Here is an 83,112-nt window from a genome sequence, read left to right as displayed (position 1 = left end):
TGTCGCATACAGAACCCAGCTTGCACAGAGCGCCTGAAAAGGCTTTTATGAGTGTCCAAGATTTGGGGGCCAGTTCATTTTTCAGACGGCCTTTATTTTTAACAATCGATTTTAAAACCGATTATGCGCCGCGTTTTTCCAAAGCAGCAACGGCAGGCAACTCTTTGCCTTCCAAGAACTCAAGGAACGCACCGCCGCCGGTAGAAATGTAGCTGATTTGATCGGTTACGCCGAATTTGGCAATCGCCGCCAAAGTGTCGCCGCCGCCGGCAATCGAGAACGCATCGCTTTGGGCAATCGCTTCGGCCAATACTTTAGTACCGCCGGCAAATTGGTCAAATTCAAACACGCCGACCGGGCCGTTCCACACCACCGTGCCTGCGGCTTTGAGCAAATCGGCCAAAGCAGCGGCGGATTTAGGGCCGATGTCCAAAATCATGTCGTCTTCGGCAACGTCGGCAATGTCTTTCACCACAGCTTCTGCATCGGCGGCGAAGGCTTTAGCGACAACCACATCGGTCGGCAGCGGAACAGAGCCACCTTTGGCCGCCATTTTCGCCATGATTTTTTTGGATTCTTCCACCAAATCGTGTTCGGCCAAAGATTTGCCGATGGCTTTGCCTTCTGCCAACAGGAAGGTATTGGCAATGCCGCCGCCGACGATGAGTTGGTCGACTTTGTCGGCCAAAGATTCGAGGATGGTCAGTTTGGTAGACACTTTGCTGCCGGCAACAATGGCGACCATCGGATGAGCCGGTTGTTTCAGGGCTTTGCCCAAAGCGTCGAGTTCGCCCGCCATCAACACGCCGACACAGGCAACCGGTGCGGCTTGGGCAACGGCTTCAGTCGAAGCTTGGGCGCGGTGGGCGGTACCGAATGCGTCGTTGACGAACACGTCGCACAAAGAAGCGTAGGCTTTGCCCAGCTCCAAGTCGTTTTTCTTCTCTCCTTTGTTGATGCGCACGTTTTGTAACATCACCACATCACCAGCGTTCAAGGTTGGTTTGTTTTCACGCCAGTCGTTCAATACTTTCACGTCTTTGCCCAACAGTTTGCCCAAATGCGCGGCAACAGGCGCTACATCGTCTTCAGGATGGAATTCGCCTTCGGTCGGACGGCCAAGGTGGGTCATCACGATCACAGACGCGCCGTTGTCCAAGCAGTATTTGATGGATGCGAGCGAAGCGCGGATACGGGTGTCGTCGCTGATGTTGCCGTCTTTGAACGGTACGTTCATATCGGCGCGGATCAGAACGGTTTTGCCTTGAACATCTTGTTCGGTCAGTTTCAAAAATGCCATGATGATTCCTTTGTGATGGTTGGAAACGGGAATGTTTGGGATTATCCGCGAATGAGGCGCGACGGTAAAGATTGGCAACGGCCGCGCTTGATGTGAATCAGCAGATAAAGCCCGGGCCGTCTGAAACATTCGGCCAATCTTCCAGATTTTCCGCTATACTTTGGCGATTGATTTTCATTTTACGGATTAAACCATGTTACGCCGAATTGCTTTAATGCTTGCCTTCGCGCTGCCTGCCGCCTCATGGGCGCAGACGCTTTCTGAAACCCTGCCCAACGGTCTGAAAATCATCGTTAAAGAAGACCATCGCGCGCCTGTGGCCGTTTCGCAGATTTGGTACAAAATCGGCAGCGTGGATGAAAAACCGGGCAAAAGCGGCCTAAGCCACGCTTTGGAACACATGATGTTTAAGGGCACGAAAGACGTTCCCTCCGGCGAGTTCAACCGCCGCGTGTCCGAGCTGGGTGGACAAAACAATGCCTACACCAGCCGCAATGAAACGGTGTATTACGAAAACGTCGCCGCCGCCAACCTACCCGAGATTCTGAAGCTCGAAGCCGACCGCATGCACAACCTCAACTTTAGCGACAAAGAGTTCCTCAACGAGATGAACGTCATCCGTGAAGAACGCCGCCAGCGCACGGAAGACACAGCCGACGGCAAAATGTGGGAACAAGCCTATCTTGCCGCCTTTACCCAACCGTCCATGCGCGCCTCCGTCATCGGCTACATGAAAGATTTGCACACCCTAAAAGCCGACGACCTGCGCGCGTGGTACAAACAATATTACGCACCCAACAATGCCGTATTGGTCATTGTCGGCGATGTCGATGCCAAACAAACGCTTCAGACGGCCGCCAAACTCTTTGGCGATATTCCGGCCAAAGCACAGCCGCCGCGCAACAAACTCCATACCGAACCCTATTTGCGCAAGCCCGTTACAGTCAAAGCCACTTCTCCGGTCACACACCAGCCGCTGATTGCCATCAACTTCCGTGTGCCGAAACTCCAAAAATTCGACGACACGATGCCTTTTGCCCTCGACGTCCTCTCCGATATTTTGGCAGGCAACGCGTCCAGCCGTTTTGACAAAAACCTCGTACGCGGCAAGCAAACCGCATTGAACGCAGGAACGCATTACGACATCATCAGCCGAGAAATGCCGCTGTTCAGCGTAATGGCCATGCCTACCGAAGGCGTAAAAACCGATACTCTGATTGCCCAGCTGCGCCAAGAAATCAAAGACATTGCCGACAACGGCGTTTCCGAAGAAGAATTGCAGCGCGTCAAAACCCAGGCAGCGGTCAGCGAAATCTACGCCAAAGACTCCATGTCTTCCCAAGCCTCCATGATGGGCCGCCTCGAAGCGCGCGGTTTCCAATATACCGACGAACAAGAAATCCACCGCCGCTTACAGGCAGTCAGCGCGCAAGAAGTACAGGCCGCCGCCCGGATGTTAACCGACGAGCGCATGAGCACCGTCATCATCGAGCCGCAAAAACCTGCCGCCGCGCCAAGCAAAAAAGCTGCCAAACGCCGATAAACATCAGGCCGTCTGAAAGTCCATACCCTTTCAGACGGCCTTAACAGAAAGCCACAACATGAAACCCACCCTGCTCACCCTTGCCCTGCTCCTGCCCTTAAGCGTCCAAGCCGCCACCGACATCCAACGCTGGCGCAACCGCGACGGCACCCAAATCCTCCTTGTCGAACGCCACGAAAACCCCATCATCGACCTTGAAGTCAGCTTCAAGGGCGCAGGCAGCGTCGCCAATCCGGACGGCAAAAGCCAAGTTGCCGAATTTACCGCCGCCCTCCTGACCGACGGTACCCAAGAGCTGGACGAAGAAGCCTTCAATGCCGAAGCCGACAACATCGGTGCGCACATCAGCAGCGACAGCAATGCCGAAAGCGCATCCGCAGGCTTCCGCAGCCTCAGCAAAGCCGACATCCGCGACAAAGCCGCCAACTTGCTCAACCACTCGCTGACCCGTCCGCGCTTTGACGAAGCCGTTTTCCGCCGCCGTCAAATCCAATCCATTACCGGCTTGCAACAACAGGAAACCACCCCCGACTACACCGCCACGCGCGAACTGACCAAACTCATCTACCCGAACCACCCCTACGGCAGCGGCGCAAACATAACCGTTGACAGCCTCAAACGCGTTAGTCTGGACGACATCCGCGCCTTCCACCGCACCCACTACGGCAAAGACAACGCCATCGTCGCCATCGTCGGCGACCTCAACCGCAAACAGGCAGAGCAACTGGTCGAACGCGTCCTCAAAGACCTGCCGGCCAAAGCCACCGCAACCCACGCCATCCCTCCCGTTCCCAAACAAGCCGCCCAACGCCGCGACATCCCCTTTGCCGGCACACAGGCACAAGTCCTGCTCGGCACCTCGCTCTTCAAACGCCATGATCCCGACTATTACGCCCTCATTGCCGGCAACTACATCCTCGGCGGCGGCGGTTTCGACAGTCGTCTCATGAAAGTTTTGCGCGACCAACACGGCTACACCTACGGCGTATACAGCAGCCTCGCCCCGGCGACAGAAGAAGGCACGTTTACCGTTTCCTACTCCACCCAAAAGAAAAACACCAAAGCCTCACTGGCTGACACCCAAGCCGTCATTGAACAGTTTATCGCCGAAGGCCCAACCGAAGCCGAGCTGAAACAGGCCAAAGCCAACATCGTCGGCGGCTTCCCCCTGCGCTACGACTCCAACGACAAACTGCTCAACTACCTGAGCCTGATCGGCCTCTACGACCTGCCCAACGACTACTTGGAAGCCTACCCCAAAGCCATCAACAGCCTGACCGTCGAACAAGTCCGCGACGCATGGCAACGCCGCGTCAAATTCAAAGACCTCAACATCGTCGTTGTCGGCGCAGAATAAAACGCTTTAAAACAACAGGCCGTCTGAAAGATTTTTCAGACGGCCTTTAACTTTGTTTAAAATCAATCAAACCATTTGTAGATAATTGGTAGAATTTAAGTCCTATTTTTACATTTTCTTTTGATTCTGCTTAAGAAAGCCTAGCTCCATGTGATTGGGATTGCACGATTTGTTTTTGTAGCTCCTCATATTCAATTTGTTGTGCTGTTTGCTGAATTTGGCTCAGGCTTTCCTCTACCGGCGTCTTAGCCGCTTCCCACATATCTACAGAAGCCATTATTAATCCGGGGGCTCTGTGTCCGACCGAGACTTTCCCATTATCGTTAATATTGATTAAAGACACACCACTCATCTTGTTTTTATAAGCCACTGAAGCTAACGACATCGCAATATTGTCCAAACTATTTGCATCGTAAGCGATGTTTTTCTGGGCACAAAAATCAGCAAAAATCTGTTTCCCTTGATGATAGATTTTTTGGGCGTTTTGCGGCATATCCTCAATAGTTAAAGCCATTGGTTTATCAATATCCGCCGCGTATTGATCGCGTTCATCCCTTTCATCCAAAGACATCATATTCGGATCTTTTTCGATAAGGTCACGGGTTTTTTGGTACTTTTCGTTGGCATTCTGCTCAATGTCTCGCCAACGCCCCAGCAGGCTTTTATCATATAAGGCTGGTGATTTTTTCAGCTTATTAAATAACCCTCCTCCTTGACGAAACAGAAGAATACCTGTTTCTTCCATCAGAATATCTGGTTTTTCTTGGTTCGATTTCTCCGATTGGAGTCTTTTGAAGTCCTTATCCGTAATATTGACAAATGGCAGCTTGTCGGTATCGGTATAGACGAGCGGGACCGATCTGCCTATACCTTTCGGATCCAATACGGAATTGAACACTGCATTTGCTTTGCCTACCGCCCATTTCTGAAGTTTTCCCGAAGCGTCTTGGGAAGATGAACCTCCGATGAAGTCAAAGTTGTCGTTTTTAGGCGTGATTCTGAGGTTGCGGATTTCGCGACTGCCGTCGGGTCGGACGAAGAATTGAAGTTTTCTAAGATCATCAGGTGTAACAACTACTTGTGTTGAACCAAAGATAAAAGCACGTTCGACATAGTCTGAAGATGAAGTGTCGATTCCATATTGAGAAATAGCGACAGTAAAACCTTTTCCTGGAGTCGTACTGTAGAAATCATTTTTCCAACTGTTAAATCGTTCTATCCCATAGATTTTATTGCCAATCTCATCGAAAGAATAAGGTGTATTTCTTACAGGTAAATTCGAGGCTTTAAAAAAATTTTCAAACATCTTGAAATCTGCTGCCGTGGCATATCTGCCTGCACCATTTTTCATATAGTCGGTTGCGTCAATTTTTACTGGTGTACGATTAGCTAATGTTATCGATATTCCCATATCTTCTCTTTTGGGTGGTATCGGGCTATTCCACAAATATTGGGATAAAATTCTATCTACTGTAACATCGGATACAGCTAAAGATTTTTGGTTATCTGACATGATAATGTTGCTCCTCGTTAAGAAGATAAGTTATTTGACATAAAAAGGCTGCCACAAAACATCTCCGCAATTGTTCATGAATAATATTTCTGTAGCATATTGTTGATACGTTCTCTCTTTATTTACGTCCCATCTATGCAGGCCAGGATCTACACCAGTAAATTTAAAATAAAAATTACCTACTCCGTAATTTTGAATATTGATATTTTGGGGTATGTCATTTTCTGGAAAAATTGCTGCTCCTTCCAAATAGGTAATTAAAGCATCTTTTTTAATTATTGGTTCAGCCTCTTTTTTACTTAAAACTGTACAGCAATCAGAACCATACACATTGGCACCGTTCTTACTGGAACCTCTAAGAATCAAAGTAAAACCTTTATTGTCATATTGTTCCAAATAGTTTCTCAAATCATTTTCCTGTCTGATTTCCTTTTTAGGATATTTTGCCAGCAATGCCCCATCCATCGGGTCTTTCTCCGCCAAAAACATCCTGTCCCATTGCTCATTGGTGTAATCTTGCGGGACAAACCAGACGCTACAAGCTTTTTCGTGACGTACGCAGTCTGCTCCCGTAGAATAATCCCGTCCGCCCTGATTGGTGGTCATGTTGGCCTTATAGGCTTCAGCCTCCCCCAACAACCTACCTGCAAAACTGACCATTGCTTTCCTGTGTAATTCTGCGGACGTGTAAAACTTCCTGTCCCGCCAGCAATAGCCTGCCCTGAGTTTTTCCCTGTATTCCTGTTCCGAAACTCCGTCAGGCTTGGGGTCTTTGGCAATCAGTTCTTTCCAGTATTGGTATTTGTCGGGCGCGGTATATTGATATATACCGAAGCCTGCTGCCGTCAATGCAGCGATTGCCAGTAGGTATTTGTAGGTTTTATTCATTTGCTTGCCTTTAATTAATAACCAAGGTTGTCTAAAACTTTTCAGACGACCTCTTTGCTTGTAAGAGGTTCCAATATAGCATATTGGTTTGCACCATTTTTCATATAATCCACAGCATTACTTCCGATAGGAAAACGCTTCTCATGAGTTACCGATAATTCCATATCTTCTCGTTTAGGTGGTGTATGACTATTCCATAAATATCGTGATAAAACGTTATCAATAGTTACCTCGGAAACCGATAGAGATTTTTGAATGCTTAAATTTGGCATTTCCTACATCCTTTTATAATCAATACAAAGATAAATGATAATATGGTTTCCACAGAACATCACCACAATTGTTCATTAAGAAAAGTTCTGAATAATCTGCCTGATGAGAAACTTTTCCCTCCTTATTCGAATAGGACAAACTTGGAATTACTTCCCTAGAATTGAAATAAAAATTTCCTATTCCATAATTTTCGATCTCAATACTGCTTGGGATATATTTCTCAGGAAAAACTTCTGCAAAAGTAATTAAATGTCTGTTTTTAATTATAGGTTCTACGTCCTTTCTACTTAAAACCTTACAACAGTCCGAACCATAAACTGATTCTCCCCCTTCTGCACCTGTGGCCACCAAGGTAAATCCCTTATTACCGTATTGTATAAAATACTTCTCTAAATCAATAGATTGTTTAATTTGTTTTTTAGGGTATTCCTCTAATAAAACATAATCTGTGGATTTTTTTGCCGATAAAAATAAGTTATCCCACTGTCTGTTAGTATAATTTTTCGGAATAAGCCAAACACTGCAAGAGTTTACGTTTTTTTGGCAATCAACATAAGAATTTTCTGCTAAAGTAGTAATAGAACTATTCTGTAGAATAATTGCTACTCCTAGCATTCTTTCTGTGAAGCTGACCATTGCTTTCCTGTGTAATTCCTCAGGAGTGTAAAACTTCCTGTCCCGCCAGCAATGCCCGCCCTGAGTTTTTCCCTGTATTCCTGTTCCGAAACTCCGTCAGGCTTGGGGTCTTTGGTAATCAATTCTTTCCAGTATTGATATTTGTCGGGCGTGGTATATTGATATATACCGAAGCCTGCTGCCGCCAATGCAGCGATTACCAGTAGGTATTTGTAGATTCTATTCATTTGATTGCCTTCAATTAATAATTAAGGTCGTCTGAAACTTTTCAGACGACCTTTTATCGTTCAAGCTAGGCTTTACTCAACCGTTACCGATTTAGCCAGGTTGCGCGGTTTGTCCACATCCGTACCGCGTGCGAGGGCGGCGTGGTAGGACAGGAGCTGCACGGGGATGGTATGCACGATCGGCGAGAGTACGCCGACGTGTCGCGGGGCGCGGATGACGTGCACGCCGTCGGTGGCGTTGAAATTGCTGTCCAAATCGGCAAAGACGAAGAGTTCGCCGCCGCGTGCGCCGACTTCCTGCATATTGGCTTTGACTTTGTCCAGCAAGCCGTCGTTCGGTGCGATGACGACGACGGGCATGTTTTCGTCCACCAATGCCAGCGGGCCATGTTTCAATTCGCCTGCGGGATAGGCTTCGGCGTGGATGTAGGTGATTTCTTTCAGCTTCAACGCGCCTTCGAGAGCGATCGGGAAGTGGATGCCTCGACCTAAAAACAGTGCGCTGTTTTTCTTGGCGAATTTTTGCGCCCACGCGGCGATTTGCGGCTCAAGGTTGAGGGCGTGTTGGATGCTGCCGGGCAGTTGGCGCAGTTCTTCGACGTATTCATGCGCTTTTTCGGCGGAAACAAAGCCGCGTTGTTTGCCCAGCGTTACCGCCAAGCCGAACAATACAACCAGTTGCGTGGTGAACGCTTTGGTAGAGGCAACGCCGATTTCTGCGCCGGCACGGGTGTACAGCACCAATTCGCTTTCGCGCGGCAGGGCGGATTCCATGACGTTGCAGATGGATAGGCTGTGTTTGTGTCCTAAAGACTGCGCGTATTTCAGGGCTTCCATCGTGTCCAAGGTTTCGCCGGATTGGGAAATGGTGATGACCAATTGTTTTGGATCAGCAATCACGTCGCGGTAGCGGTATTCGCTGGCGATTTCGACATCGGTCGGGATTTTGGCGATGGATTCGAGCCAGTATTTAGAGGTCAGCGCGGCGTAGTAGGACGTGCCGCAGGCAAGGATTTTGATGCTGCGGATGTCGTCGAACACTTCGCGTGCGTTCGCGCCGAAGTTTTCAGGTTCGAAGCCACCGTCAAGGAAAACTTCGGCGGTATCGGCGATGGCACGCGGCTGTTCGTGGATTTCTTTTTGCATGAAGTGGCTGTACGGGCCCAACTCCAGCGAAGCGAGCGACAATTCGGATACTTTGACTTTGCGTTGGGTGTCGGCACCGGTTTTGTCGATGAGTTTTTCGATGCCGTTCGCGCTCAATACGGCGATGTCGCCGTCTTCCAAATAGGCAATGCGGCGGGTAAAGGCGATGACGGCGGAAACGTCGGAGGCGATGAAGGTTTCTTGGTCGCCCAATGCCACCAAGAGCGGGCAGCCCATGCGTGCGACCACCATTTCTTCGGGTTTGTCCTGCGCCATCACGGCGATGGCGTATGCGCCGTGGAAACGGGCGATAGCTGCGCGGACGGCTTCAAACAGTTTGCCGCCGTTTTGGGTGTATTCGTGATTGACGCTGTGGGCGATGACTTCGGTATCGGTTTGCGATTCGAAGGTGTAGCCCAAGGATTGGAGGCGTTCGCGTTCGGCTTCGAAGTTTTCGATGATGCCGTTGTGGACGACGGCAATCATGCCGCCGGAGATGTGGGGGTGGGCGTTGGGTTCGGTTACGCCGCCGTGGGTCGCCCAGCGGGTATGACCGATGCCGATGTGTCCGAACACGCCTTTTTCGCACGCGGCGTCTTCCATCAGCTGCACGCGGCCGACACGGCGCACGCGTTTGATTTTGCCGTCTGCGTTGACGGCGATACCCGACGAGTCGTAGCCCCGATATTCAAGGCGTTTGAGACCGTCGGTCAGAAAATCGACTACATTGTGATTGGCGCGAATAGCACCTACGATACCGCACATATAAGTTCCTTAGTATCAATATGGGGCAGTAGCCCCGTTGGTAAAATCCGCAACGCTGACTTTCAGACGGTACGAGGTATTGTTTCAAGCTTTTCGGTGCCATTACTAACTAAAAGAACGGCTACCAAAACTTTTCTCAACTACTTCCCGTTGTGCTTCTTGGGCAATAGTTTGTTGTTCTTCTTGCTTTATTTTCTCCTGAACTTTGGCATCAAAAGCATCAACGATATCTTTATTGTCTGCTAACAACTGTTTGGTAAACGAACCGTCTTTATCGTTAATCAGGTTGTTAACTAAAGTACTAAAGTCATCATATGAAAATTGCGTACCTACTTTCTTATCTTCTCTCTGTTTAATTTTATTTATGGATTTTTCAGGATCAATAAATAGGTTTCTAATTTCATTATGATTATCTTTTTTATTCCCTTCTAATTTAGCAGGATTGTCAAGAGGAGTTGTTTTAACACTATTCCATTTATCAAAAAGACTATTATCTTTTTCTATGATATTTAATTGAGAGATTAAAGTTGCGCCTAATACTGCCTCTTTTCGACCAGTTTCTATATAGTCCTTTTTGCCGCTGGCTTTAATAAAGCTATCAATTCTACTATCTACTTCATTGACTGAATGAAATTTCCCATCTTTAACTTCTTGCAAAACTTTTCTCCCCCACCTTTCACTTTGATTATAAAGTTTTGAAGTAACTGCTACTAAATGTGTTTTATCATCAAAAGATAACTCTTGATATAGTTTTGTTTCTTGTAGAGGAATAAAAATATTTTGCTCAATCTTATTGATCTGATTTACATCTCGAGTATGAACCCAAGTAATTCCATCTTTACTACTTAAGAATTGATTTAGCCTAGATTTAAACTCAGATGGCAATGGTCGCCTATCTTCTCTTATTATCTCTTTCCCCGTTCTTCCCAAATCATGAATTATCGCTTTTTCTTGAGTTTCAGAGAGCCTCCAATCAGGTTTTTTCTCTAATGTCCATTTTTGATATGCTCCAACTAAATCTTTGGCAACTTCAGGGTGTTGTCCTAAATCTGTTTGTATTGTTCCAATAGAATATCCACTATTTCCGATGGGATATAATTTTCCATCTCTAGTATTTGCTGCGATAACTAATCTATAAGCGTTTGATTTTGATTCAGAAGAAACACCTACTGCAAAGTAAGCTATAGTTTGGAAATCTTCTTTACTTAATGTTTTATGTTGGTTGGTTGAATCTACCATTTCATACCCCTTATTTAGTTAAAATAAACTCATTACCTTTTTTATATAATTTATTATATGTTATATTATATTCAATAATTTTATTATTTTTTTTAATAAAATAACTTCCATCATTTTCATATTCAGGACAAGATTTATACCAATTGTTTCCTTCATCAGAACAATAATTTAAAAATAGTTTGTTTCCCTTCACATATCCTTTTAGTTTTCCACTTCCCCCGCTACCTGTCGAAATTCCTTCATTCCATATCCCTGTAACTAAATTACCCGTTTGTTTAAGGACCAATTCTTTCCCTCCAACGGTATCTCCAACCTGATCCGTATATAACCAAGTCCCTGAAAAAGATAATGGGCGAGCATTGGAAAATGCTGCCAAAGGAATTAATAAAAATATTGCGATAAGTTTTTTCATTATTTATCCTCCAAATATTACTAGTATCGTTTCTGAATTACTCTGTAACCATTTTCTCCAGCCTTACTTGTCCTAGCGCATAATTCGTTTTCGCAACGGACAATATCCGCCCGATTAATCCGTGTAATCATATCTACATCGAGCTTCTTACTCCGGAGAGCATTTGAATAAAACCAAAACAATGCAATTTTATCATTGATCAGATTGCTAACTAATGCACTAAAATCATTGTATTGTGCGTTTGATGAATGTTGCTGCCCTTTTTGAATTTTATCTAAATATTCAGGAGTTAATTTTTGATAATACTCATCATACTTATTTTGTCTATCTGCCAAACCATTTAAACCACCATTAATATATTTTGTAGCTTGTCGTACATTCTCTTTGTGAGAATCCGGAACTCTTTTTTCCCAATATAAAATAGCTATTTTGGCCGCAACTTCTGAAGTTGCGGCTAATTTTGGTTTATTAATTAGATCGATCTGCAATTCTTTCGTAGCCATTTCATAATTACTGCGCCCAGTTAATTGAATATAGCCTCTACCTCGATAACGGTAACCATCTCCTGAATTAGAATTACCATTTCCCATTCTATTGGAGTACACATCATTAGCAATTTTTTCAGGGTTGTTAGCAATATTCAAAGCTTTTTCATTTGAATTATGATTTCCATCTGCATATCTTTTGGGCCATAATTAAGCTAATCTTTTAGCAGAATAATTTAAATTTTCTTCCATAGTACTAAAATTACCAGATTCATGAGCAACCTGAGCAAGAAGATTGGCCAGTTCTTTTCTCGAAGAAATTCCATTCGACATAGCTTCCTGAAGGATTTTTTCCTCATGCATCAATTTCGTATTATTATTCATATAGACTCGCTCTACTTAATTATAAAAAAATTCATCATAATTGAAATCTTGAAGTTTTACTGGTTTTGAACTATTTATACTTTTCCTTTTTATCTCATTCTTGCCAGTTACCGTATCATACACGTTCAATCTCGCTTTTCTCAAAATCCATGTACTTAATTTAGGTGAATATTGAAATCTATATACAGAAGTCCATCTTTCACGACTTCCTCCTTCTTGTGTAATTTCAAACACATTTCTTTTTGCTTCAACCGAAACCAAAGGATCTCCTGTACTCACTCCTCCACAATATTTGCATAAAACCATATTACGGTTTTCAATAACTGTATTCCACTGTTTTTTAGAATCTTTAACAAGGATTTTTAAATTTCTTTTACCTCCCGAGTTTTCCTCAATAACTAATTTATCCTTTATTCTATCTTGATTTAAATCTATTTCTTTTTCATAAATTATCTTGGCAAGACTTTCAGGCCGACTTCCAGCATAAGCATTTATTAAAAATAAAAAACTTGAAAATCCATATAAGAAATACTTTACCACGTTTAAAATCCTCACTATTTATTTAGCTCAAATAAGTTATCATCGTTTTTTAATAACTCTATACCCATTTTCTCCAGCTTTACTTGTCCTCGCGCATAAATCATTTCCGCAACGGACAATATCTGCTTGATTAATCCGTGTAACCATATCTGCATCAATTTTCTTACTCTGAATAACTCCCGAATAAAACCAAATCAATGCAATTCCCCCAATAACCAACGTTGCCAATGTTAGCGATGTAACCCATACTGAACGGGAAGAAATTTTATTATTTTCCTCCTGTACTTTCCGAAGGTAGCCATTAAATTCTCTAACTTGATCTGCCATCTGATTACGGGCTTTTTCCATATCTTTTACATAAGCATAAACAGCTTGAGAGACTTCTTTTGTTACTTCCTCCCTAATCATCTGAACAAGCATACGACGTTGTTCAATTAAAGATTTGTCTAACTCATTTCGAACATCATTCACAAGTTTTTCACTATTGTCTCGATATGCAACCATTAATCTAGATGTCTCGATAACCAAACTTCGAGCTTGTTCTATATCAGTGTTTTCTTCCATTAATACGTCCTAATTAAGAATTAAGTCTTTCTTATTTTCAGGCAGCCTTACTTCTTATCGCCTTTTTCCGGACGCACCCAGCCTTCGATGACGGTTTGGCGCGAACGGGCGAGAACGAGTTTGTTGTCTTCGACATTGCGGGTAATCGTGCTGCCTGCGCCTGTCGTCACTTTGTTGCCGAGGGTGACGGGGGCGACTAGGACGCAGTTGGAGCCGATGCGGACTTCGTCGCCAATGATGGTTTTGTATTTGTTCACGCCGTCGTAGTTGGCAATGATCGTGCCTGCGCCGAAGTTGGTTTTGCTGCCGACTTCGGCGTCGCCGATGTAGGTGAGGTGGTTGGCTTTGGTGCCTTTGCCGATGGCGGCGTTTTTGATTTCGACGAAGTTGCCGACGTGTACGTCATCGGCCAGTTTGGCTTGCGGACGCAAACGGGCGTATGGGCCGATTTGGTTGTTTTCGCCGACTTCGCAACCTTCAAAATGGGAGAAGGGGGCGATTTTGCTGTTTGCGCCGATTTTGGCGTTTTTGATGACGCAGTTTGCGCCGATTTCGACGTTGTCGCCGATTTCGATGTCACCTTCGAGGACGACGTTAACGTCAATCACGACGTCTTGTCCGTGTTTCAGACGGCCTCTTAAGTCGAAGCGGGCGGGGTCGCGCAGGGTGACGCCTGCTTTGAGCAATTCTTGCGCCTGCTCGGTTTGGAAAATACGCTCGAGTTCGGCCAGTTGGAGTTTGTTGTTCACGCCGGCGGCCAGATGGGAAGCGCGGACTTGGACGGGATGAACTTTGATACCATCGGCAACGGCTTTGGCGATGAGGTCGGTCAGATAGTATTCGCCTTGGGCATTGTTGCTAGAAAGGCTGTTCAACCAAGCTTCGAGTTTGGCGTTAGGCAGAACCAAAATGCCGGTATTGATTTCTTTCACGGCCTTTTGGGCGGCATCGGCGTCTTTTTCTTCGACAATGGCGGTTACGCTGCCGTTGCTGTCGCGGATGATGCGGCCCAAACCTGTCGGGTCGGCGGGCACGTCGGTCAACAGGCCGACTTCGCTGCCGGCGGCTTCGAGCAGGGTTTCGAGGGTGGCGGTGTCAATCAGGGGGACGTCGCCGTACAGCACCAGCGTGCGGCCTTCGGCGGCAAGGTGGGGTAGGGCGGTTTTGACGGCGTGGCCGGTGCCGAGCTGTTCGGTTTGTTCGACCCAGACGACATCGCGTTTGACGGTGTCCAAGACTTGGTCTTTGCCGTGTCCGATGACGACGCAAATGTTTTGGGGATTCAGGGAGGCGGCGGCGTCGATAACGCGCTCAACCATGGGAAGGCCGCCGATGCGGTGCAGCACTTTGGGCATTTTGGAGTACATGCGCGTGCCTTTACCGGCGGCGAGGATGACGATATTTAAAGCTGTCTGAGCCATGATACGGTTTCCGTTGTCATTGTTTGAGGCCGTCTGAAAAGTGTGGCAACAAGTGTTGATTGTTTTTCACTCCGTTTCAGACGGCCTTGGGGATATTGTTATTTGGTTGCTGGCTGTTGGTTGGCAAATTGCGGTTTTTGCCAGTGCTGGCCGCGTTCGCCGTGTTCAGCATGATCCGCTTGATTGGGTTGGACGGCGCGGCGCTCAGGGCGGAACTGGTTGTAATTCATGTTTTTAGAGTAAGTACCGTCCTGATAAACGATAGGTGTGCCGGTAGCATATTTTTGGCGTACGGCGGTACGGCCGGATTCGTTGGTGTAGGTTTCCCAAGAGCAACTGGCCAAAACGGCGGCGGCGGTCAGAATTAAAGCGAGTTTACGCATGATGTTGTCCTTGTTTTTAAATGTCGGCAATACCGTGTATTGTACTTGTTTTTGCAAAACTTCACGGCAGTTTTGTGCAAAATTCAAGCAAACCCTGCATATCTTTCGCTATGCCGTCGGCAAATGGCAACGGATGGGCTTTTTCGCCGTACCAAACGGTCTTCATGCCCAAGGCTTTGGCTTGGTGCAGATTGTCGGCGCTGTCGTCCACCATAATGCACTGTTCGGGTTGGACGCCCAACAGGCGGCAGACGTTGAGATAGGCTTGCGGATTGGGTTTGTAGAGCAGGCCGAAGTCGTCCGTGCCGAACAAGCCGTCAAAATGTACTTCCAAGCCCAACGCCTCAACCAATGCGCGGACATAAAACGAAGGCCCGTTGGAAAATACGGCTTTTCGCCCTTTCAGACGGCCTAAAACGTCATCAGTTCCATCCATACCCTCCACCTTTGCCAAAATTTGCTTAAGTGGGTGACTTTCACGCAAAAATTCATCGATATCGACTTCGGGGTGATGGATTTGCAAACCGGCAAGCGTCGCGCCGTATCGGTGCCAATAATCTTGGCGCAGGTGGGAGGCGGCTTCTTCGGAAAGTTTCAGACGGCCTGCCATGTATTCGGTCATGGCGCGGTTGATGATGTAGAAAATGCCGGCTTCGGCATTGTGCAAAGTATTGTCGAGGTCAAACAGCCAAACGGGAGAATGATTCATATCGTGCCTTGATATGCAAATTTTGTTATGATATTTCGTATTTTACCCGCACAAAGGAAAGAGAATGAAACTGAAATTGTCCGCCTTGGCCCTGTTGCTGGCTTCGGCAAACCTGTACGCCCAAACCGAAGTGCGTTTGGCCGTGCACAAATCCTTCAGCCTGCCCCAAACCGTCATCGCGCAATTTGAAAAAGCCAACGATGCCAAAGTGTCCGTCATCAAGGCAGGCAGCGGCAACGAAATGCTCAACAAGCTGATTTTGAGCAAGGCCAACCCGATTGCCGATGCGGTTTACGGTTTGGACAACGCCAACATCGGCAAAGCCAAAGCCGCCGGTATCCTTGCCGCCAACCAACCCAAATCCGCACCCGTAACCGCCGCCCTGCCCGATGCGCTGGCCGTCGATTACGCCTATGTCGCCATCAACTACGACAAAAAATGGTTTGAACAGAAAAAACTGCCCTTGCCGCAAACCCTGCAAGACTTGACCAAACCCGAGTATAAAAACCTTCTGGTGACCCCGTCTCCCGCCACATCTTCGCCCGGCCTCTCCTTCCTCTTGGCCAACATCGGCGGCATGGGTGAAGAAGGCGCGTTCAAATGGTGGGCGCAAATGCGCCAAAACGGCGTGAAAGTCGCCAAAGGCTGGAGCGAAGCCTACTACACCGACTTTACCCAAAACGGTGGCGCCTATCCCCTCGTAGTCAGCTATGCCACCAGCCCGGCGGCCGAAGTCCACTACTCCAAAGGCAAATACAGCACCCCGCCCACCGGCAACCTCTTCCTCAAAGGCGGCACATTCCGCCAAGTTGAAGGCGCGGCCGTTTTGAAAGGCGCGAAACAACCCGAGCTGGCGGCCAAACTGGTGAGCTGGCTGCAAAGCGGCGAAGTGCAACAAGCCCTGCCTGCCGAAATGTGGGTCTATCCGGCTGCCAAAAACACGCCGCTGCCCAAAGTATTCGAGTTTGCCCAAACCCCGAAACACAGCGATTCCCCCAACCGCGCCGACATCAACACCAAACAAAAACAATGGGTGAGCCGTTGGAGCAAAACCGTTTTACGTTAAGCTGAAAAAGATTTAAGAAAGATTAAAGGCCGTCTGAAAAAACAAATCATTAGTTTTTCAGACGGCCTTGTTTTACAATGACCTTTTAAACAACTTCACACGCACACACAATTATGAATTTCGATCTTCAATCCCTCTCCCCCTTCTCCGGTTGGGAACAACTCGCCCAAACCGGCATGTCTTTCGGCATGAACCTGCTGGCCGCCTTAGCCATCTTCTTTATCGGCCGCTGGGTCGCCACGCGCGTGGTGACACTGATGAAAACCGCACTGACGCGCGCCAAAGTCGATAAAACGCTGGTCAGCTTCCTCGGCAACGTCGCCAACATCGGCCTGCTGATCCTCATCATCATCGCCGCACTGGGTAAACTCGGTATTCCGACCACTTCCGTGACCGCCTTGATCGGTGGCGCAGGCTTGGCCGTGGCTTTGTCTTTGAAAGACCAACTGTCCAACTTCGCCGCCGGCGTGCTGATTATCCTGTTCCGCCCGTTTAAAGTCGGCGACTTTATCCGCGTCAACGGTTTTGAAGGCATCGTCCGCGAAATCAAAATGGTGCAGACCTCTTTGAGTACGCCGGACAACGAAGAAGTCGTCCTGCCCAACAGCGTGGTCATGACCAATAGCATCACCAACCGCTCCTCCCTACCCCTGTGCCGCGCCCAAGTCGTTGTCGGTGTCGACTACGCCTGCGACTTGAAAGCCGCCAAAGCCGCCGTCTTGAGAGCGGCAACCGAGCATCCATTATGTGTTCAAACCAAAGAACGACCTGCCGTCGTATACATTACCAACCTCGCCGCCAGCGCCATCGAAATCACGCTTTGGGCATGGACGAACGAAGCGGATTTGGCCTTATTCCGATTCGGTTTGAACGAGCAGGTCGTCGAAAACCTGCGCGAAGCCAACATCAACATCCCATTCCCACAATGTGATGTCCACCTCATTCAGCCGAAAGACTGATTTCAACTTTCAGGCCGTCTGAAACCCGGCGGATCGAACACCCGCCCCATTCCACCCTTTCCATAAGGAGCCGCCATGTCCCATCTGCAAACCATCGCCGAACACCTGACCAGCCGCCGTCAAACCGTTACCTGCGCCGAGTCCTGCACCGGCGGTCTGCTTGCAGGTGCGCTGACCTCCCTCTCCGGCAGCTCGCAATGGTTTCATCAAAGCTTCGTCACATACAGCAACCAAGCCAAACAGGAGCGTCTCGGCGTCATGCCCGACACCTTGCTGAAACACGGCGCGGTCAGCCGCGAGACCGTCTATGAAATGGCACGCGGCGCAAAGGCCGTCGCGCAGGCAGATTACGCCTTGAGTATTTCCGGCATTGCCGGCCCTAGCGGCGGCAGCGCGGCCAAACCGGTCGGCACAGTCTGGTTCGGCCTGGCCACGCCCGAAGGTTCGTTTGAGCAAACCGCGCTATTCACGGGCGACCGCGAAGCAGTAAGGGCGCAAGCCGTCGAATATGCATTGGCTTTCTTGGCGGAACATTTGGTTTGATAGAAAAACTCAGGCCGTCTGAAATCTGGTTTCAGACGGCCTTTCACAAATTAAGATATTTAAAACTTTAATGGTATATACTTAATCATATTTTTACTATCAACCGAAAATATAAAGGAAAAATAATGAACAAAACAAAAAAATATACACTAGCTCTTTTAGGTTTTTTTGCAACTTTTTTAAGTGCCTGTTCCCAATATGGCGATCCATATAAAGACGTACCGAAAGAAATTAACGGACATCCTGTATACGAGGTGCCGTTCGAACAGCCTTTGATTATCAACCCGAAGAAAGAGCAGGTGTTTTATTTTAAATTGAATAAGAAATTTGAAATAGGCAATGCTTTCAATATTCGGACTGTTGTCTTGAGACCAGATTCAAATATAGTCACAAAGCATATTGTCGATGGAGTAGAACAGTATAAAACTCAGGAAATTCCAAAGTATACAAAATATAGAAATTTGGATCGTGAATTGGTTGAAAAAGGACTATTGCAGTTTGAAATGTCCCTGCAACATTTTGACAAACAAGGAAAAGAAGTCAAAGTAGGGCTTAAAGAGGGAAGTATCAGCTATTATTTGGATGTATTGCAAAAAAGTGCTAACAAAAAACATCCTATCCGTTTTGAGAGTAAGGAAAAATATTTTACTGCGAAATATCCTGATTCTCTCGACAATCGTAAAATAGGCAATGAAGATTATCTTTCAACCAATATTATCGTAGCAGGTTTTTTAATACAGGATATAGGGGGATATTACAAACTTACGGTCAGACCGTTGCAGCAATATCCCGATTATCCCAAGTTGAAATTAGGCATTTATGTCAATATAGAACGTACCCCAAAATGATTTTATAGAAAGGAAATTATTATGAGTGGAAAAAGATATGCCCTGACGGTTTTAGGATTTCTAACAGCCCTTTTAAGTGCCTGTTCCCAATACAGCGACCCGTACAAAGACGTGCCGAAAGAGGTTGACGGGCATCCGGTGTACGAAGTGCCGTTCGAGCAGCCGTTGGTTATCGACCCGAAGAAGGAGCAGGTGTTTTATTTCAAATTGAAAAAAAAGCCAAAAGCCCTCGAAACGAACTATGCGATCTATATTATGGCAATGTATCCGCTTGAAGATGAAAAGTATTACGACGTTGGAAAGAGAGTGGATATGAATGATTATTTGATTGAAAACAAGTTGTTGAAATTTGAAACTTCTCTAGTGCATTTTGACAAAGGGAAGAAAGAAACTCAAATAAGTTTGAGTAATAATTTTATTCATTATGCCGAATTGCCAAAAATTAATAATAATTATGAGAATGCTATTAGATTCAAGAATAACCAAACTCAATTTGTTGCCGATGAATCTATTGCTCACTCGTCTCACACATTTAATGGAGAAGAATTTAGTATCCGAGAGAATGCGATGGCTTGGTTTCTGATACAGGAAAAAGGGGGCTATTACAGGCTGAAAATTAGACCGCTTCAAGATTTCCCCAATTATCCTAAACTCCGTCTATCTGTGTCCGTTAATACCCAACCGTATTACAAATAATTCAATTCTGAAACCCCTGATGAAAGGAAAAAATGATGAGCAATCAGAAAAAATATACCCTGACAATTTATGTGGCAGGCGCGGGTACGCCACTGTTGAGAGACGGAAAACCTTGGATGGAGAATGGCAAGCAACTGACCTCCGATCCAGGTCATGTTTTCTACGGTATTAGTGAAGATGGTGGTCGAACGATCAAGGCCTACGGTTTTGCACCGCCGCACGGTTCTGCAAAATTCGATTGGTACTCTCCCGACAAACCGGGCAAAGTTCAAGAGGACGAACATAAGGTTTATAGTCAGCAGGTGTATCGGAAAACGATAGCCATCACACAGACACAATATGACAAACTTAAAGATTTTGGAGAAACCCCAAAAAAATATGGTTTCAACGAAGACATCTACAACTGGAACAGCCGAAGCTGCATCGATTTCGTCTATGCCGCATTAAATGCCAGCAACGTTTATTCCACTCACAGCAAAGATTTATACAGGAACGGCCAGAAAATCGGTACGATTAATACTTCCGAAAAAGCGGCAACCAAAGTATTGGGCAATATTCCCGAATTTGAAAAGATCCCGAATACCATTTCCCGTTATCCCGAAGGAAAAAATATCGATGAGTTAATGGAAAATGTACACAAGCTAATGCCTGAGAGAACTTTTATCCAACGATACATTTTAACTGAAAATCAACGCGAACAAAGGCATCAATACGCACAGGTTAGCATCGATGGGGATATTCTAAAAATCAACGATATGCCTAAAACTGCCCAGGCCATCTTCCATCAGTGTAAACAGGCTTTTACTGACTTCTGTGATAAGAAAAATATTGCCTATGATAAAAATGATGTAGATAAAATTTCTATGTCATTAACCTCCACATGCTATGCAAACAATATGCAGGACGTGTCTTTATTCAATATTAACGATAATGGGAAAATCTCGGTCGGACACAGAGCCCCCGGATTAATAATGGCTTCTGTAGATATGTGGGAAGCGGCTAAGACGCCGGTAGAGGAAAGCCTGAGCCAAATTCAGCAAACGGCACAACAAATTGAATATGAGGAGCAACAAAAACAAATCGTGCAATCCCAATCACGTGGAATGATGCTTTCTTAACTAAAAAGGCCGTCTGAAATCTGGAAATCAGGTTTCAGACGGCCTTTTTATCTATTCAAACTATCGGCGGATTTATACGCCCAAAAGCTCTTTGCCGAGGAAGCTGCCTTTTTCGACACCCGGCAGGACGAAGAAATAGCCGCCGCCAAACGGGCTGATGTATTCCTCCAGCGGCTCGCCGTTGAGCAGGTTTTGCACGAAGATGAAGCCGTCGGCAAGGTTGGCCTGATAGCAGATGAATATCAAGCCGACATCGAGTTGGCCGTTGGCGGCGAGACCGCGCGAGTAGTTGAAGGCGCGGCGGTAGAGCAGGTGTTTTTTCATGAACTCAGGATCGCGCGGATTGGCAAGGCGCATATGGCTGTCTTTGGGCGTGATTTTGCCGTCTGGGTCTTTGGCAAAATCGGCGGTGTCGCCCTCTTTTTTACCGTCCATGGGCGCACCGCTGTATTTGCGCCGGCCGAAAATATCGGTTTGTTCCTGCATCGGGGTGCGGTCCCAAAACTCGACAAAGTGGCGGATGAGGCGGACGGCCTGATAGCTGCCGTTTTTCGCCCATGCCGGTTCGTCCAAGCTGTTGGCGGCAACGCCTGTCCACAGGACTTGATCGGCGACTTTGGGATCTTCGACCTTGGGATTGCCGGAGCCGTCACGGAAACCTAAAAGGTTGCGCGCGGCAATGGCGCCGGGTTCGGCTTTAGGGAGCCAACCGTCTATGCTCCAGCGGATCACGGCAAACTGGGCGGTATTTTTGATGATGTCGCGCAGGGCGGCTTGGCAGGTTTCGGGGGAAAACGCGCAAATTTGCAGGCTGAGGTCGCCATCGCACCACGATTTTTGGAGTTTGTCGTTGGGGAAGTCGCGCATTTCCTGCAGGTGTTTCGGCTTTTTGTCTTTGAGGCCGAAGCGGTCGTCAAAGAGGCTGCTGCCGACGCCGACGGTAACTGTCAATCCGTCGGGGCGGAATTGTTTGCCGAGGATACCGCTGCCCGCAGGCGGGAGTTTGTCGTCGCCGTCTTGGTATTCGCCGCCTTGGGTGAGAAATTCGATGCGGGCGGTCAGGGCGCGGAACAGGTTTTCAAGTTGTTTGGCGTCTTTGGCGGTAACGTCAAAGGCACACATGATGCCGAAGAGCTGGTGTGGCGTAACGATGCCTGCCTGATGCTCGCCATAACACGGATAGGCCAGCTCGGAATGTTGGTTGTTTTGGGTTTCGGCGGCGGCTTCGCCTTGTTTTTTACCGGCAAAATAACCGGCAACGCCGATGGCGCCGGCGGCAAGGGCAGTTTTGAAAAGGGTTCGTTTTTCGGGTTGTGCCGGTTGTTTGTTTTGGCTCATGGTCTGCTCCTTGGCAGGGAACGGAAAGATTGCAATCGTGTGAAGTAAGGTTGGTTTTCAAGCATATTTTGTGTGGACGACAATAAGATTCAGACGACCTTTCAATATCCAAAGGCCGTCTGAAAACGCGTTATCTTATTTCAAACCCAAAATGCCGCGCAGTTTGGCCAAATCTTCTGCCAAGGCATTAATCGGCGCCTGCAGGGCTTTGCGGTCTTCTTCGCTCAATTTGTCGTACAGCTCGAAACCGTTCGGGGTTTTGTATTTCGCCAAAATGTCTTCAACCTGTTTGAAGTTGGCATCGGTTTTTTCCAACAACGCTTTGTCTTTGGCTTCGATCAGCGGACGGAACAAATCAACGATTTTTTTGGAGCCTTCCACATTGGCTTGGAAGTCGCTCAAGTCGGTATGGCTGTAACGGTCTTCTTCGCCGCTGATTTTGCTGCCGGCCACTTCTTCAATCAGTTCGGACGCGCCGCCGACCACTTTGCCTGGAGGGAATGCCAATGCGTCGATTTCTTTTTGCAGGGCTTCAACATCGGTCATCAGTTTCGCTGCAATTTCCTTCACGCCGGATACGTCTTTTTCTACCCAAAGGGCGTGTTCGATACGGTGGAAGCCTGTAAACCCGGCATCTTTCGCACCGTCTTTAAAGTCGTCTTCACGCGCATCGATGACGGGGTCGAGTTCGCTGAAAAGCTCGGCAATCGGTTCGATACGTTCGTAATGGACGCGGGTGGCGGCAAACAGGGATTTGGCCTTTTCAATGTCGCCGGCTTTAACGGCTTCGGTAAAGGTTTTGGTTTTCGCCACCAGCTCTTTAACCTCGCCTTGAACGTAAGCTTTATAGTCGGCGAGCGGTTGGGACAGTTTTTCCAAATCCGCTTCGTTGGCAGTGTCTTTGAAGCCGCTGTCGGTAACAATCAGCTTACCGCGCGGATTGGTCAACAGGCCGCAAGTCATTTCATATTCGCCCGGCAGCAGGGTAACGGTCATTTTGTCGGATAAACCCGGGGCGATGTTTTCACGTTCGTCCACCACCATCACGCCTTTCAGGATTTCCCATTCCAGCTTACGGCCGCTGTCGTTTTTAATGTTGAACACGACTTGGCCACTGGGGACGGTCAATTCCATCGGTTCGCAGGCAGTATCGTTCACACCGATATTGACCGAACCGTCGGCATTGGCGGCAGCGGATGCGCCTGAAGCGGCAGGCGCGGCTTTTTCGGCTTCAGGCGGCTGACACGCGGTCAAACCCAGAGCCAACATTACGGACAAAGCAGTCAGATTGAATTTTTTCATTTTCATTCCTTTTTATTTAGTTAACGTTTTTGCCGGCGCGCTGCCGCGCAAAAACCAAATCATGACGGGAACCAGATACAGCAGCCAAATCAGGACTTCGCCTTCGGTCGGATGGTCGGTATAGCCGAAGAAACCGCCGAGCAGCACGCCTAAAGGGCTGTCTTCATGCAAATATTTCGATGTGTCGAAAGCGATGTCCTGCATCGCATTCCATACGCCAGCCTCATGCAGCGCGCGAAACGAACCGGCCAGCAGACCGGCCGCCACCACAATCAAAAACGCGCCCGTCCAACGGAAAAATTTCGCCAAGTTCAGGCGCATACCGCCCTGATAAATCAGCGTACCGATGACAACCGCCACCAACAGCCCCAACACCGCGCCTATCGGCATAGACCACGTCGGGCTTTGCTGGAACACGGCCAGCAGGAAAAACACGCTCTCCAAACCTTCGCGCGCCACAGCCAAAAATGCCATGCCGACCAAGGCCCAACCCTGGCCGCTGCCGCGGTTCAAGGCCGACTGAACAGAATCCTGAAGATGCTGTTTCATCGAACGTGCGGCCTTTTTCATCCACAAAATCATGTACGTCAACATCGCCACAGCCACCAGGCCGATAACGCCGACCACCAATTCCTGTTCTTTTTGCGGAATCTCGCCCGTAACGGAATGAATGCCGTAACCGATACCCAAACACATGGCCGCAGCCAAAAACACGCCCAGCCAAACCTTCGGCATCAGCTCGCTGTGTCCCGACTGTTTTAAAAAACTGGCAACAATGCCGACGATCAGGGCGGCTTCAATGCCCTCGCGCAGCATAATCAAAAAAGCAATCAGCATAAAAAACTCTAAAGTGAAACGTTCATTTGTTAACGCATTTATAACGCTTTACGCTTAATAACGCAAATTATTTTCATTTTTTAATAATCCTATAATTATTAAGATTTTTTAAAATAAAATAACGAACGTAATCAATAAAAACTAAAAGGCCGTCTGAATTTTATTTTTTCAGACGGCCTTAAAAATCATAACTAACTGTAAATAAATAATAAAAAAGTTTCATAACATAAAATTCTCTATCGGTTATATTTTCAAAATTTATCAAAAATAAAAGGTTGATTTACAGCAAGAATCAAAAGCAACTTATCTTAATATAGTTCAAACACTGCTGCTGCAACCAGCAAACCATTACATAACAAATGCATAACAAAGGAACCTCCTATGCCACGTTTGAAACTCCACCAAATCGTTCTGGCCTTGGCCGTTTCTGCCGCGTTGACCGCCTGCGGTGAGAAAACTGCACAAACTACTGAAACTCCTCAAGCTGCTTCTGCCGCGAGTGCTGCCGATGCTGCCGCAAGCACCGCCGCCGTTTCAGCCCCTCAAAATTCTGCCGATGTTTCTGACGAAGACAAAGCCCTGTTGGAACGCGCGCAAGCTACGTTCAAACCTTTGCCTGACACAGCCGAAATGCAAAAAATCCGTCCGTTTACCGAAGAACAGGTCAAACTCGGCCAACAACTTTGGTACGAAAACCGCCTGTCCAAAGGCAACACCGTCAGCTGTAACTCTTGCCACAACTTGGCAACTGCCGGCGTAGACAACATGCCGACCAGCGCGGGCCACAAAAGCCAATTCGGCGGCCGTAACTCCCCAACTGCTCTGAATGCCGCCTTGTTGGGCAGCCAATTCTGGGACGGCCGTGCAGCCGATGTGGAAGAACAAGCCGGCGGCCCATTGCTCAACCCTGTTGAAATGGCCAACGCGACCGAAGCCGATGCCGCCGCAAAAATCGCCGGTATTCCTGAATACCAAGAGAAATTCAAAGCCGCATTCCCTGAAGACGGCACGGTTTCCTTCAAAAACATCACCACCGCATTGGGCGCGTTTGAACGTACCCTGCTGACCCCGACCCGTTGGGACGACTACCTGAAAGGCAACGTATCTGCCCTGAGCGAACAAGAACGCAAAGGCGTACGCGCATTTATGGACAACGGCTGTATCGCTTGTCACAGCGGCGTCAACTTGGGCGGTACCATGTTCCAAAAATTCGGTTTGGTGGATGGTCCTTACTGGAAACACATCGACGATCCTAAACACGACAAAGGCCGTGCGGACGTAACCAAAAAAGCCGAAGATGAATTCTTCTTCCGTGTTCCCGGCTTGAGAAACGTTGAACGTACCTATCCATACTTCCACAACGGCAGCGTTTGGGAATTGGATAAAGCCGTCAACATCATGGCGAAAGCCCAATTGGGTAAAACTCTGGCTCCGGAAGAAACTGAAAACATCGTTGCCTTCTTGAAAGCCCTCTCCGGCAATGTTCCTGAATCTGCCCGAACCATGCCTGAGCTGCCTGTATCCACCGATGTAAAATCCCAACCTGACAACAAATAAGGTTTAGCACAAAACAAAGGCCGTCTGAAAATCCGTTTCAGACGGCCTTTTTGTTGCCGGGCATATAGTCGGCTTTGTTTCACGATTCCACACAATATGGTAATCTTGAGCCGATTTTCACCATACATCCGAAAGGAACATCATGAGCCTGATTATTGAAGACTTGCAAGAAGGCCACGGCAAAGAAGCCGTCAAAGGCAAAGAAATCACCGTACATTACACCGGCTGGTTGGAAGACGGTACCAAATTCGACTCCAGCCTCGACCGCCGTCAACCGCTGACCATCACTCTGGGCGTCGGCCAAGTGATTAAAGGTTGGGACGAAGGCTTCGGCGGCATGAAAGAAGGCGGCAAACGTAAGCTGACCATTCCTTCCGAAATGGGCTACGGCGCACACGGTGCCGGCGGCGTGATTCCTCCGCACGCGACCTTGATTTTTGAAGTCGAGCTGCTGAAAGTGTACGAATAAGCATTTGACGCTTCAAAAAACCGAGGCCGTCTGAAACCCGAATTTTGGTTTTTCAGACGGCCTGTTTTTATCAAGATTCGGTATAATGCCCTCTTTTACAAGCAAACCATTTCCCAAGGAACCCCCATGCTTTTACCCGAACAAGTCAAAACCCTGATTGAAGGCGTTACCCCTTGCGAACACGTCGAAGTCGAAGGCGACGGCCATCACTTCTTCGCCGTAATCGTTTCCTCCTCATTTGAAGGCAAAGCCCGCCTCGCCCGCCACCGCCTGATTAAAGACGGCCTCAAGCCGCAACTGGCAAGCAACGAATTGCACGCGCTGTCGATTTCCGTTGCCGCCACTCCGGCCGAATGGGCGGCCAAACAGGCTTAATTTGGAATCAAACAAAAGGCCGTCTGAAAACTTTTCAGACGGCCTTTTTCATACATATTAAACAGCGCAGGCAATCGATACAAACGCCAAACCGCATTCCACAATACGCAATCGCGGTGTAAATCCTACCGACACAACCGCCAAACTAGTCCTGCCGTTTCGGGAAAAACTGCACCACGTTCTCCCCTTGCGGCAACACCAATTTCTTCACGGCATGACCGTACACGGTTTCAAGCGTGATGTTCAGACGACCTTCGTTGGCAAAAATCTTATCCACACATTCCTTGGCCGCTTGCGGATTGCTGAATTTCAACGTATTCCACAATCCCAAGGTTTCCATATCCTGCCAAAACGTCCCGGCTTTTTTATAGCTCAACTCAAGCTTGGCCGTGTCGGTTACCGGATCGTAAAAGCCGTTGTCGGCAAGCATATCGCCCAAGTCGTGCATATCAATCAGCGTGGGCGCTTCGCATTCGATGCCTTCATGGTTCAGACGACCTGTCAGCTCGCTCAGGCTGTCGCGGCCAAAGTGTGTGAAAAACAATAATCCGTCGGTTTTCAAAGCGGCGGCCCAGTTTTTCAATACCGGCAAAATATCGTCGGCGCGGCTGAGGCTGAGGTTGGCCCACAACATATCGGCGGATGCTTCGGGCAACGGCGCGGTCAGGGCTTGGCAATGTTGCGGGATGGTTTTACCGGTCAGCTTCTGCCAGAAACCGCCTTTGCGCGCGGCGGCGGCGGTTTTCAAAAAATCGGCATTCGGATCGTATTCTTCAAACACGGCGTCGGGATAACGCGTGGCCAGCAGGCTGCGGCTGATGTCGGCATCGGCACCAATCAGCATGATGCGTTTGGGTGCATTGCGGACCAGCTGCAGGCGCTCGTCGGTGTCTTGGGCGAGATGGCGGTGAATCTGCCAGCGTTTGTCTTGGGGGTTCATGTTTCAGACGACCTTTTTATTTATAATTTGATAGTATAAGTCTTCGTATAATAGGTAGAAATGTATTATTTTAATGTTGTTAAATTAATATGGATAAAATTTAATAGGTAATCCATTACTTTGAATATTATTACAACTATCCACTCTCCACTCATTAGTTACCGATAATTCTTGAGTCTCAATCTCATCTGAATAACGATTTGTCAAATAATGGAATTTTTGGTTTGTCGAACCCACCCAATTTCTTGTTGTTTCTATTTGTGTATTATCAAATTCTCCGTCGATCAATAGGTCTGTAGAGTTTAATAGCCTTTTGCTGCCTGAAAATTTATTTTCTGACAGTTCGGTATATTCGTAACCGGAAAAAACCATTACAGATAGATTTAGATTATGTGCAGCCTCGGCAATATCGGCTAATCCTTCAGCTTGTAAAAAAGGCTCTCCACCAAGAAAGGTAAGACCCTCCAGTGGATATTTTTCTGTTGCGTTTTTAAGTAATTGGATGATTTCATTCGATCGCATAAGATGGGCAGGTTTTATTTTCAGTAATTCACCATTGCAACAACCTTTACACCGTTTCAGACATCCTTGAACCCAAATGACAAAACGCAGACCCGGTCCTTCGGCTTCGGTAGCTTCAACAATATGGGATATATTCAGCCAGTGCATTATTCCAACTCGAAATCAAAATATTTTCCTGCCTGCAAGACTTTTAATGTCCTGCCTTTTAATTTATGGGGCTGTTCTACTTGCTCAAAGAGAAATTCTGCCAGCGGGTCGAATAAATATTTTGTTAACACGTTTAATACGCCACGCCCCCCGTGTTGGTAATTTACTTGTTTGATTAATGCATCTAGTGCTTTATTCTCATTTTCAAATACCAGTTTTTCAAGCCCCCATTTTTCTTTCAGACGGCCTGGCAACGGTTTAAGTTTTGCGCGCGCTATATCTTTTAATACAGCATTATCCTGTATGAAGTTAAACGGGATAATGTTTGCATCGCCTATACGTCCTAATAATTCTGGGCGGTTTAGTTCGTCTCTAAAATGAGATTGCACTGCCTGCTTAAATTGTTCTGCAATATTTTCTTTATTATCTTCGTCAGGTCGAATATTAGTTGCACCGATATTGGAAGTGAAAACAATAAAGGTATCAGCAAAAGAAATGGTTTCGCCTTTGCCGTCGGTCAATCGGCCATCTTCTAATATTTGTAGAAACTTATCTAAAATCCGAGGATGGGCTTTTTCGATTTCATCAAACAAGAGCAGGGAAAATGGGCGTGTTTTCACTGCATTGGTCAATTGACCTCCTTCTTCAAAACCGACATATCCCGGCGGTGCGCCGACTAAGCGTTGATCGGCGTGTTCGTGATTAAATTCGGACATATCGAAGCGGATGCAGGCATCCTCATCACCAAATAGAAATTGTGCCAATGATTTTGCTAATTCGGTTTTGCCTACACCTGTCGGTCCGACAAAAAACAGCGAGCCTTTAGGCATACGGGCTTTAACTGAATGTTGCAACCCTGAAAGCCCGGTATAGGCCCGTATCAAAATCTTGTTTACGGCTCCAATTGCCGATTCTTGTCCTTTGACTCGCCTTTGCAGCGTGATTTGGGCATCTTTCAATCTTTGATAATTCAATTTTTCCCAAGGGGATTGGCGTTTACCATAACGGTACAGCGATACTAAATTCTGTATATTGATAGGTGCCTGCTGTTGTCTGGATAAGCGGACAAGGTTATCTATATCGCGTAAAGTCAGGGTGTCGGTCAACGTAACAAAATCTGCCAACGATTGACTTCCCGCACTCAAATTATCACTAACCTTCCACTGTGTTTGTCTTGCCAAAATAGCGGCTTCGCGTTCGGAAATATTAGGTAGGGGGATGGTTATTTCGGCAAATAAAGGATTGTTCAGATAAACGGATGGCGGTAAGGCGGTATTGCCCGAGCACAGAAAAACCAACAGGCTTTGCGGTTGGCCCATCGCTTCTGCGGTTGTTGTTTGTTCGGCATCCCGTAGGCCAGTAGCAATTTGTTGCAACCAAGCCCGTTCCGTTTCACTCAAGGCATTGATTTGCCCGAACAGATAATTTGACCAATCTACGATAAAGGCGGCTTTTTTCTGTGTTTTGGTCATGACTTGTTCAACGGTAGCAAAAAAATCCTGAGGCTGAATGGGAATGCATCCGGATATTGCTTTATTATCTTCACCGTCATCGTCAAAATCGTAAGCTTCACCGACTTCGGCCTGCATGCCGAGCCGGTTCAATCCATCCCATTCCTGAGAGGAAACACCTGATATCCCATTCAAACGTGAGTAAAATACAACCTGTTCGAAACCTTGTGCTTTTAAACTTTCTTCAATAATTCTGTTTATCGGCATTAATTTGTTATAACGGTTGAAACCTAAGTCAATGATGTTTCCGCTGATGATTAAAGCCCGACGTATCATGGATTGACGTTCAAAGTTTTCTAGCCATGTATTGATGTATTCGTTCATTTTTTTACCTTAGTGCGATTTTGCCGTATGTGTTGGATTGATGGGTTTGGCATCGGCATGTTCGTCATCCGGATTTTCCCAAAGAACACGTTCATCAGATAAATTTACACCATAAACTTCGGATAGTTTCGGCAATACTTTTTGCATATCTTCTTTACAGCGTTGCCCTTTATAGTTATCAAATTCATAGCGAACCGCACCATCTAAACGTACACGGAATTTTGCCCGGTTTCCTTGCGGGCGGCTTGCTTGGATGACAACGACGCTGTCTTCACCGACACCTTGTTTGACCGGTGGCAAAACCGTAAAACCGGCTTGCTTCAGCGATTGATGTACGGCTTTGACCATTTCCTTACGGACTGCTTCGTTTTCAATCACCGTATCTTCGATTTGGTGGGCTTCTTGGATGATTTCTGTCAAATCCTTCTGATTTTCTTGCTCAATTTTTTGTTTTAACCGCTCGGATTCCGATTGTGGCAGATTGGCCGTTTCAATAAATCTTAAAAGATCGGACTTTTGTGTTTGTGCAACTTCGTCTTGTACGGTTTTAGCAAAATTTTTCCGAATTTCTTCGGCTTGTTGTTCTGCCGATTGTTTAATTTCGCGAATCGCCGATTTTATGTCAGCAATACTTAGATTTTCCTCCGTAATACGTTTTCGAAGTATTGCTAAAGGTTTGAATGCCAAATTTCGTGCCTGCTTATTTTCCCAATTACTTGTTTCCTGTATCCATACGTTTTCTATTTCAGCACGCAAACGTTCCGCCGCACGTTCCGCCTCTTCACGCAACAGACGTTGGTGTTCTTCCGCTACTCTTTTATTTTCCTGTGCTTCGTAACGTATGGCTTGTACAAGCCGACCAATAGCAAAACTGCGGTTACGTCCGTCATAAGCGTTCATATGTCTTACCCGTTGAATCTCAGTGCGTATGGTAGCGATGTTCTGCAAAGCAAATTCAGCCAGATCGCTGTTTTCCAAATCGTTTAGCTGCTGTTCGTAACGGCGCAGATAAATTTCCGTTGTTTGGCTGATTTCGGCTTCCCTTGCCTTGCGTGCGGCTTCGCGGATTTCCCGTTCGCGTTCCAATTGCCAACGGTTTTCGCTGATTTGACTCATTTTATTCGTCTCCTAAATCGTTTTCAGACGACGTTACGGTTCAGATGGTTTTAATACCGACCGCCGTAGCGTGATTTTTAAGGTTTTTATCTTCCGTATAAAGCACAATATCGTTCAACTTATATCGTGCGGCAACAGCCAGGATGGCTTGATCGTTTTGTCCGTTGCGGTTCTGACCGTCTGCTTCTGCCCCCATTAATGCCAAAATTTCCGGTTCGGCGGATTCCGTATGCCGCGCCAGTTTCAATTCTTCAATCTTGCGTATGGCCTCGCGTATTTCAGCGGCTTCTCGTTCCAACCGTTCAACGTTTTTTTCTGCTTGGATTTTTTCCTTTTCCACCGATTGACGCTTTAAATCCAAATTACGTTTTTCTTTTTCCAATCTGGCTTTTTGATTTTGGACTTTTAGGATTTGCACATTCAATTCATTGCACTGTTTCTCCAATGCCAGCCTTTTAGGTGATTTTTCTACCGCCGGTTTGGTTTGTCCGTTGATTTGGTTTTGCTGTTTTTGCTTGTTTTTGTTTTTTTTTAGCCATTTGGCCGTTCCTTACTGTTTAACTGGTTCAACTGCATTCTGACCGCATTTAACTCTGCTTTCAGACGACCTAAATGGGCATCGCAATCTGCAATTTGTGCATCAATGTCGTCTGAAACAATGGCTTCACATTGTTTGCTTTTTTCTATCAAAAGCTGCTCGGCCAGTCCTAATTTTTTTTCGATTTTCTCTTTTTGATGATCCAATTCGCCCAAGACGGTTTTCGGTAAAATGACCGTGCGTTCCGCTTGGATTGAAAATAGTCTGTCGGGGTGATGGCGGATATAGTTGGTATCCAATACGGCAAATTTCTGTGTTACGTCCATCGGTTCGAAATATTGGAATACTGCCGACTGCCATTGTTTTAGCTGCTCCGACAGTTTGGCAATGTCGTTTGAAGCAGAAATTGCAGGAAAAGTGCGGTTGATTTTTTCAACGTTTTCCTGCCATTGATCGATTTGTACCAAACTGTTTTGCTTGATGTCTTTTAACCTCAATTCGTCGGGTTTCAGACGACCTAATGCTTTATGTTGCGCCAGCAGGTCGGACAATTCGGGAATTTTACGTGCCGTCGATTTTTCATTACTGACCGCCCAATCAAAGGCTTGTCGTTGTGCTTCTGCTGAAAATCTTGCCAAGCTCAAATCTGTCTTGGGGAAAAGTTTGGCAAATTGTTCCAAATCGTCTTCATTATTAAGAGGCTCGATTTTTTCTTCCCAGTTCTCGGGGAGGAACGGCTTACTCCAAGTCTTTTTAATTAACTCGGCAAAGCCAACTGCTTGATTTATTGTCATCTCAGGCAATTTTTTCAGAATATCGACTGCGGGGACAAAATTTGCCATAAATGCCAAAACCGCCAGATTTGGCTGGGAAAGGGCGGGCAGGTCGGCAAGCCAATTTTCAGATTCTTGATATAAAATTTTTGCCGGTAACGGATACGGCTGATGATCGAAATAGCACTCAAGATAACCTGTTTCCTCCACAAAAAGCGTATTATCTGAAAAACGGAAAAATATGCGGGTCAGACCGTCTGAATCATCTAAGCGCGCAGGAACAAAAAGATGTTTGCCGTGTAATTCAGCTTCGGCAATGTTGGCGAAGACAATCAGCGGCATTTTATCGTTAAGTTCCTGATTTCCATTAAATTTAACTTCAACCGTATTGCCGATTTGGCGTGTGTCGGATTCCTTATCTGCCAAAACCAGCGACAGCAAACCGTTTTCAGGCAAATCCAAATCTACATCCCATTCGATTGCGTCTTCAGCATCAAAAATCATAGGTTCAAGCAGAACTTCTTTGATGACTTGTGGCTCGCGCGTATTTATCCATTGGGAGAACAGCTTGTCTTCGCTGTCAATATTCAAATAATGGTTGCTATCCAGTGTGAGCTTGACAGGGACAGTTTGCGGTAAAAATGTATCTTCATCACACGTTACGCTGATGCCGTCATGCTCCAATTCGGTTTCGGCATCAAACCATTTTTGATTTGTAGACTCCAGCCCACTCAATTGCTGCAATAAAGCTTCATCAACAGGGAAAAGGGAACAATTCAGCTCAACAACATCTTCTACGTTGCTTGCGCTTTGTTTTGGTTTGCTGACATATTCATTCAATAATGGATTAAACCAAAATTCAGCATTTTCTGTTCTACGCCGTCCCGGCATTTTTTTCTCATGGTAAAACTTTTTGCCATTGTCGGTCAGCCTTAAGTCTCTTAGAGACAACTTATCTAAATCATCTTTCTTATCAGGTAAGTCAATATGTTCAATTAAACCCGTATCATTAAGATTTTCCAACGTATAGCGGATAAAGGTAAAATCCAGTTTCAGTTTATGGGCAATCTGCGCCAAGTTGTTATCTGCCAACTGTGGAAAATCATTATGGGCAAGACCCATCAACAACTCGGTAAATACGGTCGGCGTACCAATTTTACGGTAGCGATACTCTGTATCCACGCGGTAAATCGGATAGGAAAAGGTCTTTTTTGCCAGCAATTTATCCATTATCTACGCCCTTTTTGCTGAGGTTGTATGTTTGGCAGGATGGCGGAAAATTCTTTCGCATCGCAAATTCCGCCTGTTTCTGCCCAATGTTCTAAATATTTGAACATATTCTTATAAACCATTTCTTTATCGTATCCTGCTTTATCCATTCGAGGCAGTTTGACTTCCCGGTTTTCCAGCATATTTCTTGCACCGAATATCAATAAAAGATTTTGTGCGCGAGACATTGCCACATTGATAAATTCAAAACGGGCGATGTTTGCTCTGCCGGCTCGGAATTTTTGTGTTCTATCACCACCATTGTTTTTTACCAGGCTCAGTAAAATAATCGGTTTTTCTTTGCCTTGATAGCGGATAACCGTATTGATTTCTACATCAATGGCGGAAAACGATAATTTATCTTTATTGATTTTTCGGATTTCATCACGAATGACGCGGCATTGAGGCTGGTAAAATGAAACGACACCTACTTTCATTTTGTTGTCCTTGCCATAACCCAATGTCTCAAGCTGACGGTTTATATCCATTAATGTTTTGGCAATCATTCTTGCTTCTAATACGTTGATATTGCTTTGTCCGTCATTAATCGAAAAACGCTTTCCTTTTTCATCATCTGTCGTATCAATCCACAGCACATGGTCTTTTTTGGACAATAGTCCTTTAAACTCAATCCCATGAGGTCGTTCGGCCTCCGGATTGCCGCAAGTCAATTGCCTTTCATAAAAGTAGTTGATCATCTTCATGATGTCAGGGTGCATACGGAATTGAATATTTAAGCGTTCGCGTAAACTTTCCGGTGCCTTTTCAAACAATTCTTTAAACAGACTTGCCGTTACCATTTTTTCGAATTTATGCAAATTATCCTCGGTCAAATCCGTATCGGAATCTTGCTTGTTTTCCTGTGCTTCGTTTTGTTCGACCTCATCTTCAAATGTCAGTCCGTCGGCTTCATTGAATATCGGCGGCAATTGACGGTGGTCACCCACCAAAATAGCTTTCTTACCGCGCATAAGCGGCAGCAACATCTCTAATGGTGTGGCTTTGGAGACCTCGTCGATAATGACTACATCAAAACCGTCAAAATTATTATCGGTTAGTGTCCGCTCGTTTTCGTTGCAGGTAATGGCAACCAGATTGCAGCTTTCAACAAACGGTTTTTCCAGATCGTTCCAATCTTTTTCCGCGCTTTTTTCAGGTTCCTTCAAGATTTCCTGCCAACGGGTGAATAAAGGCATAAAATCTTGGTTTTGTGTTTGTAGAGTTTGTAGTTTACTTTCTAATGTGTTCAAACGGCTTTGCTGTGTGGCAAATTCTGACAAAAAGTCGGCTTCGGCAGAAAATCCGCCATCGATAAGTATTTGTGCTGCCTGTTGTTTTTTCAGACGAACTCGTTCGGTAATTTGATGCTTATCCTCTTTTAATGCTTCAAGATCGGCCTGCTTTTCCCGTACGCTTTCATCATTTGGCGGTTGTAAATCATATCCTTGCAATTGATTGTTCAAATCCCAAACTGTATCTTGCGCCAATGTCTGATATTTCTGTTGGAATATGGTTAGATTTTGAACGCGCTGTATCAGCAACGGTTTGAGCATTGCAGGATTATTTTGCTCAAAACGTTTTGCATCGTTAAAAATTTGGTAAGGTTCGAGATTTAGACCGTCCGACGGTTTATCTTTCAGACGACGTAATTCTTTGCGCTTTTCTTTCCATTGAGCGGAAAGCTCATCGCTGTCATCATTTTCCATTTTGTCAGCGATTTCATCGATTTCCTGCTGTAACTGTTCTATTTTCAGTAGAGTTTTCGTATCTGCCCCCATTGTGCCATTGCCACCGTTCAATCGTGCTAAATCTGCTTCCATTTTTGGCAAAACTGCCTGAATACGCTGATAAAGTTGAATCAGTTTATAAAGAATGGCAGCTTGGTTTTCTCTTTCGGCAAGAAACAGCTCGTAAGAAAACGGTTGGCTGATATGCAGATGCTCAAAGTTGGTAAGATGTTCTACCAATGGATAAAGTGTTTCGGGTAAAACAAAATCGCTGTTGCGCAAGGCTTCACCGGAATTTTCCTCATTGAGTAAGCCGATAAGCTGTGCAATGTTTTCTATATCGCGGCTATGTCGTCTGAAAATATCCTGCTGTTCGTCAAACTCAATTTTAGCTTGGATAAGTGCCTGTTCTGCCTGTTTCAGACGACCTTGATTGGTACGGTATTCTGCACGAAGCTGTTGCAAATCATGTGCCACAAATTCAGCCTGTTTTACCCATTCGCGAAGTTTTTCGGTTTCTTCCGATAATGCGTTAAACGGTTGCAGGTATTCTTTGGCTACATAATTGCGCAACGCTACATAATGTTTGCTCAATATACTTTCGCCGGTAAATTGTTTACCTTCTTCCGTAATGCGGTTGGCACTTTTTGCTAAACGGATAGCCCTTAATTCAGGATGGTTTTGCAGGCGCGACAAAGCATTATCCAATGCGTCGTGAGCTTGGCTTGCAAGCAAGACCGTTTCTCCGCGCTTGGCAAATTGTAGGCAGGCCTCGGCGATGACCGTGGTTTTGCCAGTTCCCGGTGGTCCCTGAATCAAACATATATCAGGTGCCGCCAGCATTTTTTGTACGGCAGATTTTTGTTTGTCATTCAGATTTTTATTTTCCCATTCAGTAATTTCGGGAATCTCGTTCGGCCGGTTGGCATTTTTAATATCAAACAGATAACTTGAAAGATACGGCGCATAACAACCTTCATTTTGTTGCAGGTTTTTTACCGCCCGGCGATGACGCTCAATCAACGCTAAATCGCCGACTAAAGAAATAGACAAGAAACCGTTTTTGGGAAGATTTCGGAATAAATGATCAATTTTATCTTGGCGGGAATGTTGATTACCGTCCTGCTTATCTGAATTGGTATTATCTTCAAATTGGGAAATTTTGTTACTCAGTTCCTCGGAAATATCGACAAAAACATCAGCAAATACTGCCTTGCTGAAATCAAATTGATTTTTTCCCCCCGCATTTTCTTGTTGCAACGTTTTACGATAATCCTCACAAGCCTTCACCTTGGCTTTATCTGAATGGTTGAATTGGATAATTTTGACACCGTCTTTCGCAAGTTGCCCTAATTGTGAGAAAGCACTCTCCACACGCGAGGCGTCTTTTTGAGGCAGTAAAAAACGGAAGGGTTGATCGGAAGTTTCTCTTTTAAAAGCATGCAGGTTTTGACGGCTAAATGCGGCACGTGCTTTTTTCAATACCTGTTCATCTTCCGCAATGACCAAAAAGTGTACCTGCCCTGTTTGTTCATTGAACTGCCAATTCAGGTATCGTAACCCCTGAGTTTTGTGTTTGATTAACTTATTTTTAAAGGTCAAAAAGCCTAACCAACCCGACAAGCGTTCTTTAGTTTTAGCGGCATATGCCGGTAGGGATTTTGTAAAATCAGAGGAAAGCAAATTAGGTTGACTGCGAGGCGGATATGAATTTTCCTGTAACTGATAAAAATGAGTTTCAACTTTTTTTTCATAAGCAGTCGCATCCATTACTCCATGTGTGAGAAATACTCGTTCAGGAATAAAAACAGGACTACCAGTTGCTGTCGGACAATATCCGATAACGGCTACCGCGATGTTATGAGGAATATGTTGATTGAAAACAGGATGGGAAGAAATTCGAATAGATAAAGAAATTTTTTTTTCCGAATTATCTTGCAAAGAAAGATTGGCAAAGTTAGCAACTATTGTTTCATCGGCTAAGAAGAAATCTTCGCAAAACTGTTTCGCAACAGTCTCATATTCTTTGCTTGAATATTGCGGAAATTGCGCTTTGTAGGAACGAAAAGCACGGGAAATACTCTTCCCGAGCATTTCTTGTGTTACAGAATTTTTATGTTTTTGTTCGGTTTCGGGTAGGCGAAAATAAACAGTCTTTCCAGTCATGTTTAATAGTCCCTTTAAGATAAAATTTAAAGATAAAACTTATTAAATTGCAATGTAATTGCATTTTAATATTTTGTAATATAGATATTTTTCAGACGACCTTTTCGACAAAATTGCGGTAAGTTTCGGCAAATTCGGCGGCATGACTTAAAAAGGGCGCGTGTGCGGCTTTGTCGATAAGGACCAGCTCGCTGTCGCTCAAATGGCGGTGTAAATATTCGCCCATGCGCGGCGGCGTGATCGCGTCTTTCTGTCCAAACACCAGCAATGACGGCGTTTGAATAAGCGGTAACAGCGGACGCGCGTCGGCATGGTTGACCGCTTCAAGCGCGGCCTGTAAGGCGGAAGGCGTGCCGCAACGCGCCAAATCGGGCAGCACCCGGTTTAAGATTTCGCCGGAATTCGGCGTGTGCAGCAGTTGCAGTTGTAGAAACTGTTTAATATGTTTGGCATAATCCTGCTGGAATGCGCCGACCATCTTGCCCAAGGCAGGTTGCGCCAAACCTTCGGGATAATCCGTGTCGGCAGTCAATCGGGCAAAACTTGCCGTCAGGCAGAGCGATCGGATTTTGTCGGGATAAAGCGCGGTCAGATACAGGGCAACCAGTCCGCCCAGCGACCAGCCGAGAATGTGTGCCGGCGTGTCGATTTGTCCGGCGAAGGTTTCGGCAACTGCGGCAATATCAAACGGTTCGGCAAAAGGCGCATCGCCGTGTCCGGGCAAATCAAGCGCGCGGATGTCCCAATCGGCAGGCAGGCGCGGTATCAAATCGTCGAATACATGGCGGTTCGCCGCCCAACCGTGTATCAGATAAACTTTTTTGGCGGAGTGTGGCATGAATGTTCTTTCTTGGTGGCGCAGTTTGAAACAGCTCAATGCGCGACGTTGCGTATTATGCCACGATTCCGTTTCAGACGGCCTTTGCCGAGGCTGCGCAAACGATTTGACGGAATATTTTATCGACGCGGCACAAAGCTGCCCTTTGTGTTTCCGCCATATCGCGGGCGGGGCAGTGTGCGGCAATTGTCAGAAAAAGCCGCCCGCATTTGATAGAATGTGGGCCTCGCTGTATTACGAACCGCCCGTCAGCAGCATGATACGCGAGCTGAAACACTTGGCCGACTTGGGCATGAGCCGTCCGTTGGCGGATTTGATGAGCCAAAACGCACCGGACTGGCTGTCGACGGAACACTTCGATTTCGTCCTGCCCATGCCTTTGAGCAAAGAGCGGCGGCTCAAGCGCGGATTCAACCAAAGCGAGGTATTGACAGATATTTTGGCAAAACGCTACGGCTGGACGCTGCTGCCGCGTCACACAGTTTTCAGACGGCATGGCGAGCCGCAAAGTACGCTGAAAAGCGACGAACGTCTGCGAAATATCAAGAATGCATTTGAAATCAAAGCCGAATTGCCGAAGGCGTGTAATATTCTGTTAATTGATGATGTCTTCACCACCGGCTCGACTTTAAACGAATTGGCGAAAACGCTGAAAAAATCAGGCGCAGGTAAGATTTTTTGCTGGAGTTTGGCGCGGCCGCCAATGAAAAAATAGCTTAAAGTTTTTGACACCCATGGAACATTTCGGCATTATGCCAATCTATAAGTGATTGATTTATATGTTTACCATAGTTTTGTACCAACCCGAAATCCCGCCCAATACGGGCAATATCATCCGCCTGTGCGCCAATACCGGTGCTGATTTGCACTTGGTCAAACCGCTTGGTTTCCCTCTGGATTCGTCCAAAATGAAGCGTGCGGGCTTGGATTATCACGAGTTTGCCAAACTGACGGTACATGAGAATTTCGAAGACTGCCTCAAGGCACTCGAAGGCCGCCGCATTTTCGCGCTGACCACCAAAGGCTCTACCCGCCCCGACGAAGTTTCCTTCCGCAAAGGCGACGTGTTGCTGTTTGGTCCCGAAACACGCGGCCTGCCTGCTGAAGTTCTCGACAGCCTGCCTGCCGGACAAAAAATCCGCCTGCCGATGATGCCCGACAGCAGGAGCATGAATCTTTCCAATACCGTCGCCGTGATTTTATTTGAAGCATGGCGACAAAACGGTTTTGCCGGCGGCGTATAACAGGCCGTCTGAAACCGCTGCGTTATCAACTCAAGAACGGAACCCGTTTTGACTTTTACTAAAAAAACCCTCCTTTCCTTAGCCGCCGCCACCATCGGCGTCCTTTCCATCAATGCCGCCGTTGCCGACAGCGTGGTCCGAGTCGAAAAACTGCATCCTTCTGCCAACCGCAGTTACAAAGTTGCCGGCAAACGCTACACGCCGCTGACCAAAGTTTCCTCTTTCAGCCAAACCGGCAAAGCCTCATGGTACGGCAACCAATTCCACGGCCGTAAAACTTCCAGCGGCGAGCGTTACAATATGAACGCCCTCTCCGCCGCCCACAAAACCCTCCCTATTCCCAGCTACGCACGCGTGACCAATATGCAAAACGGCAAAAGCGTCATCGTCCGTGTCAACGACCGCGGCCCTTTCCACGGCAACCGCGTCATCGATGTTTCCAAAGCCGCCGCCCAACAATTAGGTTTCATCAACCAAGGCTCGGCCAACGTCAAAGTTGAACAAATCATCCCCGGACAAACCGCCGCTCAAACCATTATTTCCCCAAACAACAAAGAATTTTTTGTTGATTTGAAATCCTTCGGTACCCAACGCGAAGCACAGGCTTATTTGAACCAAGCCGCACAAAGCCTGCCGTCGGACAGCAAAGTCATGCTTGAAAAACGCAACTACGAATACGTTGTCAAAATGGGTCCGTTCAGCAGCCAAGAACGTGCTGCCGAAGCAGGCGAACGCGCCCGTCATATGAACCTGGCATCCGCCATCTGATTTCGTCCGCGTTACCGCTGAAGTTTGATACAATACAAGGCCGTCTGAAACCCGATTACAAGGTTTCAGACGGCCTTTTTTAATCACAGGGGAACACCATGATCAGCAGGCTCACAGGCAAATTGATTGAGAAAAATCCGCCGCAGGTCGTTATCGACGTCAACGGCGTCGGTTATGAAGCCGACGTTTCCATGCAGACTTTCTACAACCTGCCCTCCGTTGGCGAAACCGTCCATCTTTACACCCAGCTTGTCGTCCGCGAAGACGCGCATCTGCTGTTTGGTTTCGCCTCAGCCGAGGAACGCGCCACCTTCCGCCAACTGGTCAAAGTCAGCGGCATCGGTGCCAAAACCGCATTGGGCATTTTGTCGGCCATGAATGCCGACGAGCTGGCGCAAGCCATTGCCGAAGAAGATGTCAAACGCCTCTCCTCCGCCCCCGGCATCGGCAAGAAAACCGCCGAACGCATGGTGTTGGAACTGCGCGGCAAACTTGTATCCCATACCGTTTCAGACGGCCTGTTTGCCCTTGCTGCCGTTGCCGACGAAAGCCAAGACATCATCAACACCCTGCTTGCCCTCGGATACAACGAACGCGAAGCCAAAGCCGCCACTAAAGGCATTCCCAAAGGTACGGAAGTCGGCGAAGGCGTGCGCCTGGCCTTGAAAAACCTGCTCAAATAAGGCCGTCTGAAACATGAAGGCATTGGCCCTGAGCATCACCCTCTTGCTGAGCGCGTGCGTCTATACCGAGACTCCATATGGGCGCACCGCCGTCTTGGACCTGCCCGTCCACTCGCAAACCACCATCAACAAAACCGTAACCATCAACGCCCCGCCGGGAACGACCGTCATTTACCAAGACAGCCAGCCCGTTCACAACCATCCGGCTTATCCCGTCTATCCGCGCCGGGTTTATCATTATCGATAAACAACGCTGACCGTTTGAAACCATATGTTCAGACAGCCTGTTGAGAGACCAACCATGAAATACATCCTTCCCCTGCTTTTATTCCTAAGCGCCTGCACACCGGACACCAAGACCACAGATGCCGCATCCTCCCCAAAAACACACGGCTTCGCACACCGCCTGACCGAAGGCGAAAAACTGCTGACCCAAGCCCTCATCAAACAAGACCTCGCCGCCTACTTCAAACACGAAACCGGCGGCGCATTTGCCGAACAAGCCCCCTTATTCTCGGCCCAACAACTTGCCGAACAGAAAAACATCCCCAAAAACGATGCCATCGGTGTTTACGGCAAAATCATCAAAGCCCAAGGCCGAACCGCCTGGCTGCAAACCGACAAGCAAACCCTCAAACTCGATTTGGCCGAACCGCTGCAAGAAGCGGAAGGCGAAGTTACCCTCGTCTGCCAACATGAAAACACTGCATTTCAAGACTGCCAAACAGAAGAAAACTTCGCCCGACGCTTTACAGAACAAATTTTCTCGGCGGTCGAGTCCGGGCGCGTATCCGCCCAAACAGACGCACCGGCCGAAGAAATCATGGCCGGCCGCCTCATCCCATTTTTGAGTGCCGCCAGCGACTTTACCGGCAACTTCAAAGCCTGCGCCACCACCATGACCGAATACTGCACCAGCCGCCTGGCACGCGAAATGCCCGAATCCGCAGTCCGCAAAAAAGCACAGGAATTGGGTTTAACCGAAATAGCATTTAAAAAGAAAAAATAAATATTTAGGCCGTCTGAACCTTATGGCGACTGTGCTATAATCCGCGACTCATACAGGTCGGACAGACAGTCGCCGCGTATCGCGTAAGGCATACGGGGAGGAAAGTCCGGGCTCCATAGAGCAGAATGCCGGCTAACGGCCGGGCGCGGCAACGCGACGGAAAGTGGAACAGAAAGCAATACCGCCGATGATTGCCTTTGGGCAAAACAGGTAAGGGTGAAAAGGTGCGGTAAGAGCGCACCGTGCATTTGGTAACAAAGCGCAGCAGGCTAAACCCCATTCGGAGCAAGACCAAACAGAACGCGATGACGCTGCTCGCCGAGCGTTCGGGTAGGTTGCTTGAGCACACCAGCAATGATGTGCCTAGAGGAATGACTGTCCGCGACAGAACCCGGCTTACCGTCCGAGCTGTATGTCCCCATACCGCGGCAGGTTTTAAAAACCTGCCGCATTTTTATAGAAATAAAAAGGCCGTCTGCAACCAAGATTCAGGTTTCAGACGGCTTTTTTTTTAAACCGCTGTTTATGGACGGTATTCCGGTTTCATGCCGTTGGGCAGGAGCTGCCATACATAGCCGGTGGTTTTCATTTTGCCGGCCACTTCGCCTGCTTCGTCGCCATAGCCCCAGAAATAATCCACACGGACCGCGCCTTTAATCGCGCTGCCTGTATCTTGCGCCATAATCAGGCGGTTGAGGGCTTTTTTGGTGGTCGGGTGGGCAGTGGCGACAAATAATGGTGCGCCAAGCGTGATGTAGTGACGGTCGATGGCACCGGCGTATTCGCCCATCAACGGCGTACCCAATGCGCCCACCGGGCCGGAATCACTGCTGCCGGTCAACTCGCGGAAGAAGACGTAGCTTGGGTTTTGTCCCAAAACTTCGGCAAGGCGGCCGGGGTTTTGCTTCATATAGGCCTTGATGCCCTGCATGCTGGTCTGACCCAGCGGCAGATAGCCTTTGTCCGCCATATAGCGGCCGATGGAAACATACGGATGTTCGTTTTTATCGGCAAATCCGACGCGGATGTATTTGCCGGACGGCGTTTTCAGACGGCCTGAACCTTGAATGTGCATAAAGAAAAGTTCGATCGGATCATCTGCGTAACCCAAAATCGGCGCTTTGCCGTTAAGCGCGCCGCCGTTGATTTGGCTGCGGGTGTAGTAAGGAACGAAACGGCTGCCTTCAAAACGGCCTTTCAGCGCAGTGCTGCGTGCTGTAATCGGGAATCTGGACAAATCGGCCGTGTATGTGCCGCTATTGTCGATGACGCCGCTGTTTTGGCCGGTTTGGCGGATGCGGACGGTGGCTTTGCTGCCTCTCAAGTTTGCAGCCAGCGGAACAGAAACAAAATCGTTCGGAATGCCATAAATAGGGAAACGGGATTGGCTTGTGGGCTTGTCGTCGCCGTGCAGGACCGGTTCGTAATAGCCGGTAATGGTGCCGGCAGGATTACCGCCGTTATCGACGCGCCATGCGGTGAAATAGCGTTCAAAGAAGTGCTTGGCTTGGAAATGGTGCGCCGGCGTTTGCATGGCTTGGATACAAACGTCCTGCCAGCCTTGGCGGTTTTTGAGTTTTTCACAGCCTAAGCGGAAAGATTGCAGGCTTTTGGCAAAGTGTTGGGTGCTCCAGTGCGGCAGTTCGTTGTAGGAAACAACGGTGTAGTTTGCTCCTCCCCCGCTCACTGTCGTACCGATGGGGTCAGGCGTACCGGTGGGGCGGTCAGGGCCTTTGATAACGCTGGTGTCGGTTTCGGGAAGGTTTTTAATGCTTTTGCTCGGACAGGCAGCAAGAATGGCCGCGGCAATGCTGACGAGCGTGATGCGGTACAGGTGTTTTTTCATGGAATCAATAGCGTGTCGAAAGGCCGTCTGAAAGCTATTTTTCAGACGGCCTATGTTGGAAAGTGCTGATTTTAACACAAAAAAGCCATTTATCGGCGCGGCGGAAATTTGACGACAACCGTATCGGCCAGCATATCGTAGAGCGTGCGGCGGTCGCGTTTGACGGAGAAGAGCATGATGAAGTTGATCAGTAAAATCAGTAGGGAACAAATTAAAATGTTTACTTTTAATACAAAGTATGCAGAAATCAAGATGACAAGTACAATCAAGCCCCATGCTAATTCTCGTACTAACACCGTACCAAGAAAACCCGGATTGCTGCCATTGCTTTTTAATACACGAATACCCATGATCTTTTTACCCAAGGATTGACCATAACGGCCCATATAATAAAGCTGAACAATACCGACAATTAAATATACGATAGTACTCAATCCTCCCACCTGAGCCATATCTGCCCGCATACTGACACTCGTTATAAGATCTGGTGTAAAAGGAATATTTTTCTGCTTGGCAATTGCTGCTGTCTCAGTATATAAAATATAATAATAGGGTAAAAAAATAATTACATTAAATAAATAATTCAACAAATATGCCGCGACCCGTGACCATACTGAAGCAATATGGACATCTACTATTTCCGTTTTAGGCAAATCCGACAAATTGATTTCGCTCATTTAATCTTCCTCTGTGCTATTTAATGAGATGCAATTTCATTGCTATCTTAACCTATTTTTCCATCATTCTAAAAAAATTCGATAAAAACCTTTACATTTTCCGCTGACGGCGTTAAAACGTTTGTTTTCCCCTTTGTTATAGTGGGTTAACAAAAATCTGAACAAAGTGGCAGGCGATGCCGTTCCGGTTTTTGTTAATGCACTATAAAACTTATCAGGATTTTCTTCTCAAGGAGTAGCACATGAAAGTAGGTTTCGTCGGCTGGCGCGGTATGGTCGGCTCTGTTTTGATGCAGCGTATGAAAGAAGAAAACGACTTCGCCCACATTCCCGAAGCGTTTTTCTTTACCACTTCCAACGTCGGCGGCGCTGCCCCTGATTTCGGTCAGGCAGCCAAAACATTGTTGGATGCCAACAATGTTGCCGAATTGGCAAAAATGGACATTATCGTTACCTGTCAGGGTGGCGATTACACCAAATCCGTCTTCCAACCCCTGCGCGACAGCGGCTGGAACGGCTACTGGATTGACGCGGCATCATCCCTGCGCATGAAAGACGACGCGATTATCGTCCTCGACCCGGTCAACCGAAACGTCATCGACAACGGCCTTAAAAACGGCGTGAAAAACTACATCGGCGGCAACTGTACCGTTTCCCTGATGCTGATGGCTTTGGGTGGCCTGTTCCAAAACGATTTGGTCGAATGGGCAACCAGCATGACCTATCAAGCGGCTTCCGGCGCGGGCGCGAAAAATATGCGCGAACTCATCAGCGGCATGGGCGCGATTCACGCCAAAGTAGCGGACGAGCTTGCCGATCCTTCCAGCGCGATTCTCGACATCGACCGCAAAGTATCCGATTTCTTGCGCAGCGAAGACTATCCGAAAGCCAACTTCGGCGTACCGCTCGCCGGCAGCCTGATTCCGTGGATTGACGTGGACTTGGGCAACGGCCAGTCCAAAGAAGAATGGAAGGGCGGCGTGGAAACCAATAAAATCCTCGGCCGCAGCGACAATCCGACCGTAATCGACGGCTTGTGCGTGCGTATCGGCTCTATGCGTTGCCACAGCCAAGCCCTCACCCTGAAGCTGAAAAAAGACCTGCCTGTTTCCGAAATCGAAGCGATTTTGGCAGGCGCAAACGATTGGGTGAAAGTCATCCCCAACGAAAAAGAAGCCAGCATTCACGAGCTGACGCCTGCCAAAGTTACCGGCACGCTGTCTGTTCCTGTCGGCCGTATCCGCAAACTGGAAATGGGCGGTGAATACATCAGCGCATTCACTGTCGGCGACCAACTCTTGTGGGGTGCTGCCGAGCCGTTGCGTCGCGTATTGCGCATTATCTTGGGCAGCCTGTAATTTAGGTTGGCATGAAAAAAGCAACGGTTTGAGCCGTTGCTTTTTTTGTCACAACAAGGCCGTCTGAACCTTTCAGACGGCCTTGTTTCCTATTCTTTCTTACCGGCCAAACCAATTTCTTTGGTAGAGTCACGAACTTTGATTTGCGCCTTACCGGCAATTTCTTCAGCCTGCGGACCGAAGAGTTTCAAATCATAACGGCCGTTTTCCACGCCGTTCAAACTGGTTTTACCGCTGATGGCGGCTTTACCATTGTTATTGGCAATGCCTGCTGCAAGCAGGTCGACATTATTGTGGGGAGCCATGCCGCTGATTTTGCCGTAACCTTGTTTTTTATCGAAATCGACGGTGTATTTCAGACGGCCGCTGCGGTCATCGCCGTTAAACGCAATGCCCGAATACTGATAGCTGCCTTGTTTGGGCAAATTGCGGTAAGCGGTTTCATCGCCTTGGACTTCGCCGACGGTGAATGTGTATGTATCGAGGTTTTGCAACTTGCCTGCGTCATCGGCTTTTTGTTTGGCGTAACGCGCGGCAACTATTGAATAATTTTGTTTATACACTTGGAAGTCGCCCGTTTCCAAAGTGATGACTTGGCCTTTTACCTTAATTTTTTGGGCGTAGTCGTAAGAGGACACTTTATCGGTTTTCAAAAAGCCGGTATCGAGTTTGTCGCCTTTTTTCAGGGTTTGCGTTTTACCGTTGGCCGTCAGATCCAACGTACCGTTTTCAGGGACGGATTCGTTCAATTCAACGGACAACACGCCTTTCGGATGCGGATTGAGCGGTTCGGTCACGGCATTCGACAAGCCGCTTGTTGCGCCACCGCAGGCAGCCAACATCAAAGACAGGGAAGCAGTCAAAGCAGAAACATGAAAAGTTCTCATCATTTTTTCCTTTCCTTTTTATTTGGTATGATATTTATTATATACCTAAAAAAAATGAACAATAAATGATTTTTGTCAAAATTAAGCATTTTAAATATCTATTTCATAAATGTTGAAACATTTTTAAAACAACGGATATTCCGTTAATCCAGCATCCCTTCCGCTATAATCATTTTATTTTGCAAACGGACTTCATCATGCCGAAAATCACCCTTATCGCCGCCTACGCCGCCCGCCACTGTATCGGCATCAACAACACCATGCCTTGGCATTTGCCCGAGGATTTTGCCTTTTTCAAATCCTACACCACCGGCAAACCCGTCATTATGGGCCGCAAAACATGGGAGTCACTACCGCGCAAACCTCTGCCCGGCCGTCAAAATATCGTCATCACCCGCCAAGATTATCAGGCCGAAGGTGCGCAAACGGCGGCTTCTTTGGAAGATGCGCTGGCTTTGTGTCAGGGGGTTGAAGAAGTCATCATCATGGGCGGCGCGCAAATTTATGCACAAGCCCTGCCGATTGCCACCGATTTGCGTTTGACCGAAGTCGGTTTGGATGTGGACGGCGATGCGTTTTTTCCTGAGTTTTCCACAGAAACATGGCAAGAAGCCTCTCGGGAAAACCATGTTTCCGCCAAAGGCATCGAATACGCGTTTGTGCATTATGTGAAGGCATAATCCGACAACGCAAAGGCCGTCTGAATCCCTGTTTTTCAGGTTTCAGACGGCCTTTTTATTTCGTTTGTTTACGGCATACCGTTTAAGCTGTTTTGTTTTTCAAAGGCAGTTTGATATGCAGTTTGGCTGGCTTGGGTGCTTCTTTCAGTCCAAGTTCGATTTGTTGCTCTTCGCTCAACAAATTGCTCCAGTCGCCTTTTTTATACCAGTCGCGACCGTCCAACTCGATAGGATGTTGGATGCGCTCGCAACCGTTGCCGCATTGCAAATCGTCTTCTTTGCAGTATTTGTCGCAACCCCAGCAGATACGCTCGGGATTTTTCGGGAAAATGGGAAATTTCTTGGCCATGATGTTCTTCTTTTGTTTGTGTGCGGTATGGGCAGAATTATAAGTGATTTGAATGGGACTGGCGGCGGGTTTATCGTGTTTTACGCTGATTTTTTAAGATGTGTTAACCTTTCAGACGGCCTATACTGTGAAAATAATCCCTATGCGGTACAACAAGAGGAGCCAATATGAACATATGCCGTCTGAAGCCTGAATTTGTCGAGTCTTTAGCCCTCGCGCTGTTTGAGGAATGGCACGATTTTGCGCCGTGGTCGTCTCTGGACAAAATCCGTACGTATTACGCGCAGTGTCTTAATGGGGATGATTTGCCGATGGCGTTTGCGGCTGTGGATAAGGAAGGGCGGCTGATGGGTTCGGCGGCATTAAAGCGGTTTGATATGGCGTGTTTTCCCGAGTACGAATATTGGCTCGGCGATGTGTTCGTTTTGCCGCAATTTCGCGGTTTGGGCGTAGGCAGGCAGCTGGTTTCGTTTTGTCTGGATAAAGCACGCGAACTGGGTTTGCCGCATCTGTTTCTCTATACGCCGGATGTGCAGGCCGTGTATGAAAAGTTCGGCTGGAAGGAAATCACCCAGACTTGGCACAACGGGGAAACCGTATCTGTCATGAAATTGGATTTATAGCTTGAAATGAATAAAAGGCCGTCTGAACATTTGGTTTCAGACGGCCTTTGTTTTTTAAATTATCCACAACTACCCTATCCGTTTAAACGGCGGCAGACAGGCCAATAATTGCTGGCCGTAGCGTTGCGTTTTGACGCGGTTGTCAAGGATGGTCACGCGGCCGTAATCCTGTTCGGTACGGATAAGGCGGCCGACGGCTTGGATCAGTTTGATGCTGGCTTCGGGAACGGTGATTTCGATAAAAGGATTGCCGCCGCGTTGTTCAATCCAACGGTTTTGGGTTTTCTCGATAGGATTGTCCGGCATGGCAAACGGCAGCTTGGCAATAATGACTTGCACGCAGGCCGTACCGGGCAGGTCGAGGCCTTCGGCAAAACTGTCGAGGCCGAAAATAATGCTGGCTTTGCCTTCGGCAATGGCTTGATGGTGCCTTTGCAACAGGACAGTCTTGGGCAACTCGCCTTGTACAAGCAGAAGCGGCAAGTATTCGTCAGGCAGTCGTAAGGCGACATCCTGCATTTGCTTGCGCGAGGAAAACAGCACCAGCGTACCGATGGCTTCAACCGGCGAAACCAGCTTCGGCAACCATTCGACAATGGCGGCCGTATGCGCATCAGGGTCTTTGGGGCTGGCGTGTACGGGCGGAATATACAGCTCGCCTTGCGTATCGAAATTAAACGGGCTTTCCAAAGCAAGCGTGGTGGTTTCGGGCAGCCATAATAGGCCGGTTTGGCGCAAAATCAGGTTGAAGCTGCCGAGCGATTGCAGGGTGGCCGAAGTCAACACCGCGCCTGCCGCGCGCCGCCACAGGCTGTTGGCAAGGTGGGATGCACTACTGATGGGGCTGGCATTGAAAATATAGTCGTTTTTATCGTCGGCATGGCGGGTTATCCATTTCGCCAACGGCTCTTCGCCTTCAATGGGAACGGTGGAGAGCAAATCCCAAACCGCGCTGATTTGTTCGATACGGGCGATAAAAAGGCCGAACTCGCTGGTCAGGCGGTCGAGGAGCGCGCCGTCCTGCTCTTTTTCGCGGCGCGCGGCGGAAAGCGCATCGTTCAGCCCGATAACGTGTTTGAGCAGGCTGCGCGCAGCAATGGCTGTATTGGAAACTGTGGTTTCCAGGCCTTCGGGGATTTTGCCGTCTTCCCACAGCCAAGTCGGTTCGTTGTGTTTCCGCCTGTCGTTTTCAGACGACCCCAGACTTAAAGACGGCTCTTCCGCTAAGTGAAACTGCCATTCATGCAGGCTGTCGAGTAAGGATGTGGCAGCTTCGTCGGCAAGGTTGGCAAGTTCGGCTTTATCGGTAAGCGCGGCAATTTTGCCGGTCAGCTGCGGCAGTTTTTCCAGTGTCCAAACGGCAATATTCCATGAATGTTCGGCGGCAAAGCGGCTGAGGGCTTTTTTGGGCAGGTGGTGCGCTTCGTCTATGCAATAGAAACTGTTTTCGGGCGCAGGCAGAATCACGCCGCCGCCCATGCTGATGTCGGCAAGCAGAAGATCGTGATTGGCAACGACGACATCGACGGTTTCCAAGACATCGCGTGCCAGGTAAAACGGACATTCCGCACGGTTGGGACAGGCGGATTTCAGGCAGCCGTGGCGGTCGTTGGTAACTTTGAGCCAAATCGTATCATCGATTTTTTCCGGCCAAGCGTCGCGGTCGCCATTAAAGCGGCGGGCGGAAAATTCATCGGCAATGTCGCGCAGCAGGTTCAATTCTTCCGGCTTGGGTTTGCTGTCCCACAACACTTCCGGTGCTTCAAAACCAAGCAGGTTTTGCTGAGCGTTGTTTTGCGTCAGTTGATAGAGTTTGTACGGGCAAAGATAACGGCCGCGCCCTTTGGCAAGCGCAAAGGTCAGCTCCAAACCGCTTTTTTCGACCAAAAACGGCAAATCGCGGTCAACCAACTGCTCCTGCAAAGCCACCGTCGCGCTGCTGACAATCAACCGTTTGCCGCGCGTTTGTGCCATGATGCCGCCGGCCAAAAGATAGGCCAACGATTTACCCACGCCGGTCGGCCCTTCGATCACGGCAATGCTCTCGCCCTCACGTTTGGGCGCTTCTTCGCCTTCTTCACGCGTCAACGTCCGCGAAAAAGCGTTGGCAATCGCCGCAATCATTTCCCGCTGCGAAGCGCGCGGACGGAAACCGGGCAGGTTTTTGCCGATATTTTGGTAATGGTCGCGGATGGCGTTTTTTTCTAAATCGGTGAGCATGGTGTTTTGTACGGCGGTAGAAGTGGGCTTATTTTAACATTGCACGGAAGCGGTACAATATCGTTGTCGGAATAGGGGAAGGTAAACCGTGTGGACGTGGTTGGTTTTTTGGTTGCAGCGTTTGAAATACCCGTTGTTGCTTTGGATTGCGGATATGCTGCTGTACCGGTTGTTGGGCGGTGCGGAAATCGAATGCAGCCGTTGCCCTGTGCTGCCAATGACGGATTGGCAGCATTTTTTGCTGGCGATGGGAACGGTGTCGGCTTGGGTGGCGGTGATTTGGGCATATCTGATTATTGAAAGTGAAAAAAGCGGAAGATATTGAGTCATTCGGACACAATGCCGTCTGAAACGGAAGTTCAGACGGCATTTGTTTTAGGTTGCCGTACCGCTTAGGGAATACCGGCGACAGGATAGGCGGGACGGCTGCGATGGCCTCTAAGGTAACGGGTTCTTTGACGATTCAGGTACTGTTCGATCAGCTGCCAATCAATCACTTGATCCAGCTTCAATAGTGGGAAGCGGTCGATGTGTTTGGCAATCATGGCTTGGGCGGTTTGTTGGAAGAAGGTGGTCATGAGAAATCCCCTAAATGTCTTGGTGGGGATTTAGGGGATTTTGCAAAGGTCTCAGGTTGGCGTTTAGACGGTGTTTCTATTAAAAACGTACCTCAAGTTTGAAGCGCATTGCAAAAAACACCGCTGTATATCCGTTCAAACAGCACTTTTTTGATGAAAAATCAATATAGTAAATCATTGCATGGCGTGTTTTACCTTGCCTTCTATGATAAAATACACGCATTTTTTGTAGAACAGTTGTTTCAACTCATCATAAATATGAACAAAAAACCCACCTACATCAGTTTATTTAGCAGTGCAGGCGTTGGTTGCTATGGTTTTAAAACCAATGGTTTTGAATGCGTAGCAACCAACGAACTTTTAGAAAAACGCCTAAAAATCCAAAAATATAATCAAAAATGCCGCTTTGATTCAGGTTATATTGCTGGCGATATTACCCTGCCTGAAACCCAAGCCAAACTGTTTGCCGAAATTCGACGCTGGAATACTGAAATTGATGTTGTGATTGCCACACCACCTTGCCAAGGAATGTCGGTTGCCAACCATAAAAAAAATAATGAAATGGCAAGAAATTCTTTGGTCGTGGAATCAATCAAAATCGTTCGGGAAGTTCAGCCCAAATTTTTTATTTTTGAAAACGTCAAAGCCTTTTTAAATACACCCTGCACCGATACCGATCATCAAGAAAAGCCGATTGAGGAAGCCATTTGGTCAAATTTGGGCGGACATTACAACATTCTATCCAACGTACTAAATTTTAAAGATTATGGTGCAAATTCCAGTCGTACCAGAACGCTGGTGATTGGCGTGCGAAAAGATATTCATCACATTACGCCGTACGATATTTTCCCCAAGCAAACACCGCCAAAAACCTTGCGTACATTGCTGGCTGACCTGCCGCCTTTAATGCAAATGGGCGAAATTAGCGATGATGATATTTACCATAGCTATCGCGAATTTGATCGCCGTATGTTGCCGTGGATTGCACAGCTTAAAGAAGGCGAGTCAGCTTTCCAAAATACTGATCCTGCACGCATTCCCCATCAAATTAAAAATGGTGAAATTATCTACAATCAAAACAAAAATGGAGACAAATACGCCCGTTGGTTTTTAGATCGTGAGGGTCCGTGCATCCATACCCGTAATGACATTTTAGCCAGCCAAAACACCATCCACCCCACTGAAAACCGTGTATTTTCCGTGCGTGAACTCATGCGTATGATGTCAATTCCGCCATCATTTAAATGGACGGCACAAGATGAAAAACAGCTTAATGCACTGTCATTTGATGAGAAAAAAACCTTTTTGAAAAAAGAAGAGCTGAATATCCGCCATTGTATCGGTGAATCTGTGCCAACCGCTGTTTTGGCCAATGTCGCACAAAACATTCAGGCAGCCTTGCAACAGTCCGAACTGTCAATGACGGAAATTCAAAATTTAATCAAACGAGAAAATTTATCCCTTGCCGATAATCTCTACCGATTTATTGAGCAACATTTTGACGCATATCCATTCAGTCGGCTTTTGCAAATTGCTGAATACGCTAATGCTGCCCGTAGCGAAACGGCTGCTTATTTTACCCGTATTGATATTGCTTTCGGACTGGTTAATGCTCTTCCTGATTTCAAAAAGAAAAAAAACTTACGGATTTTAGAACCCTCTGTCGGCATTGGTAATTTCATTCCACTACTGGCAAAAAAATATGCAGACAAAGAAAAAGTTATTTTTGATTTGGTGGATATTGACTCAAACAGTTTAAATCTCCTGTCATTGCTGCTGAAAAAATTAAATTTAGGCAGTAAATTTGAGTTCAATATTATTCATCAGGATTTTTTAACCGCAACGCTGCCTGAAAACTATGATCTAGTCATCGGCAATCCACCATACGGCAAAGTTAAGGCAAGTGATAAAAATTTGGCACTATACCGTAAAAATGCTACCAATAAAGATACGCAAAATATTTTTTCATTTTTTATTGATAAGGCTCTGACGCTCAGTAAAACCGTGGCTTTGGTTGTTCCCAAAAGTGTGATTAACGCCCCCGAGTTTCAAATAACCCGACAACAACTTATCACAGCCAATATCAACCGCATTATTGATTACGGCGAGAAAGCATTTAAAGGCGTAAAAATAGAGACGATTGCCTTTATTGCCGATCAAACCGACAAAGACAATCAACATATTACGATAGAAAGCCATATCCAAGAAACGTTGATACAAAACTGTAAAAACTATTTTTTTTCTGATAATTTCCCTTATTGGTTGATTTATCGTAATAGTGAATTTGATCAAATTGCACAAAAATTGGAATTTAATGTATTTCAATCATTCCGAGATCGCCAAATTACCAAATCGCATACACAGAATAGTGGCAATGTTCGGGTTTTAAAATCCCGTAATATCGGTAACAACGAGATTATTGATATTGAGGGCTATGATAGTTATGTGGATTCAGTTGCCCCTTTTTCTGTCGGCAAATTTATTAACCGTAAAAATGTCGTGATGATTCCCAATCTGACTTACAAACCTCGGGCAGCATTTTTGCCTGAAAACAGTATTGCTGATGGCTCGGTTGCCCTACTGACAATGAAAAAACACGAAAAAATCCTAACCCAACGAGATCTCGCATACTATGCAACTCCCGAATTTGAGCAGTTTTACCGTGTTGCCCGTAATTATGGTTCTCGTTCAATGAATATAGACAATCATTCCGTGTTTTTTTTCGGATTGCTAAAAGATTAGAGAAGTAAAAAATGAATATGGAAAATTATTTTTCTAACTTAAATTTAGATATCAGAACACATAAACTCGGCACATTTACCGATCAAAAAGTAACCCCGGATGTATTATGTGCCGTAGCAGAATGTATCAGCGAATATGTTGAAAAGATTGGAGAAATATTTAGCATTAACGATATTCGTTATTCAGATTATGCCGAATATATCGCCACCGCCGTATTTAAAAAACCATCCATTGAAAATGCCGGTAGCGAATACAATAAATTTTTTTCACAACCGATTAAAATGCTGAGCTATTGTGGCGTATTAAGCGAAGAAAAGTTTTCTAGATACTATCGGTACGGCGTACAGAATAATAAAATCCTGCAATATATTGCCAATCGTGAAAGAAATGCCCTAAATTTCATCCAAGCATTTAGTGAAAAATTATTAAAAGACAGTGGTATTTATCCAAAATTTGCCGATTTTTTTGCCCAGCCTAATAAAAATACGTTTGAAAGTATGAAAACGGCGTTTACCGATCTTGTTATCCAAAACACACCCAAAAATACCGAAGTAGAAGTTCGCCGTATTTTTACCAAAATCATTAATCCATTGGCTTATAAACATAATACTTTTGGCACAAGAAAAGGGAGTATTTCCAATACCCCCATTACATTAGACGAGCTTTATTACAATCGCCTAAACTGGCGAGATAAAGGCAAAGAAAAATCGCTCACTCGCAAAGAAGCTCAAGCTCTATTTGCCGATAGTGCAAATGCCGCAAATTTGAATTATTTAGTTAATAAAGCCAAAAAATTTGTCAAAACGCTACACAAAACCAGCGAAGTTCAACGTTTTGATCCCACAGAAGCCAATCAGGCACATCATATTTTTATGGCAAGCGAATTTCCTGATTTAGCATCGCTGCCTGAAAATCTGATTTGCCTGACACCAAACCAGCATTTCAATTTGGCTCACCCAAGCAATAAAACCGCCGTTATTGACAAACATTACCAGCGTATTTGCCTGATGGCGAAATTGGACAGTATTGAGCAAGATAACCGTGCTAATACAGGCAATTACGATTACCATGAATTTATTCATGTACTCAATACAGGATTTAATACAGATCAGTTTGATGTTTCTATGAGTTACGAAACATTGAAGCATCGTATTTTAATGTTTGATTTTTAAATAAATATTTTAAAAATAAAAAACACGAATCTCATGAAGCAGATTCGTGTTTTAAATTAGAATTTACATATTCGCACCAGCATCAAATTCTGCATGAAATTGAGACGGAATATTTGCTTTTATTGTTGAAAGATTTTGTTTTCCACCAGAAACAAAACCTAACTGAGATAGCATTTCAAAAAGCTCATTACAATTTAGCCTATATGCAATATTACCTACGCCTGCCGTAAATTTAAATCCTAGTGGCACAAAAATATTTTGTGCTTTACTTGAGAAAAACTGTATACGTCCCTCATCACCCCAAGCACCTTGCACACTATTTTTTTCAAAAACCAAATTTACATCATTAGGATGATTTGCCAAATAGCCGATAAACTTGTAAAGGTCCTTTTTATCACAATTGATTTGATGATTTCGACCTAATGTAATATTCATTAATTATCTCCTTAATAAATTAATTTTAATGATATATTCCCCAAGATTTTCATCTTATCAGTATCTATTGCTGAATTATAAGAATTGAAACTCCTATGTCAACGTCCGACCAAAAAATTCTCCGAGCTTGTCGCTGATTTGGTTGACATATTCAGGTTGAGACCTTTGCAAAGTACCTCTCTTCACCTTTTCGCTGACAGTCGAAACTCAAACACAGGTTTTCGGCTGTTTTCGCCACAAATCACTCCTAATTCTACCTAAATACCCCCTTAATCCTCCCCGGATACCTGATAATCAGGCATCCAAGGGGGATCAGGGTAGAATCAGTGGATATTTGAAACAAAAACAGCCGAAAACCTGTGTTTGGGGTTTTGGCTGTTGGAAGGAAAGGAATTTTGCAAAGGTCTCATGCTGTTTTCCTAATACATTGATGTTTGAATCGCTATATAATAATTATTATCAACTAACGCGTATATTTTAAATCCTTTATTCTGATTTAGATTTTATAAATCGATATTTTATTTTTGATAGGAATTTTATGAACCCGCTCCATATTGTCGTCCTCGACCGCGATACCCTCGTCAACCGCCCGTTTGATTTCGATTTTCCACATACATTGAGCAGCTACGGCACAACCGAAGCGCACGAAACGCTGGAGCGCATCCGCGGCGCAGACATTGTGATTACCAATAAAGTCGTGATTTCCGCCCAAGCATTTGCCAAAAATCCACAACTCAAGCTGGTTGCCGTTACGGCGACAGGCGTCAACAATGTGGACGTTGAGGCTGCCAAACAAAACGGTACGGCAGTGTGCAATATCCGCGCTTACGGCAATGAATCCGTGGCGGAACACGCGTTTATGATGATGATTACCCTGATGCGCAACCTGCCTGCCTATCAGCGCGACGTTGCGGCAGGCTTGTGGGAAAACTCGCCGTTTTTCTGCCACCTCGGCGCTCCTATGCGCGATTTAAACGGTAAAACTCTGGCGATTTTCGGTCGCGGCAACATCGGACAGACACTGGCAACTTATGCACAGGCGTTCAAAATGAAGGTCTTGTTCGTCGAACACAAACACGCCGAAACCGTCCGCGACGGCTACGTTTCCTTTGACGAAGCCGTCCGCACTGCCGACGCGCTGTCGCTGCATTGCCCGCTCACGCCGGAAACGGCAAACATGATAGGCGAAGCCGAGTTGCAACAGATGAAGCCCGGCGCCATCCTCATTAACTGTGGGCGCGGCGGCTTGGTCGATGAAGCCGCTTTGGTTGCGGCGTTGAAATACGGCCAAATCGGCGGTGCAGGTTTTGACGTGTTGACACAAGAGCCGCCGCGCTACGGCAATCCTCTGCTGAAAGCCCGACTGCCCAACCTCATCGTCACGCCTCACATTGCATGGGCAAGCCAAGAGGCCGCCAACCGCCTATTTGACATCCTTTTGGACAACATCAACCGCTTCGTGGCCGGCAATCCGCAAAATCTGGTTTAATCTATGGAAAACCTGTTGATAAGGTTGTGAACAATTTTAAAGGCAGTCTGAACTATTCAGACGGTCTTTATTAATCCTTATTTATTTCATAAAGTTACCTATAAAATAGGTTAAATTGTTTCATTCTTCATTGTGGATAACCCTATAAAAAGGCCGCCTGAAATACTCAGACGGCCTTTTGTTTGCCCGGGCAAATTAAATATCGTATGTCGTTGAAGCGGTATCGCCGCCCTTGCCTGTCCAGTTGGTATGGAAGAACTCGCCGCGCGGTTTGTCGGTACGCTCGTAAGTGTGCGCACCGAAGTAGTCGCGTTGTGCTTGCAGCAGGTTGGCTGGCAGACGCTCGTAAGTGTAGCCGTCAAGGAAGGTAATGGCGGAAGCCATGCAAGGCATCGGAATACCGCACTCGATCGCTTTGGCGACCACTTTACGCCATGCAGGCAGACAGGTTTCCAATACGCCTTTGAAATAAGGATCGGAACCCAAGAAGACCAAATCAGGATTGGCTTCGTATGCGTCGCGGATGTTGCCCAAGAACGCGCTGCGGATGATGCAGCCTTCGCGCCACAAGAGGGCGGTATTGCCGTAATTCAATGCCCAATCGTTGTTTTCGCTGGCTTCGCGGATCAGCATAAAGCCTTGTGCATAAGAAATGATTTTGGATGCCAATAGGGCTTGACGCAAAGCATCCACCCATGCGGCTTTGTCGCCTTCAATCGGGGTAATGGTTTTGCCAAACAGGCTGTTTGCTTGGACGCGTTGGTCTTTAAACGCGGACACGCAACGTGCAAATACGGCTTCGGAAATCAGGGTCAACGGAATACCCAAATCGAGGGCATTGATGCCAGTCCATTTGCCTGTACCTTTTTGACCTGCGGTATCGAGGATTTTTTCGACCAAAGGTTCGCCGTTTTTATCTCTGTAACCCAAAATCGCGGCGGTAATTTCGACCAGATAAGAATCCAGTTCGGTTTTGTTCCACTCGTTGAAGATTTGGTGCATTTCATCATAAGACAGGCCCAAACCATCTTTCATAAATTGGTACGCTTCACAAATCAACTGCATGTCGCCGTATTCGATGCCGTTGTGTACCATTTTGACGAAGTGGCCCGCGCCGTCTCGGCCGACCCAGTCGCAGCAAGGCTCGCCTTGAGGTGTTTTGGCGGAGATGGCTTGGAAGATGGGTTTGACGGCAGGCCATGCGGCTTCGTCGCCGCCGGGCATGATGGACGGACCGTGACGCGCGCCTTCTTCGCCGCCGGAAACGCCCGCGCCGATAAAGCGGATGCCTTTTGCCGCCAGCTCGTGGGTGCGGCGGGTGGAATCGGGATAGTTGGCGTTGCCGCCGTCAATAATAATGTCGCCTTGTTCCAAAAGCGGGACAAGTTGCTCGATAAAGTCGTCAACGACAGAACCTGCGCGTACCATCATCATGATTTTGCGCGGTTTTTCTAATTTATCAACCAAATCTTGCAGTGAATATGCGCCGATAATATTGGTATTTTTGGCTGCGCCGTTGAGAAAATCGTCTACTTTAGCGGTGGTCCGGTTGTACGCCACGACTTTGAAACCGCGATCGTTCATATTCAAAATCAAATTTTGACCCATAACGGCCAAGCCGATGACGCCGATATCGCCTTTCATTGATGGAAGCTCCATTATTAATTTAATTTATCAGCCGTAACTCTAGCTGATTTACAACTTTTTAACAATCCTTAACTTTTTAATTTTTTGAAAAGATGCCTTTACGTTTCAGACGGCCTTTTCCTTTGGGAAAACAAACTATAAATTAGATTTTAAATAATAAATAGAAGATGATATTGAGTGGTGCCCCAGCTTGTTGATAACTTTGATTACAAAAGATTTTCAAATACTTAGCTGATATTTTTTGATGAGGATAAAGTATGGTCGGCCTTGTTTGCAGATATGGATAAATTTTTCCTGCTGCTTCGTTCTGTGGGTAACTTTTTGCCTGTGCACAATCTTAGCTTGTTTTATACTTTCTTTAATCGGAACTAATTGACTAGAGAAATAGTCAAATGGTTTTTTATTTCAATCTATTTTCATATTTCCTTTTATTTAAGCTGGGAAAAGGCCGTCTGAAAATATTTCAATAAGGGTGTGCATATGAAGTTTTCCTTTAGTATTAACCTGTTATCCGTTTTAATTTTGGCCGCTTGTGCGCAACAGCCGGTTCAAAAGCCTCAAGTTGCCCTGCCCTCCGTATCTGTGGATAACCATGCGCCGGAACAAGGGACGGGGCTGACGGAGCAGAAATTGATCCGCGCCAAACATTTTATGGCGGCGTCTGCCAATCCGTTGGCGACCGAAGCGGGTTACGAGATTTTGAAACGCGGCGGTAGCGCGATAGATGCGATGATTGCCATGCAGACAACTTTGGGATTGGTTGAGCCGCAATCTTCCGGATTGGGCGGCGGCGCGTTTTTAGTGTATTGGGATAATAAGGCGAAAAAGCTGACGACGTTTGATGCCCGTGAAACAGCGCCGAAAGCGGCAACACCGGAACTTTTCTTGGATGAAAACGGCAAACCGATGGGCTTTATGAAAGCGGTGGTCGGCGGCCGTTCGGTCGGTGTGCCGGGGATTCCGAAGCTGCTGGAAGATGTCCATAAGCGTTACGGCAAATTGCCGTGGGCAAGTTTGTTTGAGAAACCGATTACTTTGGCGGAACAAGGTTTTGCCGTTTCTCCGCGTATGGCGAAATCCATCGAGCAGAATCTGGAACCCTTGCAACGTTATCCGCAAACCGCCGCCTATTTCCTGCCTGACGGTAAGCCTTTGGCAGCGGGAACGGTGTTGAAAAACCCTGAATTTGCGCGTTCCGTACGCCTGTTGGCGGAAAAAGGCAGTGCGCCGTTTTATCAGGGAATGCAGGCGCAGAATATTGTCCGTGCCGTTACCGGTGCTGTGGATAATCCCGGCAAAATCAGTATGGCGGATTTGAAAAACTATCAAGTTATCGAGCGTCAACCGGTTTGTGCGCCGTATCGTGAATATGAAGTTTGCGGCATGGGCGCGCCAAGTTCCGGCGCAATCGCTTTGGGGCAGATTTTGGGCGTATTGCAAAATCAGGATATGAAGGCGTTGGGTGCGGAAAATATCCACAGTTGGCGCTGGATAGGCGATGCGTCGCGGATTGCTTTTGCCGACCGCGATTATTATGTCGGCGATCCCAAGTTTGTGAACGTTCCGACCCGCGCCATGATTTCTCAGGCTTATTTGAAACCACGTGCCGAAGAAATCCGCAAAGCTGACAAGGCGTTGGAAACTATTCAGGCAGGCAAGTTCGGCAAGGAATACGCGCAAGGCATGGCGGTCGAGCTACCGTCCACCAGCCATTTGGTGGTTGTGGATAAAGACGGCAACGTTGTATCGATGACGACTTCGATTGAAAATGCGTTCGGTTCGGGGCTGATGGCAAACGGCTATCTGCTCAACAATGAATTGACCGATTTTGCTTTCAACCCTGTCGGAGAAGACGGTAAAACGGTGGCAAACAGCGTTGCCGGTGGAAAACGTCCGCGTTCTTCGATGGCGCCGACCATTGTGATGAAAGACGGAAAACCTTATATGGCGGTCGGTTCGCCGGGCGGCAGCCGCATTATCGGTTTCGTTGCCAAAACGCTGGTGGCGCATATCGACTGGGGCATGGATATTCAGGCGGCAATCTCTCTGCCGAATATGCTCAATCGTGGCAGTCAGTATGAAATCGAGGAAAAAACCGCAGCGGCAGACAAAGCGGCAGCCTTGGAAAAATTGGGCTACAAAGTCCAAATCCGCGATTTGAATTCCGGCGTACAAGGGATTTTAATCGGCAAAGACGGTTTGCTCGGTGGCGCCGACCCACGCCGTGAAGGCAAAGTTATGGGCGATTGATTTTATCGGTTTTACATGCAAAGGCCGTCTGAAACCTAGTTGTTCAGACGGCCTTTTAGTTTGGGAAAATATATGGATAAGATGTGTATAAGAATGGAGTTAAATTTTAATATTTTTATTTTTCAATAAGATAAAATAGATGAATATGTGGATAATTATTTGTGGAAAACGACATAATTTAGGCCGTCTGAAAGGTTCAGACGGCCTTTGCATTGAACTGCGTTATCTATTTTCTATCAGGCTGCCGGCAGCTCGTGGAAAGCGGTGGGTAAGTCTTCGTCATCGGCAAACTCAACCCATTCGTAAGCGGTTTCATCTGCCAAAACGGCACGCAACAGCGCATTATTGATGGCATGACCTGATTTGTAACCTTCAAATGCGCCGATAATCGGATGGCCGACAATGTACAAATCGCCAATTGCATCAAGAATTTTGTGGCGGACAAATTCATCGGGATAGCGCAAACCTTCCGGATTCAAAACATCCATGTCGTCAATCACGATGGCATTGTTCAAATTGCCGCCCAGTCCGAGATTGTGGGCGCGCATCATTTCCACTTCGTGCATAAAGCCGAAGGTACGGGCGCGGGCAATCTCATCGATATAGGATTTTCCTGCAAAATCAATCTCGAAAGTAGGTGCGCTGCGGTTGAATACGGGGTGGTCAAATTCGATGGTTAAATTAACTTTAAAGCCGTCATAAGGCGTAAAGCGCACCCATTTTCCGGTTTCTTTGATTTCAACGGGTTTGAGGATTCTCAAAAAACGTTTTTGGGCTTTTTGATCGACCACGCCTGCATCTTGTAAAAGGTAAATAAATGGCAGGCTGGAACCGTCCATAATCGGAATTTCAGGCGCGTTCAATTCAATCAAGGTATTGTCGATGCCATAGGCAGACAGAGCCGACATAATGTGTTCAATCGTACCGATGCGCACGCCTTTATCGGTAACGATGGTTGAAGAGAGGCGGGTATCGTTAATCAAATAAGGATTCAATTTGATTACTTCGCCCATTTCTCCACTTAAATCAGTACGGCGGAACGAAATACCGCTGTTTTCTTCGGCAGGATGCAAAGTCAGAGCGACCCTTTCGCCCGAATGCAGGCCAACGCCGGTAACGCTTACTGATTTGGCTAAAGTCCGTTGCAGCATAATTGCTTCCTTTTAAAAAGTCTGATGGGCAAATGATACGTTAAAAAGGAAAAAACAAGCCATCATTTTTAATAGTATTTGCCAATATGGATGTTTTGCAGGGGTGAAATTCAAAATTTTAATTATCCACAATAGCATGTGAAATTGAAGTGGGTAATTTGGGTTTTATCCACAGATTAATAGGAAAAATAAGATTCTATCCTTTTTATTCCGACATTCAGTTGGGGTCGGCCTCAAAGATAAAAAGTAACTACCAAATTGGTTTTAAAGAAAGTTATTCCGTTATCCACAGATAGTTTGGTTCTTCATCAAAATCATCATTTTAAAAATTGAAATATTATGATTTGAAGAAAACACTGAATGATCAACACAAAAATGGCAAAATATGGAGAAATAGAACTAAGTTTATGATTTCCATAAACTTATGAAACTTTTAAGATTGAAAAATAGTTTTATGAAATAAAATATCAAAATGTAGGACTTATTCGATTTGCCTGATATTTTACTACAGACGAGAATTTCATGTTTTCTTTATTTAAATCAAACAACTTAAAAGTAATCATCTGCAATCCTAGAAAGTAATTTTATTTCAGGATACAATGGCCTTACTGAAAAATTTTTCCCATTCCATCTAATAGGAGTAGCAAAATGAGTATTAAAGTAGCGATTAATGGTTTTGGCCGCATCGGTCGTCTGGCATTGCGTCAAATTGAAAAAGCCCAAGGTATCGAAGTCGTTGCTGTTAACGACTTGACTCCTGCCGATATGCTGCTGCACCTCTTTAAATACGACAGTACTCAAGGCCGCTTTGAAGGCTCTGCCGAATTGAAAGATGATGCGATTGTTGTTAACGGCAAAGAAATCAAAGTATTTGCCAATCCTAATCCTGAAGAATTGCCTTGGGGCGAGCTGGGTGTGGACGTTGTCCTCGAATGTACCGGTTTCTTTACCAATAAAACTAAAGCTGAGGCCCATATCCGTGCCGGTGCGCGCAAAGTTGTGATTTCTGCCCCTGGCGGCAATGATGTGAAAACAGTTGTATACGGCGTAAACCAAGATATTTTGGACGGCAGCGAAACCGTTATTTCAGCCGCTTCTTGTACGACTAACTGTTTGGCTCCTATGGCTGCGGTATTGCAAAAAGAGTTCGGCATTGTTGAAGGCCTGATGACCACCATTCACGCTTATACCGGCGACCAAAACACCCTTGACGCGCCACACCGTAAAGGCGACTTCCGCCGCGCCCGTGCCGCTGCATTGAATATCGTACCGAATAGCACCGGTGCCGCTAAAGCCATCGGCTTGGTTATCCCTGAGTTGAACGGCAAACTTGATGGCTCTGCCCAACGTGTTCCCGTAGCCACCGGCTCTTTGACCGAACTGGTTTCTATTCTCGAACGCCCTGTTACCAAAGAAGAAATCAATGCGGCCATGAAAGCCGCCGCTAGCGAGTCTTACGGCTACACTGAAGATCAAATCGTTTCTTCCGACGTCATCGGTATTGAATACGGCTCACTCTTCGATGCGACTCAAACCCGCGTGATGACAGTTGGCGACAAACAATTGGTGAAAACTGTTGCTTGGTACGACAATGAAATGTCTTACACTTGCCAATTGGTTCGCACCTTGGAATTCTTTGCCAGCAAAATCTAAAAAATAACGGGCTGAATCAATCAGTCTGTGGATAATTAAAAGGCCGTCTGAACATTTCAGACGGCCTTTTGTGTGTAGAGAGATTTAATTTGCAATCAGATTGTGGATAGTTTAATCACTGTGGCACATTTGTTTTCTATCCTAAACTGCACTTCATAATCCGCAATATTCATCACATAAATTCGTTCAGGAATATCTTGATAGGCAGGGCGAGGATCTTGGGCAATGCTTTGCTCAATGAGATGCTTTTCTTCTGTGGATAAATGGTTCGCAAGCGTACTTTCTGCCCAGACTACGTTCAATTCTTCAGGTTTGCCGCTGACAAAACCTGATGATGCGTCAGGTTTGGATTCGATAAAGGGGATGTAGGGTTTGATATCCACTACCGGAGTACCGTCCAATAGGTCTGCACCGCTGCAATAGATGCGGACAGGTTTGCCTGTTTCGATGCGTTCGAGTTTCAGCAGGGATAAACCGAGATGATTGGGGCGGTGCGGGCTGCGCGTAGCAAATACGCCCATTTTTTGTTTGCCTCCGAGCCGTGGCGGACGCACCATTTGCGCCCAACCTTCATCCAATACGCCGTGGAAAATAAAACTTATCCACACATAGTCGAAATCTTCCAAGCCCCGAACGCTGTCTGCGGTAAATTCAGGAGTGAGTTCAATGCAAATTTCTGCCGCAGGAACCAAACCGGGTTGGCGGGCAATGCCGAATTTTTGTTTGTAGGGGGAATGAACGGTTGCAATAGGCGTAATCGAATAGGACATAATTTGTGGATAAATATTCTGTGCAAACTCTCATCATATCACAGATGTTTTCCCACATTTTGCGGTAGTAATTTGTTATAATGCAAAGCATTTATTCCAAATGTCGGTACATTGGTAATAAATGTTCAATTTAAATAATATAAAATAAAATCAATAGGTTAAATTAATTCATGATTGTTTCTATCGATGTAGATGCACAAAAAACGTTTACGCCTTTGTGCCCGAAAGAATTGCCTGTTGCCGAAGGTCATCTGATTGCGGATGAACTTAATGCCCAAGCTGCATTGGCGGATTTACGCGTGATGACGAAAGATGCGCATCATGCCGCGGCAAAATGGCTTGTGGATAATCCTGTTGATATGTTGAAACCGACGGGTTTACCCGATGCGGATTTGACTTGGGTGTCGCATGCGATGGTTGGAACATATGGCTATGAATTGTTGGATGGCCTGCCTTCAGCCAAAGAATACGATTATTGCGTTTGGAAAGGCGTCGATCCTGAGTTACACCCCTACGGCGCATGTTTTCACGATATTGAAGAAAAGCTCAGTACAGGTTTGATCGAATGGTTGCGCTGTCAAAATACAGATACAGTCATTGTCGGCGGTTTGGCAACGGATTATTGTGTGAAGACAACGGTTTTACAGTTGCTTAAAGGCGGGGCTTGGAAAGTCATCGTCAATCAGGCGGCTTGTCGCGGCATTGCTCCGGAAACGGTAGAATCTGCATGGCAGGAAATGCATTCTGCCGGGGCTATTATTTTAGAAAACGCCGAAGAAATAAAAAAATACATTAATAATCAATAAATTATATTTAAAATTCCGTTGTTTCACGTGAAACATTTTTCAAAATATGAAGATTTTACTTGTCCGCTTGTCTAGTATGGGCGATTTAATTCATACGTTGCCCGCAGTTGAAGATTTGGCGCGACAATGTCCTGAGGTAGAACTGTATTGGCTGTGTGAGGCAGGGTTTGCAGATATTGCCTGCTTGCATCCTTTTGTTAAAAAAGTTCATGTAATGAAATGGCGGCAATGGCGCAAATACCTTTTTCAGGCTGAAACGTGGCGTGAAATAGGCCGTCTGAAAACGGATTTACAGGCTGAATCTTTTGATTTTGTTTTAGATAGCCAAGGACTGATTAAAAGCGCATGCTTTGCCAAAATGGCAAAATCCCCTATTTACGGTTTGGATAAATACAGCGCGCGTGAAAGTTTGGCTGCCCTTGCATACAGTAAAACATTTGCCGTACCGAAAGGCAAAAATGCGGTTTGGCGAAACCGTGAATTATTTGCCCAAGTATTTGGTTATACAATGCCTGAGACGCAGGTATTTGGTTTGTCGGTTCCTGAATCAGGCCGTCTGAAAAATTTGCAATTCCCTTATTACGTTGCTTTGCATGCAACCAGTCGCGACAGTAAATTATGGCCGGTAGAACACTGGCGTGCATTATTGAAAAAGTTGAATGAAGAACAACAATGCAATGTATATCTGCCGTGGGGAAATGAAACCGAAAAAATGCGTGCCGAACAGATTGCAAGCAATTTACCGTTTGCTTCGGTTTGCGACAAAATGAATTTATTACAGGCTGCATTTTTATTGAAAAACGCAGAGGGTATTATTGGCGTAGATACCGGATTGCTGCATCTTGCCAATGCGTTAGAAAAGCCTGTTGTAGGAATTTATACAGACACAGATCCGGCCAAGACCGGCGTTCAAGTTTCGGCTTATGCAAAAAATTTAGGCGGTATTGCTCAAATTCCCAATGTTGACGAGGTTTATCAAACCTTGATGGATTGTGTTGCAGCATATAGTAAATAATTGCTGGAGAGTTGGATTTATTTTCTGAGTAAATGCTTTAGAAATGATATAATTCCGCTCTATTTGCCAAGATTTATACAAATTTGGTTTTATCATGTTGGTGAAAACCGAATTGGATTTTATATAAAGAATGTATCAAAAGCAGTATGCTTGATTTGATGGACATTCTTTTTAGGAGAATTGAATGAAAGCACTGGTCGCAGTAAAGCGCGTAGTGGACTACAACGTCAAAGTTCGTGTGAAAACCGATGGTTCCGATGTGGACATCGGTAATGTCAAAATGTCGATGAACCCGTTTGATGAAATTGCGGTAGAAGAAGCTGTCCGTTTGAAAGAATCCGGAAAAGTAAGCGAGATTGTTGCTGTTTCTCTTGGCGAGAAAAAATGCGAAGAGACGTTGCGTACTGCTTTGGCGATGGGTGCCGACCGTGCGGTTCATGTTGAGACTGATGCGAAGTTGGAGCCTTTGGCCGTTGCGAAATTGCTGAAAGCTGTTGCGGATAAAGAAAATCCGCAAATTTTACTGCTGGGTAAACAGGCAATTGACGATGATGCCAATCAAGTTGCCCAAATGTTGGCTGCGTTATTAAATGCGGCTCAAGGTACTTTTGCATCAAAAGTGCAAATTGAAGGCGAAGAGGCATTGGTAACCCGTGAAATTGATGGTGGCGAAGAGACTGTTGCGTTGAAGCTGCCTGCGGTCATCAGTGCGGATTTGCGTTTGAACGAACCACGCTTTGTCAAACTTCCTAATATCATGGTGGCAAAGAAAAAGCCTTTGGAAAAATTAAGTTCTGCCGATTTGGCTGTGGATATTTCTCCGCGTTTGAATACCGTAAAATTTGCCGAGCCTAAAGCACGTCAAGCCGGTGTGAAAGTGGCTGATGTTGCCGAGTTGGTTGAAAAGTTAAAAAACGAAGCCAAAGTGATCTAAGGAGTATGAAATGAGTGTATTGATTATTGCGGAACATAATAACCAACATTTGAATCCTGCCACTTTGCATGCGGTAACGGCTGCCGCCAAATTGGGTAATGTAGATTTATTAGTTGCCGGCAGCAATGCTGCTGCGGTGGTTGAAGAGGCGAAACAGGTTGCGGGTGTAGCGAAAGTTTTGGTAGCCGATGCGCCCTATTACGCTGAAGGTTTGGCAGAAGAATTAGCGCCTTTGGTTGTTAAACTGGCTGCGGATTACCGCTATGTGGCTGCGACTGCAACTGCGTTTGGTAAAAATTTGTTGCCCCGAGTAGCTGCTCTGTTGGATGTGCCGCAAGTTTCTGATTTAACCGAAGTTGTGGATAACTCGACATTTGTCCGTCCGATTTATGCCGGTAATGCATTTGAAACTGTTCAATCCAATTCTGAAAAATTGGTGCTGACTTTCCGTGCAACCGTATTTGATGCTGCCGGACAAGGCGGTAATGCAGAAGTGGTCAATGTTGAGGCAACGCCTGCTCAAAACCTGAGCCGTTTTGTAAGCCGTCAACTTTCCCAGTCTGACCGCCCTGAATTGACTCAGGCAAAAGTAATTGTTTCCGGTGGCCGTGCATTGGGCAGTGCTGAAAAATTCAATGAAGTGTTGACTCCATTGGCAGATGTTTTGGGTGCCGCGATTGGTGCTTCCCGTGCGGCAGTGGATGCCGAGTATGCGCCAAACGATGCCCAAGTTGGACAAACCGGTAAAGTGGTTGCGCCTCAACTGTACTTTGCTATCGGTATTTCTGGAGCTATCCAACACGTTGCCGGTATGCAGGACAGCAAAGTGATTGTTGCCATCAACAAAGATGCCGATGCTCCGATTTTCAATGTGGCAGATTACGGCTTGGTTGGTGATTTGTTTGAAGTTGTGCCTCAACTGACTGAAGCACTGAAAAACTAATGTTTCACGTGAAACGTTCAGACGGCCTTTGTTATATAAGGCCGTCTGAAAATATTTTGGCATGATTACGACCTATAAAACCATTACCACACCGACACAGGCTGAATTTAAAGATAAAGGCAGCCGCTTCATCGCATACGCCTATCCGATACGAACGTTGGCCGATGTGAAGAAGTATCTCGACCCATTAAAGGAAGAGCATCACAAGGCAAGACATTGGTGCTACGCCTATCGACTGGGTGTGGATGGAATGCAGTTTCGCGCAAACGATGATGGAGAACCGTCCGGGAGCGCAGGCCGCCCTATTTTGGGACAGATTGATTCTGTCGGTATAACGGATGTGTTGGTTGTGGTTGTGCGCTATTTTGGCGGTACGCTATTGGGTGTTCCCGGTCTGATTCATGCTTATAAGGAATCAACAGCTCAGGCATTGGCGATAGCTGAAGTTGTTGAAAAGAATGTCGAAAAGACAGTTTGGTTGAAGTGTGAATATCCTGTTTTGAATGAGGCTATACGGATTGCCAAACAATATCAGGCCGATATTGTGGAACAGGATTTACAGCTGGATTGTAAGTTGACAGTGAAAATAGCGTTGGCCGATTACGAAGCTTGTATTGCTGCTTGGAAAAATACACGCCAAATTGAAGTAAATACTGAGAAGCCGTTTGAATAAAAGGTCGTCTGAATATATTTGAGAAATCAAAAGTTTCAGACGGCCTTTGATGTTTTAGCCTTGGTATCTGTCTAAAGCATTTACGCTTGAGCGCAGATGTTCCCAAGCCAGTTGATGAAATTCCCCCAGTGCGTTCCATAGGGCATCTTCGCTCATAATGCTGTATTCGCCCTGTGTGCGCAAATCAACATCTGCCACTTCTTCAATGGCTTGATGGCATGCTTGGTATTCGTTGGTATAGAAGTCATCCATGTCTTGCATGAGGCTTGCAGCATGTTTCCAGCGGGCGATATCTGCTTCCAGTTGCGGCAGTAATTCGCACCATTCGCGGTATTTGCTTTGAATTTCGTCAATACGTTTTTGCATGATTTTCCTTTAGTTATTTGAAATTAGAGTATGGTTGTCTTGGTGCGATATTATTCTTAATTTGAAACAGCTAGGCAAGATGGAACAATATTCCATCGATTGAATTTTATTTACAACATCTATTCTTCAAGGAGATGGTATGAAATTGCTCGTTATTGGTAATGGTGGACGTGAACACGCACTGGCTTGGAAATTGGCGCAGTCGTCTAAAGTAGAAACTGTCTTTGTTGCACCTGGTAATGCCGGAACGGCAATTGAGCCTAAACTGCAGAATGTAGCGTTGACGGCGCATCAAGATTTGATTGATTTTTGCCGTAATGAAAATATTGCCTTTACCGTAGTCGGCCCTGAAGCTCCTTTGGCGGCGGGCGTGGTGAATGACTTCCGTGCTGCCGGATTGAAGATTTTTGGCCCGACTCAATACGCGGCTCAGCTGGAGAGTTCAAAAGATTTTGCTAAAGCATTTATGGCAAAATATAAGATTCCAACCGCACAATACCAAACCTTTGAAAATGCCGATGCGGCACATGATTACGTCAACCAAAAAGGTGCGCCGATTGTAATTAAAGCGGATGGTTTGGCTGCCGGTAAGGGCGTGATTGTCGCCATGACTTTGGATGAAGCTCATGCTGCTATCGACGATATGTTGTTGGGCAACAAAATGGGTAATGCAGGCGCGCGAGTCGTAATTGAAGATTTCCTGCAAGGCGAGGAAGCGAGCTTTATCGTTATGGTGGACGGCAATCATGTTTTGCCGATGGCAACCAGTCAAGACCATAAACGCCTGTTGGATGACGACAAAGGCCCTAATACCGGCGGTATGGGCGCATACAGCCCTGCTCCAGTGGTAACGCCTGATGTTTACGAGCGCGCGATGAATGAAATTATTTTGCCGACTGTGGCCGGTATGAAAGCAGAAGGTCATGAATTTACAGGCTTTTTATACGCAGGCTTGATGATTGATAAAACCGGTGCGCCTTATACCATCGAATTTAACTGCCGTTTCGGCGACCCTGAAACCCAGCCGATTATGAGCCGTTTGGATAGTGATTTGGTGGATCTGGTTGAGGCGGCAATCGACGGCAAACTGGATAGTGTTACCGCTGAATGGAATCCGCAGACTGCAGTAGGCGTGGTGTTGGCCGCACAAAATTATCCTGACTCTCCGAAAAAAGGCGATGTGATCTTCGGCTTGGATAAGGCCAATCAAATCGGTAAAGTTTTCCATGCAGGTACTGCGACGAATGAAAAAGGCGAAGTGGTAACCAACGGCGGCCGTGTATTGTGTGTAGTCGGTTTGGGCGATGATGTTGCACAAGCTAAAAGCAAGGCTTATGAGGCATTGGAAACAATCCGTTTTGACGGTATGCAATACCGTAAAGACATTGCCGATAAAGCCATCAACCGTTAATAATGAATAGAAACAGGCCGTCTGAACACAGATTGTCCGACAATCTCAGTTTCAGACGGCCTTGGTATTATAATGATGTTCCCCAGAATTTTATCGGCTGCAGCCCAACGCAGGCTGCAGGCGCATCTTAAAAAAGGCGGTTTGGTCGCCTATCCTACCGAGTCTTGCTATGGCTTGGGCTGCGTCCCAACTTTGGCCAAAGCACTCAATCAACTGATCCATCTGAAAAAACGACCGCAACACAAAGGCATGATTGTCATTGGCCATAGCTTGGAACAGTTGCAACCTTTACTGCAAAGGCCGTCTGAAAATATACAAACCATGCTGCATGAAGCATGGCCGGCTCCGAAAACTTTCTTATTGCCGGTCGGAAAAAAAGTATTACCCTCATTGCGTGGGAAAGGACGCAGTAAATTGGCTGTCAGGGTTCCTGCGCACGCAGGTGCAAGACGTTTGTGTCAGGTTTTGGAAATGCCTTTAGTCTCTACTTCATGCAATCGTGCAGGCAAACGGGCGTGCAAAACAGAAAGGGAAGTCAGGAGACAGTTTGGTAGGAAAGTTTGGGTTGTAGGCGGATTGATAGGTAAGCAGAAAACGCCTAGCCAGATTATTGACGGAGAAACAGGGGCAAGACTGCGTTAAAGAAGGGCTGTATCGTCAAAGGAAAGGTATTTATTTGGAGAAGCAAATTTTTTCCAAAAGATTGGGATACCTGTGTGAAAATTATTTAGCGCAGATTCAGTTTGATGCATAGCAGTCTGTAAATACAGCCCGATTAAGCAGATAGTAAGTCAGTAAATAGGGTAGAAAGCAGTATTTTGTGAAATGCTCTTGCAAAGAATGAAGCAAATTTTGAGCGTAAATGAATTGCTGTAATAAATTATTTTTGAATAAACAAATTTTGTGGATAAATTTGAAGATAAATTTCCATCAAAACATAAAAAGGCCGTCTGAAACTTGATATTCAAAGCATTCAGACGGCCTTTTAAATATTTAAACTGTGGATAACTTTGTGAATAAGTGTGGATTAAAGCTTATGTCCGCACACCGTTTCGTATTGTTTTTCAGTAATCGTGCCGCTCATGACGCTCATTGGGCGGATGCTGGTCGGCGTATAGCTTTGGTTGGAAATCACCCGGCCGTGTTCGTCCATCAGTTGCAGCGCTGCCAGGCGATAGGTTTTGTTTGAGCAATGAATTTCCCAGCTGCCGATAGCTGTTTTATAGGCCGGCGTATTGACGAAACGTTCCTCTTTCAGTTTGGAAACGGTTTTTTTATCGCGGAAAGTAACCAGTGCGCCATTTCTTTTAATGCTGCTTCTATCAATGGCCACTTTGATATTGCCTTCAGAGATGGTGCCGATATTGGTCCAGCTGCCGCCGCCGCTTGAAGTAGTTGTTGTTTCACAGGCACTCAACATCAAAGCCGTAAATACGGTTGCAGTTAGGGAAAAACGTTTGATATTCATAAAACCTCATTATTTACAGAAAGTCAGCCGATATTATCCGTGAAGATGGCATATATCGTAAATCGATTTTGCAAAGTTGAACCTCTGAAAAGAATTTTATGAAAAATACGCTGAAAAGGCCGTCTGAAACCTGTCTTTCAGACGGCCTTGGAGTGTAAAATCATGTATAATTGCAAACAATTTGGTTTTCATCCCATAGGAAGATCCGACATGATTAACCCTATCGCTGCACTTTCCCCGTTAGATGGCCGCTACGCCAAATCCGTTGAAGCATTGCGTCCGATTTTCTCCGAATACGGCCTGATGCGTGCGCGTGTCAAAGTTGAATTAAACTGGCTCAAAGCCCTTGCCGCCGAGCCTAAGATTGTAGAAGTTCCTGCTTTCAGCGATTTTACGCTTGCCGAAATCGACAAAGTGATCGAAAACTTCTCACTTGAAGATGCCGCCGCCGTCAAAGCCATTGAGGCGACCACCAATCACGACGTCAAAGCCATCGAATATTGGCTTAAAGAGCGCTTCTCCGGCGTGCCTGAAGTGGCTGCTGCCAGCGAGTTCATCCACTTTGCCTGCACCAGCGAAGACATCAACAACCTGTCCCACGCTTTAATGCTGCAAGAAGCGCGTGAGGCTGTTTTGCTGCCGAAACTGGCCGAAATCATCGAGAAGTTGACCGGCATGGCGCATGAGTTGGCTGCCGTCCCTATGATGAGCCGCACGCATGGTCAGCCTGCTACGCCAAGCACACTGGGTAAAGAAATCGCCAATGTCGTGTACCGCCTGCAACGTCAGTTTAAAAACCTGCAAGCGCAAGAGTTCCTCGGCAAAATCAATGGCGCAGTCGGCAACTACAACGCCCATATGGTCGCTTATCCCGATGTGGATTGGGAAACTCATTGCCGCAACTTCGTTGAAATCAGCCTCGGCCTGACCTTCAACCCCTACACCATTCAAATCGAGCCGCACGACTATATGGCGGAATTCTTCCAAGCCATCAGCCGTGTCAACACGATTCTGATCGACTTCAACCGCGATGTTTGGGGCTACATTTCTTTGGGTTACTTCAAACAAAAAGTCAAAGCAGGCGAAGTCGGCTCTTCCACCATGCCGCACAAAGTCAATCCGATCGACTTTGAAAACTCCGAAGGCAACCTCGGTATGGCCAATGCCGTATTGGGCTTTTTGTCCGAAAAACTGCCGATTTCCCGTTGGCAGCGTGATCTGACCGACAGCACCGTATTGCGCAATATGGGCGTAGGCGTGGGCTATACCGTATTGGGCTTTGCCGCCCATCTGCGCGGTCTGAACAAGCTTGAGCCGAATCCTGCCGCCCTTGCTGCCGATTTGGACGCTACTTGGGAGCTGCTGGCCGAGCCGATTCAAACCGTAATGCGTCGTTACGGCGTGGCCAATCCTTACGAAAAGCTGAAAGACCTGACACGCGGTAAAGACGGCATTACGCCTGAAGTGTTGAAACTCTTTATCGAATCGTTGGAAATTCCGGCAGAAGCCAAAGCCAAATTGCTTGAGTTGACCCCTGCGTTGTATGTGGGTAAAGCCGAAGAGTTGGCAAAACGAATTTAAAAGGTTTTTGCAGGGCGCACTTTCTTAGTTATTGAGATTTTTTGATAGATAAGAAACCAACCCTTTGCATCCGACAAATTAAAAAGGCCGTCTGAAATCTTTTTCAGACGGCCTTTTTTGATTCAATCCGTTATTTCACTTTGCCTTTCAATGCGCCGTAGCCTGCCGCGTCCATTTGTTCCAGCGGGATGAATTTCAGGCTCGCGCCGTTGATGCAATAGCGCAGGCCGCCTTTGTCTTTCGGGCCGTCGGGGAAAACGTGTCCCAAGTGTGAGTCGGCGGCATGGCTGCGCACTTCGGTGCGGCGCATGTTGTAGCTGAAATCGTCGTGTTCGGTAACAGCAGAGGCGTTAATCGGGTGAGTGAAGCTCGGCCAGCCGCAGCCGGAATCGAATTTGTCGGCGGAGCTGAACAGGGGTTCGCCGCTGACGACGTCCACATAAATGCCGGGTTTGAACAGATGGTCGTATTCGTGGCTGAAGGCGTATTCGGTCGCGCTTTTTTGGGTCACTTGGTATTGCTCTTCGGTCAGGATGCGTTTGAGTTCGGCATCACTGGGTTTTTTATACGTTGCCGCGTCGAAGCCTTTGCCTTGCGGGGCGGCTTTGGTTTTGCCCGGCAGCGGTTCGTCGGCTTTGCGGATGTCAATGTGGCAATAGCCGTTGGGGTTTTTAATCAGGTAGTCCTGATGGTATTCCTCGGCATCGTAGAAGTTTTTCAGCGGCTCGTTTTCGACGACAAGGGGCTGTTTGTATTTTTGCTGCTCGCGTTTGAGGGCGGCGGCGATGACAGCTTTTTCGGCGGGGTCGGTGTAGTATACGCCGCTGCGGTATTGCGTGCCGGTGTCGTTGCCTTGTTTGTTGAGGCTGGTCGGGTCAACGACGCGGAAGAAATATTGCAGGATGTCGTCTAGGCTGAGTTTGTCGGCATCGTAGGTGACTTTGACGGTTTCGGCATGGCCTGTATCGCGGTAGGAAACGTCTTCGTAGCTTGGGTTTTCCGTTTTGCCGTTGGCATAGCCGGATACTGCGTCAACCACGCCGTCTATGCGTTGGAAATAGGCTTCCAAGCCCCAGAAGCAGCCGCCGGCAAGATAGATGGTGCGCGTATTCATGATTGCTGAATCCTTTTTCTGTGTGTCGGGTTTGTAGAACGAGTTTTTCAGACGGCCTAAATCGGCATTGGGATCGCGGATTAAAGCCAATGCCTGCGCTTCGTTGATGCTGCCTTTGACAATGCGCTGCACGTCGCCGTCTTTACCGATTAACGCCCAAGAAGGGTAAACGCTGATATTCAGGCTTTGGGCGATGGTGCCGCTGTTGTCGGTAACGACGGGCAGCTTAGGATAGTTCAAACCGGCATACCATTTTTGGAAGTCGCCGTCTTTTTTCTCGTGCAGAAAACCGGGCGAGGCAACGGTAATCAGGTTGGCAGAACCGAATTGTGCATCCTGCGCCCATTTTTCGGTTTGTCCCAATTCGGACAAACACAAAGGACACCAACTTGCCCAAAATTTAATCAGGGTGGGTTTGTCTTTTTTCAGGAAAACACTGGCAGGGCGGTTGTCAGGGGTTTTCAACGAGGACAATGCCTGTGGTATGGTTGCGGCTTCGGTATCCATCATTTTGGATGAGCAGGCGCCAAGCGCAAGCAGGCAGCCGAACTTGGTGCAAAGTGAAAATAATGTGCGGGGATTCATCTCTATGTTTCCTGTATAGATGGTTTGTATCATTAGACGTTGAAGATGCCAAAACCTTACAGCCTGGATTTTCAGACGACCTTGCCACGTAAAATACGCTACAATACTCCCTATTTCAAGTTTCTAAAATTAAAAGGAAAATTTAATGTTCAGCTTCTTCCGTCGCAAGAAAAAACAGGAAACTCCGGCTCCTGAGGAGGCTCAAGTTCAGGAAACCGCAGCAAAAGTAGAATCTGAAGTTGCTCAAATAGTTGAAAATATTAAAGAAGATTCCGAATCTTTAGCAGAAAACGTCAAAGGGCATGTTGAATCAGTTGTTGAATCGGCTGTTGAAACCGTTAGCGAAACTGTCGAGCAGGTTCGGGAAGCTTTGACCGAAACGCCGTCTGAAACAGTCGAAAAAATAGAAGAACACGTTGAAGCGGCAAAAGAAGCGGCTGTTGAAACCGCCAGCAAGGCTGTTGAACAGGTTCAAGAAACCGTCGCCGAGATGCCGTCTGAAGTAGCTGAGGCTGCTGAAGAAATGGCAGAACAGACTGAAGCGGTCAAAGAAGCAGCTGTTGAAACCGTCAGCGAGGCTGTTGAACAGGTTCAAGAAACCGTTGCCGAGATGCCGTCTGAAGCGGCTGAAGCTGCTGAGGATGTAGCAGAACAAGCCGAAGCGGTCAAAGAAGAAGCTGTTGAGGCAGTTAGCGAAGCTGTCGAGCAAGTTCAAGAAGCCGTTGCGGAAACACCGGCTGAAGCCCCTGCTCCGGTAGAAGAACACAAGCTCAGTTGGGCTGCGCGTTTGAAACAAGGCTTGACCAAATCACGCGACAAAATGGCAAAATCGTTGGCCGGCGTGTTCGGTGGCGGACAAATCGACGAGGATTTGTACGAAGAGCTGGAAACTGTGCTGATTACTAGCGATATGGGCATGGAAGCCACCGAATACTTGATGAAAGATGTGCGCGACCGTGTCAGCCTCAAAGGTCTCAAAGACGGCAACGAATTGCGCGGTGCGCTGAAAGATGCGCTGTACGACTTGATTAAGCCTCTGGAAAAACCTTTAGTCTTGCCGGAAACCAAGGAGCCTTTCGTGATTATGCTTGCCGGTATCAACGGCGCGGGTAAAACCACGTCTATCGGCAAATTGGCCAAATATTTCCAAGCTCAGGGCAAATCTGTGTTGCTGGCGGCAGGTGATACTTTCCGTGCTGCCGCGCGTGAGCAGCTTCAAGCTTGGGGCGAGCGCAACAATGTGACCGTAATTTCGCAAACTACGGGCGATTCCGCAGCCGTTTGCTTCGATGCCGTCCAAGCCGCGAAAGCGCGCGGAATCGACATTGTGCTGGCCGATACAGCCGGCCGTCTGCCGACGCAGCTTCATTTGATGGAAGAAATCAAAAAAGTGAAGCGCGTGTTGCAAAAAGCCATGCCTGATGCGCCACATGAAATCATCGTCGTACTTGATGCCAACATCGGTCAAAACGCCGTCAACCAAGTGAAATCCTTTGACGAAGCGTTGGGTCTGACCGGCCTTATCGTCACCAAACTCGACGGTACGGCCAAAGGCGGTATCCTTGCCGCCCTTGCCTCCGACCGCCCTGTTCCTGTCCGCTACATCGGCGTAGGCGAAGGCATCGACGATTTGCGTCCGTTTAATGCCAAAGCGTTTGTAGATGCCCTATTGGATTAAACAGACAGGCTGAGGCTTGTAAACGCAGTTTGCGGGGGGTTTCTGAGCCGTATTTTGCAAAGATCTCGCCTTGCAAGAAGCGGGCGTGGAAATCATAGCGCAGGAGTAGCAGCAAATAACGGAAGGCCGTCTGAAAACCCGAAATAGGGTTTTCAGACGGCCTTTCTTTGAGTCTTACGGCTCGTCTGAATCAAACAGGCCTCGGCACGCATACAGCAGCCCGCCCACCAATACGGCCAGACCCACCGCCGCCCAATACGCATCGGCATAGCCGACCGCCTTTGCCAGCCGCAGGGCGGAGAAACCGGCTGCGTAACTGCCGAGCAGGACGACGGAAAATTGCAGGCTGCTGTCGAGTGCGGCGGTGGCGCGGTCGGATTTGTCCATCACCAACGCCAGTATTACCGGCAGTAGCAGCGTGTAGCTCAGGCTCAGGGCGATGATTTGCGCGGGCGGCAGCCAAGGATGGACGCGGGCAAGCGTGTCGATGGCGGTCATGGACGCCAAAAGCGGCAGTTGCAGCGCGTAGAGCAGGAACACGAGTTTGCGGCGCGGATAATTGCGCGAAAACCAGCCCGATAGCGGCGTCACAATCAGGCAGGCAACAGGAATACCCACCGCCAGAATCCCGCCCGTCTGTTTCGGGGTGAAGCCCAAATCCGCCAGCTTGGGCACAAAAGTCGCCGCCGCAAACGCATACGGCGCGGCAACGGCAAACAGCAAAACCAGCCACCGCCAGCCCGTTTCAGGCTGCCGCCAAAAGGAGACCAGCCGCGCCGCCAACGCCGTCAAACCGCCTTGCGCCGTCGGACTTTCCGGCTCGTGGTAGCACAAGAGTTGCAGCAACATCAGCAGGCTGAACGCCAGCATAAAGCCCGCCGCCGCCGTCTGCCCGTATTCCTGATATAGCCACAATACCAGCGTGCCGCCTATCATCTTGCCGCCGCGCGCCGCCATCGTCTGGATCACACCGCCGAAACCGCGTTCGCGGTGCGGCAAGACGATGCATGACAAGCCCAGCATCGCGCAGCCGTACACCGCCGACATGGCCGAGAGCAAAACGCAGCAGGCCAGAAGCAGCGGGAAATTCCGTGTCATGTCGGTGCAGGCCATCAGCCCGAACACCGCCGAAAGCCCCAGCGTCGCCGCCAGCAGCCAGCCGCGAAACCGTCCGAACCGCCCCGCCGGCCGCCGCTCCATCAGCGCGGCAAACAACACCTTCGCCGCTTCGATACCGCCGATTAAATGTATCCAGCTCAGTTGGTTCAGGCTGTAACCGTGGTTTTTCAAAATAGTGATCAGCGCGACCAGATAAAAACCGGTCAGCGTGAATTTGTAGGTGCTGCCGCCGATAAGCAGCAGCCAGTCGCGCGGGGCGGGGGATGCGGGGGTTTGCGGCATGGGTTGGTTTTCCTTGGGGCGGAGCGTGTGAAGGTAAAGGCCGTCTGAAAATAAAAAAATCAAGCGTGTGCAGCCGATTTGCGGCCGGAAAACCGCTATCGGTGTTTGCAGTCTTTTCAGACGGCCTTTAACGCTTCTTCCGCCCGCAGCAGGGCGGTTTGCTCGTCGGCTTCGACGATGTAGTTCACGCCCAGCGCGGGGGCGAGTTTGGACGATTGTTCGCGGAAGAACGCCAGTTGCGCCGCGTCGGGTTCGATGAGGAGCATGGCGGCGCAGCGTTCGGCGAGTTGCGGCCGGTGTGCCTTTATCCATTCGATGTAGGTTTTGCGGTCTGCAATGCGCTGTTCGTCGCTCACCTGCCGCCGCATGGGGGTGCAGACGGTGGCGAAGCGGCGGTTTTGGTCTAACAGGGTTTTGAATTCGGACAGCCAGTCGGCGAAGTCGGCGACGTGGGTCAGGTCGGTCAGGTAGATGGTGCCTTCGGGCAGGGTTTTGGCGGGGGTGAAGTAGTGCATGGGGTTCCTTTGGGTGTTTTGGGGAAGCAGGGTAGGTCAATAGTTGGGCATTTATGCTTGGCTTTTTATTAGACTTCTTGTGCCGTCATTCCCGCGCAGGCGGGAATCCAGAATGGAGACTCAAGGGCACTTCTTTATCCGATAAGTTTCTGTGCGGATAGGTCTGGATTCCCGCCTGCGCGGGGGTAGCGAAGCGGACTTGCGTAAGCTAATGACGATAATCGGTTGTTACGATCGTTTCAGACGACCTTCGTTATTCCAGTAACTGTAGGTAGGGCATTGATGCCCGATCTACGTTTTTTCAGACGACCTCCATCATTTCAGCACCGCCTAAAACTTCCATTCCGCGCTCACGCCTACGCTTCTGGGACGTTGGTAGAGTGCGTCTTGGCGGTCGGCGCTGGAAATGAATATGGGTCGGCGGCGGTTGAACACGTTGTCGGCGTAGAGCGAGATGCGGCCTTGTTTGAAGTTGTAGGCGGTGTAGAGGTTGACTTGGTTGTATGCGCCGATTTTGCCTGATTCGGCATTGTCGGCGGCGGAGTAGTAGCCGCCGTAGAAGCGCACGTCGCCGCCGGCTTCCCAGCCTTTGTCGTTCAGGTATTTCACGCCGATGTTGGCGGTGTATTTGGGCGCGCGGCCGAGTTTGTTGCCTTCGATGCCGCTGTCGGGATAGCTTTTGATTTTGGTGTTGAGCAGCCCCAGTCCGGTGGTGAGTTTCAGGCTGTCGGTCGCCTGCCAGTCGGCGGCGAGTTCCGCGCCGTAGGTGTGGACTTTTTTGGCGTTGCGGATGACGACGGAGTTTGTGCCGAGATAGAAGGGGAGCTGCATGTCACGGTAGTGGTTCAGGAACAGGTTGCTGGAGAGTTGCAGGCGGCGGTCTGCGCTACGCCAGCGGGTGTACCACTCGTAGTTGTTCACATATTCGGGTTCATAGGTGTAGGTTACGACGGGGCGGCCGAAGGTGATGCCCGCGCCGCCGGGATTGTAGCCGCGCGCGGCTTTGATGCCGCTGACCCATTGGTCGGTGGGTTTGAAGGCGATGTCGATTTTGGGCAGGAAGACGGTCTGGCCTTTGTCTAAATCGAGGTGCAGCGCGCCGCTGCCGCCGCTTCGTTTGTGCGTTTCTTTTTCAATGCGGGCGGCGGCTGTGATGTCCCATTTTTCGCTGGGGCTGTATGTGGTTTCGGCAAACAGGGCGCGTACGTTGTTGCGGTCGTCAAAGGTGTTGCGGCCGCCGACGCTGCGGATGTCCACCCATTCGTCTTGTTTGCTGCGGAAGTAGTGCAGTCCGGCAAGGCCTTTCAGACGACCTTTGTTTGAAAAATGCAATACCGGTTCCCATTGCAGTTCGCTGCCTTTGAGTTCGGCGGGAACGCCTTGCGGGCTGACGGTCATCGGCAGGTGCAGCCGCTCGTTGTGGTAGCGGCCGTAAACCAGTTTGTTTTCCAGTTTTAGATAGTCGTTAAGCTGCCACGATACGTCCCAGATGCCCGATGTCGAGCCGGTTACGAACACGGGCTTTTCTTTTAAAAAACGGCGGCTGGCGGTGTTGCCCATGATTTCGTTTTGCGGCGCGCGCGAACGGATGTGGTTCAGCGTCAGGCGGCTGTAAAAATCGGGATGGTTTTCGGGCGTAAGCAGGAGTTTGAAGCGCACGTTGGTGTTTTCCACGCGGCGCGGGTTGCCGGTCGGCTCGTAGGACACGAACGGCTCGTAACTTTCGCGCTGCTGCCGCTCCGCACTCAGGCGGAAGGCAAGGTTGTTTTTCACAATCGGGCCGGACACTACGCCGGCGATGTTGCGCGTTTTCTGGTTGCCCAAACCCAAGCGCAGCGCTCCTTCCCATTCGTCGGTCGGGTCTTTGGAACGCATCACCACCGCGCCCGCCACCGCGTTCTGCCCGCGCACATGGCTTTGCGGCCCGCGCAAGACTTCCACCTGCTGCATGTCCCACAGCGACTGCGTGCCGAAGGCGTATTCGTTGTAAGTGGCGGAGCGGCCGTCTATGGACAGGTTCAGGCGCGGCCGCGTGCCCGCGAAAAACGCCACTGCGCCGACAGCGGGACCGGAGCCGTCCACGCCGCGCACGGTCGGCAAATCGTTGCCGCTGCCCAAATCCACCGTGTTCACGGTCTGTTTGAGCAGGTCGGTGGCGGAAAGGTTGTGGCCGCTGCGGTCGATGTTCGGCGTGGTGAAAACGCGGTTGGATGTAGCGGTTTCAAAGCCGCTGCGGTTGGTGCGTTCGCCGGTTACGACGACTTCTTCTAACTGCACCTGTTCCGCATCTTGCGCCGCATCGGCGGCATAAATCCATTCGGAAGCAAAGGCAGCGGCAATCAATAGAGGCAGGCGGCGGAGGGTGGGTTTCTGCATTTCCTTATCCTTTCAGACGGCATACACCGGAGCGGATTGAACATCAGGCAATCCAACCGATCCGGCAGTATGCAAATATTTGTTGTTTACACATTTACATAAAACAAACTATTAATGTAAAGTATAAAAAACAAAAAACAGGAATGCAAGTGTTTATCATTTACTTTACTTGTTCCTTTTTATAGTGAACCATCTAAAAAACAATTCCCTCTCCCATTTGGTGGGAGAAGGTTGGTGAGGGCGATTCTGCGGCCTTTATGAATTTGGCCTGCTAAGCATCCGACAGCCCTCTGTCCGCAGGGCGGAGCGGAGGGATAAGGAAAGAGGTCGTCTGAAACGCCGCCGTATTGCTATTGCCGCCGTAGGGAAATATGATGAGTATCCGACTTGCGGATAACTTTAATGAAAACCCTTTATGAACAAAATCAAAAGCTTCCTACTGTCATGACCGCCAGCAAACAACAAACCATCGCCGACACCGCCCGCCGCCTGTTCCGCGAACACGGCTTTTCTGCCGTATCCGTAGGCGGCATCTGCGCCGAGGCCGCTGTTAGCCGCGTTACCTTTTACAAATATTACAGCGGCAAAAACGCGCTCTTGCAGGAAATCGTTACCGAACAGAAAAACCGCGTCCGCGCCGAATTCGAAAACCTGCTCGCACGGCAATGCAGCCTGCGCGAAGCCGCCGAAGCCGTGTTCGCCCTACAAAAACAATCGTTTGAAGAACTCTATTCCGCCGCCTTCCTGCGCGACATCGAAGAAAACACCGATTTGGAGCTGGAGCGGTTTTTCCATGAGTTGAACGAAGAAAAATACGCCTTTATGCGCGGCTTCTTCCACATCCTGCAACAACGCCGCCTGATTCAGCCCGATTTGCCGGTGGAACTCATCGACCTGTTCATCCGGCAGGCGGATATATTGATGCGCCATCCGCAACTGGCTGCGCTTTATGCCGCTGCGCCGCAAAAGCTGCCGCAGGATATATTGGGATTGCTGCTGCACGGTTTGGCGGGGGAAGAAGGAAGGAACGAGTGAGGAGATTGATTTTTTGGGGAAGATGAAAGGGATTTGCTGAATTTCTCATAAAACGTCGTCTGAAAACGAATTGTCGATTTTCAGACGACGTTTTAATCCTGTCTGAACTGCTGGAACTGATTAACCGCCAACTGACCGAAAAAAAACCTAAAAGTAGAGAAAGCATCCGCCGCCGTCATTGATGCCACCATTATTCAGACTGCCGGCAGCAAACAG

78 protein-coding genes, 1 other RNA gene and 2 pseudogenes are annotated in these 83,112 nt (G+C 47.4%); 38 read left to right on the top strand and 43 right to left on the bottom strand.

Features of this window, described 5'->3' with window-relative positions; genetic code table 11:
• Positions 1–121 precede the first annotated feature (121 nt).
• Entirely contained in the window at positions 122–1,300 is a 1,179-nt protein-coding gene (locus tag ACTHSQ_RS08790) for a phosphoglycerate kinase (protein WP_440371855.1), read from the bottom strand.
• Between the two features lie 193 nt (positions 1,301–1,493).
• On the opposite strand from ACTHSQ_RS08790, the gene ACTHSQ_RS08785 reads away from it, so the two are divergent.
• Both ACTHSQ_RS08785 and ACTHSQ_RS08780 read left to right on the top strand, forming a co-directional pair.
• On the top strand, positions 1,494–2,843 hold the full coding sequence (locus ACTHSQ_RS08785) for a M16 family metallopeptidase (protein ID WP_440371854.1): 1,350 nt from the start codon (positions 1,494–1,496) through the stop codon (positions 2,841–2,843).
• A 58-nt stretch (positions 2,844–2,901) separates the two neighbouring features.
• Positions 2,902–4,200, top strand: a complete 1,299-nt coding sequence (locus tag ACTHSQ_RS08780; RefSeq protein ID WP_440371853.1) for a M16 family metallopeptidase — start codon at positions 2,902–2,904, stop codon at positions 4,198–4,200.
• A gap of 130 nt (positions 4,201–4,330) precedes the next feature.
• Here the strand turns inward: ACTHSQ_RS08780 and ACTHSQ_RS08775 are convergent, their stop codons facing one another.
• The 15 genes from ACTHSQ_RS08775 to ACTHSQ_RS08705 all read right to left on the bottom strand — a co-directional run bounded on the left by ACTHSQ_RS08775 (position 4,331) and on the right by ACTHSQ_RS08705 (position 15,785).
• On the bottom strand, positions 4,331–5,713 hold the full coding sequence (locus ACTHSQ_RS08775) for a calcium-binding protein (RefSeq protein ID WP_440371852.1): 1,383 nt from the start codon (positions 5,711–5,713) through the stop codon (positions 4,331–4,333).
• A gap of 30 nt (positions 5,714–5,743) precedes the next feature.
• On the bottom strand, positions 5,744–6,601 hold the full coding sequence (locus tag ACTHSQ_RS08770; protein WP_003686564.1) for a hypothetical protein: 858 nt from the start codon (positions 6,599–6,601) through the stop codon (positions 5,744–5,746).
• A gap of 41 nt (positions 6,602–6,642) precedes the next feature.
• Positions 6,643–6,873, bottom strand: a complete 231-nt coding sequence (locus ACTHSQ_RS08765) for a hypothetical protein (protein ID WP_036473373.1) — start codon at positions 6,871–6,873, stop codon at positions 6,643–6,645.
• A 19-nt stretch (positions 6,874–6,892) separates the two neighbouring features.
• Complete coding sequence (locus ACTHSQ_RS08760) at positions 6,893–7,510, bottom strand: hypothetical protein (protein ID WP_440371851.1); 618 nt, start codon at positions 7,508–7,510, stop codon at positions 6,893–6,895.
• Complete coding sequence (locus tag ACTHSQ_RS08755; RefSeq protein ID WP_440371850.1) at positions 7,483–7,737, bottom strand: hypothetical protein; 255 nt, start codon at positions 7,735–7,737, stop codon at positions 7,483–7,485. Before ACTHSQ_RS08755 ends, ACTHSQ_RS08760 begins: the two co-directional genes overlap by 28 nt.
• A gap of 72 nt (positions 7,738–7,809) precedes the next feature.
• The gene (glmS, locus tag ACTHSQ_RS08750; RefSeq protein WP_003686601.1) at positions 7,810–9,648 is read right to left on the bottom strand and encodes a glutamine--fructose-6-phosphate transaminase (isomerizing); all 1,839 of its coding nucleotides are present in this window, start codon (positions 9,646–9,648) and stop codon (positions 7,810–7,812) included.
• A 105-nt stretch (positions 9,649–9,753) separates the two neighbouring features.
• Complete coding sequence (locus ACTHSQ_RS08745; RefSeq protein ID WP_440371849.1) at positions 9,754–10,887, bottom strand: hypothetical protein; 1,134 nt, start codon at positions 10,885–10,887, stop codon at positions 9,754–9,756.
• 10 nt (positions 10,888–10,897) lie between these two features.
• Positions 10,898–11,299 (bottom strand): hypothetical protein, encoded by a 402-nt coding sequence (locus tag ACTHSQ_RS08740; RefSeq protein ID WP_440371848.1) that lies wholly within the window; start codon positions 11,297–11,299, stop codon positions 10,898–10,900.
• 20 nt (positions 11,300–11,319) lie between these two features.
• Entirely contained in the window at positions 11,320–11,943 is a 624-nt protein-coding gene (locus ACTHSQ_RS08735; RefSeq protein WP_440371847.1) for a glycoside hydrolase family 19 protein, read from the bottom strand.
• Between the two features lie 51 nt (positions 11,944–11,994).
• Entirely contained in the window at positions 11,995–12,168 is a 174-nt protein-coding gene (locus ACTHSQ_RS08730; protein ID WP_440371846.1) for a hypothetical protein, read from the bottom strand.
• A gap of 15 nt (positions 12,169–12,183) precedes the next feature.
• Entirely contained in the window at positions 12,184–12,708 is a 525-nt protein-coding gene (locus ACTHSQ_RS08725) for a hypothetical protein (RefSeq protein ID WP_440371845.1), read from the bottom strand.
• Positions 12,709–12,747: 39 nt separating this feature from the next.
• Positions 12,748–13,272: a hypothetical protein gene (locus tag ACTHSQ_RS08720; RefSeq protein WP_003686621.1), complete on the bottom strand. Its 525-nt coding sequence runs from the start codon at positions 13,270–13,272 to the stop codon at positions 12,748–12,750.
• 47 nt (positions 13,273–13,319) lie between these two features.
• The gene (glmU, locus tag ACTHSQ_RS08715; protein ID WP_440371844.1) at positions 13,320–14,693 is read right to left on the bottom strand and encodes a bifunctional UDP-N-acetylglucosamine diphosphorylase/glucosamine-1-phosphate N-acetyltransferase GlmU; all 1,374 of its coding nucleotides are present in this window, start codon (positions 14,691–14,693) and stop codon (positions 13,320–13,322) included.
• 98 nt (positions 14,694–14,791) lie between these two features.
• Positions 14,792–15,076: a hypothetical protein gene (locus ACTHSQ_RS08710; protein ID WP_440371843.1), complete on the bottom strand. Its 285-nt coding sequence runs from the start codon at positions 15,074–15,076 to the stop codon at positions 14,792–14,794.
• Positions 15,077–15,137: 61 nt separating this feature from the next.
• Entirely contained in the window at positions 15,138–15,785 is a 648-nt protein-coding gene (locus tag ACTHSQ_RS08705; RefSeq protein WP_440371842.1) for a pyrimidine 5'-nucleotidase, read from the bottom strand.
• A 64-nt stretch (positions 15,786–15,849) separates the two neighbouring features.
• Between ACTHSQ_RS08705 and ACTHSQ_RS08700 the strand changes: the two genes are divergently transcribed.
• The 6 genes from ACTHSQ_RS08700 to ACTHSQ_RS08675 all read left to right on the top strand — a co-directional run bounded on the left by ACTHSQ_RS08700 (position 15,850) and on the right by ACTHSQ_RS08675 (position 21,015).
• Positions 15,850–16,851, top strand: coding sequence for a thiamine ABC transporter substrate-binding protein (locus tag ACTHSQ_RS08700; RefSeq protein WP_440371841.1), 1,002 nt, complete (start codon positions 15,850–15,852; stop codon positions 16,849–16,851).
• 113 nt (positions 16,852–16,964) lie between these two features.
• Positions 16,965–17,810 carry a mechanosensitive ion channel family protein gene (locus ACTHSQ_RS08695; protein WP_440371840.1) on the top strand — a complete coding sequence of 282 codons (846 nt, stop codon included), beginning with the start codon at positions 16,965–16,967 and terminating at the stop codon, positions 17,808–17,810.
• Positions 17,811–17,885: 75 nt separating this feature from the next.
• Complete coding sequence (locus tag ACTHSQ_RS08690; RefSeq protein ID WP_003686660.1) at positions 17,886–18,353, top strand: CinA family protein; 468 nt, start codon at positions 17,886–17,888, stop codon at positions 18,351–18,353.
• 125 nt (positions 18,354–18,478) lie between these two features.
• Positions 18,479–19,201: a hypothetical protein gene (locus ACTHSQ_RS08685; RefSeq protein WP_440371839.1), complete on the top strand. Its 723-nt coding sequence runs from the start codon at positions 18,479–18,481 to the stop codon at positions 19,199–19,201.
• 21 nt (positions 19,202–19,222) lie between these two features.
• On the top strand, positions 19,223–19,897 hold the full coding sequence (locus ACTHSQ_RS08680) for a hypothetical protein (protein ID WP_440371838.1): 675 nt from the start codon (positions 19,223–19,225) through the stop codon (positions 19,895–19,897).
• 35 nt (positions 19,898–19,932) lie between these two features.
• Positions 19,933–21,015 carry a hypothetical protein gene (locus tag ACTHSQ_RS08675; RefSeq protein ID WP_440371837.1) on the top strand — a complete coding sequence of 361 codons (1,083 nt, stop codon included), beginning with the start codon at positions 19,933–19,935 and terminating at the stop codon, positions 21,013–21,015.
• A 72-nt stretch (positions 21,016–21,087) separates the two neighbouring features.
• On the opposite strand, the gene efeB is transcribed toward ACTHSQ_RS08675, so the two are convergent.
• The 3 genes from efeB to efeU all read right to left on the bottom strand — a co-directional run bounded on the left by efeB (position 21,088) and on the right by efeU (position 24,492).
• Positions 21,088–22,353: an iron uptake transporter deferrochelatase/peroxidase subunit gene (efeB, locus tag ACTHSQ_RS08670; RefSeq protein WP_070631554.1), complete on the bottom strand. Its 1,266-nt coding sequence runs from the start codon at positions 22,351–22,353 to the stop codon at positions 21,088–21,090.
• Between the two features lie 135 nt (positions 22,354–22,488).
• The gene (gene efeO / locus ACTHSQ_RS08665) at positions 22,489–23,655 is read right to left on the bottom strand and encodes an iron uptake system protein EfeO (protein WP_049335642.1); all 1,167 of its coding nucleotides are present in this window, start codon (positions 23,653–23,655) and stop codon (positions 22,489–22,491) included.
• A gap of 12 nt (positions 23,656–23,667) precedes the next feature.
• Positions 23,668–24,492: an iron uptake transporter permease EfeU gene (efeU, locus tag ACTHSQ_RS08660; RefSeq protein WP_440371836.1), complete on the bottom strand. Its 825-nt coding sequence runs from the start codon at positions 24,490–24,492 to the stop codon at positions 23,668–23,670.
• Between the two features lie 381 nt (positions 24,493–24,873).
• Between efeU and ACTHSQ_RS08655 the strand changes: the two genes are divergently transcribed.
• The 3 genes from ACTHSQ_RS08655 (at position 24,874) to ACTHSQ_RS08645 (ending at position 26,893) form a co-directional block, all read left to right on the top strand.
• Positions 24,874–26,049, top strand: a complete 1,176-nt coding sequence (locus tag ACTHSQ_RS08655) for a cytochrome-c peroxidase (protein WP_440371835.1) — start codon at positions 24,874–24,876, stop codon at positions 26,047–26,049.
• A 139-nt stretch (positions 26,050–26,188) separates the two neighbouring features.
• Positions 26,189–26,518 carry an FKBP-type peptidyl-prolyl cis-trans isomerase gene (locus ACTHSQ_RS08650; protein ID WP_094192864.1) on the top strand — a complete coding sequence of 110 codons (330 nt, stop codon included), beginning with the start codon at positions 26,189–26,191 and terminating at the stop codon, positions 26,516–26,518.
• 126 nt (positions 26,519–26,644) lie between these two features.
• Complete coding sequence (locus ACTHSQ_RS08645; protein ID WP_440371834.1) at positions 26,645–26,893, top strand: BolA family protein; 249 nt, start codon at positions 26,645–26,647, stop codon at positions 26,891–26,893.
• 145 nt (positions 26,894–27,038) lie between these two features.
• On the opposite strand, the gene ACTHSQ_RS08640 is transcribed toward ACTHSQ_RS08645, so the two are convergent.
• The 8 genes from ACTHSQ_RS08640 to bioH form a co-directional block, all read right to left on the bottom strand.
• The gene (locus ACTHSQ_RS08640; protein ID WP_440371833.1) at positions 27,039–27,833 is read right to left on the bottom strand and encodes a class I SAM-dependent methyltransferase; all 795 of its coding nucleotides are present in this window, start codon (positions 27,831–27,833) and stop codon (positions 27,039–27,041) included.
• An 84-nt stretch (positions 27,834–27,917) separates the two neighbouring features.
• Positions 27,918–28,502, bottom strand: a complete 585-nt coding sequence (locus ACTHSQ_RS08635) for a 4Fe-4S single cluster domain-containing protein (protein ID WP_003686644.1) — start codon at positions 28,500–28,502, stop codon at positions 27,918–27,920.
• The gene (locus tag ACTHSQ_RS08630) at positions 28,502–30,337 is read right to left on the bottom strand and encodes an AAA family ATPase (RefSeq protein ID WP_440371832.1); all 1,836 of its coding nucleotides are present in this window, start codon (positions 30,335–30,337) and stop codon (positions 28,502–28,504) included. The genes ACTHSQ_RS08635 and ACTHSQ_RS08630 overlap by 1 nt, the downstream gene beginning before the upstream one ends.
• Before the next feature lie 9 nt (positions 30,338–30,346).
• Positions 30,347–31,453 (bottom strand): hypothetical protein, encoded by a 1,107-nt coding sequence (locus ACTHSQ_RS08625; protein WP_440371831.1) that lies wholly within the window; start codon positions 31,451–31,453, stop codon positions 30,347–30,349.
• Positions 31,454–31,493: 40 nt separating this feature from the next.
• Positions 31,494–31,871, bottom strand: coding sequence for a PIN domain-containing protein (locus ACTHSQ_RS08620; protein WP_440371830.1), 378 nt, complete (start codon positions 31,869–31,871; stop codon positions 31,494–31,496).
• 113 nt (positions 31,872–31,984) lie between these two features.
• Positions 31,985–33,994: a PIN domain-containing protein gene (locus ACTHSQ_RS08615; protein ID WP_440371829.1), complete on the bottom strand. Its 2,010-nt coding sequence runs from the start codon at positions 33,992–33,994 to the stop codon at positions 31,985–31,987.
• Positions 33,994–37,926 carry a DEAD/DEAH box helicase gene (locus ACTHSQ_RS08610; protein WP_440371828.1) on the bottom strand — a complete coding sequence of 1,311 codons (3,933 nt, stop codon included), beginning with the start codon at positions 37,924–37,926 and terminating at the stop codon, positions 33,994–33,996. Before ACTHSQ_RS08610 ends, ACTHSQ_RS08615 begins: the two co-directional genes overlap by 1 nt.
• A 91-nt stretch (positions 37,927–38,017) precedes the next feature.
• Positions 38,018–38,764, bottom strand: coding sequence for a pimeloyl-ACP methyl ester esterase BioH (gene bioH / locus ACTHSQ_RS08605; RefSeq protein ID WP_440371827.1), 747 nt, complete (start codon positions 38,762–38,764; stop codon positions 38,018–38,020).
• Between bioH and ACTHSQ_RS08600 the strand changes: the two genes are divergently transcribed.
• The 7 genes from ACTHSQ_RS08600 to rnpB all read left to right on the top strand — a co-directional run bounded on the left by ACTHSQ_RS08600 (position 38,763) and on the right by rnpB (position 42,883).
• The gene (locus ACTHSQ_RS08600) at positions 38,763–39,479 is read left to right on the top strand and encodes a ComF family protein (RefSeq protein ID WP_440371826.1); all 717 of its coding nucleotides are present in this window, start codon (positions 38,763–38,765) and stop codon (positions 39,477–39,479) included. The two genes, bioH and ACTHSQ_RS08600, sit on opposite strands and share 2 nt — an antisense overlap.
• Before the next feature lie 64 nt (positions 39,480–39,543).
• Positions 39,544–40,008, top strand: coding sequence for a tRNA (uridine(34)/cytosine(34)/5-carboxymethylaminomethyluridine(34)-2'-O)-methyltransferase TrmL (trmL, locus tag ACTHSQ_RS08595; RefSeq protein WP_003686711.1), 465 nt, complete (start codon positions 39,544–39,546; stop codon positions 40,006–40,008).
• A 48-nt stretch (positions 40,009–40,056) separates the two neighbouring features.
• Positions 40,057–40,776: a septal ring lytic transglycosylase RlpA family protein gene (locus ACTHSQ_RS08590; protein WP_440371825.1), complete on the top strand. Its 720-nt coding sequence runs from the start codon at positions 40,057–40,059 to the stop codon at positions 40,774–40,776.
• Positions 40,777–40,874: 98 nt separating this feature from the next.
• Positions 40,875–41,459 (top strand): Holliday junction branch migration protein RuvA, encoded by a 585-nt coding sequence (ruvA, locus tag ACTHSQ_RS08585; protein WP_440371824.1) that lies wholly within the window; start codon positions 40,875–40,877, stop codon positions 41,457–41,459.
• Between the two features lie 13 nt (positions 41,460–41,472).
• Positions 41,473–41,706, top strand: coding sequence for a methionine-binding protein (locus ACTHSQ_RS08580; protein ID WP_308904909.1), 234 nt, complete (start codon positions 41,473–41,475; stop codon positions 41,704–41,706).
• Positions 41,707–41,760: 54 nt separating this feature from the next.
• Positions 41,761–42,468 (top strand): hypothetical protein, encoded by a 708-nt coding sequence (locus tag ACTHSQ_RS08575; protein ID WP_308904910.1) that lies wholly within the window; start codon positions 41,761–41,763, stop codon positions 42,466–42,468.
• Between the two features lie 53 nt (positions 42,469–42,521).
• Positions 42,522–42,883: RNase P RNA component class A (gene rnpB / locus ACTHSQ_RS08570), an RNA gene on the top strand.
• 108 nt (positions 42,884–42,991) lie between these two features.
• On the opposite strand, the gene mltA is transcribed toward rnpB, so the two are convergent.
• The gene (gene mltA, locus ACTHSQ_RS08565; RefSeq protein WP_440371857.1) at positions 42,992–44,314 is read right to left on the bottom strand and encodes a murein transglycosylase A; all 1,323 of its coding nucleotides are present in this window, start codon (positions 44,312–44,314) and stop codon (positions 42,992–42,994) included.
• An 89-nt stretch (positions 44,315–44,403) separates the two neighbouring features.
• Entirely contained in the window at positions 44,404–44,991 is a 588-nt protein-coding gene (locus ACTHSQ_RS08560; protein ID WP_440371823.1) for an RDD family protein, read from the bottom strand.
• 242 nt (positions 44,992–45,233) lie between these two features.
• Here ACTHSQ_RS08560 and asd point away from each other — a divergent pair, with 242 nt between their 5' ends.
• Positions 45,234–46,349 carry an aspartate-semialdehyde dehydrogenase gene (gene asd / locus ACTHSQ_RS08555; RefSeq protein WP_440371822.1) on the top strand — a complete coding sequence of 372 codons (1,116 nt, stop codon included), beginning with the start codon at positions 45,234–45,236 and terminating at the stop codon, positions 46,347–46,349.
• 89 nt (positions 46,350–46,438) lie between these two features.
• Here the strand turns inward: asd and ACTHSQ_RS08550 are convergent, their stop codons facing one another.
• On the bottom strand, positions 46,439–47,236 hold the full coding sequence (locus ACTHSQ_RS08550; protein ID WP_440371856.1) for a factor H-binding protein: 798 nt from the start codon (positions 47,234–47,236) through the stop codon (positions 46,439–46,441).
• Positions 47,237–47,433: 197 nt separating this feature from the next.
• Between ACTHSQ_RS08550 and ACTHSQ_RS08545 the strand changes: the two genes are divergently transcribed.
• Positions 47,434–47,916, top strand: coding sequence for a dihydrofolate reductase (locus tag ACTHSQ_RS08545; RefSeq protein WP_440371821.1), 483 nt, complete (start codon positions 47,434–47,436; stop codon positions 47,914–47,916).
• Positions 47,917–47,998: 82 nt separating this feature from the next.
• Here the strand turns inward: ACTHSQ_RS08545 and ACTHSQ_RS08540 are convergent, their stop codons facing one another.
• Positions 47,999–48,265 (bottom strand): DUF3079 domain-containing protein, encoded by a 267-nt coding sequence (locus tag ACTHSQ_RS08540; protein ID WP_308112082.1) that lies wholly within the window; start codon positions 48,263–48,265, stop codon positions 47,999–48,001.
• Positions 48,266–48,432: 167 nt separating this feature from the next.
• Here ACTHSQ_RS08540 and ACTHSQ_RS08535 point away from each other — a divergent pair, with 167 nt between their 5' ends.
• Positions 48,433–48,888: a GNAT family N-acetyltransferase gene (locus ACTHSQ_RS08535; RefSeq protein ID WP_440371820.1), complete on the top strand. Its 456-nt coding sequence runs from the start codon at positions 48,433–48,435 to the stop codon at positions 48,886–48,888.
• A gap of 69 nt (positions 48,889–48,957) precedes the next feature.
• Here ACTHSQ_RS08535 and dinG read toward each other — a convergent pair whose 3' ends face one another.
• Positions 48,958–51,108 (bottom strand): ATP-dependent DNA helicase DinG, encoded by a 2,151-nt coding sequence (gene dinG, locus ACTHSQ_RS08530; RefSeq protein ID WP_440371819.1) that lies wholly within the window; start codon positions 51,106–51,108, stop codon positions 48,958–48,960.
• A gap of 88 nt (positions 51,109–51,196) precedes the next feature.
• On the opposite strand from dinG, the gene ACTHSQ_RS08525 reads away from it, so the two are divergent.
• Entirely contained in the window at positions 51,197–51,433 is a 237-nt protein-coding gene (locus ACTHSQ_RS08525; protein WP_440371818.1) for a hypothetical protein, read from the top strand.
• An 82-nt stretch (positions 51,434–51,515) separates the two neighbouring features.
• Here the strand turns inward: ACTHSQ_RS08525 and ACTHSQ_RS08520 are convergent.
• A pseudogene (locus ACTHSQ_RS08520) lies at positions 51,516–51,686 on the bottom strand (IS5/IS1182 family transposase); the annotation flags it as partial.
• A gap of 153 nt (positions 51,687–51,839) precedes the next feature.
• On the opposite strand from ACTHSQ_RS08520, the gene dcm reads away from it, so the two are divergent.
• Together dcm and ACTHSQ_RS08510 are read left to right on the top strand one after the other, a co-directional pair.
• Positions 51,840–54,428, top strand: a complete 2,589-nt coding sequence (gene dcm / locus ACTHSQ_RS08515) for a DNA (cytosine-5-)-methyltransferase (protein ID WP_440371817.1) — start codon at positions 51,840–51,842, stop codon at positions 54,426–54,428.
• An 11-nt stretch (positions 54,429–54,439) separates the two neighbouring features.
• Positions 54,440–55,600 (top strand): restriction endonuclease, encoded by a 1,161-nt coding sequence (locus ACTHSQ_RS08510; protein WP_293187294.1) that lies wholly within the window; start codon positions 54,440–54,442, stop codon positions 55,598–55,600.
• Positions 55,601–55,663: 63 nt separating this feature from the next.
• Here the strand turns inward: ACTHSQ_RS08510 and ACTHSQ_RS08505 are convergent, their stop codons facing one another.
• The gene (locus tag ACTHSQ_RS08505; RefSeq protein ID WP_002244400.1) at positions 55,664–56,035 is read right to left on the bottom strand and encodes a hypothetical protein; all 372 of its coding nucleotides are present in this window, start codon (positions 56,033–56,035) and stop codon (positions 55,664–55,666) included.
• A 538-nt stretch (positions 56,036–56,573) separates the two neighbouring features.
• Between ACTHSQ_RS08505 and ACTHSQ_RS08500 the strand changes: the two genes are divergently transcribed.
• Positions 56,574–57,524 carry a D-2-hydroxyacid dehydrogenase gene (locus tag ACTHSQ_RS08500; protein ID WP_440371816.1) on the top strand — a complete coding sequence of 317 codons (951 nt, stop codon included), beginning with the start codon at positions 56,574–56,576 and terminating at the stop codon, positions 57,522–57,524.
• 195 nt (positions 57,525–57,719) lie between these two features.
• Here the strand turns inward: ACTHSQ_RS08500 and gnd are convergent, their stop codons facing one another.
• Positions 57,720–59,168 carry a decarboxylating NADP(+)-dependent phosphogluconate dehydrogenase gene (gene gnd, locus ACTHSQ_RS08495; protein WP_440371815.1) on the bottom strand — a complete coding sequence of 483 codons (1,449 nt, stop codon included), beginning with the start codon at positions 59,166–59,168 and terminating at the stop codon, positions 57,720–57,722.
• 483 nt (positions 59,169–59,651) lie between these two features.
• Here gnd and ggt point away from each other — a divergent pair, with 483 nt between their 5' ends.
• Positions 59,652–61,421, top strand: a complete 1,770-nt coding sequence (gene ggt, locus ACTHSQ_RS08490) for a gamma-glutamyltransferase (RefSeq protein WP_440371814.1) — start codon at positions 59,652–59,654, stop codon at positions 61,419–61,421.
• Between the two features lie 236 nt (positions 61,422–61,657).
• Here ggt and lpxC read toward each other — a convergent pair whose 3' ends face one another.
• Positions 61,658–62,572 carry a UDP-3-O-acyl-N-acetylglucosamine deacetylase gene (lpxC, locus tag ACTHSQ_RS08485; protein ID WP_440371813.1) on the bottom strand — a complete coding sequence of 305 codons (915 nt, stop codon included), beginning with the start codon at positions 62,570–62,572 and terminating at the stop codon, positions 61,658–61,660.
• Between the two features lie 648 nt (positions 62,573–63,220).
• Here lpxC and gap point away from each other — a divergent pair.
• A complete protein-coding gene (gene gap / locus ACTHSQ_RS08480; protein ID WP_107723920.1) occupies positions 63,221–64,225 on the top strand; it encodes a type I glyceraldehyde-3-phosphate dehydrogenase in 1,005 nt (334 codons plus the stop codon).
• Positions 64,226–64,320: 95 nt separating this feature from the next.
• Here the strand turns inward: gap and tsaA are convergent, their stop codons facing one another.
• Complete coding sequence (gene tsaA, locus ACTHSQ_RS08475; RefSeq protein WP_003686562.1) at positions 64,321–64,995, bottom strand: tRNA (N6-threonylcarbamoyladenosine(37)-N6)-methyltransferase TrmO; 675 nt, start codon at positions 64,993–64,995, stop codon at positions 64,321–64,323.
• Positions 64,996–65,165: 170 nt separating this feature from the next.
• On the opposite strand from tsaA, the gene ACTHSQ_RS08470 reads away from it, so the two are divergent.
• From ACTHSQ_RS08470 to ACTHSQ_RS08450, 5 genes are all read left to right on the top strand, one after another.
• On the top strand, positions 65,166–65,801 hold the full coding sequence (locus ACTHSQ_RS08470) for a nicotinamidase (RefSeq protein WP_440371812.1): 636 nt from the start codon (positions 65,166–65,168) through the stop codon (positions 65,799–65,801).
• 46 nt (positions 65,802–65,847) lie between these two features.
• Entirely contained in the window at positions 65,848–66,816 is a 969-nt protein-coding gene (gene waaC / locus ACTHSQ_RS08465; RefSeq protein ID WP_440371811.1) for a lipopolysaccharide heptosyltransferase I, read from the top strand.
• A 184-nt stretch (positions 66,817–67,000) separates the two neighbouring features.
• Complete coding sequence (locus tag ACTHSQ_RS08460; protein ID WP_440371810.1) at positions 67,001–67,750, top strand: electron transfer flavoprotein subunit beta/FixA family protein; 750 nt, start codon at positions 67,001–67,003, stop codon at positions 67,748–67,750.
• A gap of 10 nt (positions 67,751–67,760) precedes the next feature.
• On the top strand, positions 67,761–68,693 hold the full coding sequence (locus ACTHSQ_RS08455; protein WP_440371809.1) for an electron transfer flavoprotein subunit alpha/FixB family protein: 933 nt from the start codon (positions 67,761–67,763) through the stop codon (positions 68,691–68,693).
• Between the two features lie 61 nt (positions 68,694–68,754).
• Positions 68,755–69,366 carry an IMPACT family protein gene (locus ACTHSQ_RS08450; RefSeq protein ID WP_440371808.1) on the top strand — a complete coding sequence of 204 codons (612 nt, stop codon included), beginning with the start codon at positions 68,755–68,757 and terminating at the stop codon, positions 69,364–69,366.
• A 54-nt stretch (positions 69,367–69,420) separates the two neighbouring features.
• Here ACTHSQ_RS08450 and ACTHSQ_RS08445 read toward each other — a convergent pair whose 3' ends face one another.
• Positions 69,421–69,732: a DUF4298 domain-containing protein gene (locus ACTHSQ_RS08445; RefSeq protein WP_003686705.1), complete on the bottom strand. Its 312-nt coding sequence runs from the start codon at positions 69,730–69,732 to the stop codon at positions 69,421–69,423.
• 139 nt (positions 69,733–69,871) lie between these two features.
• On the opposite strand from ACTHSQ_RS08445, the gene purD reads away from it, so the two are divergent.
• Both purD and ACTHSQ_RS08435 read left to right on the top strand, forming a co-directional pair.
• Positions 69,872–71,143 carry a phosphoribosylamine--glycine ligase gene (purD, locus tag ACTHSQ_RS08440; RefSeq protein ID WP_003686582.1) on the top strand — a complete coding sequence of 424 codons (1,272 nt, stop codon included), beginning with the start codon at positions 69,872–69,874 and terminating at the stop codon, positions 71,141–71,143.
• Between the two features lie 72 nt (positions 71,144–71,215).
• On the top strand, positions 71,216–71,785 hold the full coding sequence (locus ACTHSQ_RS08435) for an L-threonylcarbamoyladenylate synthase (RefSeq protein ID WP_295863220.1): 570 nt from the start codon (positions 71,216–71,218) through the stop codon (positions 71,783–71,785).
• Between the two features lie 385 nt (positions 71,786–72,170).
• Here ACTHSQ_RS08435 and ACTHSQ_RS08430 read toward each other — a convergent pair whose 3' ends face one another.
• Positions 72,171–72,611, bottom strand: coding sequence for a surface-adhesin E family protein (locus ACTHSQ_RS08430; protein ID WP_440371807.1), 441 nt, complete (start codon positions 72,609–72,611; stop codon positions 72,171–72,173).
• A gap of 210 nt (positions 72,612–72,821) precedes the next feature.
• On the opposite strand from ACTHSQ_RS08430, the gene purB reads away from it, so the two are divergent.
• A complete protein-coding gene (gene purB, locus ACTHSQ_RS08425) occupies positions 72,822–74,192 on the top strand; it encodes an adenylosuccinate lyase (RefSeq protein ID WP_049329319.1) in 1,371 nt (456 codons plus the stop codon).
• Between the two features lie 130 nt (positions 74,193–74,322).
• Here the strand turns inward: purB and msrAB are convergent, their stop codons facing one another.
• Positions 74,323–75,891 (bottom strand): bifunctional peptide-methionine (S)-S-oxide reductase MsrA/peptide-methionine (R)-S-oxide reductase MsrB, encoded by a 1,569-nt coding sequence (msrAB, locus tag ACTHSQ_RS08420; protein ID WP_440371806.1) that lies wholly within the window; start codon positions 75,889–75,891, stop codon positions 74,323–74,325.
• 145 nt (positions 75,892–76,036) lie between these two features.
• On the opposite strand from msrAB, the gene ftsY reads away from it, so the two are divergent.
• On the top strand, positions 76,037–77,569 hold the full coding sequence (gene ftsY, locus ACTHSQ_RS08415) for a signal recognition particle-docking protein FtsY (protein WP_440371805.1): 1,533 nt from the start codon (positions 76,037–76,039) through the stop codon (positions 77,567–77,569).
• Between the two features lie 174 nt (positions 77,570–77,743).
• Here the strand turns inward: ftsY and ACTHSQ_RS08410 are convergent, their stop codons facing one another.
• The 3 genes from ACTHSQ_RS08410 to ACTHSQ_RS08400 all read right to left on the bottom strand — a co-directional run bounded on the left by ACTHSQ_RS08410 (position 77,744) and on the right by ACTHSQ_RS08400 (position 81,861).
• A complete protein-coding gene (locus ACTHSQ_RS08410) occupies positions 77,744–78,970 on the bottom strand; it encodes an MFS transporter (RefSeq protein ID WP_440371804.1) in 1,227 nt (408 codons plus the stop codon).
• A 116-nt stretch (positions 78,971–79,086) separates the two neighbouring features.
• Positions 79,087–79,485 carry an extensin gene (locus ACTHSQ_RS08405; protein WP_308905199.1) on the bottom strand — a complete coding sequence of 133 codons (399 nt, stop codon included), beginning with the start codon at positions 79,483–79,485 and terminating at the stop codon, positions 79,087–79,089.
• 330 nt (positions 79,486–79,815) lie between these two features.
• Entirely contained in the window at positions 79,816–81,861 is a 2,046-nt protein-coding gene (locus tag ACTHSQ_RS08400) for a TonB-dependent receptor (RefSeq protein WP_440371803.1), read from the bottom strand.
• A gap of 402 nt (positions 81,862–82,263) precedes the next feature.
• Here ACTHSQ_RS08400 and ACTHSQ_RS08395 point away from each other — a divergent pair, with 402 nt between their 5' ends.
• The gene (locus ACTHSQ_RS08395; protein WP_440371802.1) at positions 82,264–82,896 is read left to right on the top strand and encodes a TetR/AcrR family transcriptional regulator; all 633 of its coding nucleotides are present in this window, start codon (positions 82,264–82,266) and stop codon (positions 82,894–82,896) included.
• A 98-nt stretch (positions 82,897–82,994) separates the two neighbouring features.
• Positions 82,995–83,112, top strand: a pseudogene (locus ACTHSQ_RS08390) (IS5/IS1182 family transposase); the annotation flags it as partial.

This window comes from Neisseria sp. P0009.S008 (assembly GCF_051958615.1).
GTDB classification, from domain to species: domain Bacteria; phylum Pseudomonadota; class Gammaproteobacteria; order Burkholderiales; family Neisseriaceae; genus Neisseria; species Neisseria subflava.
Note: the sequence above shows the minus strand (reverse complement) of the source record. Positions and strands in the feature narration are given on the sequence as shown.

Excerpts from the sequence above, each read along its gene's own strand:
- ACTHSQ_RS08790 (WP_440371855.1), bottom strand. The coding sequence starts at position 1,300 with ATGGCATTTTTGAAACTGACCGAACAAGATGTTCAAGGCAAAACCGTT.
- ACTHSQ_RS08785 (WP_440371854.1), top strand. The coding sequence starts at position 1,494 with ATGTTACGCCGAATTGCTTTAATGCTTGCCTTCGCGCTGCCTGCCGCC.
- ACTHSQ_RS08780 (WP_440371853.1), top strand. The coding sequence starts at position 2,902 with ATGAAACCCACCCTGCTCACCCTTGCCCTGCTCCTGCCCTTAAGCGTC.
- ACTHSQ_RS08775 (WP_440371852.1), bottom strand. The coding sequence starts at position 5,713 with ATGTCAGATAACCAAAAATCTTTAGCTGTATCCGATGTTACAGTAGAT.
- ACTHSQ_RS08770 (WP_003686564.1), bottom strand. The coding sequence starts at position 6,601 with ATGAATAAAACCTACAAATACCTACTGGCAATCGCTGCATTGACGGCA.
- ACTHSQ_RS08765 (WP_036473373.1), bottom strand. The coding sequence starts at position 6,873 with ATGCCAAATTTAAGCATTCAAAAATCTCTATCGGTTTCCGAGGTAACT.
- ACTHSQ_RS08760 (WP_440371851.1), bottom strand. The coding sequence starts at position 7,510 with ATGGTCAGCTTCACAGAAAGAATGCTAGGAGTAGCAATTATTCTACAG.
- ACTHSQ_RS08755 (WP_440371850.1), bottom strand. The coding sequence starts at position 7,737 with ATGAATAGAATCTACAAATACCTACTGGTAATCGCTGCATTGGCGGCA.
- glmS (WP_003686601.1), bottom strand. The coding sequence starts at position 9,648 with ATGTGCGGTATCGTAGGTGCTATTCGCGCCAATCACAATGTAGTCGAT.
- ACTHSQ_RS08745 (WP_440371849.1), bottom strand. The coding sequence starts at position 10,887 with ATGGTAGATTCAACCAACCAACATAAAACATTAAGTAAAGAAGATTTC.
- ACTHSQ_RS08740 (WP_440371848.1), bottom strand. The coding sequence starts at position 11,299 with ATGAAAAAACTTATCGCAATATTTTTATTAATTCCTTTGGCAGCATTT.
- ACTHSQ_RS08730 (WP_440371846.1), bottom strand. The coding sequence starts at position 12,168 with ATGAATAATAATACGAAATTGATGCATGAGGAAAAAATCCTTCAGGAA.
- ACTHSQ_RS08720 (WP_003686621.1), bottom strand. The coding sequence starts at position 13,272 with ATGGAAGAAAACACTGATATAGAACAAGCTCGAAGTTTGGTTATCGAG.
- glmU (WP_440371844.1), bottom strand. The coding sequence starts at position 14,693 with ATGGCTCAGACAGCTTTAAATATCGTCATCCTCGCCGCCGGTAAAGGC.
- ACTHSQ_RS08710 (WP_440371843.1), bottom strand. The coding sequence starts at position 15,076 with ATGCGTAAACTCGCTTTAATTCTGACCGCCGCCGCCGTTTTGGCCAGT.
- ACTHSQ_RS08705 (WP_440371842.1), bottom strand. The coding sequence starts at position 15,785 with ATGAATCATTCTCCCGTTTGGCTGTTTGACCTCGACAATACTTTGCAC.
- ACTHSQ_RS08700 (WP_440371841.1), top strand. The coding sequence starts at position 15,850 with ATGAAACTGAAATTGTCCGCCTTGGCCCTGTTGCTGGCTTCGGCAAAC.
- ACTHSQ_RS08695 (WP_440371840.1), top strand. The coding sequence starts at position 16,965 with ATGAATTTCGATCTTCAATCCCTCTCCCCCTTCTCCGGTTGGGAACAA.
- ACTHSQ_RS08690 (WP_003686660.1), top strand. The coding sequence starts at position 17,886 with ATGTCCCATCTGCAAACCATCGCCGAACACCTGACCAGCCGCCGTCAA.
- ACTHSQ_RS08685 (WP_440371839.1), top strand. The coding sequence starts at position 18,479 with ATGAACAAAACAAAAAAATATACACTAGCTCTTTTAGGTTTTTTTGCA.
- ACTHSQ_RS08680 (WP_440371838.1), top strand. The coding sequence starts at position 19,223 with ATGAGTGGAAAAAGATATGCCCTGACGGTTTTAGGATTTCTAACAGCC.
- ACTHSQ_RS08675 (WP_440371837.1), top strand. The coding sequence starts at position 19,933 with ATGAGCAATCAGAAAAAATATACCCTGACAATTTATGTGGCAGGCGCG.
- efeB (WP_070631554.1), bottom strand. The coding sequence starts at position 22,353 with ATGAGCCAAAACAAACAACCGGCACAACCCGAAAAACGAACCCTTTTC.
- efeO (WP_049335642.1), bottom strand. The coding sequence starts at position 23,655 with ATGAAAAAATTCAATCTGACTGCTTTGTCCGTAATGTTGGCTCTGGGT.
- efeU (WP_440371836.1), bottom strand. The coding sequence starts at position 24,492 with ATGCTGATTGCTTTTTTGATTATGCTGCGCGAGGGCATTGAAGCCGCC.
- ACTHSQ_RS08655 (WP_440371835.1), top strand. The coding sequence starts at position 24,874 with ATGCCACGTTTGAAACTCCACCAAATCGTTCTGGCCTTGGCCGTTTCT.
- ACTHSQ_RS08645 (WP_440371834.1), top strand. The coding sequence starts at position 26,645 with ATGCTTTTACCCGAACAAGTCAAAACCCTGATTGAAGGCGTTACCCCT.
- ACTHSQ_RS08640 (WP_440371833.1), bottom strand. The coding sequence starts at position 27,833 with ATGAACCCCCAAGACAAACGCTGGCAGATTCACCGCCATCTCGCCCAA.
- ACTHSQ_RS08635 (WP_003686644.1), bottom strand. The coding sequence starts at position 28,502 with ATGCACTGGCTGAATATATCCCATATTGTTGAAGCTACCGAAGCCGAA.
- ACTHSQ_RS08630 (WP_440371832.1), bottom strand. The coding sequence starts at position 30,337 with ATGAACGAATACATCAATACATGGCTAGAAAACTTTGAACGTCAATCC.
- ACTHSQ_RS08625 (WP_440371831.1), bottom strand. The coding sequence starts at position 31,453 with ATGAGTCAAATCAGCGAAAACCGTTGGCAATTGGAACGCGAACGGGAA.
- ACTHSQ_RS08615 (WP_440371829.1), bottom strand. The coding sequence starts at position 33,994 with ATGGATAAATTGCTGGCAAAAAAGACCTTTTCCTATCCGATTTACCGC.
- ACTHSQ_RS08610 (WP_440371828.1), bottom strand. The coding sequence starts at position 37,926 with ATGACTGGAAAGACTGTTTATTTTCGCCTACCCGAAACCGAACAAAAA.
- ACTHSQ_RS08600 (WP_440371826.1), top strand. The coding sequence starts at position 38,763 with ATGAATGTTCTTTCTTGGTGGCGCAGTTTGAAACAGCTCAATGCGCGA.
- bioH (WP_440371827.1), bottom strand. The coding sequence starts at position 38,764 with ATGCCACACTCCGCCAAAAAAGTTTATCTGATACACGGTTGGGCGGCG.
- trmL (WP_003686711.1), top strand. The coding sequence starts at position 39,544 with ATGTTTACCATAGTTTTGTACCAACCCGAAATCCCGCCCAATACGGGC.
- ruvA (WP_440371824.1), top strand. The coding sequence starts at position 40,875 with ATGATCAGCAGGCTCACAGGCAAATTGATTGAGAAAAATCCGCCGCAG.
- ACTHSQ_RS08580 (WP_308904909.1), top strand. The coding sequence starts at position 41,473 with ATGAAGGCATTGGCCCTGAGCATCACCCTCTTGCTGAGCGCGTGCGTC.
- ACTHSQ_RS08575 (WP_308904910.1), top strand. The coding sequence starts at position 41,761 with ATGAAATACATCCTTCCCCTGCTTTTATTCCTAAGCGCCTGCACACCG.
- mltA (WP_440371857.1), bottom strand. The coding sequence starts at position 44,314 with ATGAAAAAACACCTGTACCGCATCACGCTCGTCAGCATTGCCGCGGCC.
- ACTHSQ_RS08560 (WP_440371823.1), bottom strand. The coding sequence starts at position 44,991 with ATGAGCGAAATCAATTTGTCGGATTTGCCTAAAACGGAAATAGTAGAT.
- asd (WP_440371822.1), top strand. The coding sequence starts at position 45,234 with ATGAAAGTAGGTTTCGTCGGCTGGCGCGGTATGGTCGGCTCTGTTTTG.
- ACTHSQ_RS08550 (WP_440371856.1), bottom strand. The coding sequence starts at position 47,236 with ATGAGAACTTTTCATGTTTCTGCTTTGACTGCTTCCCTGTCTTTGATG.
- ACTHSQ_RS08545 (WP_440371821.1), top strand. The coding sequence starts at position 47,434 with ATGCCGAAAATCACCCTTATCGCCGCCTACGCCGCCCGCCACTGTATC.
- ACTHSQ_RS08540 (WP_308112082.1), bottom strand. The coding sequence starts at position 48,265 with ATGGCCAAGAAATTTCCCATTTTCCCGAAAAATCCCGAGCGTATCTGC.
- ACTHSQ_RS08535 (WP_440371820.1), top strand. The coding sequence starts at position 48,433 with ATGAACATATGCCGTCTGAAGCCTGAATTTGTCGAGTCTTTAGCCCTC.
- dinG (WP_440371819.1), bottom strand. The coding sequence starts at position 51,108 with ATGCTCACCGATTTAGAAAAAAACGCCATCCGCGACCATTACCAAAAT.
- dcm (WP_440371817.1), top strand. The coding sequence starts at position 51,840 with ATGAAAAATCAATATAGTAAATCATTGCATGGCGTGTTTTACCTTGCC.
- ACTHSQ_RS08510 (WP_293187294.1), top strand. The coding sequence starts at position 54,440 with ATGAATATGGAAAATTATTTTTCTAACTTAAATTTAGATATCAGAACA.
- ACTHSQ_RS08505 (WP_002244400.1), bottom strand. The coding sequence starts at position 56,035 with ATGAATATTACATTAGGTCGAAATCATCAAATCAATTGTGATAAAAAG.
- ACTHSQ_RS08500 (WP_440371816.1), top strand. The coding sequence starts at position 56,574 with ATGAACCCGCTCCATATTGTCGTCCTCGACCGCGATACCCTCGTCAAC.
- gnd (WP_440371815.1), bottom strand. The coding sequence starts at position 59,168 with ATGAAAGGCGATATCGGCGTCATCGGCTTGGCCGTTATGGGTCAAAAT.
- ggt (WP_440371814.1), top strand. The coding sequence starts at position 59,652 with ATGAAGTTTTCCTTTAGTATTAACCTGTTATCCGTTTTAATTTTGGCC.
- lpxC (WP_440371813.1), bottom strand. The coding sequence starts at position 62,572 with ATGCTGCAACGGACTTTAGCCAAATCAGTAAGCGTTACCGGCGTTGGC.
- gap (WP_107723920.1), top strand. The coding sequence starts at position 63,221 with ATGAGTATTAAAGTAGCGATTAATGGTTTTGGCCGCATCGGTCGTCTG.
- tsaA (WP_003686562.1), bottom strand. The coding sequence starts at position 64,995 with ATGTCCTATTCGATTACGCCTATTGCAACCGTTCATTCCCCCTACAAA.
- ACTHSQ_RS08470 (WP_440371812.1), top strand. The coding sequence starts at position 65,166 with ATGATTGTTTCTATCGATGTAGATGCACAAAAAACGTTTACGCCTTTG.
- waaC (WP_440371811.1), top strand. The coding sequence starts at position 65,848 with ATGAAGATTTTACTTGTCCGCTTGTCTAGTATGGGCGATTTAATTCAT.
- ACTHSQ_RS08460 (WP_440371810.1), top strand. The coding sequence starts at position 67,001 with ATGAAAGCACTGGTCGCAGTAAAGCGCGTAGTGGACTACAACGTCAAA.
- ACTHSQ_RS08455 (WP_440371809.1), top strand. The coding sequence starts at position 67,761 with ATGAGTGTATTGATTATTGCGGAACATAATAACCAACATTTGAATCCT.
- ACTHSQ_RS08450 (WP_440371808.1), top strand. The coding sequence starts at position 68,755 with ATGATTACGACCTATAAAACCATTACCACACCGACACAGGCTGAATTT.
- ACTHSQ_RS08445 (WP_003686705.1), bottom strand. The coding sequence starts at position 69,732 with ATGCAAAAACGTATTGACGAAATTCAAAGCAAATACCGCGAATGGTGC.
- purD (WP_003686582.1), top strand. The coding sequence starts at position 69,872 with ATGAAATTGCTCGTTATTGGTAATGGTGGACGTGAACACGCACTGGCT.
- ACTHSQ_RS08435 (WP_295863220.1), top strand. The coding sequence starts at position 71,216 with ATGATGTTCCCCAGAATTTTATCGGCTGCAGCCCAACGCAGGCTGCAG.
- ACTHSQ_RS08430 (WP_440371807.1), bottom strand. The coding sequence starts at position 72,611 with ATGAATATCAAACGTTTTTCCCTAACTGCAACCGTATTTACGGCTTTG.
- purB (WP_049329319.1), top strand. The coding sequence starts at position 72,822 with ATGATTAACCCTATCGCTGCACTTTCCCCGTTAGATGGCCGCTACGCC.
- msrAB (WP_440371806.1), bottom strand. The coding sequence starts at position 75,891 with ATGAATCCCCGCACATTATTTTCACTTTGCACCAAGTTCGGCTGCCTG.
- ftsY (WP_440371805.1), top strand. The coding sequence starts at position 76,037 with ATGTTCAGCTTCTTCCGTCGCAAGAAAAAACAGGAAACTCCGGCTCCT.
- ACTHSQ_RS08410 (WP_440371804.1), bottom strand. The coding sequence starts at position 78,970 with ATGCCGCAAACCCCCGCATCCCCCGCCCCGCGCGACTGGCTGCTGCTT.
- ACTHSQ_RS08405 (WP_308905199.1), bottom strand. The coding sequence starts at position 79,485 with ATGCACTACTTCACCCCCGCCAAAACCCTGCCCGAAGGCACCATCTAC.
- ACTHSQ_RS08400 (WP_440371803.1), bottom strand. The coding sequence starts at position 81,861 with ATGCAGAAACCCACCCTCCGCCGCCTGCCTCTATTGATTGCCGCTGCC.
- ACTHSQ_RS08395 (WP_440371802.1), top strand. The coding sequence starts at position 82,264 with ATGAAAACCCTTTATGAACAAAATCAAAAGCTTCCTACTGTCATGACC.